Origin of the sequence: Kineosporia babensis, assembly GCF_021129305.1 — a bacterium.
GTDB classification, from domain to species: domain Bacteria; phylum Actinomycetota; class Actinomycetes; order Actinomycetales; family Kineosporiaceae; genus Kineosporia; species Kineosporia babensis.
Map to the genome: position 1 here is coordinate 343,765 of NZ_JAJOMB010000002.1, position 115,343 is coordinate 459,107.

Genomic DNA, 115,343 nt, shown 5'->3' on the forward strand with positions numbered 1-115,343 from the left:
AGTACGTGGACTACATCAGCGTGGACATCTACGACATCTCCTGGGCGCCGGGCGCCTACCCGTTCCCGGCCGACTGCGACGCCGACTGCAAGCAGCAGCGCCGCGAGGTGGCCTGGGACGACAAGCTGAACGGCACCTTCGGGCTGAACACCTGGGCCGACTTCGCCCGCTCGAAGGGCAAGCCGATGGGTCTGCCGGAATGGGGTCTGTGGGAGCGCCCGGACGGGCACGGCGGCGGTGACAACCCGTACTACATCGAGCAGATGTACAAGTTCATGAACGACCCGAAGAACAACGTGGCCTACCAGGCCTACTTCGAGTTCGACGTGGGCGACAACGGCAACCACGCGCTGTCCACCCACACCACGGCCGGCGGGGCCTTCCGCGACCTGCTGGGCAAGTGAGGCCGTTCAGCCGGACACGGAGCTGAAGGCCGGGGGCTGAGGTCGGCAGAGCTCGGCGGGAACCGTCCCGCCGAGCAGGGGCTGTCTCAGCTCGGCCGGTCCGGGGTCGATCCCGGCGAGCCGGCAGAGCAACTCCAGGCCCTGGAACTGGGCCAGCCAGCGCAGGCCGGGCCGGAAGGCGAGCGGGCTCTGCATGTGGGCCACGGCCGAGCTGGCGCTCAGGTGCTCCAGGCCGAACGACTCCTCGGGTTCCGCCTCGGTCATCCGGACCACGGCCTTGCCGTACCGGTGCATCGTCCATTCGATCGGCTGCAGCAGGCCGGGGTCGCGCGACTCCTGGAACACCGTGCCCCCGGCCGAGATCGCGGCCTCCGGGAACCGGGGCGCCCCGACCAGCAGCAGGGTGTGCTGAGCGAAGGGCACGGCGGCCACCGGGATCCGGGCCGGGTCCTTGGTCAGGAGCTGCTGCCAGGTGCTGCGCTGCGGGTTCGGGACGCCGGCCTGACTCAGCACCTCGATCGGCGGGCGGTCCAGCACCACGGCCACCGAGTAGCCCTGCCCACCGGTCAGCGAGTCGAAGCAGATCTGCAGATCCTGTTGCCGCGGGCCGGATTCCGGCCGCAGACGGGAAGCCGGCCGACGGTTCGCCGCGTGCGCCAGGTGCGAGGCTCGCGACCAGACCACGGCACCGCACTCGTCCTGCAGTTCCACCGCGCCGGAGCGCACCACCAGCTCCGCCCCCGGCCCGGCGATCTCCTCGAGGACCCGCCCCCCACAACGCAAACGCAGCATTCCGTCGTCGTCCAGGACCAGAGACGTCCCCTGTTCCTGCACGCTCGAGGCCACCACGTCAAACCCCAGCGAACGGATGTAAAGGTGCACCCCGTGCTCGGTGTGAAACAGCACGGTGCTGCCGTCTTCGCTGGTCAGTGACTGGTGGCGGAGCGATTCACCGGGTTGTAGCCGGGCTCCCCGGCCGGGCCGGGCGATCGGCGCCCGAGTGGGGGACGCGACCGAGCCGGTGGACCAGACCGCGGTGCCCTCAGCGTCCATAAGCACTGCACTGCCGTTGTCGAGCACGCACAGCCGCTCGGCTCCCGAACCCTGAGTACCGCTGTGCCACAACGGAACCCGGTCGTGGTCCCAGATCGTCAGCGCACCGTCCAGCCCGAACGCGAATGTGCTGGTGCCGCAGGGGATGCCGGCCGGGGCAGACCAGATGCTCTCGTCGTGCAGGTTGTCGTACAGCGTGGTGCCGTCCGGAAAGCTGTTCTGCAGGACGAATCGGCCGGACTCGGAAGTGAGGGACTGGCAGAAGAGGTACTCGCCCGGTTCGAGCCCGGAACCGCCGTGGTTGCTGTGCAGTGGCCTCATGAAAGGGGACACGTCGGGCATCGGTGTCCCGGTTCATCTGGCACCGGCCCGCAACGCGCCTAGGCTCGCGGACATGAACACTGCTGAACTGCTTGAGGACGGTTACGAGCGGGTCCGCGAGTCGCTCGCCCAGGTGGCCTCCGGGTTGAGTGCCGAGCAGCTGGCCCACCGGCCGGGTGGCACCGGTAACTCGATCGGCTGGCTGCTCTGGCACCTCACCCGGGTGCAGGACGACCACGTGGCCGACGTGGCCGGAACCGAACAGGTCTACACCGCACAGGGATTCGCCCGGCGCTTCGACCTGCCGTTCGACGACAAGGACCATGGATACGGCCATACCAGCGAGCAGGTCGCGCAGGTGCGGGTGGCGGATCCGCAGCTGCTGGTGGACTACTACGAGGCGGTGCACGCGCACACGCTGCAGTACGTGGCCGGGCTGAAGGACGCGGACCTGGACCGGATCGTCGACGAGGCCTGGGACCCGCCGGTGACCCTGGGTGTGCGGCTGATCAGCGTGATGGACGACGACGCGCAGCACGTGGGGCAGGCCGCCTACATCCGCGGCCTTCTCACCTGAGGCAGTTCAGCCAGTACTCGATCGGATGGTCCCATTCCTGGGCCGCCTTCGGGTCCCAGGCCACCCCGGGAGTATCGGTGCTCAGCGCCCGGAGCCAGTTCCGCGCCCGCTGCAGGGGAGCGACGGCGATCACTGCCTGCAGTTCGGCGCGGAGCTCGCTCAGGGGTGCCAGGTCGGTGAAGACCTCCAGGTAGGCGTCTTCCAGACGTCGCGTGTCGACTTTGTCTTCCTGGGCGAAGGAGAGTGGTAGATCCATGGTGCTGAACGGATGAGCCACGCTGGAGTCGCCGAAGTCGAAGAACCGGGAGACGCCGGCCGCGTCCACCGCCACGTTGTTGTCGTGCAGATCGCCGTGCTGCAGAGAGGGCGGAACCAGCCACTGCCGTCCGGCGTCCCACTTCTCGGCGATGCGGGCGAGCCGGTCTCGCTCGGCCGGCGGCAGCTGCGGTGCGGTGACGAAGTCCTGCAGCAGGTCCAGATGGCGGTGCGGGCGCTCGTCGGGCACACCCTGGGCCAGCAGTTCGTCCACGTAGGGCATGACTGCGCGCTGGAGCTGGGCGAACTGCTGCACCAGGGGGATCCAGACGGCCAGGTCGAACTTTTCGCCCGAATGCAGTTCGCGCAGCACGGTTCCGGCCGAGGCCACGATCAGCCGGTGATGTGGTGGATCGGCAGCGATCAGGTCGGGCACCAGCTGCGGGCAGGCCCGGGTGAGTACCTGCAGGACTGCCGCCTCGTGCCCGGTGTGCACGGTGGAGGCTTTGACGAAGGCCGGGCCGGCCTGCCAGGTCACCGCCCAGGGCCGGACCTTGAGCTCGAGAAGCTCCACCGGGCCGAGCACGCTGCGCGCCCAGGCCCGGGTGTCCGCGATCCGATCGCTGTGCATCAGGTCATGGTGGCAGCCGGACCGGACCCACGCCGGGTGTTCCGATGACTCAGATGATTCCGGAGCGCATCGCGTAGGCCACCGCGTGTGAGCGGTTGCGCAGGTTCAGCCGGGTCATCATCGCGTACAGGATGTTCTTGACCGTGCGCTCGGAGTACTTCATCCGGTCGGCGATCTCGGCCGTGTCCAGCCCTTCGGCGATCAGCCGCAGCACGTCCACCTCACGGGTCTCCAGGCCCGAGGCGGTCAGCCCACGCGGGCCGAGCACCGTCTGCTGCAGGTGTGCCACGTCCTTCAGCAGCCGGCCCTGCACCTCGGGCGGCAACTGGCTGCCGCCGCCGATGATCGTCCGGACGACCTCGGTGAACTGGTCCGGGGTGACCTCCGAGCGCCACATCGCCCCGGCCACCCCGACCTCGGCGGCGGCCAGCCAGTCGCCATCGCCAACGTTGTCAAGAATGAGCAGGAAGGGGGCCTTGCAGACCTCGCGCAGCCCGCGCAGCCGGCGCAGGGCCAGACCGCTCAGGCGCGGGGCCACCACCACGACGACGTCGGACTGCGGCAGTTGCGGGGTGGGCAGCAGTTGCAGGTCCTGGCTGGGCCCGATCAGCCCGGCCACCCCGGCGCGGCTGAAGACGTCGACCGCCTCCACCGCGATCTTGATCCGCCTCGGGTGCCGATCAGTGACCACGGCCGGGCGGCCGGTCCCCGGCCAGGTGCGGGTCTGCGGGCCAACGCTCATTGCTCAAACCGTCGCTTCCACAAGGTCCTCGTCGTCGGATGTCGTCACCGTCCGGAGTGGGCACCGCCGATGACCGCCGGGGCGCCGCAAGCTCGTGGAACAGTAAACGATGTCAATCTATACCGCGATTTTGGCCTGTAAATACATGATCAGAACCTTAAGCCAACGTCAGATCATCATTTCTGATAAGGGGAAAACCCCGGGTTCTGCTCGGATGCGGGATTGAATGCTGCGGGCTGTGAAGATCCGGCAACTCTCTGGTGGGTTCGGCCTGTGGGCAACGGCTTTGCGTGATGGCGGATGTTTGCACGGATTGCGGGTACGGCCCGGGAAGAGTTCACCTGGACGCCCGAAGATCACTTCAGTGTTGTCTGCGGAATCGCGATGATCTGCGCCTTTCCCTGGGCGGCGCCGAGAGTGGTGTAACCGCGGCCCGGGCGTACCGGCACCCGCATCTGGCTGTGGGCCAGCCGGATGCCGAGCAGGTCACCCTCCAGGCTGGTCTGCGGCGCCAGCAGCACTCCCTGTCGACTGCGCTTGGCCTCGCCGAGCCAGCCGCCGGCCGGGCCGGTGAGCACCTCGCCGGAGCCGGCGAAGGCGATGCCCAGGCCCCGGTCGCGGCCCACCGAGGACACTTCCCGCAGGACCGCATCCAGCGGATGGTTGTGCCCGAAGAGATCCACGTCGTCGATCAGCAGCACGGTCTGACCCCCGGGGGCGACCAGTGCCTTCAGTTCCTCCGGGTTGGGACGCAGGCCGTCGATCACATGGACCGACTGGTGGCTGGCCAGCCGGCGCAACGGAGACTCGCGCGGAGTGATCACGATCAGCTTGGTGCCGGTGGCCAGCAACGAGATGCCGAGGGTGGCGAGCACGTTGCTGCGCCCGGAACCGGCCGGGCCGGCCACCGCGAAAGTGTGAGCCCGGCCACTGAAGTCGACCGTGAGCGGGGTGGCGTCCCCACCGACGCCGAGCAGCGCCCGCAGCGGCCGGCGCTCGGCCGCGGGCCAGCGGCCGAACAGGTCGGAGAACGCCGCCTGGGCCGGCAGCGCCGCGATCGGGTGCGGACGGCGCGAGTCGGCCAGGTGCCGGTCCCGCTCGGCCGCGTCCAGCCCGATCGCCTTCAGCGCCAGCGCCTGCCCCTGACCGGAGTAGTCGGCCGCCAGCAGGGCCACCTGCACCTCGACCTGGTCCTGGGTGCGCCAGGCCCGGCCCGGCGGGATCACCGTGGGCAGCCGGTTGGCCGGGACCCCGATCATCGACAGGTCGCTGCGATCGGTCATCCGCAGCATCAGCTTGTTGTCGCTGAGCGAGGCCACCCGGCCGGCGCTGAGCGCCCGCTCCGAGGTCATGATCGCGTGGATCCCGGCGCCCGCACCTTCGCGCAGAATTTCCTGCAGCACCGCGTAGAGCACCCCGCCGTCGTACTCCGAGAGCATCGTGGCCAGCGCGTCCCAGCCGTCCACGAACAGGAACAGGTGGGCCGGGGCGTGCTCGCGGCCCAGCTTGATCCGCAGCTCGGGCAGGTCGGCCACGGTGTGCTGGGCCAGCAGCTGGTGCCGGTGCTCCAGTTCCTCGGACAGCCAGGTGATCAGCCGGGTCATCCGCTCCAGGTCGGCCCGGGGCACCACACCCCCGCAGTGCGGCAGGTCGGTGAGCACGCTCAGCGCGCTCCCGGCCGCGTCGATGCCGTACATCTGCACGTCGGCGCTGGAGTTCGAGCGGGCCAGGCTGCCGGCGATGGTCCGCAGCACCTGGGAACGGCCGGCCCGCGGGGCGCCGATGACGAACAGGTGGCCCTCGGTCGCGGGGTCGAACGCGAGGGTCTGGCGCCGCTGATGGGCGGGCAGGTCGGCCTCGGCGAACGGGGCCACGCTCAGCCCGTCCCGGGTGAACATCGCGGTGCCCTGCTCCTGGTTGCGCCGGTCCAGGTCCTCCAGCAGCAGCAACGGCGGCAGCGCGGGCAGCCAGGGGCTGGGCTGCAGCGGCACCTCGGCCCGCTCGGCGGCGTCCTTGATCGCCTCGACCAGCAGGTCGAGGTCGGTGCGCTCGGCCTCGTCGCCGGGCAGGCTCAGATCCGCGCCGGGTTCCTCACCCTCGCCGAGCTGTACCGGGCGACCCAGCCGGCCCCAGGTCAGCGGCTCGGCCGCCGGTGCCGGCACAACCTTCTCGGCCGGTTCCTCGTCCGCGTCCTCGGCGGCCAGCGGGGCCCCGACGAAGGCGGTCTGGAACGGCATGGTGGAGCGGTGGCCGAGCCGGGCCAGCGCCCGGCCCGGGTTGCGGACCGAGATGTGCGCGGCGTCGTGCGTGTCGATCACGTCCTGGCTCTCGCCGATGTCGGTGACCCGCAGCGCGATCCGCAGGTTGGTGTTGGCCTTGATGTCGGAGGTGACCACGCCGGCCGGGCGCTGGGTGGCCAGGATCAGGTGGATGCCCAGCGAACGGCCCCGCTGCGCGATGCTGACCAGCCCGGGCACGAAGCTCGGGGTCTCCCGGGCCAGCGTGGCGAACTCGTCGATCACCAGCAGCAGCCGGGGCATCGGGATCAGGCCGGGCTGCCGGGCCCGCAGCGCGCGGTACTCCACCAGGTCCTTCACCCCGGCGTCGGCCAGCATCTGCTCGCGCCGGCGCAGCTCGGCCGCCAGCGACTCCAGGGCCCGCAGGGCCAGCGCCTCGTCGAGGTCGGTCACCATGCCCAGGGTGTGCGGCAGATCGACACAGGCGTGGAAGGCGCTGCCGCCCTTGTAGTCCACCAGCACGAAAACCAGCTCGTCGGGCCGGTTCACGGCGGCCAGCGAGGCCACCATCGACTGCAGCAGCTCGGACTTGCCCGAACCGGTGGTGCCCGCGATCAGACCGTGCGGCCCGTCCCGCACCAGGTCGAACGCCACGGTGCCCTCGAAGCCCCGGCCCAGCGGGAACGAGGTGGAGGAGGGCCGCCGGGCCCACATGCCCGCGATCAGCTCGCCGGTGGGCGGTTCGGCCCGCAGCAGTTCCAGCAGGCCGACCTGCTGCGGCAGGCCGGCGATCTCGTCCGGGGTGACGTCGCGCAGGCTGGACAGCGAACGCGCGACGTCCTCGCACCAGTCCAGGCCGACGTCGTCGGGGCGGATCCGGGAGACGTTGGGCAGGTCGCGCTGGCGCAGGGTGAGACCGTCGTGGTCGGCCCGGACCACCGCCGTGCACTCCTCGGGCAGCAGCCGCTCCATCGCGTCCACCCCGATCGTGAAGACCCGCACGGCCGGGCCCTGGACCAGGATGTTCATCACCCCGGGCACGTCCCGCAGCCAGCGCGCGCCGTCCATCACGACCAGGACGTCGGGTTCGGCGAAGAGCACGGTGCCCAGCTGGGAACCGCGGGCCTCCTGCCGGGCCTTGATCAGCTGCACCAGCTCGTTGACCCGGTGGGCGACGGTCTCCGGGTCGTTGCCGACCGTGACCAGAGGGCTGCCGGCCCCCGGGACGAACGGGCGGGCCTGCGGCAGCCAGCGCGCCCAGTTCCAGCGATCGATCGGCTGCCCGGCCGCACCCCCCATGCCGTTGGGTGCCAGCAGCAGGAACAGCCGCAGGTCACGAGGGCTGTGCAGGGTGGCGGCCTGGGTCACCATCCAGCGCACGATCGAACCGGTGGCGCCCGGCTCGCCGGCCACCCCGACCACCCCGCGCTCGATCAGCGAGACGCCGACCGGGGCGTCCGGAACCGTCCAGCGGTAACGCCGGTTCGGCTCCTCGCGAGCCGGGTCGTCGAGTTCCATCAGCGAGGGCTGGTCCACCGTGCCCACCCGCAGCACCAGGAAGTCGGGGTCGGTGCGGCGGCGTTCCCACAGCCGGCTGCTGGGGCCGTTGGCGATCAGGCCGAGCAGCGCCGGGTCGGGCGAGGCCGCGCAGCGGGCGATCCGCTCCTCGTTGATGCTGGCGAAAACGTCCTTCTCGGCCTGCATCCGGCGCCGCCGGTACTCGGCGCTGTCCTCCCGGTACTGCCGGGCCCCGCTGCGCCGGTCGGCCGCCCAGTTGCCCAGCAGCATCAGCGGGGTCATCAGGGTGATCAGCAGGAAGAAGTACGACTTGAAGAAGTAGACGAAGGCCAGCCCCATCACCATCGGGGTGAGCATCATCAGCAGCGGGATCCGGCGCCGCTGCGGCGGTTTGGGCGGGTTCGGCATCTTGACCGGCGGCTGCAGCAGCGGGGGCACCAGCCGGGGCGGACGGTTGAAGTCGCGGCCGATCCGGTCCTCGGAGGGGGCCAGTGCCGCGTCCGGGTCGAACCGCCGGACCAGCCGCAGCAGCGTGTCGCCGATCGCCAGGTCCATCCCGATCGGCCAGCGCCGGGCTCCTTCGTGCCCCTGCAGCAGCTCCTGGTGCTCGATCGCGGCGTCCTCCAGCGCCTTACGGTATTTCGGATCGGGGCTGCCGACCTCGTCACGGGGCGGCTCGGGCAGGCTGAGCCGGCCGCCGCGCACGGTGGCGGTCTCGTCGGCCAGGGTCATCCCGGTCTGGGTGAGCTTGATCTGGCCCAGCCCGGACAACCAGGCCACGCCCTCGGCGTCGACGGTGAGTTCGGGACCCTCGAGCGGCGTCCGGTCGGAGTCCAGGCGGATCCAGCTGCCGGGGGCGCGGCCGATGCCGTAGGTCCCGAAGCCGACCGGCCAGATCCGGCCCGCGTCGGGGCCGCCGACCGCGTGGATCTCCAGCCAGTCCTCGCCGGTCTCGGCCGGGCGCCAGGCGGTGTCGTCGGGCGGGGTGGCGGCGTTCAGCCCGATTCGCTGTCCGGAGACCAGGCCGACCTGCCCGACGGTGGCGTTCGGGTCGACCGGCCGGCCGTCCACGAAGGGCGCATTGATGACGCCCGGCGCAGCGTCGGGAGCGCTGCTCCACCCTTGGGCGGTGGAGCCGGTGGCGTTCTGGGTGAGGCCGTCGACCCGGGCGCCCACCCGGTTGCCGCCTCCGGTGTTGGCCGCCGCATCGGCGAGAACCCCGATCGGGGTGTCTTTGTGGACGTCGAGAACCACGTCCCAGCTCTGCGTCGCGACCGGGGCCTCACCGGGGACCGGCGAAGTACCGGAGGGAGTCAGCCGGTCGGGGTCGTCCTCGACCGGAGCGGCGACGCTGATCACCAGCTGCACGGGATGGTTCCTTTCAGTGCCGGGGACGGCGGTTGCCGTCCTCGGCGTCCGGCGAGGCGGGGTTGCTCGCGCTGATTGCGCTCACGCTGAACTCACCGGTCGCCGGTGAGTCCGGATCCGGCTCGTCGAGGTCCCAGGGCGAGGACCGCGGTGCGGACGACGGTGCGGACGCTGGTTCGGACGTCGATGGCTCGGCGGGCGGCGGGGCGTAGGCGTCGTCCGGGTAGGAGCTGCGGTACTCGTCCGGCTGGTACTGGTACTGCGCAGCCGGATACTCGGACGTGGGGTATTCCGCAGCCTGGTAACGGGATTCCTGGTAGCCCTCGTACTCCTGGTACTCGGGCTCGGCGAAGAAGGCGGACTCCTCGGGCGGCAGCGGTACCGCTGCGGGCGGCGGCACGTGGGCGCCGGCCCGGCGGGCCTCACGTCGGGAAGCAGGTTCGGGATGGTCAGTTTCGACCACCGGACGGGTCGCGGTCCCGGCTGAGAGGGCCCGGGCCACTGCGCGCTCGACCGGCGTGGAATCGGTGAACAGGCCCAGTTCCGGCGCCTCGATCCGCCCGCTCTCGGTGATCGGCAGCTTCCAGCGGCGGCCGTCGTAGGGCCCGGCCAGCATCACCCGCAGAAGCGGCAGCCGTGGAATCAGAGCCGTCAGCAGATCGGCCTCGGCGTCGTTCAGCGGACCACACAGCAGCACCGTGAACCGGTCCTGGTAGCCCTCGGCCCGGGAGCGGGCGTCCAGATCGCGCAGCACCTCGATCGGTCTTGGACCCGAGAACCGGGGGTGCAGACCGGAGGCGACCACTACGTCCATCGGCTCGAAAGTGTTCAGGCCGGAGGCCAGCTGGGCCGCAACCGCGCAGATCAGACTGCCGACCGGACGATTCGGGCCGATCACCTCGATCACGCCCGGGGCGCGCAGCAGATCGAGCACGGTGACCACGCCGTGCTCGGCCCCGATCACCACCGGGGCGATCACCACGTCGTCGAAGTCCTCGCCCGAGCCCGGGCCCACCGTGAGCGCGCTCCGCGGAGCCTGCCACCAGTTCTCCCGAGCCTTCCAGGGCCGGCCCGGAGTCACCCGGTGCAGGCCGGAAATGCCCAAAGACACGCTGCCCGAACTGATCCGGGCCGCGAACGGGGAACTGTCCGGCTCACCCGCCAGCTGGTCCTGGGCGTCACCGGTGGCCAGCCGCAGAGCGCCGCCCAGCTCGGGATCGGTGAGCTGGGCGGCGATCAGGCGCACGTTCCGGCCGAAGCGGTACAGCTGGACCGCCGGTGCGAACAGGTCGGCGAAGGTGGCCCCGACGTAGCGCCGGATCCGTCCGAAGGTGGACTTCCAGCCCCATCGCCGGCTGTACCAGCGGGCGACGAAGAAGCCGATCACGGCGACCTCGACGAGCAGCACGACAGTGAGGACGGTCGTGCGGCTCAGGCTGATCCCGCTCATCGTGCTGACATCCCGGAAGTGGTTCGGACGGAAGGTGAATAAAGGTCAGGCGTCGGCCGGCTCGGAGGTCTTGGAGTACCCCAGGTCGAGGTCCTCGAGGTTCTTGACCGTGCTCTCGAAGCTCTCGCCGAAGTTCTGGATGTTGGCGATCGCGTCGCGCAGGTTCTTCTGGAAGGTGGCGAACTCCACGCTCATCACCGGGCTGGACTGCTTCAGCCACAGGCCGCCGTCGTTGGTCAGCAGGGCGGTGACCTTGGTGAGCAGGTCGTCCAGGTCGGTGATGATGGTGTCCTTGTGCTGGTTCATCACCTTGATGACGTTGCGCGCGGCAACCGGGTCGACGTTAACGTCGGGCATCGCTGGCTTCTTTCGCTGGGTCGGTCAGGTCAGGGCTGATCACGGCTGATCACGGCGGATCAGGTGGAGCAGGGGATCAGCCGGAAGCCTTGGCGGCGTCGACGATCTGGGCGTCCATGTCCCGCAGCTGGGCCACGATGTTCTCGAACTGGTTGGCCCAGGACGGGATGCTGTTGACCGCCTGGGTGACCGAGGTGTTGAAGGCCTGGTACTTGTCGTTCAGCACCGGGCTGGACTGCATCAGCCACAGGCCGCCGCCGTCGGCCAGCAGGCCGTTGACCGCGTTCTGGATCAGCGACAGCTTGGGCACCGTGTCGGTGGCCGTCTGGCGCAGCTTGGTGGCCACCGTCTGCACGTCGTCGTAGACGACCTTCATGTCACTCAAGGACTTGTTCCTTTCGGTCGAGCCCGGCGGTCGCCGGACATTCACAGGCTGGAAGGAGCACTCGCGGCGGGCTACTCGTCGTCCCCGTACAGGGCCGGGCCCTCGACCTGGGTCCAGTCGTCGGTGTCGGCGTTGCCCTTCCACTTACGCACCGTGCCGTCGTCGTCGGTCATCACCTTGACGTCGTCCTCGGTGCCCTCGTTGTTGCTGACCTCGACCGTGGTCTCCTCACCGTCCTCGACACTGACTGCTACGTAACCGATGTCGTTCTCCTGGTCGTCGCGCTTGGTCGTGGTCGTGGTGGTCGAGCTGCTGTCGTTGTCGTCGTCGTCCGGGTCGTCGTAGGTGTTCTCACTGACGAAGGACTCGATCAGGTACTTCTTCTTGTTTCCGTCCTCGCCAACCCCGGCCGGGTCGTCGTCCGCGGCGTCGACCTCGCGGTACGTGTACTCGGTGGTGATCTCCTCGGTCGAGCCGTCGCCGTGGGTCAGCGTGGTGGTCGAGGAGCTGGGGTGCTCGTTCGTGCCCTCGTACTCGTAACTGGTGGTCGTCTCGTAGGACAGACCCTCCTGCGAGGAGTTCTTGGTGGTCTGCGAGGTGATCCGGCCGTCGTCGTCGTACTCGGTGTCGGTCTTGGCCGGGTTGCCGTCGAACTCCGGCCTGGAGATGTTCGGGTTGCCCGCGTGCTGCTCGTCGTAGATCGACTGGGCATCGGTGTGAGTGGGCCGGGCGCCGGGGTCCTCGGGAACCGTGCCCCAGGGAATCAGCGGGACGTCCTCACCCTGGACCAGTTCGCCGTGCTCGTTCCACAGCGGCGAGGGGGTGAACGTCAGGTCCTTGGTGGCCTGGTACTTGTCCCACTCGTCTTTGCGGCCCTGCCACTGGGCCAGGATCAGGCTGGCCAGCGAGCTGCTGGACTTGGCGGCGAAGTCGCTGTCCATGTCGAAGAACTTGGTGGCCACCCCGTCGAGCAGTTCCGACAGGTCGCCGAGCCGGTCCATCGCGTCCTTGAACGGCTGCTCCCAGGCGGTGTGGAACTTGATCAGCGAGCTGGAGAGCTTCTGGCTGCCGATCGCCTCGGACCGCTTGCGCACCCCGCTGATCCCGGTGGACAGGCCGGGCACGTCGTTGTCGAGGTTGTCCTTCAGCGTGCGCGCGTCGTTCGCCAGCTTGTGTAACTGATCGTAGTTGATCTGAAGATCTGGCTGCCCGTTGGCCACGGCGCGGCGCCTCCGTTCCCTGCTCAGGATGCATCTCAGAACCGGCTCGGACAAAGGCCGGACTACGGGTGGCATCACGTTTCGTGATCGGGAGGGGGTTTGTCAATGCGGGTAGTAACCAAGGGCAGATCCCTGGGGAGTTTCGGGCGCGCTCGTGCTCAGGCCTCGGGCGGTCCTCTGGCGCGGGCGGAGGAGATTAGCGACAGTCGTCGGCTGGGTGTCTCTGCTTGCTTTGCGTGATCGCGGGCGGTTCGCCCTCGGCCCCCTGAACCGAGCAAGGAGTCTGTCTTGGCGCGTCCCGGTGACTGGTCGCCCCTGGGTCTGGGCGGCGACCCGACCCCCGGCGACCCGGAGGTGGTCGACGGCATCGTCAAGTACATGAAGCTGATCCAGCAGGCCGCGACCGACGCGGACCAGGGGATCAACAACATCATGTCGGGCACCGGGGACGGTGCCTTCGTCGGGCGGACCGCGGACTGGCTGCGCGAGGAGATCGAGTCCAAGACCAAGACGTTCCTGTCCGCGGTCGCCGATGCGTTCGAGACCGCGGCGCCGGCGATGTCCAGCTACGCGCAGAAGCTGCGGGACGCCCAGGCCTCCGCCGACAGCGCGCTCTCGCAGGCCCAGGGCCTGGACGAGGACGACACCAAGCGCGAGACGCTCAAGCAGCAGGCCGAGAACGCCAAGGCCGACCTGGAGTCCGCGGCGAGCACGGCCTCCTCGGCGGTGGACTCGGTGGCGCACGCCACCAACCCCTGGGCCAAGAGCGCCTGCGAGCAGTTCTGGGACGCCTTCTTCTGGATCGTCCTGCTGATCACCGTGGTGGCGATCTTCGTCGGCGGCCCGCTCGGCCTGATCGCCTTCGCCCTGAACGTGGTGCTCGCGGTGAAGGAGATCGTCGACTTCGCGCAGGGCAACAGCAGCATCGGTGAACTGCTGCTCTCGCTGGTGGGGGTGCTGTTCCCGAGCACCCGGGCGCTCAAGCTCGGGGACCTGGTCTCCTCGATCAAGTCGGCGACGGCGGCGATCGCCAAGGGCACCTGGGCCGGCCTGAAGGGCCTGGGCAACGGGATGCTGAACATCTTCCGGAACCTCACCTGGTCGGGCATCACCAAGAACGTCAGCAACTTCGGCAACGTGGTGGTCACCGCGGTCAGGACCGGCGCCGCCTGGATCCCCAAGGCGGTCGTCGGGGCGGGGGCCTTCGCGCACGGCCTGGTAGCGCTGCCGAACACCTCGATCTCGGCGATCTCGGCCGGGTTCGTCAACGGCCTGGGCAAGCTGGCCGGTGCCGGGGTGGCCAAGCTCAACAGCGCGCTCGACGGCTTCCTGAACAGCCGGTTCGCCCAGCTGACGATGGAGTCGCTGGGCGGCTGGCAGGCGCTGCGGATCTTCCTGCCGATGGCCGGGCACGAGATCCGGGGCCTGGGGGTGCTGAACGCCTTCAAGATCGGGGTGCTGGGGCGCGGCCTGAACATCGGCTCGTTCAAGAACATGACCCTGCTGGACAAGATGGGCGACACCGTCCAGGTGGTCAAGGGCGTGACCATGACGGGCGGGGGCGTGTACGACGCCTGGTCCAAGGTGATGCACCCCGAGATCATCACTCCGGGAGGCGCTTCCACCGGCTTGGGCAACGCGCTGCCCGACCTGTCCCGGCCGGTCACCGAGATGCCGCCGATCCGGGTCTCGGACGTGATCAACCGGATGCCCGATGTCGACGGCTCGCTGCTGCGCGGGCCCCGCGGTGACTTCGGCAGCGTCAACATCGGCAACAACACCACGATCGCCGACCTGAACAACTCCAGCTGGCAGGTGAACGGCGCGAACTCCTCGTTCTCGGCCAATGCCAGCGGGATTCACGTACCGAACAACTCGTTCTCCTCGCTGGGGGACGTGGGCGGGGCAGACCTGCGGCAGTTCGGCAGCATCGATGCCATCGCCAACGCCGGAGCCCAGATCAGCCCAGCGTTGGGTGAGGCCGGGGCCGGGGCGAGCAAGCTGGTGCTTCCGGCGGCCGGTGGTCTGGGTGCGGTGAAGATCCCGGGGCTGGTGGACGGTCTGGGCAGCGCGGGTGCGGTCGGCTCGCTGAAGGCGATGGGCGATCTGGACGCCCTGACCAAGGTCGGCAACCTGAACCAGCTCGGTGACCTGAACAAGCTGGGTGGCACTTCGGTCCTCACCGACGGCAACGTCACCCTGAAGCCGGGCGGCCTGCAGATCACCGACGGCAGCGGCGCGGTGAGCAGCCTGGCCGACCTGAAGGTGACCAACAGCGCGGGCGTGACTTTCGACCTGGGGAGCATGAAGCTCACCGACGGGGTGGCCATGGTGAGCCCGGCCGGTCTGCGGGTGGACAGCCCAGGCGCCGGCCCGATGCGCTTCAGCGACGGCGTCTCTTCGGTGGACGTAGGCAAGCTGCAGATCAGCAACGGTACGGGCAACGCGATCGGGCTGAACGAACTCAAGCTCACCAACAGCGCGGGCGTGAGTTTCGACATCCACAGCCTCAAGCTCACCGACGGCGTGAATTCCGTTGACCTGAGCGCCAACCTGCGCGTCGTCGACGGCATCGGTGGCGCCACCCCGATCAACGGCATCACCGGGCTCACCGAGCATCTGTCCACTCCGGGCGGTCTGCAGAGCATGCTGGGCCTGGATCAGACCACCGCGCTGAACGGCATGCAGAACATGTTCACCGGCGCGACCGGGCACAGCCTCGGCTCGGTGCCGGGCGGCTCGCTGGGAAGTAGTTCCGGCGGAAACGCTCTCAGCTCGATCCACAACGCCAAGCTGCACGCCGACCTGAGCGACTTCGCCGTCCGTGAGCTGCCGAAGCTGATGGACCGCGAGTTCCAGGTGCTGAAGAAGACCGACGAGGCCGTGCAGATCAGTCTCTCCGAGGACGCGATCACGCACATCGGCAACAACCTCACCGGTGGCGCCGCGGCCGGCCGGCCGGGATCGTTCGACCTGCCGAGCGTGCGCCCCAGCGGTGATATCTCGTTCAACAGCGGGCCTGCTCGCCAGCCGCTGATCCAGGACGGCGTGCACATCGAGCCGCAGGTGGCCAAGCTCGAGGCGCCGGGCGTCAACCGGATCGAAGACGCCCTGGCCCAGCTGGCCGACGTCGATGCTCCCCGGCCCAGCACCGCCGACTCGGCCAGCGCGCATCTGGGAGACATCGACGATGCCGGTTCGGCGGTCGGTGCCCGTCCCGACCTGGCCGGGGGAGAGATCCCGGTGGGTCGGGCCGGTGAACTCGGGACGGATGCCCAGCCTTTGGCGGTCACGCCCGAGGGGCGGGTGGTCGACCCTTCGGTGAACCCGGCCAGGGTGCAGCCGGAGATCCCCAGCCCGGCGGTGCCCAAGCCTCATGCGGGTGACCCGCTGGCCGAGGTCAAGCATCTGGCCGACCGGCTGTTCCCGGGCAACGCCGATGCCGTGGTCACCTACCAGGCGGCTCAGGGGCTGCTGCACCAGGCGCAGGCGGCCAGAGCCGCGGGTCTGGAGGCCGGAGCCACCGGGCAGGTAGCCGCCCAGCAGATCAACGACGTGGTGATCGCCGAGCGTCTGGTGGCCAAGGCCGAGCAGCAGCTGGCTGCCCAGGGTCTCGACGGGGCCCAGGTCGATGCCCGGATGGCCGAACTGGACGCCGCCGACGTCAAGTTCGCCGAGGCACAGGTCGAGATCGACATCGCCGCCAAGAAGCAGATCGATGCCGTGCGCGACAGCGAGTTCAGCGGGGCGCCGGTCCCGGCCCGGGGCGACGAGATGTTCCAGGGGCCGGGGGAGTTCCAGCCGCACCGGGCGCTCGGCCTGGACGAGATGGAGTGGCGTGGGCTGGAGAAGGCCCAGGCCGAGCTGAACTTCAGCAACCTCAAGGTCGACGAGCAGACCCTGAAGGCCACGCTGGACTCGCTCGGCCTGGACCCGGCCACCTACCAGAAGTTCGTCGAGGCCCGCGACCTGGGCCCCTCACCCTCGCAACTGCAGGCCTACCGGGACGAGGCGCCCTGGCTGCGGAACTCGCTGAGCGACGCCGACATCCGCAAGGCGATGACCGAGACATCCGGCGACCGGTTGCTGCGCGAGGCGATCCACAACGACGACTACGCCTTCGGTGACCTGCGGGAGATGGTCAAGGCGGTCTGGCAGGACTTCGTGGTCAAGGCCGGTGGCGATGCCGACCTGGCGCTGGACCGGCTGACTTATGTTCAGTGGCAGAGCAATCCGCTGCACGCCGGTCAGCTTCCGGAGGGGATGGAGGCCGGTGATGTGGCCCGGCTGATCCACGGCCGGGACAACGCGGTCCGGCTCAGCAGCGAGTCGAACGACCTGCCCACCACGGCCGGGCGGGAGGTGGACCCGCCGGGCGGCGTCTCCCTGGACGGGTTGTCCAAGGTCTGGGGCGATGTGGTCGACCTGGTCCGGGCCAACTACCGCGACCTGGAGTTCACCCCTGGCCTGACCGGTACCGAGATGTCGGCGAAGCTGGACGAGGTCGTCGCGCGGATCGGCGATGGACTACCGGAGTTGTTCGCCCGGCAGGCTCGGTTCGAGGATGAGCTGATTGCCCAGCTGCCCAAGTTCGACGCCATGGCCGAGAGCACCCGGGGCCAGGCTTCGTGGGGGATCGGCGACGGGGCGCTGGACCGGGCCCGGATCAACTTCGCCGGTGAACTGCGCGGCGGTTTCAACCAGACCCTGCGGGACCTGGACATCCGGTTCACCGGCAGGCCGGCGGACGAGTTCCTGTCCGAGGCCGACTCTGCGCTGCGGGCCGAGTTGTTCGGTGACGCGGCACTGCGGGCGGATGCTGCTCCCGAGCCGTACCGGGGCAACCACCCGTACGCGGCCGGTCTTGAGCATTTCGCCGATCCGGCCACACTGAACAAGGCGATCGGCGAGGAGGCGTTCCAGAACTGGTCGTCCAAGATCGACGAGATCACCGCGAACATCCCCGACCGGCTGCGGTTCGAGGGCGAGGCGACGGACGCGCTGGACGACGCGGGCCGCCGCTTCCACGACCTGGCCGAGGGGGCCAACGCCGACCAGAAGCTGATCGACGCCATCGCTGCGGATCATCGGGCGAACACCGCGGTCGCCTTCCACGACGCCTACGGGGCGGGTGGTAGCCGTCGCGGCTGGCTGGATCACGAGATGGGCAGCGGAGACGCGTTCGGGGGTGGGCGTTCGGCCCAGGCCGACTGGCGGGCCAACGACTCCTGGGACTACCGCCCGGTCGGTCCGGGTGATGATGCGGTGTCTGCGGGCCCGGTGTCGGGCCACAGCGCGATGGACGATCTCGACGCCGGGGTCGGGCGAGCGACCCCCGACACCGCGGGCGGGGTTCAGATCGAGCAGGTTCCAGGCCCGAACCTGGACCAGGTCCAAGAGCTGGTCCAGGTTCCGAAGCCCAGCTCGCTGGCTGACGAGGCAGCGCAGACTCCGGCGCCCAAGCCGTTCACCGAGACCACCGCCCGCCCGGCTCAGCTCCCCGAGAGCCCGTTCTCCACCGGCCGGCAGCTCTACGCGAACCCGGCCGCCGCGATCGAGCACGACGTGGCGATCTTCGAGTCCCGGTTCGCCCAGGCCGGGGTACCGCAGGCTGTTTCCGACTCGGTCCTGGCCAACTTCCGCACTCAGGCCGCCGACCTCGCCCGGCTGCACCAGGCCAGTGGCCACAGCCTGGAAACGGCGATGAAGAAAGGGGTCTCGTACGCCGGATCGGTCAGCGCCCCGGTCAACCTGCACTTCGCCTACGAGCAGCTGCTCAAGCAGCCGCAGGCCTGGAGCACCTTCCACCACCGGGTTGAGCAGGTCGCGCACCGGCTCGAGGGCACGGCCTTCGCCAAGCTTGACGCAGCCGACCTCGGGCACCTCAGCCCGGCCGAACAGCTCCAGGTGCGCAGTGACGCCCTGGGTTCGGTCGCCGACGGGGTGAACCAGGTGATGAGCAGGCTCTACACCACCCCGGGCTCGATCTTCGCCCGCGCCGACGCGGCCGGGATGGACCTGGCCTACCTCGCCCCCAAGGTCGAGGGAGCCCTCGAGCAGCTGCTGGCCGGCCCGCCGCCGGTTGCGAACCTGCAGAGCCTGGACGAGATCCAGTCCTGGGCAAGCGGTCTGCAAGCGCACGCCGATGCCCGGTTCGCCAAGATCGACCCGGCGCCCTACCGGCAGGACCTGATCGCCCAGGCGCAGAGCGACTTCTCGGCCGGTCTGGGCCGGGCGGTCGAGGAGTTCAGCGCCAACCTGGGCGCAGGCGCCAAAGTGGTTCAGGTGCAGGCCGATCTGCTGGTTCAGCTGCGCGAGAACCTGACCGATGCGTACGTCTCGCCGCTGTCCGGCGCGCAGGTGCTGCACGACCTGGCCACCGGCCGGACCAGCTGGGCCCAGGCGATGATCGACAGCCTCCCCGGCTCGCCGTCGCTCAATTCGCTCGAGCTCACCACGGTCGACGGCCGCACCGTCCTGCGCCCGTTCGAGGCCGGTGACCTTTCTCTTGGCGCCCCCGCCCGCGAGTTCACCGTCGACGGCCCGGTGCTGCACATCGAACCCGGTGCCAATGGCCAGGTTCCGGGCCTGGCCCAGGTGGCCGACCTGATCGAGGCGTTGCCGCCCCTCCTGCGTCCGCACGACTTCGCCGTCCACCCCTCGGCGCCGTTCACCGCCGACGAGCTGCGCATTGTGCTGGGGGCTGACCACACCACCGTGGAGCCGTTCCCCGCGCCGCGGGTCCAGGAGCTCTCCGACCAGGAACTACAGACCACCTTCCAACTGGGGACGTTCGACTCGGCGCTCAAGGGCACCGACGACTTGGGCGCCTGGTGGCCGGAGCAGGTCTTCTTGGGTGCCGCGCTGGCCAGCGGTCTGGCCGCCGCGCTGCGCCCCGAACTCACCGACCTGGCCCGCTACGTGGTGTTCCGCAGCTCCGGCGACGGGCCTGCTCCGCACTCGTTCAGCCAGGACCAGCGACAGCGCCGGCTGGACAGCGAGGTCGTCCCGGTGGTGACCGCCCTGTTCGGCGCCAACCAGATCGGCGAGGTCACCCAGGACCTGGTGCAGCGGGTCAGCGGGGTCACCACCGACCTGATCAAGGCCCTGGACCTGCATCGCCCCGGCCTGCTGGGCGGCGCGCCGTTCAAGGGCAAGGCCGGGCCGCGCGTACCTTTGCCGGCCGTCGAGCACGGCACGCCGTTCGTGATCAAGCACGCCGGCTACGCCACTGGTGACCAGTGGAGTGTCCTGGCCACCCTGCTTCACAACCCGAGCGCGATGGTGGCCCTCGGACGTCCCTCGTTGGAAGGGATCGACGCGGCCACCGGACGTGCCGCCCGGACGATCTCCAGCTTCTACGAGGCGGCCGGCGTGGGCGACCGGGTGATCCCGGTCGACATCGGCGTGATGGACGATTTCGGCAAGGCCCTGAAGAAGATCGAGGGCCTGGACAGCCTGATCGTGCCGATCAACTACGGCACCAAGTACGTGGCCAAGTACACCCCGGACTTCCGCGGGCAGTTCCGCGAGACGTACAAGCAGGCTCTGCGGATCGACGCCGGCTCGATGGCCGGGCGCAACCAGGACATCGGCGCCTACCTGGGGGAGAAGGGGATCGCGCTGACCCCGGGCACCGAGGTTCTGGTGCTCTGGTCGCGGTTCAGCGGCAAGCGCGGCAACGCCCACCTCGAGCACGACACCAGCCTGACCGGCGTCCGGCAGATCCTGGACCATCTCAGCACCTCGGTCCCCGCCGGTGGGCAGCGCCTGGTGGTGATCGCCGGTGACCGGCATCCGCAGTGGGGCCGGCAGAGCGCCAAGCCGGCCGAGTACTTCGGTGAGCTGGCCCAGGGGTACACCGATGCCCTGAAAGTCGTCGACCTGACCGAGTTCTGGACCGACCCGAAGGCCGCCCGGCTCCTGGACCCGGCGGCGAACCCGGCCCTGACCAGCGATCCGCGGGTCAACCAGCTGGGGGTGTTCGAGTACCTGCACCAGCACTCCAACCTGCAGCACCTGGGCTTCCGCAGCGGAAACCTGGAGGCCTACACGCTTTCCGGGCACAAGGTCAGCTACCTGGAGGAGAACTTCTCGTTCAGCGGCGACCGGATGAAGGCCTGGAGCAACCTGGGCTATCAGCGGATCACCCTGGAACAGTCGCCCACTCGCAGCGGCCAGCTGTACAAGGTCGACGAGCTGGCGCTCCGAGGAGTGAACAACCCGCAGCTCAAGGGCCTGATGGAGGCCACCGCCGATGCGCTGTACGTGCTCGATCACCTGGTGCGCACCGCCGGGGCGAAGAACGCGTTCAACGGCACGGCCAAGGCGCTGCGCGAGTTCCGGGACAGCGGCTTCCGCAACCAGAACGGGAAATGGCAGCAGGAAAGCCGTTTCGACAACCTCTGGGGCGGGTTCGAGGCACTGCGCAGCAGCCCGGAGTGGGCCGACGACACCGTCGTGCGGGTCCGGCCGCAGGACAAGCCCGAGCTCTCGGCCCGGATGGACGCGTTCGCCAACCAGCTGGGCTGGCACAAGGACAACGGCGACTGGGAACTGGACCGCTCCCGGGCGGTGTTCGACGACAAGGCCCGCCAGCCCGAGGTCCTCGACAACATCCGCCGGCTCACCGAACTGCTGGACCCTCTCTCCAAGGACCGCTCGACCTGGCTGGTCAAGCTGCGGGCCGATCTGTACCAGGCCGGGGACGTGGCGCAGTGGAAGGCGCTCAAGGAACCCTTCACCGTCACCCGTGGCTTCACCGACAACGACCTGACCGGGATCGGTGACCGGCTGCAGTACAACTGGTCGAGCGCCGCCCCGGCCCATGGGCTCAAGCGGGTGGCCTCCGACCCGGACCTGGGTCAGCAGCCGGCCAAGCGTCACCAGATGTCTCTGCTGGAAAGCGTCTTCGACAAGGTCGGGAAGCAGCACCGGGGCCTGGCCGGCCCGGATCTCGACTACGTCCGCGACGCCCTGCAGGAACTGGAGCGGAACCCGGTCCAGGGAGTGCCGGGCGACTCGATCTCGCTGAGCCGGGAGATCTTCCGGCGGTGGGCGCTCGAGAACGGTCTGCACAACTTCCGCGAGGGCCTACCCGGCGGCGCTCCGGCTCTCCACGAGCAGCAGTTCGCGGGCTCCCGCTCGACCCCGCTGACCGAGGCCCAGCTGCTGGCCCGGCCCGACGTCCCGTTCACCATCACCCACCAGGGCATGGCCACCGGCGACCAGTGGGGCATCCTGGCCACGCTGCTGAACAACCCGAGGGCCAAGGTCGTGCTCGGGATGCCGCTGGCCTCCGGCCCGGACGCCGCGATGCGCCCGCTGGCCCAGTCGGTCCTGGACTTCTACCGGGCCACCGGGGTCGGCCACCGGGTCACCCCGATGGACGTCGAGGCGATGGGCGACCTCACCCGGACGGTCCGCAACACCTTCACCGCGGACAACCACGTCTCGGTCACCTTCGGCACCCGCTACGTGGAGCAGTTCGCCGAGGACTTCGGCGAGCAGTTCAAGCAGGCGCTGCGGATCGACTCGACCTCGATGGCCGCGCGGGGTCCGGCGATCGGGCAGTGGCTGTCCGGCAAGGGGATCAGTCTCGGGGCGGACACCGAGGTGCTGGTGCTGTGGTCGCGGTTCAGCGGGAAGAAGGGCAAGGCGCACGTCGAGCACGACACCAGCCTGACCGGGATCACCCAGCTGCTGGAGGACCTGCAGCACTCGGTCCCGGCCGGCCGGGACCGGATCGTGGTGATCGCCGGGGACCGGCACCCCGAATGGGGCAGCACCACGAGCAGCAAGCCGGGCCACCACTACCAGCAGGTCGGGGACGCCCTGCGCGCCGGCGACTTCCGGGTCGTCGACCTCACCGAGTTCTGGAACGACCCGACCAGCGCCCGGCTCATCACCCCGGGGGCGAACCCGCACCTCACCAGCGACGCCCGGGTCAACCAGCTGGGCATCTACGAGTACCTGAACCTGCACGCGAACACCCAGCACCTGGGTTTCCGCAGCGGCAACCTGGAAGCGTTCGTGCTTTCCGGACACCAGGTCTCGTACCTCGAGGAGCCCGGCTCGATCAGCGCCGACCGGATGCAGCGCTGGGCCAACCTCGGGGTCAACGAGCAGATCAACCCGCCGCACGACCTTGGCCGCGAAATGCGTTACGCTCGGCTGCAGGTGGATCGTTCGCCGACGCTGAGCGGGCAGTTGTACAAGCTCGACGAGTGGGCCGCCCAGGCGTTCAGCGATGCCGCCAAGGCCGCGCACACCAGTTTCTCGTACATCGCCCGGATGCCCGAGGACTTCGACCAACTGGTGGCCGGCGTCCGGGGTTTCCGCGACGGTGGTTACCAGAAGCCGGACGGTTCCTGGCAGGCAGTCAGCGGTTTCGACGAGCTGTGGTCCGCTTTCGGCAAGTTCGCCGAGAACCAGTACACGCCCTACGTCATGCGGCTCACCCCGCCGGAGAAGGCCGACCTGCCGGTCCAGCTGCGGCAGCTGGCCGACCAGCTGGGCTGGGACTGGAGCGCCAACGGCTGGGACCCGGCGCGTGGTTTGTTCGAGCGGGACTGGGCCGGTCTGCAGGAGACCCTGCAGACGATGAGCCGCGTCGACGCCCTGATCAAGCCGTTCGGCGATGTGCAGTCGGCCTGGATGGCGACCAAGCTGCGGCCCGGCTACCTGCAGGGTGGTAAGGAGGCCTGGCAGAACTTCAAGAACTACTGGGCCGGGACGCTCGGCTACCAGAAGGGCTTCACCCAGGCCGATCTCGGCCTGATCCGGGACCAGCTGCGGGACAACTGGTACGGGCCCCGGCTGGCCGGTGACGAGCTGCGCACCGGCCTGCTGCTGAACGACCCGGAGCAGGTGCGCCGGCACTTCCCGGAACTGGGCTCGGTGAACCCTGAGCTCGGGCGGGGTGGCGAGTACGCGGTCAACTGCGTGATCTCGTTCATCACGATGTCGATCGCGGTGCGTGAGGGTGAGGCGTTCCAGGCGCCGCCGAGCGAGATGTGGTCGCGTACCGAGCTGATCAACTGGCAGGGCCAGCAGTTGGGCTCTTCCGACGGCGCGAAGGTTTTCCGGACCGACTCGGTGGAAGACGTTCGCGCGGCCATGCTGGCGGCGGGCAACGGTTCTCAGGCCGCCCTGGTCTTCGAGGTGCCAGGCAAGGACTACGGTCACGTGATCAACGTGGTCACCCGGGCCGGCGAGGTGTGGTTCCTGGATGCCCAGGCCGGTGCGACCGCGGTGATCCCGGACGGCGTCAAGGAGTTCGAGTTCTGGCCGATGTCGCCGGGGATCGCCGACCTGCAGCGTCCGGTGCCGTCCGCCGAGCTGACCGATCTGCCCTGGCTGGGCACACTGGACCAGGCCGAACTGCTGGCCGAGCCGGACGTACCGTTCCTGATCACCCATCCCGGGATGGCGACGGGTGATCAGTGGGGGATCCTGGCAACGCTGCTGAACAACCCGAATGCCACGGTGGCACTGGGTCTTCCGGCGGCGAACGGCCCGGATGCGGCGATGCGTCCGCTGGCCGAGTCGATCCGCGACTTCTACGCCGCGACCGGGGTGATGGACCAGGTCGTGCTGATGGAGACCAGAACGATCGGCGGGCTCACCAAGGCCGCCCGGAACGCCTTCCCTGACCAGGACCAGGTCTCGGTCACGTTCGGCACCCGCTACGTGGAGCAGTTCGCCGAGGGCTTCGGCGGGCGGTTCAAGGAAGCCCTGCGCACCGATCCGGCAGCAATGGACGCGCGTGGCCCGGCGATCGGGGAATGGCTGGCCACCAAGGGGATCGGTCTCGGGCCGGACGTCGAGGTCCTGGTGCTCTGGTCACGCTTCAGCGGTAAGAAGGGCAAGGCGCACGTCGAGCACGACACCAGCATCACCGGCGTCGCCCAGCTGCTGAGCCAGCTGATGGGCTCGGTGCCCCAGGGCCGCCGGCGGGTTGTCGTGATCGCCGGTGACCGGCACCCGAGCTGGGGTTCGGCCGGGCAGAAGCCGGCGAACTACTACCAGCAGATCGCCGATACCTACTACAACGGCGGCCCGAACTTCAAGGTCGTCGACCTGACCGAGTTCTGGCGCTCGCGCAGCGCTGCACACCTGATCCGGCCGCAATCGGCCCGGCCGGAGTACGCGGCCCAGTTGAGCCCGGACCCGCGGGTGAACCAGCTCGCCATCTACGAATACCTGAACCAGTACGCGCACACCCAGCACCTGGGCTTCCGCAGTGGCAACCTGGAAGCGTTCGTGCTTTCCGGGCACAAGGTTTCGTACTTGGAAGAGCCGGGCTCGATCAGTACCGACCGGATGCAGCGCTGGGCGAATCTGGGCGTCAACCGCGAGATCAACCCGCCGCACGACCTCGACCGGCCGATGAAGTACTCGCTGCTGGTCACCGAGAAGGCGCCGACCCGAGCCGGTCAGCTGTACAAGCTGGACGAGTGGGCGGTCTCGGGCTTCAGCGATGCCGCCAAGGCCGCGCACGCCAGCGTCGCCTACGTCCTGAAGGACGGCGGCGCCGAAGCGCTCCGGGGTTTCCGGGACAGTGGTTACGAGCAGGCGGACGGTTCGTGGCAGTGGTTCAGCGGCTTCAACGAGCTGTACAGCAGTTTCCAGAACTTCTCGGCAAGCGCGCAGTGGAACAGCGTGCTGCGGCTGAGTCCGGCCGATAAGACCGAGCTGGGGCAGCAGCTGGAGTCTCTGGCCACGCAGCTGGGCTGGGACCCGCAGTACCAGGGCTGGAACGACGATCTGGCCGGGTTCGGTTCGTCCGCCGGTCTGCGGACGGCCCTGGGTACGTTGCGCCGGGTGGACGAGCTGGCCTCCCGGTTCGGCTCGTACCAGTCGGCCTGGGTGACCGACCTGCGGGCCGGCTACCTGCGGGGTGGCAAGCAGGCCTGGAAGGACTTCAAGGCCTACTTCCAGATCCAGCCGGGCTTCACCGCCAACGATCTCGGCCTGATCTCCGAGCAGCTGGCCGACAACTGGGGCCACCGCTACTCGATCGCCGGTGGGCCGACCCATCTGGGTCGGGCGCTGAGCGATGACGGCCAGGTCCGGGCGGTCTTCCCGGAGCTGGCCTTGGTCAACCCGGAGTTGAAGCTCGGCGGCGAGTACGCCGTCAACTGCGTGATCTCGTTCATCACGATGTCGATCGCGGTGCGTGAGGGCGAGGCGTTCCAGGCGCCGCCGAGCGAGATGTGGTCGCACGCCGAGCTGATCGCCTGGCAGGGCCAGCAACTCGGCCTGCCCGAAGGAGCCACGCCGAAGGTCGTGCGCACCGGTTCCCTCGAGAGCATCCGCGCTGCCATGCTGCAGGCCGGCGAGGGCAGCCAGGCCGCCCTGGTGTTCGATCTCCCCGGCCGCGAGTACGGCCACGTGGTCAACGTGGTCACCCGGGACCACCAAGTGTGGTTCCTCGACGCCCAGGCGGGCCGCGCCGCCCGGGTGCCGGAAAGCGTCCGTACGTTCGAGTTCTGGCCCATGTCGGCCGACATCGAGAATCTGGCCGACGCCCGTCCGGTCCCGGTCGAAGGTCTGACCGATCTTCCCCGGATCGGTGCGCTGGACCAGGCCGAACTCCTGGCCGAACCGGACGTGCCGTTCCTGATCACCCATCAGGGCATGGCCACCGGCGATCAGTGGGGCCTGCTGGCCACCCTGCTGCACAACCCCAATGCTCATGTGGCGCTGGGTATCCCGGCCGCCGACGGCCCGGACGCGGCGATGCGCCCGCTGGCCGAGTCGATTCACGACTTCTACACCGCAACTGGCGTCAGCGGCCAGGTGACCCCGATTCACGTCCGCTCGATGGGTGAGCTGACCAAGACCGCCCGCAACCGCTTCCCGGACGCCGAGCAGGTCTCGCTGACCTTCGGCACCCGTTACGTCGAGCGGTACGCCGAGGACTTCGGCGAGGAGTTCAAGCGGGCCCTGAAGATCGACACCAGATCGATGGATGCCCGGGGCCCGGCGATCGGGGCCTGGCTGAGTTCGCGAGGGATCAGTCTGTCCGCGAACACCGAGGTTCTGGTGCTCTGGTCGCGGTTCAGTGGCAAGAAGGGCAAGGCCCACCTCGAGCACGACACCAGCCTGACCGGCGTCAGTCAGCTGATCGACGACCTGCGGGGAAACCTGACTCCCGGGCGCGAGCGGATCGTAGTGATCGCGGGCGACCGGCATCCGAGCTGGGGCGCTCCGGGGCAGAAGCCCTCCGGCTACTACGGTCAGCTCGCCGCTCAGGCCAGTGGGCCGCAATTCCAGGTGATCGACCTGACCGAGTTCTGGAAGAGCCCGGACAGCCGGCCCCTGATCACCCCGGGCGCCGACCCGCACCTGACCAGCGACCCGCGGGTCAACCAGTTGGGCGTCTACGAGCACCTGCACCGCAACGCCCGGGTGCAGCACCTGGGCTTCCGCAGCGGCAACCTGGAGGCCTTCGTCCTGGCCGGGCACCACGTGTCCTACCTGGAGGAGCCGGGCTCGATCAGCACCGAGCGGATGCAGCGCTGGGCCGACCTGGGGGTCAACCGGCAGATCAACCCGGCGCACGACCTCGGCCGTTCGATGCGCTACGCACTCCTGGTGATGGAGAAGGCCCCGACCGTCGGCGGCCAGATCTACAAGGTCGACGAGTGGGCGGTGCAGAACTTCACCCAGACCGCCAAGGACACCCACGCCAGCCTGGCCTACATCGGCCGGGCCGACGCCGCCCAGCAGGCCGAGGCCGTGCAGGGGTTCCGCGACAGCGGGTACCTGAACAGCCGGGGCGAGTGGCAGTGGGCCAGCGGCTTCAACGAGCTGTGGTCGGGCTTCGAACGGTTCGCCAACAGCCCGGAGTGGGCCTACGTGCTGCGGCTGACCCAGGCCGAGAAGGCCGAGTTCGCCTCTCAGCTGCAGCATCTGGCCGGTCTGCTCGGCTGGGACTGGAACGCCGGGGCCTGGGACGACTCCCAGGCCCAGTTCACCACCCGCTCCGGTCTGGGCCGGACGTTGCAGACCATGGCCCGGATCGACCATCTGGTGGAACGCCTGGCCTCGTACCAGTCCGCCTGGATGAGCGACCTTCGGGACAGCTACCGCAACGCCGGCGAGCAGTCCTGGACGGATTACAAGGCGGCGTTCCGCTTCCAGCCCGGCTTCACCGCCCGCGACCTGGAACTGATCCGGGGGCAGTTGCGGGAGAACTGGACCGGGCGGCGTTGGCTGGCCGGAGGCGAGCACCGCGCCGGGCAGTTGCTCGGCGACGACCTGCGGGTGCGGGAGTACTTCCCCGAGCTGGCCCTGGTCAACCCGGAACTGAACCGCGGGGGCGAGTACGCGGTCAACTGCGTGATCTCGTTCATCACGATGTCGATCGCGCTGCGCGAGGGTGAGGCGTTCCAGGCGCCGCCGAGCGAGATGTGGTCGCACGCCGAGCTGATCGCCTGGCAAGACCAGCAGCTCGGGACCACCGCAGTTTTTCGCACGAGCGATCTGGACGAGATCCGCGCGGCCATGTTGAGCGCCGGTGAAGGTGCCCAGGCGGCCATGGTCTTCGATGTTCCGGCCCGTGGGTTCGGGCACGTGGTCAACGTGGTGACTCGCGGCGGGCAGGTGTGGTTCCTGGACGCTCAGGCCGGTGGCGTGGCGGTGCTGCCGGACGGTGTGAACGAGGTCGAGTTCTGGCCGATGTCCGCCGGTATCGCTGATCTCGGGCAGCCGGTTGCGGCCGACGAGCTGCTGGACCTGCCGCCGATCGGTGCGCTGGACCAGGCCGAGCTGCTGGCCGAGCCGGACGTGCCGTTCCTGATCACGCATCCCGGGATGGCGACGGGTGATCAGTGGGGGATCCTGGCGACGTTGCTGAACAACCCGAATGCCACGGTGGCGCTGGGTCTTCCGGCGGTGAACGGCCCGGATGCGGCGATGCGTCCGCTGGCCGAGTCGATCCGGGACTTCTACGCGGCGACCGGGGTGATGGACCAGGTTCGGCTGATGGAGGTGCGCTCGATCGGTGCCCTGACCCGGGCCGCCCGTAACGCCTTCCCGGATCAGGAACAGGTCTCGGTCACGTTCGGCACCCGGTACGTGGAGCAGTTCGCGTACGGTTTCGGTGGCCGGTTCAAGGAAGCGTTGCGGATCGACCCGGTCTCGATGGCCGCGCGGGGTCCGGCGATCGGGCAGTGGCTGTCCGGCAAGGGGATCAGTCTCGGGCCGGACGTCGAGGTCCTGGTGCTGTGGTCGCGGTTCAGCGGGAAGAAGGGCAAGGCGCACGTTGAGCACGACACCAGCCTGACCGGGGTGGCCCAGTTGCTGGGCGATCTGATGACCTCGGTGCCGCCGGGGCGCCGGCGGGTGGTGGTGATCGCCGGTGACCGGCACCCGAGCTGGGGATCCGCGGGGCGCAAGCCGGTGGATCACTACCAGCAGCTGGCTCGTCGGCACCACACCCAGGACTTCCAGGTCGTCGACCTGACCGAGTTCTGGCGCTCGCGCAGCGCTGCGCACCTGATCCGGCCGCAGTCGGCCCGGCCGGAGTACGCGGCCTATCTGAGCCCGGACCCGCGGGTGAACCAGCTGGCGGTCTTCGAGTACCTGAACCAGTACGCGCACACCCAGCACCTGGGCTTCCGCAGCGGCAACCTGGAGGCCTTCGTGCTTTCCGGGCACAAGGTCTCGTACTTGGAAGAGCCGGGCTCGATCAGTACCGACCGGATGCAGCGCTGGGCGAATCTGGGCGTCAACCAGCAGATCAACCCGGCGCATGATCCCGACCGGCCGATGAAGTACTCGCTGCTGGTGACCGAGAAGGCGCCGACCCGGGCGGGTCAGTTGTACAAGCTGGACGAGTGGGCGGTCTCGGGTTTCAGCGATGCTGCCAAAGCTGCGCACGCCAGCATCGGCTACGTGCTGAAAGACGCTGACGCTCAGTCGGTTCAGGGCTTCCGGGACAGCGGTTACGAGCAGGCCGACGGTTCGTGGCAGTGGTTCAGCGGCTTCAACGAGCTGTACGCCGGCTTCCGGGAATTTGCGGCGAGCCCGCAGTGGAACAGCGTGTTGCGGCTGAATCCGGCCGAGAAGACCGAGCTGGGGCAGCAGCTGGAGTACCTGGCCACGCAGCTTGGCTGGGACCCGCAGTACCAGAGCTGGAACGACGACCTGGCCACCTTCGTTTCGGCCGCCGGTCTGCGCAGCGTTCTGGGAACGCTGCAGCGGGTGGACGAGCTGGCCTCGCGGTTCGGCTCGTACCAGTCGGCGTGGGTCGCGGATCTGCGGGCCAGTTACCTGCGGGGTGGCAAGCAGGCCTGGAAGGACTTCAAGGCCTACTTCCAGATCCAGCCGGGCTTCACCGCAAACGATCTCGGCCTGATCCGCGAGCAGTTGGCTGACAACTGGGGGTACTCGTACCCCATCGCCGGCGGTCAGGCTCAGGGCCAGCCGCTGAGCGACGACGCAGCTGTGCGGGCCGCCTTCCCCGAGCTTGCGGCGGTGAACCCGGAGTGGGAGCGCGGGGGCGAGTACGCGGTCAACTGCGTGATCTCGTTCATCACGATGTCGATCGCGCTGCGCGAGGGTGAGGCTTTCCAGGCGCCGCCGAGCGAGATGTGGTCGCACGCCGAGCTGATCGCCTGGCAGGGTCAGCAACTCGGGACTACTGCTGTCTTCCGCACGAGTGATCTGGACGAGATCCGGACTGCGATGCTGGCAGCCGGTGAAGGTGCCCAGGCGGCATTGGTGTTCGAGATCCCCGGCCGCGACCACGGCCACGTGGTCAACGTGGTGACCCGGGACAACACAGTCTGGTTCCTCGACGCTCAGGCGGGCCGGGCTGCCCGGGTGCCCACCGACGTCCATACGTTCGAGTTCTGGCCGATGTCACCGGGAATCGCGGATCTGGCTGGAGCCCAGCCGGTTTCCCTGGACGAGCTGACCGCCCTGCCTCAGATCGGTGCCCAGGGCAGCGAAGCGTTCGAACTGCAGACCCTGCAGCGGGTCGAACCGGCTGTTGCCCAGCTGCCCGTTGGGTTTGCCGAACCGGTCGAGCTGCCGGTGGCGGGTGCGCACAGCGAGCAGCAGTTCGGTTTCGGCCCGCTCGGTTTCGCCGAGAGCTTCGGTGGCAACCGCTTGGCCGATGCCGCCTTCGTCGCCCAGGTCACGAACTTCGAGACTACCCCGGCCGTGCTCGGCGCGCTGCAGGGCGCCCTGACCACGCGGATCGCCGAACTGGGGGACACCAGCGCGGTGCAGACCATGCTGGAGGGCGCTCTGGTCGTGGCCGCCGCCGGGCACACCCTGACGCTGAAGCTGCAGGACGTGGACCGGGCTCAGGCCCGTCGGGTGCGGTCCTCGCAGCAGCCGCAGCTGCGTTTCGGCGAGAGCCCGGCCGGACCGCTGGACTCGCTGGTCTCCCGTTCCACCGCGATCTCGCAGGCGATCACCCGGACCGGCACGTTCGACGCCTCGGTGTGGACCTCGGTGCTGCAGGGCAACCTGGCCGTGGTGCCCAGCGGCGGCATCAGCGGCTCGTCCACCACGTCGCGCACGCAGGGCTTCACCCTGGACTCCTCCTCGAACGAAACCATCGCTCCCGAAGGCGAACAGGCCTACTTCGACCTGCCCGCCCGGCTGGTGTCCGAGGTGCGGGTGGACGGCACCCGCGGCGTCCGGCACCGGATCACGCTGAACGAGTCGCTGCGGGTGTCCTTCCCGGAGACCGTGGCCGACTACCGGCCGGAGCCCGGCCCCTGGATCACCGGTTCGCAGTCGCGCCCGCTGACCGGCGCGCTGAGCACCGTGCTGCCCGGCTTCGGCGCGATCGGCGGCCTCGGGCAGCTGAACCAGGCGGTCCAGAAGGCACTCTCGATCGTCGCCGGCTCGGCCGCGGCCCAGGTGATCGACCACCGGCTGGCCGAGGCCGCGGTGCGGACCGAGCTGCCCCGAATGCTCGGCACCACGATCGCGCTCACCCCGCTGCCCTGGACCAAGGGCCGGGCGCTGGTGCAGCACGCCGGAGCCGAGGTGCTGGCCGCGCGTCGGCTGGGCCCGGCGCTGGAGATGCCGGTGCGCACCGACAAGGGCGGCGGTAGCAACCAGTTCACCGGTACCGGCAACAGCGGCACGTTCGGCGCCAGCATCGGCCTGATGGTGAGCCCCGGACCGATCGGCGACGTCGGGCCGTACGTTGCGGTGGCCTTCCCGCTCAGCACCGGCCGGGGCGTGGAGCTGAAGAGCAGTTCCGCGCAGGCCACCGGCGATCGGGTCGGGTTCTCCGGTTCGAGCGTGCCGTACCAGCTGCAGGTCCGCCTCTCGCTGGGCGCCGAGGCGGTCGGGGCCGAACAGAAGAACGTGGGGACGTTTGCGGCCGAGGAGAAGTCGGATCTGACGGTCACGGTCTACGTGGCGGAAGAACTGGCTGATCTGTTCGAGCGAGCGCTCAAGGAGCATGCCGGGCAAGCACATTCGATCCCCCCGGCCTTGGGCGAGGTTCGCTACCCGCCGCCGGCTCTGACCGAGCCCACCGGTCCGGCCGGTTTCGCCGGGAACCTCGGCCTGAGCGGGACCCAGAACCTGGTGCGCCAGTTCAGCGGTCTGCTCGGTCAGCTGGAGGGCCAGGTGCGGGTGGATCCGTGGACCCGGGCCCAGCAGCTGGACCTGCAGGACTGGCTCCTCGAGCGGTTCGGCCAGCCCGACTTGCGCCACTCCCAGGACACGCTGTTCAGCCCGGGTGGGCGCAGCGAGACGTACGTGCGGGAGTTGGGTACCGGCGACGTTCAGCACGTCACCTTCGAGATCTCGGCCCGTCGCACCAGCCCCGAGCCGCTGGAGTCGATCCCGGTGAAGGAGGCCGCGGTCTCGCTGAAGCCGGGCGCCGGGTTCGACCTCACCTACGGCGGTAGCGACGTGACCGGCACCGGGCTCAGCGTGGGCACCCGCTGGAACTGGAGCATGCCGATCCCGGGGACCGACCGGAAGTTCATCGGCCGGCTCGCGCTGGGTTCGTCGGCCGGCCGTTCCCGGACCGACGGTGTGGACGTGACCCACTCCGGCAGCGTCACCAAGCCGCTGGTCTACACCGGCCCGGCGGTGGCCTACCAGTACCCCGGCGAAGTCACTCTGAAAGTCTCGGTGACCCGGGTGCTCTCCCGAGACGTCTCGGCTCGTCTGGTTCGAGGGCTGGAGCACGGTTCCCGAAAGCTGATGCACCGGGCGGCTCCAGATCGGGAAGCCAGCACGCAGAGCCGGTTCGGTACCGTGGCGGGTTGGTTGGTGCCGGAACCCTTTACCTCACTGAACAAGACGGAGTCGGCGCTGAAGGCGCCGGCCGCCACGCCTGAGACCGAGGAGCCCTACGAACTGGCTTCGGAACGGCTCGATCACCAATTGCGGACGCTCGCCGCGGGTTCCGAGGCCGGTACCCAGACGCTGGTGCCGACTCGCGCACAGACGTCCTGGTGGCAGTTCTCGTCCGGCTGGGTGTTCTCGCCGTTGTCCGACCCGTACGGCACCGTCGAGGTGCGCCCGGTAGACCGGGTCGCCTTCGTCGAAGGCGCGGGCGAGCTGCGCACCGCGCTGGTGGAACAGCTGGCCCGGGTCGGCGTCGACCGGACGTCGGCGCGGTTGTGGGCGCTGGCCAACATCACCGCCGAGCACCTGCGCGGGCTGTTCGTGCGCGAGGCCAACGGCCAGGCCGGTCACGTCTCGCAGAAACTGACGTTCGGCGACCGGGAGGCCCAGTACGCCCTGATCCCGATCGTGCACAGTGTCAAGGACGACGGCACCAGTGCCACTTTCGAGACCGGCGTGCAGATGGAGTACGGCGCCGCTGTGACCGCCTCGGGCTCGAGCGCGGCGACCTTCGGCCTCGACGCGAACGTGCGGTTCGGGGTCTCCCGGAGCGGGGGCGGCGCCCATGCGCGGTTCGGCCCGCAGTTCGCGCAGGTCGAGACCAAGGGTGACTCCGAAGGCCTGACCCGTTATCCCGGGCAGAGCCTGAAGGTGAAGCTCACCCACCACGGACGGCTCGGGGCGGTGCGTTGGCGGGTGATCGCGGTCTCGGCCCGTCACCTCACCGAGAGCCGTCGCCTGGACCAGCACCTCGGGGTGAAGGCCGCCGCCACGGACGTCGACGTCGCCAAGGGGATCCGGTTCTACGCACCCGAGCGCACCGTCTTCACCCTGGCGGACCTGGACTCTGTGCTGGGCGGCCTGCCTGCCCTGCGGGCGGGTGAGCCGCGCCGGCTGCGGACCGAAGCGCCCAGCGACGGGCAGCGGCTCGGCCCGGTGGGCGAGCCGGAGCGGGTGGTGCCGGTTGCCCCGGTGAGCGACATCGATCCCACGCTGGTACCGGAATACCCCCTGGTGCCGCTGCATTCGGTGACCGAGTACTTCACCCCGGCGGCCGGGGCACCCGCGTTGAGCCAGGCGAACCCGGTGCTGAAGGCGGCCACCGACCTGCTGGCCCGGCACGAGCCCGGCGCCCTGACCGGCCTCTGGCAGTTGCAGGCCCCGTTCTCCGGGGTGCGTGGCGGCCTGGACGTGATGCTCTCGCCGCAGGCCCTGAACAGCCAGGCGCCGATCCTGCGCGGCGGGGGTCTGATGCTGACCCGGGTGGACGGCACCTTCCTCGGCCAGCGCACCACCCAGCTGCTGATCCGGCTCAACCGTGACCCGCGCAACCGCGGCTACGTCACCACCGAGGGTCTGGACGGCACGATCGGCTACACCAACCGCGGCGATCAGCGCAGCACCACCACCTGGTCCACCAGCCGGGCGATCACCCTGGCTCCCGGCCTGACCGGGCTGATCGACGGTGTCGCAGGCCCGAAGTGGGTGCAGAGCCAGGCCATTGCCGAGCTGCTGCACGGCTGGAACCGCAGTGTGGGCGGCTCCACGGCGCTGGCCCCCTACCGGTACGACGGGTTCGGCCAGACCGGTGACCTGAGCGTGCTGCTCGGCGAGATCGACGTCGAGATCACCCTGGTCAGCACCTGGCGGCCTTCGCCGGTGCTGAACACCCTGGGTCTGGGCCTGCCGATGTCGCTGGCCCGGCACTTCCAGCAGCTCACCGCGGCCGGTCCGGCCGGGGTCACGGCCACGGTGGACAGCCGCACGGTCTCGCTGGGTGAGTCGGTGGCAGTGGTCACCGCGGACCTGAAGCGGCCGCTGCCCGCGGGCACCGGGGAACCGATCGTCTCCCGGGTCAGCCCTGGTTCGCTGAACACCGGCAGTACCGAGATCCGGTTCACCAGCGCCGAACTGCTGGACCAGGACGTGGTGCTGCGGATCGACCCGGACAAGGTGCGGTTCCTCTACGACGCCTGGAGTCAGGCGATCGAGCAGCAGGCCGGTTCGCCGGCGCTGCTGGCGGCCTGGGGGCAGATCGGTCAGGACGAGCTACGCACCCTGACCGACGCCGGGGTGCTGGAACACCACCTGCTGAGCACCGGTACCGGCGCGGATGTGGACCGGGCCCGCCTGCCGATCCCGGTCCGGGCCACCGGCAGCGTGTTCACCGACACCATGGCCGGCCTGTCGGTCAGCTTCCGGCTGGTGAACCCGAAGGCCTCAGCCGAGTTCCCGGCCGCGCACTTCAGCGGCCAGGCCGACGTGATGACGATGAACTCCACGCCGGGCAACCGCACGGACTTCTCCGGATCCGCGCGGGGCGGGGCGCCGAACCACTTCGCCAACCTGAACGCCGATCCGAAGCCGGCCTCCGGGAACGGGGCCTCGGAGGACTCGGTGCGCCCGATCGTGATCGCCGCGCCGATGTACACCGGCCGGACCAGGACCACGATCAGCAGCTCGCAGCGGGCCACCTCGGCGTACCAGGCCCGGTCGCTGGAGACCGACTGGTTCGGGCCGGTGCACCTGGACGCCCTGGTCACCGTGACACTGCGGACCAGCCACCAGCGGGACAAGATCCGTTACGGCGGAACCGAACTGCCGCTCACCTTCCGGGTCCGCAATCTGGTCGAGGCGGCCTACTCTCCGCAGCGCCTGCTGCAGGACGCCGGGCTGGGTTCCTGGGCGCCGACGCCGGTGCCGATCAAGGTGCCGTCGGGCTGGTACCTGCCCGCGGACGTCTCCAGTTCTGGACTCCTTGCGGTGCAGTCGTTCCCGAAGCTGGAGAACCCGGCCCTGGCGTTGCTGCACGTGAGCTTCCACCGGCCGGCGCCGCAGGAGCCGGTGCGGGTGCTTGCCTACGGTCAGGAGCTGACCGCGCGCGAGTTCGGCGAGCGGTATCTGGTCCCGATCGCCCGGCACGACACCGGTATTCGGGGGCTTGTGCTGGTCACGGACTCCTTGCCGAGCGGAACCGATGCCTTGCCCGAGATGTCGGCCGGGCTGCCCGACGGGATCACGATCGTGGCGGTGCCCGGTCCGCTCGTGGCATCGCTCGGCGAAGCGGCTGGGCTGGACGACCTGCTGGAGCTTGGGCTGTCCACCGAGGCCGGCCGGCCCAGCGCCAAGGCGCTCGGGAAACGTCCGGTGGGTAAGGGAACCGAGACTGATGAGCCGGCGGTCGCGCTCACCCGTGCTCCCGGGCCGGACGATCTGGATGTCGGTGCGGTGCGGGAACGGCTGGCCGAGCTGGCCGGACCAGACCGCTCCGCCGAACGGGTGGCCTGGTGGGCCGGACTGGCCGAACAGGCCGAGCAGCTGGCGGACGGCTCCGAGGCGGCAGCGGTGGCTCCGTTGTCGTTCGTGGCCAACTCCATGGTGGGCAACCGTCTGGCCGTGGCCGAAGGGTTCGAGGCGCTGGGCGAGCAAACTCAGGAGCAGTTGCGTTCCGAGCTGAGCGTGGTGCTGCTGGGCGCGTTGCTGCTGAGCTGGACAGCGGCCGGGGCGACCGGGCTGCCGACCCGCTCGATGGTGGCGCCGGTGGCCGAGCTGGCCGACGATCTGATCGAGCAGGTGCTCGGGCTCGGACGTCCGCGGCCGCCCGAGCGCCGACCCGAGGTGACCAGGCCGGAGCCGGTGGAGCCGGTGCGGATCAGGCCCACGGGGCACATTACCGCCACCGGTGCGGATGTGCTCGGGGCTCTGCTGGGTGGCCCGACGCAACCAGTGGCCGGTCCGGCCGACCACCCGAGCAGTCCACCGCAGGCACCCACCCCGACCACCCCGTCCGTTGCTCCTGCGGGCACACCCACACAGGTGAGCGGGACCGAGACGCCCGCCACACCCGTCCGTCCGGATCCGCTGCTGCCGCCGCCCGGCCTGCTGGGGCCGATCAAGGTCGATCCGGACGACGAGCCGGATCAGGAATCGGAAAGCGGGCCTTACGTCGCCACTGTCGGCAGCTCGGTGCTGGATGCTCTGGCCCTGCTCGATCCGGGGATCGAGCTACCGGCGAAGGCGAACGACGACGTGCACCGCTGGGCGAGCGTTGGCCCTGTCACGAAAAAGCGGAAAGATGGGGCCGACCCCCGACCAGGCAACACGGAGAGCGACGCATCATGAACGCACCGCACGGGCTCGCCGGCCGTCCGGACTCCCGATGAGGCTCGGTTCCCGCGAACCGCGCAAGCCGACGGTTCGCACCCCGCAGCACACCCCGCCCGAAGGCGTCGGCCGAACGCAGCCGGGCGTTCTGCGCGTGGCCCCGGGCGAGCGTCAGGCGCTCGGCTCGATCGCCGAGGCGCTGGCCGTGGCGCAGGACGGGCAGACCATCGCGGTCGCTCCCGGGGTGTACCCGGAGAGCCTGGTGATCGAGCGGCCGGTCGCGATCGTGGCCGAGCAGGGGCCCGGAACGGTGCGGGTGGCCGGACCGGCCGGGACGACGGTCATGGCTTCGGTGCGGCTGCACGGTCTGGTGCTGACCGGGGCCGCGGACGGTGCGGCGCTGCTGCGGGTGATGTCCGGTTCCTCGGAGTTCACCGAGTGCGAGATGCTGGCCGGGCGGATCGATCTCGAGGGTGAGTGCGCGGCGCGGATCACCTCGTGCCGGATCAGCAGTGCGCCGATGGTCGGGCTGCACCTGACCGCCACCAGTCGTGCGGTGCTGGAGAACTCGGTGATCACCGCGATCGACGGAACCGGCTTGGTGGTCAGCGATTCCGGGCAGCTGGCGATGGCCGGCAGCCAGATCCGTTCCACCCGGGGCTCCGGGCTGCGGGTGCGCGGAAACGGCCGGGCCCAGGCCGAGGGCTGCGAGATCTCGCGCACCGGGCGCAGCGGGGTGCTGGTCGAGGACGTCGCCTCGGTGGTGCTGCGAGGCTGCCGGATCGAGCGCTCGGGCACCGAGGGGCTGCGGGTGCTCGGCAGTTGCCCGGCCACCGACCCGTCGGTGGCCGACACCGAGGCGACCGGTGTGGTGCTCAACGACTGTGTGATCGAGAAGTCCGTCGGGGACGGCGTTCTGGCCGGTTCCGGCGACATCCGGCTGGGTGAGTGCCGGATCGAGGTGACCGGCCGCTCCGGGCTGGTCGCGGCCGGCGACAGCGTGCTGACCCTGCACGAGTGCGTGCTGGAACGGTCGGCGGGGACCGGTGTGGTGACCCGGGACAAGGCCCAGCTGTACTTTTCGGACGGTGCGGTACGCCGCAGCGGCGGTAACGGATTCTTCCTGTCCGGGTCGTCCGGCGCCCGGCTCAGTGATTCCCGGGTGGAGAAGACGACTTTCAGCGCGGTCTGCGCCGGTGACTCGGCCACCGTGGAGCTCTCCGGTGTCTCGGTGATCGAGACCCCCGAGCACGGGATTCATTTCAAGGGCAAGGCCGACGGACGTGTCCGGGCGGGTCTGCTGCGCGGCGCCGGTTTGTGCGGGGTGCAGACCGAGGGCGACGCTGAGCTGGAGCTCTCCGAGATGGAGGTCGACCGCTGCGCGGTCGGGATCGCCCTGGCCTCGAAGCGTAAGGCCCTGGTGGAGAAGGTCGAGGTGCACGGGAGCGACCGTTCCGCGGTGCAGATCGGCCCGGGCGCCTCGGCCGGCCTGCGTGAGGTGCGGGTGCGCCGGGCCGGGACTGCGGGCATCGTGCTGGAGAAGGACGCCCAGGGCACGGTCGAGGACTGCCGGATCGAGGGTGCGGGCGGGTCGGGCCTGGTGGTCTGGACCGGTGCCCGGCCGACGGTGACCGGGCTGCGGGTGCGTGACACCACCAAGAACGGCATCTTCGTGGGCGACGGCGCGGCCGGAACCTATGCGGACTGCGACATCTCGGCCTCTGGATTCCCGGCCCTGCACGTGGGTAAGAAGGCCGCTCCGAGCTTCACCGACTGCCGGATCCACGACACCGGGGCCGACCTGAGTCAGGACGAGGACGCGGCCCCGGAGTTCGCCCGGATCACGATCAGCGATGTCGAGGACTCGACCGTCCCGGCGAGTGCGGTGACCCGGCGTTCGGGGAGTACACCCGAGAAGAAGGTGGTTTCGGCCGGCCCGTCCGAAGAGGAACTGGGCGTGGACGTCAAACCGGGCGAGGAGCCCGAGGAGTCGCTGGACGAGCTGCGCGAGAAGCTCACCGGGCTGGTCGGTCTGGAGCAGGTCAAGGCCGATGTCAGCTCGCTGGTCAAGCTGATGCAGATGGTCCGCCGCCGGCAGGAGGCCGGTCTGGCCGCGCCGCCGCTGAACCGGCACCTGGTCTTCGCCGGTAATCCGGGTACTGGAAAGACCACGGTGGCCAGGCTTTACGGTGGTCTATTGGCCCGGCTCGGGGTGCTCGAGAAGGGGCATTTGGTCGAGGCCGACCGGGGTGCGCTGGTCGGCTCGTACGTGGGCCACACCGCCCCGAAGACCGAGGCCGTGTTCCGGAAGGCGCTGGGCGGCGTGCTGTTCCTGGACGAGGCGTACTCGCTCTCGCCGCCCGGGCAGTCGAACGACTTCGGCCAGGAGGCGATCGTCACGCTGATGAAGCTGATGGAGGACCACCGCGACGAGATCGTGGTGATCGTGGCCGGGTACTCCAACGAGATGGCCAACTTCCTGAACTCCAACCCGGGCCTGGGTTCCCGGTTCTCGCGCACCCTGGAGTTCGTCGACTACAGCTCCGAGGAGCTGGTGAAGATCGTCGAACTGCAGGCCGAGCACCACCAGTACGAGATCACCCCGGACACCCGCAGTGCGCTGGTGGGCTATTTCGACGCACATCCGCGAAATGCCGGATTCGGCAACGGGCGCGTGTCGCGGCAGCTGTTCCAGCTGATGACGGAGCGACAGGCCGCCCGCCTGGGCGATCTGGACCTGGCGGTCGCCTCTTCGCAGGACCTGCAGCGGATCGAGCCGGCCGACATCCCACCGCATTCGATCTAGTTCGATCTAGTGGTAATTCCGGGCACTGTTCGCAGGGGATAACGGGAACCCCCTGCGGGCAGGACCCGGAGGCCGGGATCGCGGGCTGTCACGGTGAAGTGTTAGCCGATCCCGGTCCTGGTGGGAGAAACACAGCGTGAGCAACCCGAACTCCGTGCCGCCGGAGAACGAGGGTCCCTCCGAGCGTCAGCAGGAGTTTCTCTCTTCCTGGAACAAGTCGATGGTGGGCGGGCGTCCGTCGATCGGTCTGCCCACCCGGGGCCTGCGCGGGCTCGCGGTGATCATCGCCTCGGTCGCGGCCGTCGTCGGCGTGGTGCTGGGTGGCGTGGCCGGGGTCAACGCACTGGCCAACAGCGGCGATCCCGATCCGTCCACCAACGCGGCGCTGACGTCGACGAACCTGCCCACTCCCACGGCTGAGCCCAGCGCTGCGGAGGAGCCGACCCCGTCGGCCACCAAGAAGCTGAAGAACACGGAGACCACCGAAGCCGCTGAAGAAGCGCCGGTGCGGACGCGGACGGTCACCAAGGAGGCCGACCCGACGAAGTCGCCCACGGCCAAGAAGCAGACCGAGCAGGAGAAGGAGAAGGCTCAGGAAGCGGCCGACAAGGCCGAGGAGAGCCCGGGGACGGTGACCAAGCGGATCGGCGTGATCCGGAACCTGGTCACCAGCTACTGCGTGGATCTGCCCGGCTTGGGCGCGGTCTCCGAGAACGTGCCGCTGCTGCAGACCAACTGCTACCCCGGCAAGACCGACAACCAGGCGTACGAGACGATCACCCAGGCCGACGGCACGTTCCTGCTGCGCAACGTGAAGTCGCAGTGGTGCCTGGACGTGCCGGCCGGCGGCGCCGTGGACGCCGGGACGACCGTGGTCACGTACACCTGCAAGTTCGGCTCGGACGACAACCAGATGTACAAGAAGCAGGCCGCCGGCAACGGCTTCTTCCTGGTGAACGTGAAGACCGGGCTCTGCCTGGACCCGGAGGGCACCGACGCCACGAACAGTCCGGTGGACACCCAGCTGGCCCTGAACCCCTGTTCCGAAACGGACAACCACATCTGGTCCTTCGACCGGAGCTGAGGAGTAGCACGGTGAGCAGTCCCGATCCCTCGGAGCGCTCGGAGCGGCAGGAAGAGTTCCTCAACTCCTGGAACAAGTCGATGGTCGGCGGGCGTCCGTCGATCGGCCTGCCCAAGCGGGGCCTGCGCGGGCTTGCGGTGATCGCGGCCTCGATGGCGGCCGTGGTCGGCGTGGTGGTCGGCGGCGTGGCCGCGGTGAACGCGGTGGCGAACCGCAGCGGCTCGGGCGAGGCCACCAACACGGCGCTGACCTCGACCAACCTGCCTGCTCCCACGGCTGAGCCCAGCGCCACCGAGGAGCCGACCCCGGCGGCCACCGAGAAGCCGAAGAAGACGAAGACCACCGAAGCCGCTGCTGATGCTCCGGTCCGCACCCGCACGGTGACCAAGGAAGCCGACCCGACCGCAACCTCCAAGCCCAAGAAGAGCGGGAAGCAGACCGAGGCCGGGGAGAAGAAGGCCAAGAAGGCGGCGGCCGAGGCGGAGGCCACGCCGGGCACCACGGTGCAGCGGATCGGCGTGGTCAGGAACCTGGTCACCGGCTACTGCGTGGACCTGTCCGGGACGGGTGCGGTCTCCGAGAACGTGCTGGTGGTGCAGAACGACTGCGTCCCCGGCAAGGCCGACAACCAGGCGTACGAGACGGTCACCCAGGCCGACGGCACGTTCCTGCTGCGCAACGTCAAGTCGCAGTGGTGCCTGGACGTGAACGGCTCGGGCAATGTGGAGCCCGGGATCGTGGTGAACACCCACACCTGTCTGCTCGGCGACCAGGACAACCAGATGTTCAAGAAGCAGGCCCAGGGCGACGGGTTCTTCCTGGTGCACGTCAAGAGCGGCCTCTGCCTGGACGTGTCCAACGAGAACAACGGGCAGACGTCGCCGGGGGCCAAGCTGACGCTGTTCACCTGCTCGGCCGAGGACGACCACGTCTGGTCGTTCTCCTAACATGCTGAGCGGTCGGTAATCAGGTTCAGGAGGGCACCAGTGCGCGCGGTCGTGTTCGAGGCGTTCGGCGATGTTCCGCAGGTCAGAGACGTTCCTGAGCCGTCGGCGCCGGAGGGCGGCGTGGTGGTCGCGGTCGAGGCCACCGGGCTGTGCCGCTCGGACTGGCACGCGCTGGCCGGGCACGACGACGATGTGCAGTTGCCGCACGTGCCGGGCCACGAGTTCGCCGGACGGGTGTACGCGATCGGTGCCGGGGTTGAGGGTTTCACGGTCGGGCAGCGGGTCACCGCGCCGTTCGTGTACGCCTGCGGGGTGTGCGAGCCGTGCCGTCAGGGCGACGGGCAGGTCTGCCTGGACCAGCGCCAGCCCGGCTTCACCCGCTGGGGCTCGTTCGCCGAGTACGTGGTGGTGGAGCGGGCGGCGGTGAACCTGGTGCCGCTGCCGGACGAGGTGCCGATGCCGGTCGCGGCGATTCTGGGCTGCCGATTCGGGACGTCCTTCCGCGCGGTCACGCAGGTCGGCCGGGTTCGCGCGGGGGAGTGGGTCGCGGTTCACGGCTGCGGCGGGGTCGGCCTTTCCGCGGTCGCGATCGCGGTGGCCGCCGGCGCCCGGGTGGTCGCCGTGGACGTCTCGCCGAAGGCCCTGGAGCTGGCGCTTCGGCTGGGGGCCGAGCGGGTTGTGCAGGTCGGGACCGCTGCCGAGGCGAGCGCAGCAGCGATACCCAGCAACGACGTCCCCAGTTCGATCCGGGAACTGACCGACGGCGGCGCCCACTTGTCGCTGGACGCCCTGGGCAGCCACGAGACCTGCGCCAACTCGATCCAGAGCCTGCGCCCGCGCGGCCGCCACGTGCAGGTCGGGCTGCTGCCGCCGGCCCTGGGGCTGCCGCCGGTGCCGATGCACACCGTGATCGGCCGGGAGCTGGAGGTTCTGGGCAGCCACGGGCTGGCCGCCCACGCCTACCCGCAGCTGCTGGCCCTGGTCGCGGCCGGCCGGCTCGACCCGGCCGCGATGATCACCACCGAACTCACCCTGGAAGAGGCCGGGCCGGCGCTCGCCGCGATGGCCGCCCGGCCGCCGCACGGGGTGGCCGTGATCAGGCCCTAGGGATCAGGCCGCCTTCGTAGGCGATCACCACGAGCTGGGCGCGATCCCGGGCGCCCAGCTTGCCGAGCACCCGGGAGACATGGGTTTTCACGGTCAGCGGGGAGAGCACCAGCTCCTCGGCGATCTCCTTGTTCGACATCCCGGCCGCCACCAGGCCGAGGATGTCGCGCTCGCGCTGGGTCAGCTCGGCGATCGCCTCGCAGTGGGCGTTCGGTTCGGCCTTCGCCGGGGCGGGGGCGGTAGGGCTACCCACGTAGGCCTGGATCAGCCGGCCGGTGACCTGCGGGGCGAGCAGCGCCTGCCCGTCGTGCACCAGCCGGACCGCCTCGATCAGGGCCTCGGGCTCGATGTCCTTCAGCAGGAACCCCGAGGCCCCGGCCCTGAGCGCGCCGAACACGTACTCGTCCAGCTCGAAGGTGGTCAGCACGATCACCCGGGTACCGGCCAGCCGGGGTTCGCCGGTGATCCGCGCGGTCGCCCGCAACCCGTCTGCGCGCGGCATCTGGATGTCCATCAGCACCACGTCGGGGCGGGTGGCCACCGCCATCTGCACGGCCGCGTCGCCGTCCCCGGCCTCGCCGACCACCTCCAGGTCGGGCACCGCGTTCATCAGGGCCCGAAAACCCGCGCGCAGCAAGGGCTGGTCGTCCACGAGCAATACCTTGATGCTCACGTTGCCGGTACCTCCAGGGGACTGCTGAGGGGGAGTTCGGCGGTGACCCGCCAGCCGCCGTCCGGACCCGGGCCGGCCTCGAGCGAACCGCCGAGCGCGGCCGCCCGTTCGCGCATGCCACGCAGGCCGTTGCCCGAACCGCTGACGCTGAGTTGCTGCTCCGTGGGAGTTCCACCGTCGTCGGTGATCTCGATGAGCAGCCGGCCCTCCTGCTGGGCGACGGTGATCCGGGCGCTGGTCCGGCCGGCGTGCTTCAGCGTGTTGGTCAGCGACTCCTGGACGATCCGGTAGGCCGTGCTGTCCACCGAAGTGGGCAGGCCCTCCTCGGTTTTGACGTCCAGGGTGATCTGCAGGCCGGCGGTGCGCAGGCTCTCGGCCAGGTCGCCGAGCGTGTCGATCCCCTGAGGGCTGCGGATCACCCCCAGCGTGGCCCGCAGATCGCCCAGGGCGTCCCCGCTGACCTGCTTGATCGTGCGCAGGGCGAGATGGGCCTCGTCCGGGTCGGTCCGGACCAGGAACGCGCCCACCCCGGCCTGTACGTTGATCGTGACCAGGGCGTGGGCGACCACGTCGTGCACGTCGCGGGCGATCCGCAGCCGCTCGTCGCTGACCCGGCGCCGGGCGATCTCCTCCTGGTTGCGCTCGGCCGCCTGGGCTCTTTCGACCATGACCTCGCGCCAGGCCCGGTGGTCGTGGGCGGCCACACCGAGGGCCAGGGGCAGCACCACCAGGGCCAGGTTCTGCACGGTGCTCCAGCTGAACAGCACGTGGGGGCTGTAGATCTGGAGGATGGCGATGGTCAGGCCGGCCGCGATCGGGGCGCTGATCAGGGCGGCGCGCCGGCCGTAGCGATCGGCCAGGGTGTAGGCGCAGAGCACGGCCGGGAACCCGATCGTGCTGTAGATGTCCACGTCCAGCTCGGCCAGCCCGAACAGGGCCACGAAGGCCAGGACCAGTGAGCCGGACGGAGCCTGCCGGCGCAGCAGCACCGGCAGGCTCGTCACCACGAACATCGCACCTGCCGCCGGGCTCGGCGGCAGGTTGCGTAGCGCCTGCTCGGTGAACATCGCCACGCTGCAGGCCAGGACGAGGGCAACGTCGATCAGCAGCGGGCGAGCGATCCGGATCACCCTTTCCACCTTAGGTTGTGGTCCGGTTCAGCGGGCGGCATCGGCCGGTGCCGGGACCGCCAGCTCGGGACGCCCTTCGGACAGCCCGACCTTGTCGTGCACCTTGCGCAGCCACATCGGCGACCACCAGTTCCACTTGCCCATCATCGCCATCAGGGTGGGTACCAGCAGCGAGCGCACCACGAACGCGTCCACCAGCACGCCCACCGCGGTGGCGATGCCGATCTGCTGCATGAACGAGATCTCGCTGGTGCTGAACGCGCCGATCGCCACGGCCAGCAGGATGGCGGCGGCGGTGACGATGCTGCCGGTGCGGCCCAGACCGATCGCCACGGCCTCGCGCTCGGGCAGGCCGGACTCGCGGGCCTCCTTGATCCGGCCGAGCAGGAACACCCCGTAGTCGGTCGAGAGGGCGAAGACCATCGCGGCGGCGACCAGGAAGTTGGTGGGCTCCACGCCGCCGTTGGGGGTGTAGCCGAGCAGGTTCTCCAGCCGCCCGTCCTGGTAGATGAAGGTGATCGCGCCGAGCGAGACGCCCACCGTGAGCACGTTCATGATCACGGCCTTCACCGGCAGCACCACCGAGCCGGTCATCAGCCAGAGCACGAGCATGGTCAGGAGGACGAGGGCGGTCACCGCGATCGGGAGGGTGCCGGAGATCGCCTGCTGCTGGTCGATGAAGGACGCTGCCTCTCCGGTCACCAGGGCGTCGACCCCTTGGTCGGTGGCCAGGTCGCGTACCTCTTCGACCACTCGCTGCGCGTCCGGGCCGGCCGCGTCGCCCGCCACCATCAGGTTCAGCTGCCAGACGTTCTGGCCCAGGTCGGTTGCTCCGGCGCTCTCGGCGACGCCGTTGAGAGCGCCGGCTTCGGTGGCGAAGGTCTGGACCTGGGCGGCGTTGTCGCTCTCGATCGCGACGATCACCGCGGTGTCGTTCTCGTCTTCGAGGGCGTCGGCGACCACTCGCGAACTGAGATCAGTAGGAATGATGGACGCGTCTACCGGCGTCCAGTTGGCGCGCAGCGCGGGTGCGGCCAGGAGCAGCATCACCGCGGCCGTGGCGGTGGCGATCACTCCGGGGCGACGCATCACGGCGTGCGAGAAGTGGTACCAGCGCTGGTTGTCCTTCTGCCGCCGGGCCAGCTTGGCACCCCAGAGGCCGAACAGGGCCGGGGCGATGATCAGCGAGGCCAGGGCGGCGACCACCGCAACCGCCGCACCAGCGATGCCCATCGAGCGCAGGAAGCCCATCGGGAAGACGGCCAGCGTGGCCAGGGCCACCGCGACCGTGGCGGCCGAGTAGACCACCGTGCGCCCGGCCGTCTGCATGGTCGTGATCACCGCGGCGGCTCCGGCGCCCTGCGTGGCCAGTTCCTCGCGGTAGCGGTTGAGCAGGAACAGCGCGTAGTCCACGGCCAGGCCCAGCCCCAGGCCGATCACCAGGTTGAGCGCGAAGATGCTCAGGCCGTAGATCTGGTTGGCGCCCATCAGCACCAGGAACGTGCCGATCACGGTGGTGACCCCGATCACCAGGGGCAGGACGGCGCCCCGGCCGCCGAAGATCAGGATCGACAGCAGCACCAGGGCAGGGAAGGCCAGCAGCTCGGCGCGGGTGAGGTCCTGCTCGGTCTGCTCGCCGAGCTGCAGCTGCATCACCGCCTGGCCCCCGGCCGTCACCGCGTCGTTGTCCGCGAACGCCTCGACCACGTCGTGCGCCACCTCGGTCTCGGCGGCGTCGGCCCGCAGCATCCCGGTGACCAGGGTGCTGTCCTGCGTGACCTCGGTCATGCCCTCGATCCCGGCGAGGGTGCCGGCCACTTCCTGGGTGCTGGTCCGGGCGGTGTCCACCAGCAGAACCACTCCGGAGGCCGGGTTCAGGCCGGTCACCTCTTCGACCCGTTCCACCGCTCTGGTCGACTCGGCATCGGGAGGCGTGAAGCCGCCCTCGGTGTCCAGGGCGCCGGCCACCGGGCCGCCGACCACCCCGGCCAGGACGACGAAAAGCAGGACGGCCAGCAGAGACCGACGTGGAGCCGCATGCAGGAGCCGGGTGAAGCGGCTCGCGAGTGACGTCTTCTGATTCATGGGGCGAGCCTCGTGCGGACGACTGGCCCCTCGCGTCCGTCCCGGGAAGGCACCTACGGCGCTTTTCGGACGTCTCTACTCGCCGGGAAGTACATCCTGAGATGTAGTCGCCACGGCTCTCGCCAGCGGCTCGTGCACTGGTGAGGCACCTGGGGGAATCAGAAAATGACTGCGGGTAACGCAAATATGACCGGAGGGCAACCTGCGGGCGGGCGAGGGGACAGTCAGTCTGTGAGAGACTTTCCCCGCTCGAGCCCTGTTCGGGTGAGAGGTCTGCCCATCCGATCGATCCTGTTGCCCCGGGGGTTCCGCTGACGACACACGACGTCGTATTCGAGCCTTACGAAGCATCGGCTCGATTCCGGCTTGCCGGCATGGCTGTTCACGTCTACACCGCGAGCGGCACCGTTCTCGCGTTCCTGATGGTGATCGCGGCCTTCGAGGGCGACGCGATCCGCGCGCTCTGGATCAGCCTGGCCGCGCTCGTCATCGACGGCACCGACGGGATGCTCGCCCGGCGGCTGCGGGTCAAGGAGACCATCCCGTCGTTCGACGGGGCCCGGCTCGACGACATCGTCGACTACATCACCTACGCGTTCGTGCCCGTGGTGCTGCTGTGGACCGGCGGTTACCTGCCCGAGGGCACGCTCGGCGGGGTGCTGGCGGCGCTGCCGCTGATGGCCTCGGCGTACCAGTTCTGCCGGGTCGACGCCAAGACCGACGACCACTTCTTCCTGGGCTTCCCGAGCTACTGGAACGTGGTCGCCTTCTACGTGATCATCGCGAACCTGAGCCCGACCACCACCAGCATCATCCTGACGGTCTGCTCGATCCTGGTCTTCGTGCCGATCAAGTACATCTACCCGTCGCGGACCAAGGCCTTCCGCCGGACCAACCTGGCGGCCACGGCGGCCTGGCTGGTGGCGTACGCGGTGCTGCTCACCCAGATGCCCGACCCGAGCATGCTGCTGATCTGGCTGTCCCTGCTGTACATCGCCTACTACCTCCTGAGCAGCGTGTACCTGACGCTGACGGGTAAGTCGGCGCGCCCCACAGCCCAGCCGGAGCCGGTCCAACCCGCCTGATCCCAACATCTCCGCCACCAGCGCCCCGTCCTTCCCCCGGACGGGGCGCAGCCATTCCCAGCCCTGGTCGCATTTCCCAGCTCTGGTCGCAGTAGTTGCACCAAAATGCTGCGGCTACTGCGACCAGAGCTGGTGAAGCTGAGCTAGAGGAGGGTCCAGATCTGGTTGGGGGTGGAGCTGCAGGTGCTCAGCTGGGTCATCTGGCCGTTGCCCGGGTTGTCGGGGGCGACGTCCAGGCACAGGTCGCTCTTGGCGTGGATGATCTGCATCCCGCCGCTGACCGACTTCTTCCGGAACATCAGATTGTCCGCGTCGCCGACCACGCACTGGTAGGTCAGCACCGCCTCGCCCGGGTTCGCGCCCTCGTTGCCGTAGACGTCCAGGCACTGCTTCGCCCGCACGTTGCGCAGCAGGAACTCGCTGCCGAACTGCAGCTTCTCGTACTCGTGGTTGTCGTCCTCGCCGTTCAGCGCGGGCGAGTGGCACTCCCACAGCTGGACCTGGGTGCCGGGCTCGGCCCCCTCGTAGAACGGCAGGTCCAGGCACATCCCGGTGCCCTCGTTGCGGACCAGGAACGGCCCGGTGATCACCGGCCCGGCCTTCTGCTTCTTGACCTTGGCCGAGGTGGCGGTCTGCGACGGCTCGGCCTTGGCCTTCTCGGTAACTGTGGACGTCTCGGGCTGGGACGTCGCCCGGGTCGCCTTGGTCTTCTCGGAGATCGGGGTGGCGGTGATGGCCGGGGTGGTGGGGGCGAGGTCGGTCGGGGTGGGGAGTGGCAGAACGCTGCCGGCCGGGGCAGCCGTACGTTGAGCGGGGCGGTCGTCGGAGTCGTCCACGTTCAGTGCCAGCGCGGTCAGCGTCCCGGCCCCGACCACCGTGGCCAGGCCCAGCCCGATCAGCAGGGGGCCGCGCCGATGGCCGGGTGGGGAGACGATCGCCTTCAGCACACGCATCGGTACACCTCGTACAGCAGTTAACGGTCAATCTGACAAATCAGGCCAAAGTGTGCCAGCTGCCGAGCGTCGTTCGACCCTGGATACAGACCTGTCTTGAGGTACTCCAGACGCAGCGCGGCGCCCCCTGTGAGCCTTGACAGCCAGACCTGGGAAGATGACTCTGTGCTGCTCGGACTTGGCTCGGCCCTGGTCGCTGCTGTCATGTACGGCGTGGCCTCGATCATGCAGGCCAGGGCCTCGCGGGAGATCCCGGAAGGGAACCTGACCCCGCGCACGGTGATCGACCTGCTGCGTCGGCCGCTGCTGCTGGCCTCGATCGTGCTGCTGGTGCTCGGCTACGTGTTCCATCTGGTCGCGGTGCGTCAGGTGCCGCTGTTCCTGGCCCAGACCGGGATCGCGGTCAGCCTGGTGGTCACCGCCCTGCTGGCCGTGCGCTACTTCGGCGACCACCTCAGCCGGCTGGAATGGGGCGCCATCGTGGCCGTGGTCGGTGGCCTGGTGCTGCTGTCCTCGGCGGCCGGGGAGACAGGCACCGAGCGAGGTACTCCCACCCTGACCCGTTCCCTGTTCGTGGTGCTGGCCCTGGTGGTGCTGGTCGCCTTCTTCGCCACCCGGTTCGAGGGGGCGCTCGCCGCCGCCGTGCTCGGCCTGGCCGGGGGGATGGGCTACGCCATCGTGGCGATCGCCTCCCGCCTGCTGCACGACTTCGTCCTGGGCGACCTGCTCACCTCGGGTGTCACGTACGTACTGGTGCTGTCCGGGGTGCTGGCGTTCTTCGTCTACTCCCTGGCGCTGCAGCGGGGCTCGGTCACTGCGGCCACCACCTCGCTGATCACCACCCAGACCATCGCCCCGACCATCGCGGGCGTGGCCTTCCTGGGCGATGAGGTGCGGGACGGCTACTGGCCGATCTTCATCCTCGGCTTCGTCCTGACCGCGGTCGCCGCGGCCGTTCTGGTCCGGTTCGAGGGGGTTCAGGACCCGGTGCGCGGAATCGACGAACCGGCCCCGAACTGACGTTTCACCTGCGTTCATCACGGTGTGATACCTCTAGGGCTCCTTCTGGAGGGAGCACCGATGATCGTCTGGGTACTGGTGGGATTCGCGCTGGGGTTCGCTGCGCTCAAGGCGATCCGTACGCTTCAGGCACACCGTGAGCGGCTCACCGCCGCGCGGCAGGAGAACCAGGGCAGTGTGACGTCGGGCCCGGCCGGGCCGTCGAGGACCTCCGCCTCGCTCTGAGTTGCGATCCAAACGCCTTGGGCCACGACCTCATCCAGAGGTCGCGGCCTTCGCCGTTTGCGGATCGTGCTGGGGGACGGCGGCCGCTGCGACTTCAGCCGGACACGGGCGGAAAACGAATGAGACTTTTGCCCGACGTCTCCTGATCGGGGGTGAGATTGGCTGATCCACATGAGCCAGACCGCCCCCGAGCGCACCTACAGCGGCCCCACGCCGGTCGCTGAACGATCCCTCGCCCCCGACCTCGCCCGCGGCGTGATGCTTCTGCTGATCGCCCTGGCCAACACCCACACCTTCCTGCGGGGCGGGCCGGTGCCCGACATGGCCCTGCTCGACCGGGCAGTGAACTGGGCCACCACCACGTTCGTGGACCAGCGGGCCTACCCGATGTTCGCCCTGCTCTTCGGCTACGGCGTGGCCCGGATCGTGGCGCGACAGAGCGGCACCCGCAAGCAGACCCGCAAACTCCTGCGCCGGCGCAGCCTGCTGCTGATCGGGATCGGCGTCCTGCACCTGGTGCTGCTCTTCGGCGGCGATGTGCTGTCCATGTACGGCGCGCTGCTGTTCCTCGGCCTGTGGGCGGTGCACTGGAAAGATCGCACCCTGCTCCTGGTGGCCGTCCTGAGCCTGGCGATCACCACCGCGATGAACGCCGCCGCGGCCGGTGATCTGACGGCCAACCAGCAGTCCCTCTCACCCGACTTCACCACCCAGATCGCCGATCGGCTCCCGGACGCTCTGGGCGCCGTGATGGTGGGCTGGGTCATGGTGGTCAGCCCGTACCTGGTCGGGCTCTGGGCCGGCCGCCGCCGGGTGCTGGAGTTCCCGGCCGAGCACCAGCGCCTGCTCACGGTGACCGCGGTGGTGGGAATCGCCGCGGCAGTGCTCGGCGCGCAGCCGAAGGCCCTGCACCTGGTGCTCGAGTCCACCCCGACCTCGGCCTTTGCAGAGGGGATGCACCACGTCACCGGCGTGATCGGCGGCTACGGCTACGCGGCGCTGATCGCCCTGGTCGCACTGCGGCTGAGCGCCCAGCAGCCCGGCCGGATCACCCAGGCCCTCGCGGCCACCGGACAGCGCTCGATGACCTGCTACCTGGCCCAGTCCCCGGTGTGGTTCATCGTTTTCACGCCGTACCTGCTCGACCTGTCCGGCGAACTCTCGCTCACCGCAACGGCTGCGCTGGCCATCGCCACCTGGCTGGCCACCGTGCTGATGGCCGACCGGATGCGCGCGGCCGGCTACCGGGGGCCGTTCGAGGCGCTGACCCGGCGGCTCACGTACCGTCGGTGATCTGCAGCTGGGTCCTCATCTCGACCTTCTGCTTGCTCACCAGAACATCGTCGCGGAAGCAGAACTCGTAGTTGACCTCGGTGCTCAGGGTCAGCGGGGTGTCCTCGGCGCCTCCCGTGTAGATCCGGCAGACCTGGCCGTCGGCCCGAGTCTCGGTGGACAGCGGTTGGGGCAGCAGCAGTTTCAGGCGCTGGAAGTCGTCACCGGTCTCGGCGAAGTTGTACACGCCCTGGTCGGTCGAGTCCAGGGTCTCGATCTCGGTGATCGCGCCGATCAGGGCGGCCAGCGCGATCGCCGTGGTCAGCACGATCCCTACGGCGCCCAGCCGCTGCCAGCGACTGGTCCTGCGGATCCGGTGCTGGAAGTCGCTGGGCGGCAGGGTGACCGGCTCGGGCACCTCGGCCTCGTAGGGGAGTACCCCGCCGAGCCGGAAATCCCCGTCCTCCAGCGAGCCGGAGGACAGCACGCCACCAGCCAGCCGGACCCGTTCGGCCAGCCCGTGCAGACCCTGGCCGGTGCTCTGCCCCTGATAAGGCAGCCCCGGCCGGTTGCGCACGCTGACGTGCACGGCGTCCTCGGTGTAGTGCACCTCGACCCGGATCGGCGCCCCCCGAGCGTGTTTCAGCGCATTCGTGATGCCCTCCTGCACCACCCGGTAGGCAGCGTGCTCGGCCAGGATCGGCAGCGGCCGGGGATCACCGGAGCGGACCAGCTCGATCTCGGTGCCGGTCTGCCGGGCCGCGGCGATCGTCGGTTCCACCTCGTCCAGCGACCGGCCGGCCTCGGCCGGGCCGTCCTGATGCAGCACCTTGAGGATCTGCCGGAGTTCGCCCATCGCCTGGGCCGAGGTGTCGCGCAGCAGCCCGACCGCCTGGGCGCGGGCCTTTTCGGTACTCGGGGACGGGGTGGCCGCCTGAGCGAGGCCGCCCGCGTACAGCGAGATCAGGGTGAGCCGGTGGCCCAGCGAGTCGTGCAACTCGGCCGCGATCCGGGTGCGCTCACGAGCCTGGGCCTGGCCGGCCACCACCTGTTGTTGTTCGTGCAGCTCGATGTTGCGCTGGTTCATCGACATCACCAGCAGCCGGCGCTGGGCCAGCACGGCGGCCAGGGTTCCCGGCAGCACTCCGGCCACCAGGAAGTACATCAGGCCGGCGAGGGCGTTGAAGGTGGCAGACCCGTCCTCACCCAGATGAGCCCCGACCATGCAGGCCACTGCGGTGAAGCCGAAGCCGAGGAGGACAGCTGACCGGCGGATCTGCCGGTAGCGGTAGCCGACGGCGAAGGACACCACGAACAGGGCGAGGCCGGCCCCGGTGAACTCGGTCAGCGCGGCCAGCAGCAGCGCGGTGATCGGCCGGGACCGGCGCAGTGGAACAGCAGCCAGGGTGAGCAGGCTGACGGTGACCGTCAGCGCGATTCGGGGGCCCGGCGGGAGGTCGAACCAGGTGTCGGCGGCCATGAACGCGGTAATTCCGGCGAGACCGGCGGCCAGAGCTGCTTCGTAGGCGATCCGGCGGCGCTTCGCCCCGCGGATCGCGAGCCACCAGTTCGAAGCGGGGCGGGATATCGATGTCATCGGTCGACGAGCCTAGAGCCGTTCAGCGGCTAAAGGGGCCATTGATCACGATGTGGTTCGTCCGGGCTGGATGCACCCAACGGCGTACCGGTCACCCTTTGGTCTGATCAGCGTCTCTGCTACCTCTGGCGGACGATCGGCGGCGCTGATCCGAATAGCTTTTTACCTGTCGGGAAGCGCATTCCCGACCAGCCGAAAGACTTCGAGAGACAAGGAAAACCACCATGAGCGCCGTCGAGATCTTCACTCTGAGCACCGAGGCCGGCACCCAGCACACGGTCCGGGTGAAGCGGCACCTGATCGGCTACTCGGTGCTCTGGGAGCGCGACGGCGCCGAGGTGCTGGACTCCTGGGACGCCGAAGAGGTGGGCATCTTCGGCGACGAGAAGTCCGGGGTGCTGCGGGTGCAGGTGCCCTCCGCATCGGATCCGGTTCAGGAGGTGGCGCTGTACCCCTTGGCCGGATCGGAGCTGAAGGCGCTCAAGGAGCAGGTGTACAAGGGCGAGCCCGGCGGCGGCCTGCAGTTCGGCGCGAGCGAGTTCGTGCTGGACGGCGACGACTCCAAGGACGAGAAGCTCATGGACGAGAACCCGCGGGCGTACGCCGCGAAGCGGGCCGGGAAAGCGTTCTTCGGCTGGTCCGGATCGATGCTGGCCGGCCTGGTGATGACCGGGCTGTTCCCGAAGGAACGGCTGATGGCGCTGCTGCCGGATCTGCCTGGCCTCCCGGTGCCGGACGTGTCGGTGGACGTGTCCAGCCCGGTCAGCCTGCCCGACCTGCCGAGCCTGCCGTTCAGCCTGCCCGACCTGCCGAGCCTGCCGGTCTGGGTGGCCCCGGTCGCCACCCTGCTGACCGCCGCCGTGCTGGCCGGCTGCGAGCTGTACCGGGTGCGGCACAAGCTGGCCCGCCGCCAGGCCGCGCTGCACCGGATCCAGGCCCAGGCCCCGACTCAGCCGCTGGCCGTGTGAGCAGCTCCCGTCCCCAAGCAGCAACCATCGCACCGCCCTTCGAGAGACAAGGAGATCCACCATGAGCGCCGCCGAGATCTGGACCCTGACCACGGAAGCCGGTACCCAGCACACCGTCCGGGTGAAGCGGCACCTGATCGGTTACTCAGTGATCTGGGAGCGTGACGGCACGGAGGTGCTGGACTCCTGGGACGTGGACGAGGTGGGCGTCTTCGGCGACGAGAAGTCCGGGGTGCTGCGAGTACAGGTGCCCTCCGCCGACGAACTGGTCCAGGAGGTGGCGCTGTACCCGTCGGCCGGGGCGGAGTTGAAGGCGCTCAAGGAGCAGGTGCTCAAGAGCGAGCCCGGCGGTGGCCTGCAGTTCGGGGCAGTCGAGTTCCGTCTGGACGGCGACGACCGGGACGACGAGGCGTTCATGGACGAGTACCCGCGGGCCTACATCGCCCTCAAGACCGGGTACGAGTTCGTGGGCTGGACCGCAACCCTGCTGATCGGCCTGATGCTGGGCGGGGTGATCTCGACGGACTGGCTGCCGGACCTGCCCGATCTCCCCCGGCCCGACGTGTCGGTGAACATCTCCAACCCGATCAGCCTGCCGGACCTGCCGTTCGGCCTGCCGGATCTGCCGAGCCTGGCGGCCTGGCTGGCGCCGGTCGCCTGCGTGCTGTTCGCCACCGTGATGGCCGGCCTCGAACTGTCCCGGGCGCGCCGGAACGTGACTCACCGTCGGGCCGCGCTGCGCCGGACCCAGCCCCGCAACCAGCCCCAGGACCGGCCCCAGGACCAGCCTCAGGATCTGACCGCCTGAGCAGCTCACATCCCGCTGATCCCGTAGTCGCGGATCTTGCGGTAAATGGTGGCCCGGGACATCCCCAGCTCGGCGCAGGCCCGGGTCTTGTTGCCGCCGTGCGAACTCAGGCTGCGCACGATCGCATCCCGCTCCAGCGCCTCCAGCTGACTGAGCTGACGCCGGGTCGCCGAACGGGCCTCGGCCGGCAGGTCGGTGGCGTGCACGGTGCCCGAACGCCGCCGGTTGAGCAGCTCCAGCAGGACCGAGCGCAACTGGGCCACGTTGCCCGGCCAGGGAGCTCGGGTGAGCTGTTGCATGGCGTCGAACCCGAACCGGAGATTGTGACCCCGCCCCAGACCCGCCAGCAGACTCGGGACCAGCTCCGGCACGTCCTCACTGTGGTGTCGTAGCGAAGGAACGGCCACGGTGTGCGGAAAGTGCGGCAGCAGGTAAGCCGCGGTCTCGGTGTCCGGAGCCGGGCCGGAAGGTCCGGTGGAGAGAGTCAGCGCCACCCAGCAGCCGTCGGTCGATCCTCCCAGCGCATGAGCCTGCAGCAGATCACCCAGGCCGATCAGCGCCTCGGCGCAGAGCCGCTCGGCGTGACGGATCAGCAGGGCCCCGTCCTCCTCCAGCTCCGCCGCCACTTCGTCGAGCCAGGCGTCCACCGCGGCCGGGGCCCGGGTGTCCTCCCCGTTCAGCACCCGTACGTGCCCGGCCGGATCATGCCGGGCCAGCACCGCTCGCAGCAGCGCCAGCTTGCCGGTGCCTGCCTCGCCGGACAGCACCAGCCACTCCCGGCTGCGATAGCAGGACTCCACCTCGGCCACGCACCGCTGCCAGACTCCACTGCTGCCCACCAGCCCGGGCAGGGCGTTCTGGCGGGGCAGCAGCACGGCCGGCTCGGCCGTGGGCTGCTTGCTGAACCGCACCTCGACCACCCCGCCGAGCTGCCCCCGGCGTCCGTTCACCGGGCGGTACTTCAGCCGGGCGACCAGGCCGCTGGGCAGATCGCAGATCAGCGTGACCGGCGCCGACTCGTCCCGCACGTCCGCCGCCCACTCCATCAGCGAGTGCTGATCAGCCGCCGACAACGTCCGTCGGGCCTGCTCGTTCATCATCACCACGTCGCCGTTCACCGCCAGCACCACCCCGTTGGTGCGCTGCGACGTCTTCAGGTACTCCCGGAACAGCGCCAGTTCGGTGAGCCCGGCGGTGTTCAGCAGGCCCCGCTCGATCCGCTCGGCGCAAGCCCCGGCCAGCGCCTGCATCATCGCCGTGGACTGCCCCGCCCAGGAGGTCAGGTCCAGGGCCCCGAGCACCGTGCCCTGCACCGGGTGCTTGATCGGAACCCCGGCGCAGGCCAGCCGTTCCAGGTTCTCGGCGTAGTGCTCCGGGCCGTGCACCAGCACCGGACGCCCTTCGCTGAGTGCAGTGCCGATGCCGTTCGTGCCGACCCACTTCTCGGCGTAGCTGAAACCCGGTGCCAGATCGACCCGGTCGAGATAGCGGGCGATCGCGCTGTCGGAGTCCACCCGGTCCAGCACCACCCCCTGGGCATCGGTCAGCAGGATGCTCACCGGCTCGGACTGCAACTGCTCACCGAGCTGGCGCAGGATCGGTGCCGCGCAGGTGACCAGCGGCGAGTCGGTGTCCAGATCGGTCACGTAGGGCAGGTCGATCCGGTCGGCCTCCACCCCGCGCCGGTGCGAGCGCGACCACGACGCCAGGATCGGCTCGCGCACGATGTCAGCCGAAACGTCCTGCTGGGTAAGGAAACGCTCCCTGGCGTCGGCGACCTGCCGCTGCCAGCCGTGATCCTGCCGCTCGCCCTGCACAGCACGCATCCGCGCCCACCGCCCTTGTGGTCGCCAGCTGGTTGTTCCCGGCCTCTGCACACTAACCCGGCCGCCGCGGATTTGGCTCGCCCGAAGTGACGCCCGTCTCAGATTGAGACGCCCAACGGCCTCCTGCCGGGTTGTGATCGAACCCGACCCCGACTTGGGAGGCACATTGAGCAGGCAGAGCCTCAGCAAGGCACACAAGAAGATCACCGAGCTCTCGTGGGAGCCGACCTTCGCCACCCCGGCGACCCGCTTCGGCACCGACTACACGTTCGAGAAGGCCCCGAAGAAGGACCCGCTCAAGCAGATCCTGCGCTCCTACTTCCCGATGGAGGAGGAGAAGGACAACCGGGTCTTCGGCGCGATGGACGGCGCGATCCGCGGCAACATGTTCCGCCAGGTCCAGCAGCGCTGGATGGAGTGGCAGAAGCTGTTCCTGTCGATCATCCCGTTCCCGGAGATCTCCGCGGCCCGGGCGATGCCGATGGCGATCGACGCGGTGCCCAACCCGGAGATCCACAACGGCCTGGCCGTGCAGATGATCGACGAGGTCCGGCACTCCACGATCCAGATGAACCTCAAACGGCTCTACATGAACCACTACATCGACCCGGCCGGGTTCGACATGAGCGAGAAGGCGTTCGCGAACAACTACGCGGGCACCATCGGCCGGCAGTTCGGCGAGGGTTTCATCACCGGTGACGCGATCACCGCGGCGAACATCTACCTCACCGTGGTCGCCGAGACCGCCTTCACCAACACCCTGTTCGTGGCGATGCCGTCGGAGGCCGCCGCCAACGGCGACTACCTGCTGCCCACCGTGTTCCACTCGGTGCAGTCGGACGAGTCCCGGCACATCAGCAACGGCTACTCGATCCTGCTGATGGCCCTGGCCGACGAGAGCAACCGCCAGCTCCTGGAACGCGACCTGCGCTACGCCTGGTGGAACAACCACTGCGTGGTGGACGCCGCGATCGGCACCTTCATCGAGTACGGCACCAAGGACCGGCGCAAGGACCGGGACTCCTACGCCGAGATGTGGCGCCGCTGGATCTACGACGACTACTACCGCAGCTACCTGATCCCGCTGGAGAAGTACGGCCTGAAGATCCCGCACGACCTGGTCGAGGAGGCCTGGAACCGGATCGTCAACAAGGGCTACGTGCACGAGGTGGCCCAGTTCTTCGCCACCGGCTGGCCGGTGAACTACTGGCGGATCGACCCGATGACCGACCAGGACTTCGAGTGGTTCGAGTCCAAGTACCCCGGCTGGTACAACAAGTACGGCGTCTGGTGGGAGAACTACAACCGGCTGCGCTACCCGGGCCGGAACAAGCCGATCGCCTTCGAGGACGTCGACTACCAGTACCCGCACCGCTGCTGGACCTGCATGGTGCCGTGCCTGATCCGGCCCGACATGGTCACCGAGAAGGTGGACGGGCAGTGGCGCACCTACTGCTCCGAGACCTGCGCGTGGACCGACATCAAGGCGTTCCGGCCGGAGTACGAAGGACGCCCGACCCCCAACATGGGACGCCTCACCGGTCACCGGGAGTGGGAGACCCTGCACCACAACCAGGACCTGGCCGACGTGATCAGCAGCCTGGGTTACGTCCGCGACGACGGGAAGACCCTGGTGCCGCAGCCGCACCTGGACCTGGACGACCCGAAGAAGCTGTGGACCCTGGACGACGTGCGCGGCATCACCTTCCAGAGCCCGAACGTGCTGCTGAACGAGATGTCCGACGCCGAAAGGGAAGCCGCCGTGGCCGCCTACAAGGCCGGCGGCCCGGGCGGCCGGCCCGCTGCCGTGGCCTGACACCCCTGATCGGTCCGGTGGCGGCGGTCCTCAGCTTCGGCCGCCACCGGACCTTCTCACCTTAGGAGCTCAGATGGGTGACAAGCACCGCGTCCACTTCGAGCCGGTCGACCTGGAGATGGAGGTCGACGAGGACGAGACCGTGCTGGACGCCGCCTTCCGGCAGGGCATCTCGCTGATGCACGGCTGCCGGGAAGGTCAGTGCTCGGCCTGCAAGTCGTTCCTGCTGGACGGCGACGTGCAGATGGCCCGCTACTCCACCTTCGCGCTCGCCGACTACGAGAGCGAAGAGGGCTACGTGCTGCTGTGCAAGACCCACGCGTACAGCGACATCACGGTCGAGCTGATCAACTACGACGAGGAGGAACTGCACGACGCCGTCCCGATCCAGACCGTGCGTACCAGTATCGCCGCGATCACCCCGCTGACCGGGGACATCGTCTCCCTGAAGCTGAAACTCGGCGAGGGGGAACGGTTCGTGCACAAGGCCGGGCAGTATTCGGAGATCCGGCTGCCCGACAGCGATGTCAAGCGGTCGTTCTCGATGGCGACCACACCGTCCTCTGCGGAGGAGACCGGCGAGATCGAGTTCATCATCAAGAAGTACCCGGGCGGGCACTTCTCCGGACTGCTGGACTCCTCGCTCGCTCCTGGGGATCCGCTGCTGCTGACCGGGCCCTACGGATCCTGCACGCTCCGGGCCTCGGGTGAGGAGGACCGGCGGCGGGTGGTCTGCATCGCCGGGGGAGCCGGGATGGCCCCGATTCTCGCGCTGGTGCGCCGCCTGGCCGAGACCGGCACCGAGCGGCCGGTGGTCTTCTACTACGGCGCCAGAACAGCCGAGGACCTGTTCTACCTGCCGGAGATCATCTCGCTCGGCCTGAAGATCAAGGACTTCCGCTTCGTCCCGGCGCTCTCGCACGTCACCGAGGCCGAATGGGAGACGCTCGGGGTCACCGGGGACTTCGGGCTGATCACGGACGTCGTGGACCGGTTGGAGCCGGACCTGACCGACACGGACTGTTACCTCTGTGGTCCACCACCCATGGTCGACGCCGCGATCGCCCTGCTGGAGAGCAAGGACGTCCCCACCGACCGGATCCACTTCGACAAGTTCACCACCAGTGTTTCTGAAAGCTGAGGGGTTTCGATATGGCAGCACCTGTCAAAAAGCCCGACGCGGTACGCAGTTTCCCCAAGCCGGAGTTCACCGACGCCGAAGCCGGCGCGCTGGACTTCCCGAGCGCGAACAGCCGCTCGTACAACTATTTCCAGCCGGCCAAGATGCGGGCCACCACCTACGAGGACGTGACCTTCGACGTCCAGCCCGACCCGGCCCGGCACCTCACCCAGGGCTGGATCTACGGATTCGCCGACGGTGAGGGCGGTTACCCGCAGGACTGGACGGCGCTGAAGTCCAGCGACTGGCACCGGTTCCGCGATCCGAACCAGGAATGGGAACAGACGATCTACCGCAACAACGCCAACGTGGTGCGGCAGATCCAGCAGAACCTGGCCAACGCCAAACTGGCCAAGGCCTACCAGAACTGGGCGCCGGGCTGGGTCCGGTTCGTCGAGCGCAACCTCGGCGCCTGGATGCACGCCGAGAACGGGATCGGTCTGCACGTGTTCGTCGCCTGCCAGCGCTCGGCCCCGACCAACATGATCAACAACGCGATCGCGGTGAACAGCGCCCACAAGATGCGCTTCGCCCAGGACCTGGCGCTGTACAACCTGGACCTGAGTGAAGCCGACATCGGATTCGACGGCTCGGTGCACCGTTCGGTCTGGCACGAGGACCCGGCCTGGCAGGGCGTGCGGGAGAACGCCGAGCGGCTGACCGCGATCGGGGACTGGGCCGAGGCCCTGTTCGCCACCAACGTGGTGTACGAGACGCTGGTGGGTGGGCTGTTCCGCTCGCACCTGGTGATGCAGATCAGTGCCCGCAACGGCGACTACGTCACGCCCTCGCTGGTCGGTACCGGGGAGAACGACTTCTCCCGCGACCTGGCCTACACCCGTTCGCTGCTCAGCCTGCTGGTGCGCGACTCCGAGCACGGGGCCGCGAATGTCGAGCTTCTGCAGACCTGGCTGTCCGAGTGGCTGCCGGTGAGTCTGCATGCTGCTCAGGAACTGCAGCCGATCTGGTCGCACCCGGCCGAGCGGGTGGTGCCGTTCGCCGACTCGTTCGCCGCTGCCAAGGACGACCTGCGTTCCGTGCTGGCCGATCTGGGAGTGCCCGAGCCGAAGGAGCTGTCCGCATGAGCGAGCGCAGCGAGTTCATCAAAGGGCGCAGGGCGACGCTCAGGCTGACGACGAGCGTCAGCGAGGAGGAAGCATGAGCGACATGGTGTTCGGGCGGGACATCGGGTCCTCGAACAAGTGCGGCGTCACCCTGATGAACAACCAGAACGGGTACGTGGTCGCCGAGGTGATGCGGCGCAAGGACGGCGTGCAGATCGCCGAGTACCCCTCGATGATCCGGGTCGACGGAGAACGGTTGCTGACCTTCGACTTCGAGGAGATCACCCAGGCCCTGGGCTCGGAGTTCGACCAGTCGGACTTCGAGGAGATCATGTCCACCCACTACGGCCGGATGGTCCATTTCGACGACCGGACCATGCTCTTCGCCAACCCCGAGGACGCCGCCGAGTACATCGATTTCGATCTGAAGGTCGTCGAGTAAGGGTTCTCTGGATACGGCCTCGGTCTCGTCCGTGCACAGTCGCGGGTGCATGGGCGGGACCGCTGGGTTCAAGCTGAGGAGACTGGAATGTACGAGAAAGACGGAGAGAAGTACTACATCGTCGACAGTCACATCCACTTCTGGGACGGTGGCGCGGCGAACCAGAAGAACAGATACGGAGCGGGTTTCACCGGCTGCTTCTACGACTACCAGAAGAACCTGAGCCCAGCCGAATGGGTCTGGGACCTGGAGAAGTTCGGGTCGTACACCGAGGACGACCTGATGCACGACCTGTTCGAGGCCGGCTACGTGGACAAGGGCATCTTCCAGCCCACCTACCTGACCGACTTCTACACCAACGGCTTCAACACCACCGAGCGCAACGGCGCCCTGGCCGAGAAGCACCCGGAGAAGCTGATCACCAACGGCGCCTGGGACCCGCGCGACGGGGAGGCCGGCCTGGACGCGCTGGAGGCCCTGCACGAGCGCTGGCAGTTCAAGGGGGTGAAGCTGTACACGGCCGAGTGGAAGGGCGATTCCAAGGGCTGGAAGCTGACCGACCCCTGGTCCTACCGCTACCTGGAGAAGTGCGAACAGCTGGGCGTGAAGAACATTCACGTGCACAAGGGCCCGACGATCTACCCGCTGAACCGGGACGCGTTCGACGTGGCCGACGTGGACGACGTGGCCACGGCCTTCCCCAACCTGAACTTCATCATCGAGCACGTGGGCCTGCCCCGGCTCGAGGACTTCTGCTGGATCGCCACCCAGGAGCCCAACGTCTACGGCGGGCTGGCCGTGGCGATGCCGTTCATCCACAGCCGGCCGCGCTACTTCGCCCAGATGATCGGGGAACTGCTGTACTGGCTGGACGAGAACCGGCTGACCTTCGCCAGCGACTATGCGATCTGGCAGCCCAAGTGGCTGGTCGAGATGTTCGTCGACTTCCAGATTCCGGAGGACATGCAGGGCGAGTACGGGGTTCTCACCACCGAGGTGAAGAAGAAGATCCTTGGCCTGAACGCCGCTCGGCTGTACGGTTTTGAGGTACCAGAGGACGCTCAGGTCAAGTCCCCGGGTCTGGTCACCGGGGAGTCCGGGCCGGCGGTGGGGTCTGCGCCGGTGGACGAGACCGCTCCGGTGACGGCGTGAGCGGGCCTTCGGAGTTGCCGACGAGAGCAGAGATGTCAGGCGGGCCGGGGCTTTCGGGCGGGCTGGGCTTGTCGGGCCTGTCAGGATCGAGGGTGCCGCGGGAGCAGGAGGTCTGGATCGCGCTCGGGCTGGTGCGGGATCCGGAGCTGGACGAGCCGATCACCGAGCTAAACTTCGTCACCGAGGTTCGGGTGGACGAGGCCGGTGGCGTGCGAGCCGACCGGGCCGCTGGCTCGAGCGTGAGTGGCAGTGGCGAGGCGTTGGCTGGCGGTCGGGTCCGCCCGGATGTTGCCGGTGGCGCGGCCTCGGCGGTGGATGGTGCTGATTCGGTGGCCGATGGTGCGCACGTTTATGTCCGGCTGCGGCTGCCTACCTACTTCTGTGCGCCGAACTTTGCCTACCTGATGGTGGCGGACGCGCACGACGTGGTTACAAAGCTCGCCTGGGTGGACACGGTGACCGTCCGGCTGGAGGACCACTTCGCCTCGGAGGAGATCAACGGGGGAGTGGCGGACGACGCCGGGTTCAGCGGTTCCTTCCCCGGGCAGGCCGAGGGCGAACTGGACGAGCTGAGAGCAACTTTCCAGCGCAAGGCCCACACTGCCTGCCTGGAACGCTCCTGCCGTTCGCTGATCGAGGCGGGCTGGGAGGTGGAAGGCCTGGCGTCGGCCCGGTTGTCGGATCTGCCGCCCGGCACCGCCACCGAAGCGCTGTTACGGCGACGGGCCGAGATCGGGCTCTCCCACCAACCCGGCGACCCACTCATGGTGGACTCTTCCGGCGCGCCGGTGGCCGACGTCCCCAAGCATTTGCGGTTCGCCAAAACGGTGCGGGTCAGCATCGACGGCAACGGCATCTTCTGCCGAGGGCTCTTGGCCACCCGCTACGGCGACGGCTCGTCGCCCGGCACCCTGTCCGGGGTCATCCCGGTCGCAGATCTCTGGAGGAGGGCGTCATGAAGGCTGTTCAGCTCGGGAAGTACGAAACCCAGCCGGTTCTCACCGAGGTGCCGGACCCCGTCCTCAATTCGCCCCTGGACGTGATCGTGAAGGTCGGCGGTGCCGGGGTCTGCCGGACGGACCTGCACATCATCGAGGGCCAGTGGGAACAGAAGTCCGGTGTCGCTCTTCCCTACACGATCGGGCACGAGAATGCCGGATGGGTTTCGGAAGTCGGCTCGGCGGTGACCAACGTGGCCGTGGGCGACCCGGTGATTCTGCATCCGCTGGTGACCTGTGGGCTGTGCCGGGCCTGCCGCGACGGTGACGATGTGCACTGCGTGGGCTCGAAGTTCCCCGGCATCGACACCGACGGCGGGTATGCCGAATACCTGCTGACCAATGCCCGTTCCGTGGTCAAGCTGGATCCTTCGCTGCAGCCGGCCGATGTCGCTGCTCTGGCGGACGCCGGTCTGACCGCCTATCACGCGGTGGCCAAGGCGGCTCGCGCGTTGCGGCCGGGCGATACTGCGGTGGTGATCGGGGCCGGTGGGCTCGGGCACATCGGAGTTCAGGTCTTCCGGGCCCTTTCGGCGGCCCGCCTGGTGGTGGTGGACCGTTCTCCAGACGCGTTGAAGCTGGCTTCCGAGCTGGGCGCCGAGCACACGATCGTGGCTGACGGCACGCACGTGCAGCAGGTGCTCGACCTGACCCAGGGCAACGGCGCCGAGGCGGTGATCGACTTCGTCGGCGAAGGTGGTGCTCTGGAGGACGGGGTGGCCATGCTGCGCCGGGCCGGGAACTACTACGTGATCGGTTACGGCGGAACGCTCTCGGTCCCGGCGATCGACATCATCTCCACCGAGATCAATTTCGTCGGCAACCTGGTGGGCTCGTACAGCGACCTGGTCGAGCTGATGGTGCTGGCCGCGCGGGGCAAGGTCACGCTGCACACGGCGACCTATGCTCTTGCCGACTTTGCCCAGGCACTGACCGATCTCGACCAGGGAAATGTCCGTGGTCGGGCCATTCTGATTCCGTAAAGGTGCTTCGGCGACTGCTCTTTGGTCTCGAAGCGCCTTCATCTTCTTCTACTGAAAAGGAGGTAGACCGTGGCTAAGGACCTGCGTTTCAACTCGGACGCACGAAGCTTGCTGGAGGCCGGGGTCAACGCCCTGGCGGACGCCGTGAAGGTCACCCTGGGCCCGAAGGGCCGCAACGCGGTGATCGAGAAGCTCACCGGCGCACCGACGATCACGAACGACGGCGTCACCATCGCCCGGGAGATCCAGCTGCGCGACCCGTTCGCCAACATGGGCGCGCAACTGGTCAAAGAGGTGGCGATGAAGACCAACGGGGTGGCCGGTGACGGCACCACCACGGCCACCGTGCTGGCTCAGGCCCTGGTCCGGGAGGGACTGCGAGCAGTTGCTGCGGGCGCCAACCCGATGCAGGTGAAGCGGGGCATCGAGAAGGCCGTGGCCACGGTGATCGAGGTGCTGGCGGAGCGCAGCGTGCCGGTCAGCGGGCGCTCCGACCTGCAGCACGTGGCCATGCTCTCGGCCAACAACGACGCCGAGATCGGCGAGGTGATCGCCCAGGCGATGGAGAAGGTCGGCAACACCGGGGTGGTCACGGTGGAGGAGTGGCCGCACTTCGGCATGGGAGTCAGCTACACCGACGGCGTGGAGTTCGACCACGGTTACATCTCGCCGTACTTCGTCACCGACAAGGACCGGATGGAGGCGGTGCTGGAAGACGCCTACGTCCTGCTGACCAACGAGAAGATCACCTCGGTCCAGACCCTGATGCCGGTGCTGGAGCAGGTGCGGCGGACCGGGCGGCCGCTGGTGCTGCTGGCCGAGAACGTGGACGGCCCGGCGCTGTCGATGCTGATCACCAACCACCTGCACGACACCTTCCACTCGGTGGCTGTGCGGGCACCGGGCTTCGGGCACCGCCGGGTGGCCGAGCTGGAGGACCTGGCGGTGGTGCTGGGCGGCACCGTGGTCAGTTCCGAGTCCGGGGTGTCGCTTTCTTCGCTGCGGCTGGAGAACCTGGGCCGGGCCCGACGGGTGACGGTGAGCGAGGTGGGCACCACCATCGTCGGCGGCAACGGCGACCCGGAGGCCGTGCGGGTGCGGGTGCAGCAGATCGGCAAGGAGCTGGCCCGGGCCGAGAACGAGCACGACCAGGACTCGCTGCGCCTGCGGATGGCCCGGCTCTCGGGGCAGGTGGCGGTGATCAACGTCGGGGCGGTGACCGACGTGGAGTTGCGGGAGAAGCAGCACCGCCTGGAGGACTCGCTGATGGCCACCCAGGCGGCGATCGAGGAAGGTGTGGTGGCCGGCGGGGGCACGGCCCTGGTGCAGGCCCAGGCGGCGCTGGACGGGCTCTCACTGGAGGGCGACGCCGCGGTCGGGCGGGACATCGTGCGGCGGGCGCTGGAGGAGCCGCTGCGCTGGATCGTGATCAACGCCGGGCACGACGGGGACGAAGTGGTGGCCCGGGTGGCCGCGCTGCCGATCGGGCAGGGCTTCAACGCGCTGAACGGGCAGTACGGGGACATGTTCGACTTCGGGATCATCGATCCGCTGAAGGTGACCCGTTCCGCGCTGCAGAGTGCCGCCTCGATCGCGGCGCTGCTGCTCACCACGGAGACCCTGATCGTGGAGGAGGTGCTGGTGAATCCGGGCGCGATCGTTGCCCCCGGATTCGGTGACCTGGCCGAGGGCATGGTCCGGCCTTCCAACATCTACTGACCCTCCTCCGCTCGCGGGAGCAGGTGTTCGCCTGCTCCCGCGAACCTTCTTCCCGCAGAATGCGAGCGTGTCCATGAACCCACCGCCGGTTGCTCCCTCGACCCTCGATCACCCCGTCCACTCCGGCGTCGAAGCCACCGGCGTCCGGGAGAAGAGCACCGGCCGCCGTGCGGTGGGCACCACGCTCGGCTCGGCCCTGGTCGCGGCGGTGGCCTACATCGACCCCGGCAACTTCGCCACCAACGTCTCGGCCGGTGCGCAGTACGGCACCATGCTGGTCTGGGTGGTGGTGGCGGCCAGCGCGGTGGGCATGCTGGTGCAGTACCTGTCGGCGAAACTCGGCCTGGTCACCGGGCGGTCGCTGCCGGAGCAGTGCAAGCAGCGCATGCCGCGGCCGGCCCGGATCGGGATGTGGCTGCAGGCCGAAGTGGTCGTCATCATGACCGACCTGGCCGAGATCGTCGGCGGCGCCATCGCTCTCTACCTGCTCTTCGGCGTCCCCCTGTTGCTGGGCGCGGTGATCATGATCGTTGCCGCGTTCGCGATCCTGGCCCTGCACGTGCACGGTAGGGACGCGTTCCGCCCCGTTGTGTACGTATGTTTCGCGGTGGTGGCGGCCGGGTTCGCCTACCAGGCCGTTCTTGCCGACCTGAAGGTGTTCACGGTGCTGGAAGGCTTCCAGCCGCGCCTCGACGGCACCGACAGCGCCTACCTTGCCGCCGGAATCGTCGGCGCCACGGTGATGCCGCACGTGGTCTACCTCCATTCGCACCTGACCAAGGGCGAGGCCCTGATCTCCCGCCGGGCGATGCCCAGTCTGATCCGACGCACCCGGCGCGAGATCGTCGGCGCAATGCTGCTCGCCGCCACCGTGAACATCTCGATCATGCTGGCCGCAACGGTACTGGTGCCCACCGACACTCTTGAGGGCGCGCACGCCGGATTCGCCTCAGTGACTGGAGAACTGAGCAGCTGGGTCTTCGGCGCCGCGCTGCTCGCCTCCAGCCTGGCCTCGACCTGCGTGGGGGTCTACTCCGGGCAGACCATCATGTCCGGCTTCCTGCACCGCAGCCTGTCGGTCTGGACCCGGCGGTGCATCTCGGTGCTGCCCGCCCTGGTGATCCTGGCGATCGGGGTGGATCCGACCGCTGCGCTGGTGCTCAGCCAGGTGGTGCTCTCGTTCGGGATCCCGTTCGCCCTCGCCCCACTGGTCTGGTTCACCAGCCGCCGGTCAGTCATGGGAGACGCCCGCAACCGGCCGGTCACGGTTCTCACCACGGTTGTGGTTCTGGGAGCGGTGATCTCGCTGAACGTGTTCCTGCTGGGCACGCTGTTCCTCAGCTGATCCGGCGGGCCACGCGACGCAGTTCGTTCAGCACCACGGCCACGGCCGGCACCCGGGCCAGGTCCGGCCACAGCAGGGCGTAGGTGCGGCGCAGCGGCCAGTCGCTCAGCGGGCGGTGCGCCAGGTCGGCGCGCGGGTGGGCGAGCAGGCCCAGCTCGCCCATCAGGCTGATCCCGGCGCCCCCGGCCACCAGCGACTGAATGGTGAGCACATCGTCCACGGTGGCCACGATCCGCGGGCTGAAACCGGCGTTGGTGCAGGCGGCGACGAAGCGGTCGCGGAACGACTCCATCACCCAGTCCGCGTCGACCAGCTCGGCCAGATGAATGCTCTCGCGTCGGGCCAGCGGATGCCCGGCCGGCATCAGCACACAGCGCCGGTCGGTGATCAGCTGGTGCCGCAGCATGGTGCCCTCGTCCTGCGGCACCTCCTCGTTGGCCCAGTTGCACAGCAGACCCAGGTCCGCCTCCCCGGCCCGCACCAGCCGTCTGGCCTCGACCGGCTCGGCCTGGGTGAGGCTGATCCGGATGTCCGGGTGCGAGACCCGCAGCCGCTCGATCACCTGGGGCAGCAGCCGCAGCAGCCCGCTCTGGAAGGCCACCACCCGCACCAGGCCCCCGCCCCGGGCCACGGTCGAGGTCATGTCCTGCTCCACCGCGCGCAGCACCGAGAAGACGTTGTCGGCGTGCCGTAGCAGCACCTCGCCCACCTCGGTGAGCTGCAGGCCGCGCCCGATCCGGACCACCACCGGCACGCCGAGCGAGTCCTGCAGCCGACGCATCTGGTAGCTCACGGCGGGCTGGGTGTACCCGAGTGACCGCGCGGCCGCCGTGTAGGAGCCCGTTCGGGCAATCTCGGCCAGGACCCGCAGCTGCTGAACTTCCACCGATCGATCGTCGCACCAGGGGATACCGCCTGGACACCGGTCATTCATAAAGACTTCTGATGGGTGCGCCAAAGGATTCGCGTTGGAGTGCGGACCAGGCGCCGGGATAAGTTCACCAAATCGGTAAGGAATGCCGGTGAAACCCAAACCTTCGTCATACGGAGCCTTTCATGAGGTCCAGCGTTTCCCCCCTCGGCCGGCGCTTCGGCACCGTGGCTGCCGCCGGTGCCGTGCTCGCCCTGATCGCCGGCTGCTCCGGAGGTTCCTCCGAGGCGGCGGTGCCCGGTGGTGGCGCCGGCCAGGCCACCTCCAAGGCCGACTCCTCGGCGATCCAGGCGCTGATCGAGGCCCAGCAACCGGCCACCGACCTGCCGGCCGGCTCGACCATGGCCGAGATCAAGGAGAAGGGTGAGCTGACCGTCGGCGGGGTGCAGACCTCGGCGCTGTTCTCGCTGCTGAACCCGACCACCGGCCAGGTCGAGGGTTTCGACGCGGCGATGTCGCAGCTGCTGGCCGACTACATCATCGGCGAGCCGAAGACCAAGCTGGTCAACGTGACCTCGCAGACCCGCGAGGCGCTGATCCAGAACGGTTCGGTCGACGTGGTGTTCGCCACGTACACGATCACTCCGGAGCGCCAGGAGAAGATCTCCTTCGCCGGCCCGTACTACCAGGACGGTCTGGGCATCCAGGTGAAGGCCGGTACCGAGGGCATCGCCACGCTGGCCGACCTGAACGACAAGACCGTGGTCACCCAGTCCGCCTCGACCGCGCCGAACGAGATCACCAAGGCCGCGCCGGACGCCGAGATCCAGCTGTTCGAGACCAACACCGAGGCACTGCAGGCACTTCGGCAGGGCCGGGCCGACGCCTACGTGATCGACCAGTCGATCCTGGCCGGCAACGCGGTCACCAACGACGACGTCGAGGTGATCGGCGAGAAGTTCACCACCGACCCGTACGGCATCGGCCTGGCCAAGGACGACCCCGAGTTCCAGGAGTTCGTGAACACCTGGCTGGAGGCGAAGATCGCCGACGGCACCTGGGCCAAGGTGTGGCAGGCCACGGTCGGCACCGCCGTCCCGGGGGACGTCCCGGCCCCGCCCACCATCGGCTGACCCATGGACGTCGTCGTCGACAATCTCGGGGTCTTCGGCCGGGGGCTGCTGGTCTCGATCCAGATCAGCGCCGCGACCTTCGTGCTGGCCGGGCTGCTCGGGGTGCTGCTGACGGTCTGCCGGATCAGCCCGGTGCTGCCGCTGCGGCTGGCCGCCACCGGCTACGTGGAACTGGTGCGGAGCCTGCCGCTGCTGGTGCTGCTCACCCTGTTCGTCTTCGGCCTGCCGGAGATCGGGCTGATCGGGCCGCTGCTGTGGACCGCGGTCGCGGCGATGAGCCTGTACTGGGCCACCTTCTTCAGCGAGACCCTGCGGGCCGGGGTCCGGGGTGTGCCTCTCGGCCAGATCGAGGCGGCCCGGGCCATCGGCTGCACCTTCGGCCAGGTGCTCACCCAGGTGGTGCTGCCCCAGGCGGTGCGCACCAGCATCCAGCCGCTGGCCTCGCTGCTGATTGCGGTGATCCTGAACTCCTCGCTGGCCGCCGCGGTCGGGGTGACCCAGGAGCTGACCGGCCAGACCCAGCTGCTCGACCAGCGTTACGCCCAGCCGCTGGTGACCTTCGGCGCGGCCGCGGCCTGTTACGTGGCCCTGGCATTCGTGATCGGCCGCTCCGCAGGCATTCTCGACCGGCGGCTGGCGGTGCAGCGATGACCGTCACCACCGAGGCGCCGGTCCAGCGCCGGCCGCTGACGGTGCGGCTGGGCTCGATCGGGCAGCAGGACGCCGCCCTGTTCGACGTTCCCGGCCCGCAGGCCCAGCGCCGCATCGCGATCGCCACCGCGCTCTCGTCGCTGGCGCTGCTGGCCCTGGTTGCTCTGGCCGTGCGCCAGTTCGCGATCAACGGCCAGCTGGAATGGGACAAGTGGCAGCTGTTCACCCAGTGGCCGGTGCTCCGGTACCTGGCCATCGGTCTGCTGGCGACCTTGCAGGTGACCGTGGTCAGCGGAGCCCTCGCGCTTCCGCTGGGCGCGCTGCTGGCGCTGGCCCGGCTCTCCCGCTCGCCACTGCTGAACCGGCCGGCCGCGCTGTACATCGAGGTGCTGCGGGCGATTCCGCTGCTCCTGCTGATCTACGCGTTCCTGCTCGGCCTGCCCACCACCGGGCTGCGGATCCCGCTGTTCTGGCAGCTGATCATCCCGATCGTGCTGACCAACTCCGCGGTGCTGGCCGAGATCTTCCGCTCGGCGGTGAAAGCCCTGCCGCAGGGCCAGACCGAGGCCGCGCTGGCGGTAGGCATGGGCTACTGGCAGACCATGCGCCTGGTGGTGCTGCCGCAGGCGATCCGGATGGCCGCGCCCGCCCTGGTCAGCCAGGTGATCCGGCTGCTCAAGGACAGCACCCTGGGCTACGTGGTCAGCTACCTGGAACTGCTCTACTCGGCGAAGGTTCTCGGCGAGTTCAACCACACCATCATCCAGAGCTACGTGGTGGTGGCGGTGGTCTTCGTGATCGCCAACCTCACCCTGGCCGCGGTCGCCGGCCAGGTCGAGCGCCGGTTCGTCGGCCGGGCCCACCGCACCTGAGCAGGAGAGTGAATTTCGATGTGCCGACTGATCGGCGTCGTCGCCCGGCACCCGGCCCCCGTGGCCGAGCTGCTCGGTGAGGACCTGGAACCCTTTCTCGAGCTGGCCTGCGAACACAAGGACGGCTGGGGTATCGGCTTTCGCACCGAGACCGGGCTGATCGGGACGGTCAAGGCCACCGACCGGGCCGACGACAGCACCCGGTTACGGCAGGAACTGCGCAGCTGGGAAACCGACATGGCGATCCTGCACATCCGGATGGCCAGTCCCCGGCTGGCCGTGTCTGTGGGTAATACACACCCCTTTGGGGACGAATGGGCGGCCTTCGCGCACAACGGCGAGATCCGTCCGGCCGACGTTCTGGACCCGCTGATCTCACCCGGTCTGCTGAAGCAGGCCGAGGGGGAGACCGACAGCGAGCGCTACTACCTCGCCGTGCGGGAGCAGATCGACCAGGGGGCAACGGCCGCGGCAGCGATCGCCTCGACCGCCGCCGCGATCCGGGAGCGGGCCGAGGCGGCGATCAGTCTCAACTGTCTGATGCTCACCCCCGAAGGCATTTTCAGCTACGCCGAGCACGATCCCGACTCCGAGGTGATCGGCCGGCGGGGCGCCGGATTCTTCGGCCTGAGCTACCGGCGCGAACCCGACCGGACGATCGTCGCTTCTCAGGGCTGGCCGCAGCCCGCTCCGCGCTGGCAGACCCTGCCGGAGGGACGAGTGGCCTGGTTCGGCCGGCCGGACCAGGGCCCCGAGATCTACTGAGCACCGAGTACCACCAGCACCAGGAAGGCCGATCTGATGGCGATCCCGAGCACCGAGGCCAAGACCTTCCTGGAAGTTGTCTCCGGAGTGCCCTATCCGTCGGTCAGCGAGCAGAAGGTCCGGGCGGCTGCCGAGTCGATGCTGACCCATGCCCGGATGGTCGGAGCGCTCGCACCACAGGTGGAAATGCTGCTCCGCTCGCTCCTGGGCGACCTGAACGGCCAGACCGCGCGGGCCTTCTACCGGCGGGCGGCACCGTTCGCCCTGACCGAACCGAAACTGCTGCACAAGGCCGCCGCGGTGATGCGCGACTCGGGGCGGTACCTGAACGAGATGGCCCTGGAGATCGACTATCTCAAGCGCCTGATGCGCTGGATGATGATCTTCCTGGTGCTGCAGATGGCGATAGCCTTCGTCGAGATGCTCTACAACCCGCCCGGGGCCGCGGCCCGGATCGCGGCCGCCCAGGCGATGGCCCGAGTGGCCGTGGTCCGGGCCGCCGCGCTGGCCGGGGCGAAGGTCGCCGGGGCGGTGTTCATCTATGAGGTGGGTTCCGGTCTACTGGCCCAGATCGAGCAGCTGGGCCTGGGGCTGCGCCCGGAGATCAGCGGGGCGAAGCTGCGTGACTCGGCGCTGAACGCGACGGTCGGGCTGCTCGTGCTCGCAGCGGCGATCCCGGGGGCCGGTGCGCTGTTCGGGGCCGTGGGTGGGTTGCTGAAGAATGCCGGCCTCAATGTCGGGAAGGACTCGTTCAGCTTTCTCTCCCAGCATCTGCAGGAGCTGCCGTTCGGGATCGGTACCGAGGTGCTGGCCGAGTTGATGGCCAACGGGATCCTCTACGACTCGTGGTCGGTGAGCTGGACGGCGGTTACTTCGGCGGTGTTCGACACCGGGGCGGACATGGCCGGGGGAGCGGGCGGGCTGGGAGCACTGGCGCTGCTGAACAAGCAGTCCGGGCTGAACCGGCCCTCGTGGCTGGTCGGCGGGTCGCAGAAGGGTTCGATTGTCAGCAGCCCGGAGGCGGACGCTTCTCTTTCGTCGGCGCAGCCCGAAGAGCTGCCTGAGGCAGTGGTTGCTGGTTCGGTGGACCAGGGCCGGACAGATGCGGCCTCGCAGGTGGCGGTACCAGCGCTGAAGGTGGCGGAGGAAGGACCGGATCGGCCGCTGCCCGCAGATCTGAAGGACGATGACAGGAGTCCTCGACCGAGCGGTGCCTTGCTCGAGCCGGTGACTGGTGCCGACGAATCCCGTGCAGATAAACCACGCGAACCCGTTGTGGCGCCAAAGGCTTCGATGACCCTGCGATCGGTGCGCAAGGATCTGAAGGAACTGGCGCAGATTCCTCCGATGCGTGATGCCTATCGTGATCCGTTACGCCGAAGATGGTCGGCCGGTCTCGCCGATCGGGCCGACACCATCCTGAACGATCTGCCCAGAGCCCGGTCCGGGGAACTTCGCCTGATCGCCACCAGAGTGGTCGGTCTGGTCAGCGGTTACCATCAGGCGCTCAGCATCTCGAACGATGCGACCGCCGGCCGGTTACGCCGCGAACTCGTTCCTGCGGCTGCTGCTCTGCTTTCTCAAGCGCCGGAGGTGACGCGAACTCAGGTACGTCAGGTGGAGCGGCTCATGCTGGACACCGTGAATGTGCTGGGACTGCACCGCAATGGGCTACGTGGTGGAAACCCGGGCGACTCGTCAGTGTCCGGAATATTCACTTCTCCATCGGAAAGAACTGTAGCAGAGCCGAATCCTTCACCGGAAGTGCTGCGATCCGGTGAAAATACTGGGGCGCAGTCGTTCACCGAAGCCGGTGTGAGCGCAAGCCCTCTTTCAGGGCCGGCCGAACCGGCGCCGCCAGTGGTGACTGCTGCCCTGCGTGAGCCCGGAGCGGCACCGGATCTGGCTCTGCCGCGACGGCCGGATCCGGTGGTGCTACGTGGCTCTGATCCGCAACCGTCCGACGATGTCGCCCGGACCCGGGTGGTTGGTGAAGCGCAGACCGGGTTGCGCGAGCCTGATCGCGCGTATCTGCCGGGCCGGGCTCCGGCTGCGCCGCGTGATTCAGCGCTGGCCCCGCAAAAGGAGCGTGAACTCCTGGCACTGAGCGATTCTGATCCCGCGCCGACACAGCGCACCGAGCCGACCGTGATCCCGGAACCTGATCCGGTACTCGTCCCGGAGCCGGTGGTTCCCCAGGTGAACATCGTCCCGCCTCAGGAGCCGGCCACACCCCAACTTTCCACCGCGATCAGCGAGTTCGGATCCGATCGAAGCGGTTCCCGCGGGATGATCCACATCCGTCCCGTACCGCAGGCTCTCACCGATCGGATTCGCGACGAGCTCGTCACCCGGGTGAGCGCGGATCCGGCCTACGCCGACCGGATGCGGGAGGTCTTCACCCCCCGTCTGCTGAGCGCGGCCTGGGACCAGCTGCTCTCACGTTCCGGGTTCGTGGTTCCGGTGCATCGCGGCGACGAGACGTACCCGGTCTCGCTCCGGCTACGGCTCTGGGACGCCCGGCGGATCGGGCCCGGACTGGAGGAGATGCCCGACGGTCCGCCGGTCACCGTGCAACGCTGGGCTTTCGGCATGCCTGAGCTGGGTTCCGTGAGCACCAGCTCGGATCTGCGCACGCTCGGCTACTCGCACACCCACTTGTGGGACGTGAATCAGGCGCCGCTGGATCGGGTGGGGCTGACCGGGCGGGGTCTGTGGACGCTGAACCAGACCGATCGCACACTCACCACGGCGACCAGCGTGCAGGCGTACACCATTCTTCGGAGCCGGGAGCGTTCCTGGTTGCACGATTTCGCCATGGAGTGGCAGTTCCACCTGATGGACGGGATCGCCGACGCCGCCTCGGGCCGGCTTCGTGGGGACGAGGGCTGGACCACGATCACCGAGAACGTCGTTCCCACCCCACGGCTGCAGGCCTGGTTCCCCAAGCACCTCACCGAACCGGCCGCTGCAGCCCAGCCGGTGTTGCCGACTCGAGCCCTGCTGGAGCAGACGCCGCTGCTCGGTGCTGAAAGTTTTCCTCGCAGCGATGACATTCTGGCCGATGTAACCGCCGGTTTCGCCGACCACACTGCGCGCTTGTCGGCCAGCTCCTGGGACGACTTGCGCAGTTTCCTTTCCGAGGGCGAGCTTCGGGCCAACTTTCCGCTGATGCTGTGGGGTGACACCATTGCTTCGCCACTGCTGTACGACCGTTCGGGCAATGTGCTCGGATACCTGCGGCTGAGCGCGGAACTGGCCGACGATCTGACCTCGTCCGGCCCGCCGTTGCAGAACGGTGTGCTGGAGTCGTACGTGCTCCGGTCGATGCGTGGTCAGACCTCGGTGACCACCACTAACGCTTCTGGTCTGGGGCTGGATCTCTCATTCCGCTTGTCCGGCAGCGATTCCGGAAGAGTGGGCGTTGGCGGCGGTATGCAGTACCGCTTTGCGCACACGCTGAATTCCGGCGGTACGGCTCGGGTGGTGAGGTCTTTGCGCACGGCCGGAGTGCTGCCGCGAGTGTCCGGGCAGTTCCAGCTGAGGGCTGAACTGGTGCCTGCGGCCGGTTCCGCGCTACGGCCTCAGGCCGGAACCGTTCTTGCCGACCCAGCCACCCGCTATCCGGTGGTTCTCCAGGTGCCGCAGGCCGACGTCATCAATGCAGTTGTGCAGGAGAACCGCCACTTGCCGGCCGAGTTGCTGCATCTGCGCGTCCTTGGTCTGTCCACCACCGCAACCGCAGTCACCGGTGCCGACCCGTTGATGAACCAATTGGAGACGTTTCTGCGCAAGGAGGGCTTCCTTCCCGCCGAGGCGGTGTCCAGCTGGAGTTCCTGGTTCACCGCGGTCACCGACAATGCCCTCTTCCGGGCAGTGGAAGGGCCGGACCCGGCGTCCGAGGCTCTGCTCAAGAATCAGCAGAAACTGGATCTGCTGCGTTCCCGTAGCGGGCTGCGGACCGGCTTGGACGACGCGATCGACGGTGGCTCGCTGACGGTCTTCGAGCTTCCGGGAAAGACCGGCGTGCATCGGATCTCGGCCAACCTCCGGATCGACCGCCGTTATCTTCCGGGCGGTGACGAGGTGGGCGTGCGCCAGGTCACCAGGCTGCCGAAGGCCCAGACCCTGAACTTCATCGGATCGACGATGCCGGGGGAGGAGCAGTCATCGCTCACCCCGTTCGCCTGGAACGCTCAGGTGACCGGAGCCGCAGACGTGGGCGCCGACATCGGAGGTCAGTACACCCACACTGGTTCCACCTCGCACAATGTCGGCGCGGGAGTGGGCACCGGGCATGAGTACTACATGCTGAGCCCGGTGTCGCAGGGCAGCGAGCTCTTCGCGATCCCGGTCCGGTATCGCCTCGAAGTTTCTTACTCCTACGGCAGTGCACCGCAATTCGCGCCGAGGGACGGTGAAGTGATGCTGGCGGTACCCACCTACCGCACACTGGGCGAGCCTTCGACCGCAGCCCGGCCGGTGACTGCGATACCGCGCGAGGTGAGTGTCGTGGACCGAACCGCTCTGCGCAACCGTTCTGGAGTGCTGCCGGAAACCGCTCTGGTGGAATGGGTCGAGGGGAGTGGGCCGCTGCAGAACCTGATCCGGCAAGCTCTTGGCGGAGCGGTCCTGGACGGACGCTCGACCAGCGATTCGGCGGGCCGGATCTCCAGTTCACCGATCGTCCGGCTGGCGGGGCAGTCCTTGGTCGGCGAAGGACTGCGAGCGCCGGAGTCCGGTGCGAACTCGATGCTGCAGAGCACCTTCTCGGTCGAGCATCTGCAGGCGAATCCGCTGCGGATCTTTCGCGACAGCTACGTCGTCGAAGGCATTGTCACCTCGGGCCTGCTGGCTGGACAGGACGTGACTGTCGAGGTTCAGGGCTACCTTTCGGATCTGCAGGCCCTTGCCCCGGCACCGCCGCTGGACGCCGAGCGCTGGCTGCAGTCCACCACGGCCAACAGTCTGGGCACGACCTCCGCGCAGGCCGGCCGTGTGGGCATCACCGGCGCCCGGTCCGGGCAGTCCTTCCGCCCGGGTGGTCAGTACCTGTACGGACGCGGGCGATCGCACAGCGAGCTGACCAACGACAACACCAGCGTCATGCGGGTGACGGTGGAGGACACGGTGCACAGCCATCGGTTCTCGGCCCGGGCCGTGTACGTGGTCACGGTGCGCAGCGGGGTGCGTAACGTCGGGCTCAACACGGTTTCCGACGCGGGCCAGGTGGAGGTGGTCCGGGCGGTCGAACTGCCCGAGGGCGTGCAGTTTCACCTGGTGGACAACGATCTGCACAACTACCCGAACCTGGCCGAGCTGGTTCGGCGGCGGGACCAGGGTGTGGAAGGTGCCCGGGCGCTGCCGGAGGCCAGGCCGCGTGAACTTCGGCTGCCAGCATGGTATTCCGGCAGTAACGGGCAGATCGGCTACGGAGCGGTCACCGGGGTTGAGCTCGTAGCCGGCCGAGGTGGCCTGGAGAACCAGATCCGGACCATGCTGGAGCACCATGCGCCCGGTATCACCACGCCGGGATCCAGCACCTACCTGCCCGGCGTGCTCTCCAGGGTCAACGAGTACACCAGCTCGCTGGGCCTGCGCACCCTGGTCAATCTCGGGCCGGAAGGGCAGGCGCAGGTACGGGCCGTGTTCCGTTCCTGGTTCGGCCCACAGATCGTCACCGTCGGGCTGAGTGCCCGGCCCGCCGACCCGGGCTCGCTGGCCGATGTGCGCGGCCGGGCGCTGGCCACCGGTGGTCTGGACAATGTGCTCTCGCACATCAGCGCCCGGGGTACCGGACTGGCAGCAGGTGACCAGCCGGGCCGGACCCGGATCACCGACACCACGAGCCGGACTCACCAGCTCAACTTCCGGCCCACCGGAGCGAGTTCCAGCCAGACGTTCACCCCGGTCGCGGCCGGCGAGATGCGCTCCGGCGCGGCCCGCACTCAGGTCTCCACCCGGGAAGTGCGTTCCTGGCAGCGCAGCTTCGGTAGCACCGGCGAGTTCCAGGTGCCTTACCACTACGACGTCACCGTGCAGGTGGACCGGCTCTGGCAGGCCGCCTTCTCGGTGGTGCTCCAGGGCGCGGCCAGCCTGATCAGCCAGGGCCTCGGCCTGCTCGTGGTGCCGTACCTGCGGATCGCCGTGGGCCTGATGCAACGAGCCTTCGCAACCCCGTCAACCCAGCCCTCGGTTCCCGCACCCCGGCCCGCAGCGGACGTCGGCCTGTCCCGAGCCCGGCTGAGCGCCGACGTCACCCTCCGATTCCACAACCGAGAGGCCGCCCGGCAACCGGACGAGACCAGCGGCCCCCTGCTCGAAGCCCCGCTCCTGCTGGACCGCGACCCGCTGCCCCGGCCGGACGCCGAGACCAATGGTGACGCCGTGATCGAGATCGACGCCTGGCCCCGCCTGCTGCAAGGAGCGGCCTGGCTGCCTCAGCGCCCGGTACAGATCTACGACCTGTCCGGGGTTCAGGAGCTTCGGCAGGCCCTGGAGCAGGCTGATCCGAACTGGGCCCGGCGCCTCACCCCGCAGACGGCGTCCTCGGCTGAAGGCATGTTCGCCCGGCTCAACCAGTTCGTCCAGACCGGCGAACTTACTCTGGTCAGCCGCGCCGGTACGTCGGCCTTCCTTTCCCGGCCGGGCGCCGACGTGCAGATCGAGATGACGCTCTATGCACCCCGCAGCGAGCGCAGCAGCCGGGACATCGCCATCGACCACATCGAGGTCTCCAACGACTCGGTGACCAACGCCACCAGTGGATCGATCACCCGCAGCCTCACCCTCGGGCAGAGCTACGACGGGGAGCCGCTGGACCGTTCCGGGCCGATCGCCCCGCTCTGGGGAGACGGAGCGGGAGCAGGGGACACGAGCACCCGGGCCACGCAGCGCCGCGAGCTTCTGCGTTTCGGGACGGTCATGGAGAACGCCGCCGGGACCGGGCTCATGGGGCACCGGGTGCGGGCGGCGGCGTTGTTGCGGGTTGTGGGGCCGAACGGCACCCGGTGGGTGCTCACGGACATCCTGCTGCGCAGCACCGAAGCGCCGCCCGAGCCAATAACACCAGCGCCCCCGGAGTCCACGACGCCAGCGCTCCCGGAGTCCAAGACCCCGGCGCTCCTGCAGCCAACGACACCGAGGCCTCCAAGTCCCGCGACCCCGAGTCCCGCGACCCCGAGTCCCGCGACCCCGAGTCCCGCGACCCCGAGTCCCGCGACCTCGAGTCCCGCGACCTCGAGTCCAGCGACCCCGAGCCCCGTGCCCTCGAACCTTGTGCCACTGGAGCCCGTGACCCCGAAGCCGGCTGACCCGGAGCAGGTTGTCGCCGAGGAATCGACTGAACCGACCGGAGTCCGAGCCCTCGCCCAGCCCAACAACCTCGGCGAGAGCAGGGACTCTCGCGGGATCTTCGAGCCGGAGCCCGAACCGCCGATCTCTTCTCTCGACGCTCTGACCACCGTCACACCAGACAATCCAGAAGCCGGCATCCTCGAGCCCGCCGAGCCGGCCCACAGCATTTTCACGAGTCTGGCTGAGCGGCTGAACCACTCCGAACCGCTGCCTCCACGACCGCTCCTCACCCTGCCACCGGGTCTTTCCGCCGCCGAGAGTCTCACCCTCGGCCAGGGGTCCGCCTACCGTCTGGAGGGGTTCACCTCAGCCAGAGCTACCGACCTGCTCGACAGCCTTGTCGCCGGCCTTTCTCCCGATCTGCGGAAAACCTTGTTCCCGGAAAGCAAACAGCAAGCCTGGGCCCAGAACCGCCAGCGAGTCCAGGCTGCTCTGACGGATCCGGAACGGCACGGCGCCGCTCTCCTGGACGGCGTCCCGACGGATGTTTTCCCGGAGCACCGACGTTCTCAGCAGCGCACCGGACGCGTCACCCTGCGCTTCGATCCCCTTTCCGAGGAGCCACAACTTTCCGGGGCGGTGGTATCCGTAAATGGCGCTTTCGTGCTGGAACTGGAGACGTTGGTGAAGGGAGAGCGTCGTCAGTTCACCGTGGTTGCCGATCGGGTGACGATGAAACGTCAGGTCGACGATCAGAATTGGCTTCATGGGTACCGGGCTCCCGGGCGGGTCACGGTCGAGTCCCGGCTGCGGCGCAGCCCGGGCAAACTGATCAAGGATCGGCCGGCCGAGCCCGTGGTGGTCGAAAATCCGCCACGGCGTAGTCCGGGAAAGCTGATCAAGCGCATTCCGCCGGAGTTCGGTGGTCCGCCAGCGGTGCCGGGCGCCGAGGATGCGGCGGTGGCCGAGCGGCCGGTGAGACGCAGTCCCGGCAAGCTGATCAAACGGATCCCGCCGGAGTTCGGTGGTCCGCCGGTGTCGGAAGGCGAGCCGTCGCCTCGGCGTAGTCCGGGGAAGCTGATCAAGCCTGTTCCGGTGGAGTTCGGTGGCTCGACCGCGCTGAAAAAATCACCCGGGAAACAGAATTCAGACGAAGCGTTCTGGCCGCATCGGTCGGCCACGCTGGAACAGCCGGCTGGCGTTGCCGAACTGCGGGATGCGTTGCGCGCGGCGTCCTCCTCGCTGCCCGGTCGGAGCCCCGCCGAACGGTTCGCGGCCGACCTCCGGATCTCAGATCTGACCGCGAGCGCCGTTCTTCCCGGGCTGATCCGCGCGAGCGTGGAGCGGCCGGTCGATCTCCTGGACGGAGTCAGCCTGGAAACCGTTCTGGTGAAGTCAAAGGGCAACGACCGGGATCACAGCGAACACGTGGTCTACGACATCCGTTACCTCGTGCGCACACCCATGGGCTCGATCCAGGTGAGTGTCCCGGCCGGAGCCCGTTTCCGCGTTCCGCCCGGGACAGCCCTGCAATCCATTGGTTTCGAGCGGGGCGGGAGGCCAGTACTTCTCACCAGAGCAGATCCAGGTACCACCGCCAGGCAGTAGCACCACAAGGAGAACGACAGAACATGAACTCACCACCGGACGATGACGATCTGGCCCAGGCTCTTTCCCAGTTCGTGCGGCAGGGCCGGGAACTGGCCCTGAGCGCCCAGGAGCTGCAGACGTCCACCATTGATGTGCTTTCACCGGACGGCGTGATCACGCTCACCTGCACGCTGGCCGGAAAGGTGACCGGTCTGAGATTCGAAGGTGAGGCACACCGAACTCTTTCCGCGGACGAACTGGCCGACCAGTTGCTCGAAGTGCTGAACCGGGCTCACCGGCAGGCGGCGCTGGCGGCCGAGCAGACCATGGCCGCATGCGGCGGGACGCCCGACCTGGCTCGGATCCCCGGCTTCGACCAGGCTCTGGCCGACCTCGAAGGGATCTTCGGCTCCCAGGCCCTTCTCCCGGAAGCCGACTCTGGTGATCGGGCCGGCCGTCCCGTCCTTACGCCGTTCGATCTGGTTGAGGCCGTGCAGGCCCGGGCGCTTGAGTACGACTACGAACTCACACAGGAGGCCTGCCGGGCGCTGCTGGACTACTGCCAGGGGCGGCCCGTGGGCGAGGATCCTGACGTCGAGCAGCTTCTGCTGGCAATGATCGGGCGGCAGGCCGCGCGGCTGGCCGCAGCGGAGGAATTTGCGGTGAGTACAGACGATCTGCGGCTGCTGGGCCCGGAGGACATCCCGCCTGCGCAGGGCCGTTGATCCCTCCGGGAGGGTAGGGGTTTTCCCACTGGTTCAAGCCTCTGACCTGGCCATTTGCCCCAAGGGGCAATCCATCGAGGTCGCACGGGCAGCTCTGGGTAGTTGGCCGGTCGCTTTGTGCAGGTTGGAACCCTATTCTGGGCGCGGTCCGGCCGGTCGACGGTTGAGGAGTGCAGGTGACCACCAATGACTCAGAACCGAAGCCGCGGACGGACTCCGGGGAGTCGGGAGTGCCGGCGAAGACGCCGATGAAGAATCTCAACTCGCGCAGCACCGCACTGGTGGCCGGCAGCGTTCTGCTGGCCCTGGGAGTGGCCTCGGCCGGCGTGGCCGTGTTCGGTGGATCCGGCAGTTCCGGTGACGCGGCCCGCCCGAACACGGCGGCGCTCAGCGGCGAGCACACGGCGATCCAGCCCTCCGCCGAGCCCACTACCTCCCCCACCGCCGAGCCGAAGAAGGCTGAGCCGTCCGCGACGGAGACCAAGAAGCAGTCGCCGGAACGGGTCCGCACCACCACCGTGACCGAGACCACGGCGGCCTCCGACGGTGCGGGCGATGCTGACGAACCGGCCGAGCCGGCGGCCGGGAAGAAGACCGGCGCCGAGGAGAAGGCCGAAAAGGCAGAGCCTGCCGCCAAGCAGGCCAAGGCCACCACCCAGGTGCGCTCGGTCGGGGTGATCCGGAACTCGTTCAGCGGGATGTGCGTGGACCTGCCGTACTACGGTGCGGTCGACGAGGGCTCGCAGGTGACGCAGTTCGAGTGCCGCCCCGGCGACGGCGACAACCAGATGTACGAAACGGTTTCCCGGGGCGGGGACGCCTTCCTGATCCGCAACCAGAAGTCGAACTGGTGCCTGGACGTGGACGGGCTGGGTGCCGCCCCGGCGGGCAGCAACGTGAAGGCCCGCACCTGCGCCTTCGGCAGCGCAGACAATCAGATGTTCCGGAAGCAGTCTCAGGGTGGAGGCTTCTATCTGGTGAACGTGAAGAGCGGGCTGTGCCTGGATGTCAGCGACGCCGACAATGCCAATCGTCGTGCAGACCAACCTCTGACCCTATGGCGCTGCAGCCCGGACAACGATCACGTGTGGACTTTCGGACAGTAGCCGTCCGGCAGTCATCCGGCCAGGTGACACCCGTGTTTCGATTCTCCGGAGGCTCTTGTGCCCGGCTGCGCACGGCTATATAAAAAGCGCTGATTGCGCACTTGCGCACTGACTTCTCGAAGAGGCCTGAGTGATCCAGCGCACCACCAGAGGCCCCGGTTCCGGGAATCTCGCCGTTCCTCGTTTCGTTCCCTCCGGCCGGCCCGGAGTCTCGGCGGCGGTGGCACTCACCCTCGCCCGATCCGTGATCGTGCTCCGGATGCTGTGCGCCCTGGCCACCGCCGGCGCCGGGCTGGCCCTCGACGGGGCCCTCTCGGACCAGCTCTGGCGCCTGGCCCTGCTGCTGGTCCTGGTGCTGCTGGCGGGTTTTCAGCAGCTGCGGATGCTGCCGCGGCTGGCTCAGGGGCCCGACCGGTTCGCCCTGATCGCCTTCGACATCGCGATCGGCCTGAGCGTGATGGTGCTCGGCGTGGGCGATCTGGTCTCGCTGGTCTACCAGGCCGGCTCGGCCGCGCTGGCCGGTGTGCTGATCGGCTACCGCGCGGTGCCGGTGTGGCTGGGGCAGGCGGTCCAGGCGGCGTTGGCGGCCTGGTTCGTGATGGCGCAGCAGAACCCGTCCGACTCGACCGCCGCGGTCCTGCTGATCTCCCCGCTCGTGGTGGTGCCGGTCGGCGTCTGGGCGGTGGCCGTCTCCCGCTGGTTCACCCGCCGGCTGCTGGACCTGCTGGAGACCGAGGGCCTGGACCCGGAAGAGCTGCAGGCCCTGGTGACCCGTCGGCTGAGCCGGGCCTCGCTGGGCGCGGTCGGCCTGCGCCCGGCCAACGGCAGCCTGGCCGAGCAACTGGCTCACACCCTCACCCGTGACGCCACCGCGGCCCTGGAGCGCACCCGGATGCCGGTGCGCGGGCTGCGTTTCGACCGTTCGGACGAGAACTTCGCGACCGCGCTCAAGCGGCTGTGCACCGAGTGGGACAGCTCCGGCCGTACCACGCTGGCCACCGACCTGGCCCCGGTCTGGCCGCCGCTGCCGGTGCGCCACGAACTGGCCCAGATCCTCGACGAGGCGCTGGACAACGTTTCTCAGCACGCCGGGGCCACCCGGGTCCGGGTCACCCTGGCCGAGCGCCGGGGTGATCTGGTGCTCACGGTCGAGGACAACGGCCGCGGATTCGCGCTTCCCCTGGACGAATCCGCGCTGCACAGCGGTGACTACGATGGCCTGGCGGCAATGGCCCGGCGGGCGAGGAGCATCGGTGCGGTCTTCTCCCTCAGCTCGGAGCCCCATTCCGGCACCACTCTCAGCGTCAGGATGGCGAAATGAGCGAAACGACGCGCAAGACCCTGACCTCCTCACCCGGGTCCGCGCTGTGGTCCGGGCGCAGCCCGGTGGTCCGTTGCGTGATCCTCGGCGTGACGGTCGCACTCAGCGGCCTGGCCGTCCCGGTCGCGTCGGCGGCCCTGGCTCCGCAGCCGAACGGCCCGAGCTCGTCCGGTCTGCCCGACTCGCCGTCGTGGGCCCTGCAGTCGGAGGCCGGCCAGACCACCCCCGGTTCCGTCCCGAGCCCGTCCGCGACGCCCACCCCGAGTCAGACTCAGGCCGCCGCAACCCCGACGGCCACCGCCCCGGCCAAGGAGCCGAAGGCGAACAAGTCCTCGGAAGCCGCACAACCGGACGAGGAATCGCCCAAAGCCCCGGCCACCAAGACCAGTGAGAGCGAGCCGGAGGACGCTCCGACCGCGGAGAAGAAGACCGAGTCCAAGGAAAAGGCGGCGGTGTTCACCGCCCGCCGGATCAATGCCGGTTCCCCGCAGAACGAACGGGTCGGCGACATCCGGGAGCAGCAGTGCTCGTCCTGCGCCTCGGGCAGCCGGATCAGCTACCTGGAACCCGGGCGCAGCCTGACCGTCCCGGTGAACGGCGTCGAGGTGGGCGGGGCCCGGACCCTCACCGTGGTCTACGAGAACGACGGCCTCCGGGATCTCTACGTCACCGTGAACGGCAACAGCCAGAAGTTCAGCGTGTCCGGCGCGGGGGACTGGGTCACCCCGGCCTACCTGGAGATCCCGATCAAGCTCAAGAAGGGCAGCAACACGATCCGGTTCGACAACCCCCACGGCCCGGGCCCCGACCTGGACCAGTTCCGGATCGAATGAGCGCTCCGGCGGTACGTCCTCAGGACCGTCAGTTTTCAGCAGCAGATACGAAAGGCAGCTCGATGAACGACTCCCGGCCCACCGGCGCAGGGGCCCGGACCTCGTACAGCGAGTCGGTGGTCTCGGCCGACGGAACGATGACCCGGCGCGAAGCCCGGCAGATCGGTCAACGGCGCCGCTGGCTCTCCTCGCCCACTCAGGTCACGGCCGGAATGCTGGTGCTCAGCGCCGGAGTCGGCTGCCTGGCCTTCGCCGCACTCGGCAACCGCCCGGCGCCGCAGGCCTCGAACGTGATCGCGGTCGAGAAGACCCAGGAGCCCACCCTGGCGCCGCCGGTCGAGCCGACCACCACGCTGGACGCCGCGGCCACCAGCGCCGAGCCGACCAAGGAGCCGAAGGCCAAGGCGAGCGCGGAACCGGAACCGAAGCAGAAGACGGCCGAACCCAAGGAATCGAAGGAACCCGGGGCCGACTCGCAGCCGGCCAAGCAGAAGACGGCCGAGCCGGCGGCGAAAGAGCCTGCCGCCAAGCCCAAGGCCGCTGATCCGTCGGTGAACCTGGCCGCCTCGCGCGGGGTTCAGGAGAGCAGCCACACTCAGGACTACGTGGCCGGCAACGTCACCGACGGCGACGTGTACAGCTACTGGGAGGCCACCGAAGGCTTTCCGCAGACCCTGACCATCGATCTGGGCAAGCAGCAGACGGTGGGCCGGTTCGTGCTTTCGCTACCGCCGGTCGCGGACTGGAACAGCCGGGCCCAGACGATCTCGTTCGCAGGCAGCAAGAACGGCTCGTCCTACAACCGGATCAAGGCCCCGGCCGGGTACACGTTCGACGCCAACTCGGGCTCGGCCAACACGGTCTCGATCTCCACCGCCCAGACCCGGGTGCGCTACCTGAAGCTCACCTTCAGCGCCAACACCGGCTGGCCGAACGCGCAGCTGTCCGAACTACGCGTCCACTCCTCGTAACTCAGACCTCGGCGGCCGCCAGCGCTTCGGTGTTCACCGCGTAGGGCCGCCCCGTCTCGTCCAGACCCGGATGCGAGACCGGGGAGGGGGCCGGGCCGTCGATCGGGCCGATCCCGGCGGTCCGGGCACTGTCCCGCAGATGGTCCATCACCTGCTGCTCGGGCCGGCGCCGGCCGCCCGGCCGGCTGTTCTCCTCGGCCAGGTACACGGTGATGTCGTCCTCGAACTGGCCGGGCTGGTGGTCCAGCCCGAGCACCCGGAACCGGGCGGTGGCCGGGAACACCACGGTGTCGGCGTGACCGACCAGAAGCGGGGTGTGACGCCCGGTCTCGGACCAGATGACGTAACTGATCAGCGGGGCGGAGCCGGAGTCGCCGGCCGGGAAGGCGTGCCGCTCGGCCCGGGCGAAGGCCGGCTCGGTCAGCACCGCGCCGGGGAAGAAGGCGTCCAGCGGGAGGTCACCGCGTTCGGCCCGGTGGAACACCACGCCGTGGTGCACCGGCAGCCGGCCCAGCCCGGAGACCAGGCAGGCAGCGATGTCGGAGTCGGCCTCCTGCAGCGGGCCGTTGCGCAGCCGGGCGTCCAGGCCGGTGAGGTTGCCGCGCAGATAGGCGCGCAGGACGGCCAGTTCCTGGGAGACCACGGAGGCGGGGGTGGTCAGCAGCAGACCGCGCAGTTCCGGGGGCCGGTTCGCGACCAGCTTGACCACCTCGGCGAGGTCGGCGTCGAGCATCTGGCCCAGCCGGTCCCGGCAGCGCCGGCGCTCCTGCGGGGTGCTCTCGTGCCCGGGTTCGGTGACCGGGACGAACGGTCTGGTCTCCAGCACGGTCAGCGCGGCGGCGCCGGTGGCCTCGGTGGCGGGCTCGTCGGCCGGATCCGGTACGGACTGGGCCTCTTCGAGCCGGCCGGTGCCGGCCTCGGCCTCCTCGACCGGCCGGGACATCTCCGGCGCCCGCCGGGTACCGAACCCGATCAGCAGGACACCGACCGGGATCAGGATGATCGCCAGGACCACCGCAACCTGCTGTGCTGTCATTCAGCTCGCCCGAAGCCCGCTCTCCATGGCGTTCCCGCGCAGCGTGCGCAGCGCGTAGAACAGCCTGCTCTTCACCGTGCCGACCGGGATCCCCAGGGCGGCGGCCGCTTCCGCGGCGGTCCGGTCTTTCAGGTACACCTCTTCCAGGACGGCCCGGTGCTCCGGCCAGATCGAGTTCAGCATGTCACGCACCACGATCTCGGCCAGCACCCGGTCTGTCCCGTCCGCCCCATCTTGCCTTACCGGCGCGTCGTGGTGCTGCAGCTCCACCTCGGTGGGCCGGACCTTGCGCATCCGGTGGCCGTCCACGGCCACGTTGTAGGCCACCCGGCGTAGCCAGGAGCTCACCGAACCGTGCTCCGGGGTCAGCAGCTCGATCCGCCGCCAGGCCCGCACGAAGGTCTCCTGCACCACGTCCTCGGCCCGGCCGATGTCGCCCCCGACCAGGCGGGTGGTGAAGGCGATCAGGCCCGGGCGATGGGTCCGGACGATGTCGTTGAACCGTTCTTCCCGCTCGGCCGTGGTCATACCGACGGCGGTCGGGGGCGTGCTCTGGGCGGGGATCTGGGCGATCGGCGGCATGTACTGAGATTCGCAAAATTGGGGGTTTTCCCGGAATGGGGCGCACCCCCCTCGGCGGGGGCTGCGCCCCCGGAAAAGTCGGGGGTAAACCCTATTGCGCCACCCGCTCGGGAGCCGGGGCGAGGGCGGTCTGGATCAGCCGGCCGCCGCGCCGGGTGAGCAGCTGGGCCCGGCCCGGGGGCAGGTGCCGGGCCTTCACGTTGCCCAGCAGCGGCCCCTCGTTGGGCGGGCAGGACAGCGCCAGGTCGGGGGTGTTCAGCTCCTGCATCCGGCGCAGCACCGGGTCCATCGACATCCGCATCACCCCGGCCGCGGCCCGGGTCAGCACCACGTGCAGGCCGATGTCCCCGGCCTGGGGCAGCAGCGGCACCAGGTCCGAGAGCGGGTTGTCCATCCCGGTCAGCAGGTCGTAGTCGTCGACCAGGACGAACAGCAGCGGGCCCTTCCACCAGTCGCGCCGGCGCAGCTGGTCCGGGGTGATCTCGGCCCCGGGCAGCCGCGGCCGCAGCCCGGCGACCGCGTCCTGGGCACTCTTGCGGGTGGTGTCCACCGAGACCGAGTAGCCCAGCCGGTACTCCTCGGGGATCAGGTCGAACAGTTCCCGGCGGTAGTCGACCGCCAGGATCTTCGCCTCCTTGGCCGTGTACCGGCTCAGGATGCCGCGCACGATCACCCGCAGCAGGTTGGTCTTGCCGCTCTCGGTGTCGCCCAGCACGGTCAGGTGCGGCTGCGCCCGGAAGTCGTGCCAGACCGGCTTCAGGTGGGTCTCGTCCAGGCCGATCGCGATCCGCAGGTCACCCTCGGCCGGCGGCAGCTGCTCCAGCGGCAGCTGGCCGGGCAGGGTCCGCACCGGGCGCACGGTGGGCCCGGTCCAGGTGTCGACCACCGAGGAGACCAGGTGCCGGATCCCGCCGGCCAGGTCGTCGGTCGTGCTCTGCCCGTCGATCCGCGGCAGCGCCCCGAGGAAGTGCAGCTTGCCGTCGGTCAGACCGCGGCCAGGCTGCTTGGGCACCTGGGCAGCGGCCCGCAGGTCGATGCCGGACTCCACCGCATCGCCCAGCCGCAGCTCCAGCCGGGTGCCGATCTTGTCCCGCATGGTGTGGTGCACCTCGGACCAGCGCGAGGCGGTGAGCAGCAGGTGGATGCCGTAGTTCAGGCCCCGGCCGGCGATCTCGCGGGCCGCCTCCTCGGCCTTCTCGAACTCCTGGCGCAGGGTGAACCAGCCGTCGACGACCAGGAACAGGTCACCGAACTGGTCCTCGACCTTCCCCGCGGCCAGCAGCTCCCGGTAGGCCGGCATCCCGGCCACGTCGAGCTCGGCGAAGCGCCGCTCGCGGTCGCTGAGGATGGTCAGCACCTCGGCGATGGTGCGGTTGATCCGGTCCGGGTCGTGCCGGCCGGTGACCCCGCCGACGTGCGGCAGGTCGCCGATCGAGGAGAGCTGGCCACCACCGAAGTCCAGGCAGTAGAACTGCACCTCGCGCGGTGAGTGGGTGAGCGCCAGGCCGGTGATCAGGGTGCGCAGCAGGGTGCTCTTGCCGCTCTGCGGGCCACCGGCGATCCCGGCGTGCCCGCCGACCCCGGCCAGGTCCACCACCAGCAGGTCGCGGATCTGCTCGAACGGCTTGTCGATCAGCCCGATCGGCACCTTCAGGTGCTGACCGGGATCGGTTTCCACCGGCCGCAGACCGCGTTCCGGGTCGGGCAGCAGCGGCGGCAGCACCTGGTCCAGGGTCGGCGAGGTGTCCAGCGGGGGCAGCCAGACCTGGTGGGCCGGCGGGCCCTGGTCGATCAGCCGGGAGGCCAGCACCGACATCACCGAGGACTGCAGCGGCGCCGCCACACCCTCGTCCTCGTCCTCGTTGACCTGAGGTTTCGGCGCCTCGGCGGGCTTGGCCACCGGCAGGTAGCCGACCCCGTAGGGCAGCACCTGACTGGCGATCACCTCCTGGCGGATCTTGGCCGAGCGCAGCCGGTGCGGGCCGGAGACGTAGGCCGCCTTGAACCGGGTGATGGTGGCCACGTCGGAGCGCAGGTAGCCGTTGCCCGGCGCCGAGGGCAGCTCGTAGGCGTCCGGCACGCCGATCACCGCGCGCGACTCCATCGCCGAGAAGGTGCGCAGGCCGATCCGGTACGAGAGGTGACCCTCGAGCTGGTGGATCCGGCCGTCGTCCAGACGCTGCGAGGCCAGCAGCAGGTGCACCGCCAGCGAGCGGCCCAGCCGGCCGATCATCACGAACAGCTCGATGAAGTCGCCGTGCGTGGCGATCAGCTCGCTGAACTCGTCGACCACCAGGAACAGGGTGGGCAGCGGGTCGAGCGGGGCGCCCTTCTGCCGGGCCCGCTCGTAGTCACGCACCGAGCTGTAGTTGCCGGCCGCCCGCAGCAGTTCCTGCCGGCGCACCAGCTCACCGCTGAGCGCGTCGTGCATCCGGTCCACCAGCGCGGCCTCGTCGGCCAGGTTGGTGATCGTGGCGGACACGTGCGGCAGCTCGTCCAGGCCGGCGAAGGTGGCGCCACCCTTGAAGTCGACCAGGACGAAGTTCAGCGTCTCCGAGGAGTGGGTGGCCGCCAGCGCCATCACCAGGGTGCGCAGCAGTTCGCTCTTGCCGGAACCGGTGGCCCCGATCAGCATGCCGTGCGGGCCCATCCCGTCCTCGGCCGACTCCTTGATGTCCAGCTCGATCGGCGAGCCGTCGGCGGCCACCCCGATCGGCACCCGCAGCCGTTCCTTGGCCTTGCGGGCGGCCCAGGCCGGGCGCGGGTCGAACTTCTCCAGATCGTCGATCCCGAGCAGCAGCGGCAGGTCCAGGTCGGCACTCAGTCCGTCCTGGACCTGCTGCTCACCGGCCCCGAGCCGGGTGGTGTGCGGGGCCAGCAGCCGGGCCAGGGTCTGGGCCCGGGGCAGCGAGAGACCGTCCGGGGAGCACAACCGGGTGCGCACCTCCCGGCCCACCCGGTCCTTCTTCACCATCTCGACCTCGTCCGGCTTCACGTCCAGGGTGAGCACCCCACGCCCGGCCATCGCCGCGTGCCCGTCCAGGTCGATCATCACCGCGTTGCGGTAACCGGTGGCCAGGAACCGGGCGCCGGGCGGGATCCGGCCGCCGTCGTTGATCACCACCACGAACGGCTCTTCCCGCGAGGGGGTGGCCCCGCCCTCGAACTTGTCGCGCTCGCCGAACGCCTGCCCCAGCAGCCGTTCCACGTCCTCCAGGGAGTCGCCGAACAACCGCACCGGCCCGGCCGCGTCCACCGAACTGGTGTGCTGGGCGTGCGGCAGCCACTTCACCCAGGTCCAGTGCTCGGCGTTGTCCGCCGAGGAACACACCGCCACCAGCACCTCGTCCGGGGCGTGGAAGGTGACCAGCTGGGCCAGCAGGGCCCGGATCAGCCGCCGGGCGTCCTCCTTGGTGCCGTTGTCGCTGCCCACCCGGATGTGCGCGAAACCCCGCACGTACAGCGCCACCGGCTGGTCCGGGATCATCGTGTAGGCCTTGGTGAACCGGCGCAGGGCCTTGGCCGCCACCGGTTCCAGGTCCTCCACCGGCTTGGTCTGCAGCGGGGTGATCCGCACCGCCAGCCGCTGCGCGCCGTAACCCACTCGCAACTCACCGAAGTCGGGGTGCGCGGGCCGTCGCTCCCACAGCCGGCTGGTCATCGCCAGCGACCACAGCGACTCCGGGTCCGGGTGCCGCCAGGCCAGGGCCGAGCGCTGCTTCTCGGCGAAGGTGCGCACCTGCTTGCGGGTCTGCGACAGGTAACGCAGGTAGTCGCGCCGGTCGCCGCCGATCTGGTGCTTGCGGTCGCCGCCGGACATGATCAGCTGGCCGGCCGCCATCCCCATCATGCCGCCACCCATCATGGCCATCATCAGATAGCTCATCCCGCCGGCGCTGCCGTTGGTGGTGTACATCAGCATCATGCCGCCGGAGATCAGCAGCATCGGCAGCACGGTGACCAGCATCCGCATCCCGGCCGGTTTGTTCTCCGGCAGCTCGGGCGGTTCCTGCAGAGTGATCTCGCCGTGCGGCATCTCCGGGCCGTTGCGGCGGGCCGGCCGGCGGAAGGGAACGGTTGTCACACCTTCCACCACGGATGAACCCGGCCCGGCGCTCACCGAAAAATCCACCTCGGTGAGATTGCCGCCGATCCTGCCCACCGACGTCCTTTGATCGAGGACGTTCCCGCGCACCTGCCGCACCCGCCCGCAGCCGGGTAGGTGAGCACGAACGTCCATTGCTTATGGACGTTTGTGGCTGGGAGGAGTCACTGCCCACGGACGTCGGTGGTCACGCCGGGGTCGGCGGGCCGCCGGCGGCGGGGCGCCGAAGTTTCGGATTCGTCGAATCACCGCTTACCTGATGTTCACCGAATCCGGAAGCTTGCGGTGAACCGAGGGGCGGTCCGGCCCGTGCAACGGATATGCCCGACCTCAGCACCGGCGAGTTGTGCCGACTCGTGATCACCGGACCGACCAGTCAGGTCGACCTGTCGGTGCCCGTGCACGTGCCGCTGTCCGACCTGATGCCCGCCCTGCTCCAGGCCCTCGGCCCGGACCTGGCCGACCGCGGCCTGGAGCACAGCGGCTGGGTCCTGCAGCGGCTCGGCGAGACCCCGCTCGACGAGGACCGCACGGTCGAGGAACTGCGCCTGGCCGACGGCCAGCACCTGCACCTGCGGCCGCGCTCGGAGCAGATCCCGCCGCTCGACTTCGACGACCTGATCGACGGCATCGCCACCGGCCTGAGCGGCCGTTCCGGACTGTGGCGGGCCGCCTGGACCCGGACCGCGGCGCTGAGCGTGGCGGTGGCCGCGCTGGCCGCCGCGATCCTGGTGCTGCGGGCCGAACCGGGCTACGCCCACCCGATCTTCGGCCTGGTCGTCACGATCGCCTTCCTCAGCGCCGCGTGGACCGCCGAGCACCGGGTCAAGGACCGGGCCTTCGCGGTCACCCTGGCCGTGTGCGGGGTGACCTTCGCGGTGGACGGCTCGCTCGGGCTGATCGACGCGATCGCCCTGGACCCCGAGCTGTACGTGATGACCTCGCTGTTCGCGGCCACCGCGGGTCTGGTGGTGGCCGGGACCGCGGCCGTGCTGATCGTCGGCCCGCACCGGCCCGGCCCCTGGTTCGTCGCGATGCTGCTGGTGGCCGGGCTCACCCTGGCCACCGGTCTGCTGATGCTGGCCACCGAGTTCAGCAATGCCCAGATCGCCACCGTGGGCCTGGTCGCGGCCGCGGCGGTGCGCCCGTACGTGCCCACGCTCGGTTTCCGGCTCAGCCGGCTGCGCCTGCCGGAACTGCCGGTGGACACCGCCGACCTGCAGAAGGACATCGACCCCGAGCCGGGCGGGGAGGTGGTCGACGGCGCCGCCGAGGCCGACCAGATGATGACCGCGCTGTACGTGGCGATCGGCCTGGCCACCACCGCGGCCCTGGTGGTGCTGGCCCTGGAGCCCGGCTGGATCGCCCCGACCACCGCCGCGGTGGCCACGATCGCACCGTTCCTGGCGCTGCGGGCGATGACCAGCGCCTGGCACCGGCTGGCGCTCGCCCTGCCCTCGCTGATCGGTCTGGCGGTGCTGGCGGTGGACACCGCGGGCGACGTGAACACACTCTGGCGAATGGTTCTGGCCGGTGTGCTGGCCGGGACCGCCGCGGTGCTGGCCGTCCTGGCGCACACCCTGCCGCTGCGCCGGCTGACTCCGATCTGGGGCCGGATCGGTGACTTCCTGCACGTGATCAGCCTGACCGCGCTGCTGCCGCTGGCTTTCGGGGTCCTGGGCTACTACGCGGTGATCCGCGCGATGGTGGGCTGAGCCGATGCAGTCACGTCGTGACCAGGTCGAGGCCCAGTCGTACATGCACCAGCGGCTGGTCGGTGCGCTGGTCGCCGCCGAGCCGGACGGCCTGGAGAACCCCACCCGCCGGGACCTGCGCGGGATCATGGCCAGCATCATGGTGGCCCTGCTGGCGCTGGGTATCGTGGCGCTGTACGCGGTGTTCTCGGCCCGGGGCTCGACCGCCTGGCAGCAGGCCGGCACGCTGATCGTCAACAAGGAGGACGGCAGCCGCTACCTGCTGAGGGACGGAATGCTGCGGCCGGTGGAGAATCTCGCCTCGGCCCGGCTGGTGGTCGGCGGCAGTGTGACCACGGCGTCGGTGAAGGCCAAGACGCTGGAAGGGGTTCCGCGCGGTGAGCCGATCGGGGTGCCGGGCGCCCCGGACAGCCTGCCCACCCTGGCCGGGCTGAGCACCGGTGTCTGGCGGGTCTGCGTGACCACGCCGGTCACCAACTACCCCACTTCGCCCACGGTTTCGATGGTCACCGACATCGGTGAGGAACCGGCGGTGGACCGGTTCCAGGCCGAGGAGGGCCTGCTGGTCACCGCGCCCGACCGGAGCGTGTACCTGCTCTGGCAGGGGCAGTCGCTGGAACTGGCCGAGCCCTGGGTGGCCGACGTGCTCGGCTGGGGGGCGATCAGCCCGCTGACCGTGCCCGCCGACTGGCTCGACCTGATCCCGGCCGGGCCCGCGCTGGCCCCCGCCGAGGTCGCCAAGGGCAAGGTCAAGGGCCCGACGATCGACGGGCAGCCGACCCGGATCGGTGACTTCTTCTCCACCGGCAGCACCTACTACGTGCTCACGAAGATGGGCCTTTCGGCGCTGACCCAGACCCAATACCTTCTGGACAGCGCAGCTTCCGGCCGGCCGACCAGCACGATCAGTGCTGCGGCGCTGGCCGCCGCGCAGAAGGGTCCCAGTTCCACCGACGACGGCATCCCGGCGGTGCCGCCCACGGTGGCCGCCCCGTCCGTGGGTTCGGCTCCCTGCATCGAGTACCCGGGCGAGTTCAACGCCGACCGGGCCGATCTGGTGCGGGCACCGCTGCCCTCGGGGGCCCATGTCGGCAACGGCAGCGGCCAGGAGACGATCACCGATCCGACCCAGGCGGTCCGGGTCGCCCCGGGAACCGGCCGGCTGGTCGGGATCTCGCTGGCGGAGGACGGTTCCAACCCGTCCTACCTGCTGGTGAACGACTCCGGGACGGCCTACCCGCTGGCCGGGGAGGACGCGATCAAGGCCCTGGGCTACAGCGCCGAGCAGGCCGTGCCGGTCCCGCCGGCGTATCTGCGGCTGCTGCGTGAGGGAACCCTGCTGAGCACCTCGGGGCTGCGCTGATGAATCAGGCAACCGGCGAGCGGACAGGGGAGAGGTCTTGACGCAGAGAAGTTACGACCCGGCCACCACGCAGAACATGGTGCAGGCCTTCGACACCACCATGACGATGTGCCAGAGCATCGCGGCCAACACCGACGAGATCACCGGCAATCTGACCGTGCACTACACGGGCGAGGCCGCGGTCCGGTACCAGAACAGCATGGCCGAGTGGCTGACCGGGTTCCACCGGGTGCGCAACGGGCTGAACCTGCTCAGCGAGTCGATGCAGGGCTACCGCCGGATCGCCACCGCCACCGAGGAGAACAACCAGGCCACCGCGACCGGCTGGGGGCAGTACGGCCAGGGCGGGCCCCCGCCGGTGAGCGCGGCCCACGTCCGGGACGAGAACGCTGTCCCCGCAACCCCGACCCAGATCTTCAAGAAGTCGGTCCGGCCGGAGGAACCGCTGGCCCCCACCCGCCGGAGTCTGCCCAAACTGCCTGACGCGGAGACGGTTACGCCCACTCGCCAGAACCTGGGCAGACTGCCCGACGAGGAGACGCTCACGCCGACCCGCCGGAGCCTGCCGCAGGGCTACGAGGAGGGCTCGCCGCTGCTGCTGCAGCGCGGATACACCGTGCAGCAACCGCTTCTGGAGCCGGTGCAGGCCGCCACCCCACGCCATCTGGTTGAGGGCATGGAGCTGGAGCCGACGATCCCGGCCACCCCGGCGAACGTCGTGGAGGGCCAGCCACTGGAACCGGCGCAGAGCATCTTCTTCCGGCCGCAGGAGGCGGGCGAACTGCCCGACCAGAGCGAGTTCACCCCGTTGCAGCCGACCCAGATCTGGCTGCCGGACGAGGAGAGCACCGCGCAGTGAGACCGCCGTTCGGGCCCCGAACGGCCACAGACCACCGGAGGCTGCCCGGGCAGTGCCTTCCGGGAAGGAGCCGGTGCCGCCGAGAGTCGGTGCACCGGTGCGCAGTACCCGACCAGGAGAGGAATTCCTGATGGCTAACGGCCAGAGGACATACGACCCGGCTACCACGTCGACGATGCTCAGCACGTTCGACAACGCGCAGTCGGGGTGCAAGCAGGTCCAGAGCCAGGTCGACGGCGCCTCCGGGCACCTGGCCGGCTCCTACCGCGGTGACGCGGCCACCCGGTACCAGAACAGCATCCAGGAGTGGCAGACCGGCTTCAACCGGGTGCAGAACGCCCTGAACCTGCTCAACGAGTCGATGGGCAAGTACCGCCAGATCACCACCACGACCGAGAGTAACAACCAGGGCTACGCCGGCGGCTGGGCGAACGCCGGCTGACCTGGGTCCCGCACCCGACGGCCAGACTTCGAGCAATCAGGGAGAGAACATGAGCGGTTACAGCTACAGCCCCACCGGCGGCCAGGACACGATGGCCGAACTCCAGCAGGTCACCGCCCGGATGCGGGATCTGCTGGACCAGTTGCAGGCGTCCGCCCAGGCGTTCATGAACGCCAACGAGGGTGAGGCCCCGGGCAACTACTCGCTCGCGCAGAGCGAGTGGAACGCCGGGCACCAGGCGATGGAGCAGGCCATGAACAAGGGCATCGTGGCGCTGCAGAACATCCACAACGAGATCCTGAACGGCGACCGTCAGGGCGCGGCCCAGTTCATGTGATCGGTGCGGTGCGTGGGCGCCGGTGAGCGGACCCCTGTACCGGGCACCGGCGTCCACCCCCGAGGCGAAAGGAAGGTCCGATGGTCGACAAGATCACGATCAACGAGGCTTACCTCAACGACCGGATCACCCAGTTCACGAACTACGACGCCGAGGCGTACGCCCGGCTGCACTCGTTCGGCTGGGGCGGGGTCACGGGTAATCTCTCGGCACCACTGCGGATGGGCGTTGGCCGCACCGAGTTCACCCCGGGTGCGGACCTGCTCGCCGCGGCCGAGTCGGTCCGGGAGAACTTCAAGACCCGGATGACGCAGTTCAAGGAGCAGTCCCAGCACCTCTACAGCGGTCTGCAGGGCTTCCTGGACAACCAGGAGGAAGTGCAGTCGCTGAACGAGACGTCGGCGGCGGAGTTCGGCGGTTACGTCGAGCAGGCCTCCAGCGGGCTCGGCTCCGGCGGGAGCTCCACGCCGGCGGCGTGATCCGCAGCGCAGCAACGAAAAACCGATAGAACGGCCGGCCGGTGCGGATGCGCGCCGGCCGGCCGCACGGCTCAGGAGTGATGGGAAGCCATGGCAGGCTACGAAGTCGGCGGCACGATTCAGGACGTCGTGCTCCAGGTGCTCGGCTGGGCACTCGGCGGCGGGCTCGACGGCTCCATCAACAACGACGTCACTCCTGAGGTGGTCGGCCAGCCGGGGCGCGGGCGCTGGCTCACCGCCAAGAAGCAGGACAAGCTCACCGCGGGCTGGAAGCCGGGGGCGACCGACGACGCGCTGCGGTTCTGGCGTAAGCACCCGGGCACGCACGTGGAGTGGATCGACATCAAGATCGCCGGCACCGGCGAGGGCGACACCACCATCCGCCACGAGGACACCGGTGCCTTCCAGGGCAGCCTGGCCTCGATCCGCGACGCCTGGGGCGGTTTCTACACGGGTGTGCCCCGGTACCTGGGCAGCGGCGCCGACTCCCGGCTGAACCCGAACAGCATCGCCGACACCCGGTTGCTGCTGAGCAAGGTGGCCGACTACTACGAGCTCAAGCACTCCGAGATGAAGGCCGAGGTGGACAAGTTCAACCGGGACGAGGACTCGTTCCGGGGCTCGGCCAGCGAGACCTTCCTGCAGCGGATGCAGACCGCGATGGTCAAGGTCGAGGACGTGCAGTCCAAGATGCGGCTGTGGGACACCGCCTTCACCAACGCCTACCACGGCGCCCGGCTGTTCCAGGACGCGCTGATCAACGACCTGAACAACCTGCGCGCCAAGTACGACGGCACGATCTTCAACCCGCACAACTTCGTGATCAAGGCGCTGAACAACGCGGGCGTGGAGAGCACCTTCAACCAGACCCGGGACACCACCTACACCGACAGCTACGGCAACACCCACACCGTCGATCTCAAGCCGAACGAGCAGCTCAACGCCAGCGGCGGGCTGACCCAGGGCGGGATCAACGGTGACTCCGGCGGTGGGCTGATCACCGACCAGGTCGGCAACTGGTACACGATCATGATCACCATCCCGAACCTGCCGAACCCGGGGCCGTACAACGTCTTCGACATCCCGTCCTGGGGCGTCATCGACGACCAGATCCGCGGCCTGTGGGCCAAGACCGTGCTGGACGCCTTCGGCGACACGATCACCGCGGGCAAGCAGCTGGTGGTGGACTTCAACAACGCCTCGGCGGTGATCATCCCGCCGGACATGAAGCCGAACCCGAAGATCGGCAACCCGAACGTGGGGCCGAACTCGAACCTCAACATCCCCGGGCTCGGCGGCGGCCCGAACCTGAACATCCCCCCGTTCGACTGGGGCAACGGCCCGAACCTGAACATCCCGCCGTTCGACTGGGGCGGCGGCCCGAACCTCAACATGGACCCGAACGGCCTCGGCGGGAACAGCAATCTCAACCTGGACCCGAACGGCCTCGGCGGGAACAGCAACCTCAACCTGGACCCGAACGGGGCCGGGGGCGGCAACCTGGATCTGGACGGCAACGGGATCCCGGACAACGAGGAGATCCCCACCGGCGGCATCGGGGGCGGCGGGCTGGACCTGGACGGCGACGGTCTGCCGGACATCCCGGAGACCGCCGATTCCTCCTGGGCCACCGAAGATCCCACCGGTGGGGTCGGCGGGAACGGGCTGGGGCCGGACGGCACCCAGAGCCTGGCCGAGGTCCCGACCGGTGGGGTCGGCGGAGGCGGGCTGGGGCTGGACGACTCCGGTCTCACCGAGAACCTGGCCGAGCTCCCGACCGGTGGCTCGGCCGGCGGCCTCGGGCTCGGCGGTGAGGACGGCCTCGGTCTCGGCGGTGAGGACGGACTCGGCCTGGGCGGTGAGAACGGGCTCGGTGGGGTACCGGTGCCCACCTCGCTCGGCCAGCTGGGCCCCTCGCAGCTGGCCAAGCTGCGCGACTCCGGGGCGCTGGACGACCAGCCGCTGACCGACGAGATGCGCCAGGCGCTGACCGAGGCCGGGGTCCCGGCCGGCGGCAACATCTCCAACCTGGGCGAGCTGACCGATGAGCAGCTGGACGCGCTCTCGGACGCCGGCCTGCTCGACGACATCCCGCTGAGCGCCGACGACCAGCAGATCCTCTCCGACGCCGGGATGCTGACTCCGCAGGACCTGGGCGACCTTTCGTCCGGTCAGCTGGGCGCCCTGCAGGAAGCCGGGGCGCTCGACGACGTCCCGCTCACCGGGGCGATGACCGATGCCCTGGCCGAGGCCGGGATGCCGGCCACCGGCGGCAGCCTGGGCGATCTGAGCCCGCAGCAGCTGGACGCCCTGCAGGAGGCCGGGCTGCTCGACGACCTGGCCCTCACCCCGCAGGACGAGCAGATCCTGCAGGACGCCGGGCAGCTGGGCAGTTCGGCGGCCAACGACCTCGGCGACCTCTCGGCCGGGCAGCTGGGTGCGCTCTCCTCGGCCGGGGCGCTGAACGACGTGCCGTTGACCGGGGACATGCGCGACGCCCTGGCCGAGGCCGGGATGCCCGCCTCCGGCACGCTCGGCGACCTGAACGCCGAACAGCTGGGTGCCCTGCAGGACGCCGGTCTGCTGGACGATCTGGAGCTGACCCCGGAGGGCCAGCAGATCCTGGCCGATGCGGGGATGCCCGCCGGTGGCGCGAACAACCTCGGTGAGCTCACCGCCGATCAGCTGGGTGCCCTGCAGGAAGCCGGCGCGCTCAACGGATACCCGCTCACCGGGGAGATGACCGACGCTCTGGAGGCGGCCGGTGTCCCGTTCGACAGCGGCTCGCTGGGCGACCTGAGCCCCGAGCAGCTGGGTGCCCTGCAGGACGCCGGTCTGCTCGACGACCTGGACCTGTCCGCCGAGGACCAGGCGATCCTGGACGAGGCCGGGCTGGGTACCAGCGGCGGCCTGGACCTCGGTTCCTCGCCCACCACCCAGCCCACCGACCTCGGCGACCTGACCGGCGGCCAGCTCGGCCAGCTGGCCGAGTCCGGTCTGCTGGACGACATCCCGGTCACCCCCGAGCAGCTCGCCGAGCTGCAGGCCGACGGTCTGCTCGGCGCCGACACCTCGGGCATCGAGTCGCTGGGCGACCTGACCCCGGTCCAGCTGCAGGACCTGCAAAGGGCCGGCCTGCTGGACGATCTCGACCTGACCCCCGGCCAGATGGCCGAACTGGGCCTGGACGACAGCGGTCTCGGCAGTGGGCTGGGTACCGGTTCCGGCCTGGGCTCGAGCACCCCGGGGTCCACCGGCGGCAGTCTGGGTGGCCTGGGCAGTGGTCTGGGCGGCGGGATCGGCGACAGCCTGCTGCCGGAGTCGCTCGGCTCGAACACTCCCTCCAGCGCGTTCCCGACCGCGATCGACACGACGGACATCGGGGGCGGCGGAAGCCTGGGCGGCGGTGGTGGTGGCGAGCTGGGCAGCGCGACCCCGCTGAAGAACGTCAGCCAGCCGATGTCGAACACCATGGGTGGCGGCGTGGGCCTGGAGTCTGCCGGGCTGAAGCCGGTCGGGGAGATGGCCGGGCAGAGCAACATCGGCTCGCTCGGCACCTCGATGGCCGATGCCCAGGCGGCCGACGCCCGTTCGGCGATGTCCGGCATGGGTGGCATGCCGATGATGCCGCCGATGGGTGGCATGCCCAACGCCGGCAACCAGGGCGGCAAGGACCGGGAACGCAAGACCTGGCTCACCGAGGACGAGGACGTCTGGGGTACCGACCCGGACTCCCCGGCCGCGGTGATCGGGCGCTCCGACGACGACGGCCAGGAGGCGGCCGAGGAGCCGTCGGTTCCCGGCTTCCCCACCCCGGCCCGGCCCGGCCCGCGTCCCGACTACGAACGTCGTCCCGGCCGGGGCTGAGTTCGATTGTGTACCGGTAGTTCTCGACAGAGTGGCTGGAAAGACCAGCCGGACCAGGAGCGATGAGAAGCCATGCCTTACGATCCGGGCAGCACGATCGAGGACATCATCAACAATGTGCTCGGCTTCGCCCTCGGGGCGCCCGGGGGTGCCGGGTCGATCGACCGAACGGTCACCCCGGCCGTGGTCGGGCAGCCGGGCTCGGCCGCCTGGCTGGTGGTGACCGGTCAGGGTGAGCAGCCCACGGTCGGCTACAGCACCGGCCAGACGGCGGGGAAGCTCACCTTCTGGCGCCGGGTCGACGAGGAGCGCAACCAGTACATCGAGATCCAGCTGGCCGGCTCGCCGAGCATCGACAACCTGGACACCGGCACCCCGGGCTCGGGCAACCTGGTGCTCACCCGGGACGCCTGGCAGGCCTTCCACGCCCAGGTGCCCAACCTGATGGGCAACGGCAAGGTGCTCGACCCGGTGAGCATCGACGAGACTCGTAAGTGGTTCGCCCAGGCGGCCGAGTACATGGGCCTGAAGATCGACGAGATGGCCCGCACCCTGGAGAACCTGGACCAGGACGCGGAGTCGTTCCGGGGCTCGGCCAGCGAGACCTTCGTGCAGCGGGTGACCAACGCGATGGCCAAGGTCGAGGGGGCCCGGGAGAAGGCCCGGGCCTGGGACCGGCGGTTCGAGAACTCCTACCACGGGGCCCGGATCTTCCGGGACCAGGTCACCCGGGAACTGACCGAGCTCGGCACCCGCTACGAGGGCGCCCTGCTCAACCCGATCAACTTCGTGATCAAGCTGATGAACAGCGCCCGGGTGGAGTCGGTGGCCGCGCCCGAGGGCACCACCCCGGCGCAGAACGTGATGATCACCATCCCGGAACTGGGCGCCGCCGGCGGCCCGTTCGACGTTTTCAACGGGGCCAGCTGGAGCGCGCTGGACGCGGCGATCCGGGCGAAGTGGGCCACCGAGGTCTCGCAGGCTTTCCCGGACACCATGGTTGCCTCGCCGCAACTGGTGACCGACTTCGGCGACGGCGCGGCGGCCCTGCGCGGCCAGCCCACCCCCGGCGAGGTCGACATCAACGCGAACGACCCGGGCGCGAACTCCAACCTCACGATCGGAGGCCCTGGCCCCGGCACCGACGTCCCGGGCGACAACGCCGGCCCGGGTGCGAACAGCGGTGGCGGTCCGGGGGCCGGAACCCAGAACCTCTTCCTGACCGAGGGTGACACCGGTGGTGGCCCGGGCAACGAGACCAACAACTTCACGAACGATCCCGGTGGTCCCGGTGGAGCCGGCGGCAACGAGAACAACCTGCGTACCGCCGATCCGAACGCCGGCCAGACCGCCAATGTGAGCACCGGCGGTTCGGAGAACACCTTCCAGGCCGGTGGCGGCGGTGGCGGGGGCCTGCTCGGAACCGACGGCGGTCCCGGCACCGGCGGTGACGGCGGCCAAGGCGGCGAGGGTGCGGGAGCGCAGGCGCGCGGCGTTGTTCCGCCGGTCGGTGCGTTCGGCGTGGCGAACACGGCGAACGCTGCGAACTCCGACGACGGTGTGGGCGGGGGCAGCGTCGGCGGCCTTGGCGGCAGCGTGGGCGGGATGAGCCTGGCCCAGCTGCAGGCGGCCCAGAACGCCGGTGATCTCGACCAGTTCCTGATCACCGACGCGATGCGGGACGTCCTGCGCGACGCCGGCCTGTCGGCCGACGGGGCGGTGACCCTGGGCGAACTGAGCCTGGACCAGCTGGCCGCCCTGCAGGACGCGGGGCTGCTCGACAACCTGTCGATCGGGGCCGGCGGCTCCGCGGATCCGGGCGGCAGCTTCGCCGCAGAGTCGGCTTCGCGGGACGACGACGGTGGTGCGGGCGTCGGCGGCGGGTTCTCCGATCTCCAGGACGACTTCTCCGACGGCACCGGCACGTTCGGCACGGTGCAGGTGGGCGGGGGCGGTGGTGGCTTCACCGGCTCGAGCAGCCTGCTGGGCGGTACGAACCCGCTGGGCGGCGACGGCTTCCTGGTCGCCGACAGCGATCTCGGCACGATGAGCCCGGCCCAGCTGGACCAGCTGCTGGACAGCGGGGCGCTGGACGACGTCGCGATCACCGACCAGATGCGCACGCTGCTGGGTGCTTCCGGGGCCGGCGCGGACTGGAGCTCCTCGCTCGGCGACCTGACCCTCGATCAGATGCTGACGCTGCAGGACGGCGGTCTGCTGGACGGCGTGACCGTGGCCGGTGACGGCGGCTCGGACGGCAGCTCGCTGTTCTCGGCCAGCACCCTGGACCTGACCACGACGAACGACCTCGGTGCGGACATCCCGCAGGACCTCGGCGATCTCAGCATGGGGCAGCTGGGCGACCTGTCCGACTCCGGCCTGCTGGACGGGATCGCGCTGAGCGATGCGCAGCTGGACGAGCTCGGGGTGGGCGGTTCCGGCCTGGAGGTGCTGGGCGACCTGAATCCCGCTCAGCTGCAGGATCTGCAGATGAGCGGTCTGCTCGACGACATCGGGCTGACCCCCAGCCAGCTCAACGAACTCGGGGTCGACGGCCTCGGCTCCGGCACCGGCGGGCTCGGCGCCGACCTGCCCGCCAGCCAGTTCCCCACCGAGGTGGACTCGCTGCAGGTCGGAGCGGGCAGCGGGCTCGGAGCCGGCGGCGGGGGCGGTACCTCGATCGGCAACATCTCCCAGTCCGGGGCCACCAACCTGGGCAGCGGATCCGGATTCTCGGTCAAGGCCTTCGAGCCCGGCGGAGCGATGGCCGGAGCCCAGCACGCCGGCACCCTGAGCGTTCCCTCGGCGCTGGCCAGCACCGGCGGTGGAGTGGGAACCGGTGCGATCGGATCCGAGAGCACGGGTACCAGCCGCGCGGGCGGGATGCCCCCGATGATGCCGATGATGCCCGGCGGTGGGGCCAACGGCCAGGAACGTAAGCGCAACCGCAACCTTCAGGTCATCGATGTGGACGACGTCTGGGGCGCCGATCCGGACTGCGCTCCGGCGGTGATCGGCCGGACCGGCCAGCTCCCGGGTAGTGTGCCAGAGGTTCCGGTGCGTCCCGAGCACGATGTGGACACCAGCGTCGGTCAGGTCCCGGGCCGCGCCCGGCGTCCCGAAACCGGCCGCTGAGCAGGCCCGATCCGTGGTGACAGGAGGATTTCCGATGAAGCCCGACGAGAACGCCTCGAGCGATTTCCGCGAGGCGCAGGACGAACTGGACCGGGTGCGGCAGCTGGCCGACGACATCCGGGCCCGGGGCGAGGCGGCCACCTACAAGGCGATGCCGAAGAACAAGATGTTCACGGTGACGGTCGGTGGCCGGGGTGAGGTCCGTGACATCAGCTTCCGATCGGACGCCTACCGCTCGCTTGCACCGGCCGAGCTGGGTAAGCTTCTGGTTTCAACCATCGAAGAGGCCAGGGAAAAAGCGATTTCGACGGCGATGGCCAGCATCGGTGAGATCTCACCGACCAGTGCCATGCCGCTTGACCTGCTGAAACCTGCTGCTTCGATGGACGACCTGATGGACAGCCTGCTGAATGCGGCCGGGCAGTACATGCCCGCCACCGCGCTCGACGACATCCCACGCCGAAAGGGTTTCTCGTGACCGAGCGGATCGAGCACGACCCGGACTCGCTGGCGCGCAAGATCCCGATGCTCGTCCAGGCCCGGAACCTGCAGGCCCAGACCGCGCAGAACCTGAAGAGCGACATGGGCCGGTACGGCGACCTGCTGGACGGCGGGACGGCCACCGACGAGCTGTCGCAGAACGTCATGAAGGTGGTGGAGAACGCGGTCACCGTGGGTACGAGCGTGCTCGAGGCCCTGAGTGAGGCGATCGGCTCGCACGCCGAGGGTGTGAACAACGCCAAGACGGTGCGCGACAACGCGGGTGAGAACGCCACCACAGCGGGTGACTTCATGGCCCCGGGCAGTGGCGGAACGGTCGGAAGGCACTAACCGCAGGACGTAGGGCAAGCACGGGGAGAGCGGGCCTGACCAGGCCCGCTCTCTTCGCATGTAGAGGGTTGACGACGTAACGGCTCCGGAAGGGGGTGCAGGGTGAATATTTCGAGCGAGGGCGTCAAGAAGCTCCTCGAGGGCCTCACCGGCATTCCCTTCCCCTCGGTCAACGAGCTCAAGGTCTGGGCGGTCGCCGACACCCTGGACCGCACCGGTGACGCGCTGTTCCAGCTCGAGCCGCAGCTCGGCCAGGTGGTGCGCTCCCTCGAGGGAGACATGCACGGCCAGACCGGCCGGGCGCTGCGCGCGCGGGTCGCCCCGTTCAGCACGGCTGACCCGCACATCCTGAAGTCCTCCGGGCAGAGCCTGAAACAGAGTGCCGCCTACCTGAAGGACATGGCCTCCGAGGTCGACTACCTCAAGCGCCTGATCCGCTGGATGATCATCTTCTTGATGATCCAGATCGCGATCGCCTTCGTCGAGATGCTCTACAACCCGCCGGCCGCGGCCGCCCGGATGGCGGCCGCCCAGGGCATCGCCCGGACCGCGGTGGTCAAGGGCGCGATGGGCGTGCTGCTGAAGATCGCCGGGGCCAGCTTCGCCTACGAGGTGGGCACCAACCTGCTGGCCCAGATCGAGCGGCTGGCCCTGGGAATCGCCCCGATCAACGAGAAGAAGCTGGCCGACTCGGCGATCGGCGCGGTCGGCAGCCTGGTGGCGATGGCCGGGATGATCCCGATCGCCAAGCGGCTGGGCGGGGTGATCAGCACCTACCTCAAGGGCACCGGGCTGAACTCGAGCCCGAACCTGATGGGCCTGACCGCCGGGGCGCTGACCGAGCTGCCGATCGGGATCACCACCGAGGTGGTCGCCGAAGTGGCGATGACCGGTATCACCACCGGGGTCTGGGCGGCCCCGACCTGGGGTTCGGTGACCTCGGCGCTGGCCGAGACGGCGGGTGAGGCCGGGGGTGGCCTGGCCGCGATCGGCGCGCTCACCGTGATGAACAAGAGCGAAGGGCTGAACAAGCCGGCCTGGATCAGCGCCATCACCGGTGGAAACAGTTCTGCCGGAAAGGGTTCCACGGCCAACTCGAGCTCGGGGGCGGCCGGCTCGTCCGGCACCGGCGAGTACTCCGACACCACGCCGCTGATCCCGAACGCGGCGGTTCCGGGCGAAGGCCCGAACAGCCAGCCGGACAACGGGTTTGACATCAACATCACCGGTGGCGGATCGACGGGTGGCGGCCCGACGATCAGTGGGTCGACGAGTGGCGGGCAGGTGACCGGTCCGCAGATCACGCCGATTTCCCGCACCAACACCGGGTCGAGCACCGGCACCGAATCCTCGTTCGGCGACGACGAAAGCATCTTCTCGGAAACGAGTTCCGGTGCCTCGACGCCGATCAGCCAGACCAATCCCACCGACCCGGCCACACTGGCCGCCTACGCGCAGAACCGTCTGGACCCGGCTTCGGGCAAGCCCACTTCGCCGGATGCTCCGAGGAGCGATTCGCTGCCGGCGGCCGACCGGAATCCGGATCAGCAGAACCCGAACAACGTTCCCGGCCGGCAGAATCCGGCCGACCGAACGGTGCCCGCCAACGACCTCGGTTCCTGGGCGGCGGAGCCCGACCCGGCTCGGCTGCCGGGTGCGAACACGCCGGCCGGTCTGGTGCCGGTGGGAGTGGAGACCGTTCCGGCCGGGGTGGTCACGTTCGACGGTCTGACCACGTCGAACGAAATGCGCAGCGGTCTGGAGGCTTACGTCCGCGAGGTGGCGCAGGAGAACAACCTCGCCGGGGCTGAGCTGGCGCAGCGAGTGGCGCCGATCAGCTCGTCGATCAACGACTACTCGGCCTGGTACGACCGGCAGGTGGCCGGTGAGGGGCTGAGCAGCTACGCCGCCACGCCGCTGGCCGACGCAGCCGCTGCTCGCGCCGAGCTCGCCCAGTTCGTCGTGGACCAGCAGGTCCAGATGGCAACCGGTGCCGGGCAGCGGATCTCGCTGAACGATCCGGTGGGCAACATCCAGCAGTTCCAGACGCTGCTGCACCCGACCGCGAGTTCGTTCGTGCCTGCACCGCCGGTCGGCGCGGCAGCGACGGTGGACACCGGCTGGGCCTCGCTCGGTGACTCGTGGGCGCCGGTGGCGCAGGCGGTTTCGCAGGGTGGGCACGGAACAACGGTTTTCGTCAACGTGCAGCCCGCTGGTCAGGCGCCGGTCAACCTGGCCGTGGTGAACTGGCGGGGTCAGCCCGTGGCGATGGATCTGCAGAGTCAGCAGGCCGTGCCGGTCAGTCAGCTCAGCGAGGTTCCGCCGCCCGGGTCGCAGGCCATTCTGCTGAGCAGTACTGGCGTGGTCACTGCGCTTCCGGGAACTGCTGCTGCGCCGAACGTTCCGGTGGTGCCGGGTGTGGCGCAGAGCGGGGTGCAGACCGGTCCGGCTGTACCGGCGGTGGCGCAGGGCGGTGCCCAGACAGGCGCCGACCGGACCGGGCCGGCGGTGCCGGGTGTGGCGCAGAGCGGTACCCGGACGGGAGCCGACCAGACCGGCCCGGTGGTGCCGGAAGTGGCGCAGGGCGGGACGCCGACCGAGGCCGGGCAGACCACTCCGACCGTGCCGCAGACTGGCGGGTTGACTCCGGAAGGCACGCCGGACACCGAACCGAGCAGCGCTGCCTCGGCCGAGACGGTCTCGCCGGCAACGGTTGCTGGGCAGACGGGTTCGCCCGTCCCGAATGCCGGCCAACCCGACTCGACGGCCGTGCAGCAGAACGCCACCCAGTCGAACACCGTCCAGCCGAACACGGCGCAGTCCGAAACCGTGCAGCCGAACGTTGCGCAGTCGGACCCGGCGCCGTCGGCAGCCCGCAGCACGCCGGTGGTGCTGCCGACCACTCCGGTCTGGATCGGTTCGCAGGGGCAGGGCAACTGGGTCCAGCTCGCGCCGGACCGCAGCAACGTGATCGGCTCGGACTCGGTGTCGCTGACCGAGGTCCTGCGCAGCGTCTCGCGCAGCGACAACCCGCTGAACTGGCCGACCTTCACCACTCAGGCCCTTCCGGCGGACAACCTCGCGGCCAGCCCGGCCCTGCAGCAGGCGGTCAGCACGGCGTTCGCCCCGGCCGCGGCTCAGTACGGGCTGAACCCGGCCACCGACCTCCCGGCCCACGGCGGCAGCTCGATCTATCCGCAGATCGCCACCTCGGTCTCCAGCTGGGCCCCGCTGGTCAACGAGGTCGGGTTCAACCAGCTGATCTCCGGCCCTCAGGCCCGGCCCGCCACACAGTCGCTGAGCCTGTCGTGGGCGCACGCGAACGACCTGAGCAACAACCAGGGTACCGCCGGTGCGGCCGGTTCGCCGTTGGCCCAGGCCGAGTCCCGGGTGGGGCAGCTCGCGCGGCAGAACACGGCGCTGGCTCAGTTCGTGGCCGGGCTGGACCCGAACACCTCACTGGGCGAGCAGCTGATCGCGCACCGGGACCAGCTGGGCTCGAGCTTCTACAGCGACTTCCTGCCCCAGCTCAGTGACTTCACCGGCAGCTATCTGGACATGATGGCGCAGCGGGCGGTCGTCGACCCCACGCTGCCCGCCGAGGCCCACGCCGACCTGGCCGGGCAGACCGACACCGACCAGCTCTTCCGGCGCTGGAACGACATGTCCACCGTGGCTTTCACCGGCGACGCGATGGACCGCGGGGTGCAGGTCATCGGGCTGGACGGCGACCAGGCCCGGGCCATCGACCAGGCGGTCCAGGCCGATCCGGACGACCTGCCGGCCACGGTGCACCATATCGACGGCAGCGGCGATCCCGATCAGATGCCCAGCCCGGTGGACCGTTCCGGCGAGTCCGACGGTGCGGATCGTCCGGAGCAGCCGGTGCAGACCACCGAGACCGGGCAGCCCGAAGTCCAGGAACCGGCCGGCCAGCCGGAGACGGATGCCGACGCGCGGTCCACCACACCCGAGACCCCGCCTCCGGTGACCGGTTCGACCGACGGGACCACCCCGTCCTCAAACACTTTCGCCCTGAGTTCGTTCTCCCAGGGTTTGACCGGTGCGCTGGCCGCCGCCGGGCTGAACCGGCCGGGGCGGAGGCGGGCCGACATTCAGCCGGTCGAGGGCCAGAACTTCGACCGCTGGTGGGACCAGCAGGTTTCCCAGGCCCAGCAGTTCCTGGAGAGCCAGCCGCTGGGGGAGAGTGGATCGTTCCGGGCGGATGCCGAGAGCATCGTCCGAGCGCTGCCCACCGACGGTGGCAGCAACCGGCTGGCTCAGGAAGTCGTGCCGGTGGTCACTTCGCTGCTGATGGCGAATGCTCCGGACCCGCTGAAGAACCCGGTCGGGTACAAGGAACTCGTGGTCGGCGTCCGGGCCGGCGGGCGGGACATCGTGCGCGGGCTGGGACTGCTCCAGGCCGGTCTGCCCGGTGGTAACCCGAACTACGCCGGCACGAGTTCCGCCCCCTCGCGCGGCGGCGTCTGGGTCGGGCCCCAGCAGATCACCCCGGACCAGCTCACCCCGCAGCAGGCCGCTGCCCTGAACGGTCTGCTGAACGACGGCCAGGTGCGGATTTTCGAGGACCGCGACGAGCTGGACGAGTTCCTCGCCGGGAACACCAGGCACCTGGGCAACCTGGCGGGCGAGCACAGCCCGGGTACCTGGGTCCGGTTCATGGCCGGCGAGACCAACGTGATCGGTGAGCGGCACGACCAGGTGACCCTGCCGGACATCCTGCGGGCGGTCTCGCGCAGCGACAACCCTGCGGACTGGCCGCCTTTCACCTACGAGTCGATCCCGGTGGACGATCTGTCCGGCAGCCCGGCGCTGCGGCAGATGGTCGGCGCGATGTACGCGCCGTTGGCCGCCGAGTTCGGGCTGAACTCGATCACCGATTTCCCCGACCACGGCGGCGAGTCGCTGTACCCACGTCTGGCCGAGTCGCTGTCCGGCTGGGGTCCGCTGTTCGCAGCGGGCGACCTGACCGGCCTGACCGTCGGGCCCTGGGCCGGCCGGGCCTCGGAATCGATCCGGCTGGCCCTGGCCCACGGCATCGACCTGCGCAGTGGGCAGGGCATCGCCGGCGGTGTGCCGACCCCGGCCGAACAGCGGGTTGGCCAGGTCGTGGCCGCCAGCGGTCTGTTGACGCAGTTCGCTTTCGGTCTGCCGCGGGGCGGCACGCTGGGGGCCGGGCTGACCGCGTTCCGCAACCAGCTGGGTGCCCGGTTCGACACCGAGTTCCGGCCTCAGATGAACGCTTTCGTCAGCTCCTACCTGGATCTGATGCACGAGCGGGCACTGAACGACCCGAGGCTCCCGGAGGACATGCGGGAGGATCTGGCCGGTCACACCGACCAGCAGATCCTGTTCCAGCACTGGCGTGACCTCTCGATGGCCGAGATCACCGGTGACGCGATCGGGCGGGGTGTGCCGTTCGTTGGGATGGGTCAGGACCACGCCCGATTCATCGACGAGGACTACGGTCACCTCGGCGCCTACGTGTACCAGATGGCCGGCGACGACCTGGCCCAGTTCGAGGCGGTCACCCAGGACCACCGCAACCAGCTGGGCCCGGCCGAGAACGCCGGCCCGTTCCCGGACTCCGGTTTCTGGACCGGGCACTTCGGCCCGGAACTGACCGGCGCGCTGCGGACCGCCGGGCTGGGCGACGGGCGCCTGCGCGATCCCTCCGGCCGCACCGACCAGGGCTTCCAATTCGACCACTGGTACCGGGACACCGAGCAGCGGGCGGCCGAGTTCCTGGCCTCCAGGCCGGATGCCGAGGTCACCCCGTTCCGGGTGCTGGCTACGCAGGTTGCCCGAACGATCCCGACCACCGCGCCGAACCAGGTTGCCGACCGGGTGCTTCCGGTCTTGACCGCGGTGATGATGGCGACGCCGCCGTCGGCGGAGCTGGCCGGGCGGCTGAGCTGGCTGGGCAGCGAGATCGCGCGTGGGCTGGGGATCCGCTCGGGCGGGCTGCCCGGTGGCAACCTGAGTTATGCCACCGGTCCGCTGCCGACGGCCGACTCCTTGATGGTTCCGGAACCCTCGGTGGCCAGCAATCTTTCGGACAGTCCGGTGGTTGCCGGGCTCAGCGACGTGGCCACCCTGCTCGACGACAGCCCGGAGACGTTCGAGGCGGCTCGCCGGGACTGGTTGCGGGACCGATCGGAGCAGGCCAACCAGATCCTCGGCGACCTGCCGCCGGCCCAGCGCGGCGAACTGCTCGACACAGCGAACGCGGTGGTCGGCCGGGCCAGCGGGTACCACTCCGGTCTGCGCACCAGCAACGACCCGGACGCCGGGCTGCTGCGCCAGCAGGTGGTGCCGATCGCGGCGGCGCTGCTGAGCGACGCCGGGCAGGTGGCCGACCGAGGGCTGGCCGGGCTGACCGCAGACACGGTCCAGACCGCCGAGGCGACCATCAGCGACCTGGTGAACAGCCTGGATCTGCAGCGCACACGTCAGCGCGGCGGTCTCACCGGTGGTGAGGTCGAGAGCGGCGTGATGCTGGGCAAGCGGGTCGAGAAGGGCGACACCCGGCCCTGGACCGCGGAGAAGGTCGGCGAGCTGCCCGGCACCGGGGTCACGTTCAAGCTGGACAAACGGCCGTTCGCGGTCGGCATCGACGGGGTGGTGTACCCGTCGCGGGCCACCGCGGCCGCTTACACCAATGCCGAGCCGACCGAGACCTACACCGGTTACATCATCGAGGCGGTCTACGGCCCGGCCGCCGGGGTCCGGCAGGAAGCCGGCCTGGCCCCGGACGTCTGGACCCAGCACGACAACACCAAGGCATCGCTGTCCTGGCTGAAGGAGGCCGGCCGGCAGGGGCTGACCCTGGAGCAGGCGCTGAAGCCAGCCGATCCGGAGCAGGTCTGGCGCTGGGCGGCGAACGAGCCGCCGTACCGGGCGGAGGCGACCGACGCGGTTGCCCAGGCCCTGGTCGACGGCACCGCCAAGGTCACCGACGGTTTCGGGACCGAGGCCCTGGAATACCCCGAGAACGCCTACCAGAACGACTTCTTCCCGCAGTTCAGCCAGGGCGTGCCGGGTGCCGGTATCAGCACCCTGCTGAACGACTTCGCGAACAACGCCGAGGGCAACGAGACCGCGGCCCGGGCCCGGGACCTGGTCACACTGGGCAACCGGTTCGCCGACGAGATCGTCGACCACTTCGTCGACGCTGTGGCCGGGCGGCAGGTCAGCCCGCAGGAGCGAGCCTGGCTGGGCAGCTTCGCCGAGAGCCGGCACCTGCACGGCGTGATGGTCACCGCCTACACCCACGCCGTGGCCACGGTCGAGACCATGCGCCCGGACAACGGGGACCGGATCGGCAAGAACGCCGTGCTGGCGCTGAACCGGCACGACCTGATCGACACCGTCGAGGGCCTGCCGCCGCTGGTCCGGCAGTGGGTCGGGGCGAACGCGGGCCGGCTGACCGATGCGGTGGGCCGGTTCGCCTTCCAGCAGGACCCGGCCTTCGTCAAGGACCTGCGCAATCACGGTGACGACTGGCTCAAGATCACCCAGCAGGACAAGGGCCGCAACTACAGCCCGCGCCGGCTGCTGGTCTCGGCGTTCACCGGCAACCGCGACCGTTCGGTCGCCAACACGACCGCGTTCGGCCTGATGACCAGCGTGAAGATCGAGTCCACGGCCCCCGGGCAACCGCTGCTGTACGTGTACGAGTCGCGCTTCAACGACGCGATGATCTTCTCCAAGATCGGCGAGCGGCCGACCCCGATGCAGGGCATCGACGAGATCGACCATCCGCTGACCCGGGTGCAGCAGGCCGGGCAGCACGCCTTCGACGTCGCCGAGCAGGCGCAGGCCCTGAGCGACCGGCACGGCGGGATCCGGGCCGCGGCCCGAGGACTGCCCGAGAGCCCGTCCCGGGCCCTGCCCGAGGACCTGCTGCAGGCGATCACCGACGAACTGTCCCGGGTGAACCCGCGCGGCGAGCCGGTCTCCCGGGAGCGGGCGCTGGCCGCCTACGAGCAGTGGCGGACCCAGGGCCGGGAGCTCCCGGGCACCTCGGACGCGCTGGCCCACGAGGTCGCCCAGGCCACCCGGTTCGGGCTGGGTGACCCCGAGAGCCTGCGCACCTGGCTGCAGGACATCGGCCCGGACCTGACTCAGGCGCTGGAGGCAGCTGGGCTGGGCAACGGCCAGCTGCGTGACGCCCAGGGCAAGACCGCCAAGGGCTTCCGGTTCGACAACTGGTTCGCCGATGCCGAGCGCCGGGCGAGCGAGTACCGGGCGCAGCGGCGCGGCGACGTGGCCCAGTACGAGCGGGCGGCCCAGCAGCTGGCCCACCGGATTCCGACCACCGCGCCCAACACGGTTGCCCGGCGGGTGGTCCCGGTGCTCACCGCGGTGATGATGGCCACCCCGCCCTCGGCCGACCTGGCCCGGGACATGACCTGGCTGGGCACCGAGATCGTGCGCGGTCTGGGCATCCGCTCGGGTGGTCTGGCCGGTGGGAACCCGAACTTCGCATCGTCCTCCCAGGCGCCTGCTCAGGACAACCAGTCGAGCCAGGACAACGGCTCGGGTCTGGAACGCCCGGCCCCCGCGCAGCACCGGCGGCCAGACGCAATTCCCCCGCGAGCCGTGCAGCGCGAGCTCAGCGAGACCTTCGGGATCCGCAACGAACCGCTCAATCGCTGGCAGCAGGCCTACGCCGCGCCGTTCCAGCGGCTGCGCGAGCTCGGCGCCACCGACCGGGCCGGGGCCGAGCAGCTGGCCCTGCGGGTCGGTGCCCGGCGCGAGAACCTGCTCAACGACGCCATTCTGGCCGCCCACTTCTACCCCGACGGCTTCGGCCTGGCCCAGCTCGGCGGGATGGAGCGGCTGCGCAACCTGGTGCCCGACCTGCGTTCGTCGCAGCCACCGGCCCCTGGCTACCGCGGTCAGGTGGACCCGCGCCGGCTCACCGATCTGGCCGAGTACCTCAGCCCCGGCGGGGACCGGACGCCCGAGCAGAAGGTGCGCGAGCTGGCCCTGGTGGCCGGCACCCAGGCCCGGACCACCGTGGAGTCCCTGCTGCAGGGACTGGTGGCGCAGCCGGAACGTCTTTCGCTGCAGCGCTCCTTCGAGTTCTCCCAGCTGCCGCTGCGGGTGGCCGAGGCCGAGCGGGCCCTGGCCCTGCTGCCGGACGGGCCGACCGCCGACGGGACGAACCGCCAGGTCCGGCGCCAGCAGTTGCAGGATGCCCTGGACCACGCCCGGGAGCTGACCGAGGCTCCGGCCAGCCCGCGCGGGCTGCAGCGTTCCCGCGAGGCGATCAGCGCGGTCGAGATCGAGCTGTCCGCGCTGTACCGGGACGCCTACACCGCGGTTCAGCGGCGCGTCCAGCAGAACGCCGACCAGCTGTCCCGGCAGGTGCAGGAGGTCTACGGCCCGCCCGGCACGCAGCACCGCACCGCGCCCGGCCCGTTCACCCAGACCCAGCTGAGCAGCCACCGGGAGCAGCTGCACCAGGTCCAGCAGGACCTGAACGACCTCACCACCCGGCTGGCCCACCAGGACGGCCCGGACTCTGCGCTGCTGGACCGGCTGAGCGTGCTCGACGAGCGCCTCGACAAGCTGGCCGACGACTACGCCACCACGCACTATCCGCAAGCGGACTCCGCTTCCCAGGACACCGCGTCCACCATTGGCGGGCTACCCGAGCACCCCCGTGGGCCGGCCGAGAACGCCAACGACACCGTGCCCAGGCCGGACCGGCGGCTGCCGGGCCGGGTGATCATCGACTCGCGGGCCGGAAAACGCCTTCCCTGGGGCGAGTTCGGCCACGTGGTCGAGGTCGGCGACGCCACGATGCGCTCGTTCGACGCGATCGCCGACCGGGCCGTGAACCGGCTCGGGGCGGGGGTGCCGGCTGCGGTGGTGGCCGCGATCCGGTCTGAGGTCCCGAAGCTGGCGCTGATCAACCAGACTCCGGAACCGGCCCAGGTGCGGGCCAACCAGCCGCTGGAAGACGGCTACCAGGACCAGGTCTCGTACTTCGCGCCGTCCCGGCGGCTGGCCGACCCGCGGGGCATCGACCTCGGCAACGGCTACCGGCTGCACCTCGACCTGGGAGCGCTGCACGAGCCAGGCAGTACCACGTACCACACCCCGCAGGAACGACAGCGGCTGCGGCTGGGGCAGCGCTCCACCCAGTCGATCGACATCAGCCAGTACCAGAACCCGGGCCTGTTCAAGGACGCCTACCAGGCCAAGTCCGGCAGCGTGAACATCGGGTTCGACTTCACCCTGCCGCAGACCGCCGGCTTCGGTTTCGGCGGGAAGGCCGGGGTGCGTGGCCAGAACCTGCTGGGCGAGTACGTCGGCGGGGTGCTGACCGCCGACCCGAACGCGGTGCACAACCAGTTCGCCTACTTCAGCACCACCGCCGACGGCGAGAACGGCAGCGGCTGGCGGCTGACCCGCACCGCGGCGGACGGCACCGTCCAGACCGTGGCCCGGGCGCCGGAGGAGGTGCTGCTGGCCTTCCCCGACCACGAGTCACCCGAGGTCGAGGCCGGCGCCGCGGACGGGGCAGACCCGAAGCCGGGTCCCGACCGGCTCGGCGAGCCGATCCGGCTCCCGGAGAACGCCAGTACCGCCCAGCGCGACGCCTTCCACGACGTCACCTGGCGGGTCTTCACCACGGACGAGTCGATCTCGGCGGACGACGCGGGCACCGGCCGGGCCGGCGACCCGGTGCAGCAGCTGAACGACCGTTTCACCGCGGCCGGTGAGGACTTCCGGCGCGAGGTTGACAACCTCTTCGACGACAGCTCGCTGTTCCGGCACCGGATGGACATCTTCGGCTCCGGGTACCTGACCCCGACGATCCCGACCGATGCCGAGGGCGGCTGGGCTGGTCTGCGGCTGACCGGCCGGGTGACCTCGGTGCAGCCGGTCGACTCCAGCACCGTTCCGCTGCAGCAGGACACCCGGCACCTGTTCTGGGGTGGCGAGACCCGGAGCGTCAGCAGCGCGCTGACCGGAAGCGCCCGGATGGGTGGGCACTTCCCGAAGATCCTGCCGGAGCGGCAGCCGGTCTCGATCGGGCTGGCGCCCTCGGGCGGCGGCCAGGTGATGCGCACCCGGGAGGAGAACGCCTCGATCGGGGCCGGGGACTGGCGTTTCCGCAACTTCGAGGCCGCCACCCGGACCTACCGGATGGACGTCGACCTGGTCACC

The 115,343-nt window shown here is 69.4% G+C and carries 61 protein-coding genes (2 of these 61 only partly in view); 43 read left to right on the forward strand and 18 right to left on the reverse strand.

Annotated features, from left to right (window positions below; translation table 11 throughout):
• Nucleotides 1-404 carry the 3' portion of a glycoside hydrolase family 26 protein gene (locus LR394_RS05030; protein ID WP_231439176.1) on the forward strand. The gene continues 1,132 nt to the left of window position 1, outside the view, so 404 of the gene's 1,536 nt are visible here — the last part of the coding sequence; the start codon falls outside the window, past its left edge; it ends in the stop codon at nucleotides 402-404.
• A gap of 6 nt (nucleotides 405-410) precedes the next feature.
• On the opposite strand, the gene LR394_RS05035 is transcribed toward LR394_RS05030, so the two are convergent.
• Nucleotides 411-1,778 (reverse strand): hypothetical protein, encoded by a 1,368-nt coding sequence (locus LR394_RS05035; protein ID WP_231439177.1) that lies wholly within the window; start codon nucleotides 1,776-1,778, stop codon nucleotides 411-413.
• Nucleotides 1,779-1,851: 73 nt separating this feature from the next.
• On the opposite strand from LR394_RS05035, the gene LR394_RS05040 reads away from it, so the two are divergent.
• Nucleotides 1,852-2,355, forward strand: coding sequence for a mycothiol transferase (locus LR394_RS05040; protein WP_231439178.1), 504 nt, complete (start codon nucleotides 1,852-1,854; stop codon nucleotides 2,353-2,355).
• On the opposite strand, the gene LR394_RS05045 is transcribed toward LR394_RS05040, so the two are convergent.
• The 7 genes from LR394_RS05045 to LR394_RS05075 form a co-directional block, all read right to left on the reverse strand.
• Nucleotides 2,348-3,241, reverse strand: a complete 894-nt coding sequence (locus LR394_RS05045) for a phosphotransferase (RefSeq protein WP_231439179.1) — start codon at nucleotides 3,239-3,241, stop codon at nucleotides 2,348-2,350. The two genes, LR394_RS05040 and LR394_RS05045, sit on opposite strands and share 8 nt — an antisense overlap.
• Before the next feature lie 49 nt (nucleotides 3,242-3,290).
• Nucleotides 3,291-3,983, reverse strand: coding sequence for a helix-turn-helix transcriptional regulator (locus tag LR394_RS05050; protein WP_231439180.1), 693 nt, complete (start codon nucleotides 3,981-3,983; stop codon nucleotides 3,291-3,293).
• A gap of 356 nt (nucleotides 3,984-4,339) precedes the next feature.
• Complete coding sequence (locus LR394_RS05055) at nucleotides 4,340-9,106, reverse strand: FtsK/SpoIIIE domain-containing protein (protein ID WP_231439181.1); 4,767 nt, start codon at nucleotides 9,104-9,106, stop codon at nucleotides 4,340-4,342.
• Nucleotides 9,107-9,119: 13 nt separating this feature from the next.
• Nucleotides 9,120-10,556: a hypothetical protein gene (locus LR394_RS05060; RefSeq protein WP_231439182.1), complete on the reverse strand. Its 1,437-nt coding sequence runs from the start codon at nucleotides 10,554-10,556 to the stop codon at nucleotides 9,120-9,122.
• Between the two features lie 45 nt (nucleotides 10,557-10,601).
• Nucleotides 10,602-10,913, reverse strand: coding sequence for a hypothetical protein (locus tag LR394_RS05065; RefSeq protein ID WP_231439183.1), 312 nt, complete (start codon nucleotides 10,911-10,913; stop codon nucleotides 10,602-10,604).
• A 76-nt stretch (nucleotides 10,914-10,989) separates the two neighbouring features.
• Nucleotides 10,990-11,289, reverse strand: coding sequence for a hypothetical protein (locus LR394_RS05070; RefSeq protein ID WP_407936984.1), 300 nt, complete (start codon nucleotides 11,287-11,289; stop codon nucleotides 10,990-10,992).
• Nucleotides 11,290-11,369: 80 nt separating this feature from the next.
• Entirely contained in the window at nucleotides 11,370-12,518 is a 1,149-nt protein-coding gene (locus LR394_RS05075; RefSeq protein WP_231439185.1) for a hypothetical protein, read from the reverse strand.
• Nucleotides 12,519-12,806: 288 nt separating this feature from the next.
• On the opposite strand from LR394_RS05075, the gene LR394_RS05080 reads away from it, so the two are divergent.
• The 5 genes from LR394_RS05080 (at nucleotide 12,807) to LR394_RS42705 (ending at nucleotide 42,909) form a co-directional block, all read left to right on the forward strand.
• The gene (locus LR394_RS05080; protein WP_231439186.1) at nucleotides 12,807-36,983 is read left to right on the forward strand and encodes a toxin glutamine deamidase domain-containing protein; all 24,177 of its coding nucleotides are present in this window, start codon (nucleotides 12,807-12,809) and stop codon (nucleotides 36,981-36,983) included.
• Between the two features lie 37 nt (nucleotides 36,984-37,020).
• Nucleotides 37,021-39,771 (forward strand): right-handed parallel beta-helix repeat-containing protein, encoded by a 2,751-nt coding sequence (locus tag LR394_RS05085; RefSeq protein WP_231439187.1) that lies wholly within the window; start codon nucleotides 37,021-37,023, stop codon nucleotides 39,769-39,771.
• Between the two features lie 136 nt (nucleotides 39,772-39,907).
• Nucleotides 39,908-40,855 carry an RICIN domain-containing protein gene (locus LR394_RS05090; protein ID WP_231439188.1) on the forward strand — a complete coding sequence of 316 codons (948 nt, stop codon included), beginning with the start codon at nucleotides 39,908-39,910 and terminating at the stop codon, nucleotides 40,853-40,855.
• 11 nt (nucleotides 40,856-40,866) lie between these two features.
• Complete coding sequence (locus LR394_RS05095) at nucleotides 40,867-41,802, forward strand: RICIN domain-containing protein (protein WP_231439189.1); 936 nt, start codon at nucleotides 40,867-40,869, stop codon at nucleotides 41,800-41,802.
• Nucleotides 41,803-41,841: 39 nt separating this feature from the next.
• On the forward strand, nucleotides 41,842-42,909 hold the full coding sequence (locus LR394_RS42705) for an alcohol dehydrogenase catalytic domain-containing protein (protein ID WP_231439190.1): 1,068 nt from the start codon (nucleotides 41,842-41,844) through the stop codon (nucleotides 42,907-42,909).
• Here the strand turns inward: LR394_RS42705 and LR394_RS05105 are convergent.
• Genes LR394_RS05105 through LR394_RS05115 form a run of 3 tightly spaced genes read right to left on the reverse strand, consistent with a single transcriptional unit; the run spans nucleotide 42,899 to nucleotide 46,797 of the window.
• A complete protein-coding gene (locus tag LR394_RS05105; RefSeq protein WP_407936985.1) occupies nucleotides 42,899-43,519 on the reverse strand; it encodes a LuxR C-terminal-related transcriptional regulator in 621 nt (206 codons plus the stop codon). The two genes, LR394_RS42705 and LR394_RS05105, sit on opposite strands and share 11 nt — an antisense overlap.
• Nucleotides 43,520-43,578: 59 nt before the next feature.
• Nucleotides 43,579-44,712 (reverse strand): sensor histidine kinase, encoded by a 1,134-nt coding sequence (locus LR394_RS42710; protein ID WP_231439192.1) that lies wholly within the window; start codon nucleotides 44,710-44,712, stop codon nucleotides 43,579-43,581.
• A 27-nt stretch (nucleotides 44,713-44,739) separates the two neighbouring features.
• On the reverse strand, nucleotides 44,740-46,797 hold the full coding sequence (locus tag LR394_RS05115; protein ID WP_231439193.1) for an MMPL family transporter: 2,058 nt from the start codon (nucleotides 46,795-46,797) through the stop codon (nucleotides 44,740-44,742).
• A gap of 374 nt (nucleotides 46,798-47,171) precedes the next feature.
• On the opposite strand from LR394_RS05115, the gene LR394_RS05120 reads away from it, so the two are divergent.
• Nucleotides 47,172-47,882: a CDP-alcohol phosphatidyltransferase family protein gene (locus LR394_RS05120; RefSeq protein WP_231439194.1), complete on the forward strand. Its 711-nt coding sequence runs from the start codon at nucleotides 47,172-47,174 to the stop codon at nucleotides 47,880-47,882.
• A 143-nt stretch (nucleotides 47,883-48,025) separates the two neighbouring features.
• Here the strand turns inward: LR394_RS05120 and LR394_RS05125 are convergent, their stop codons facing one another.
• Nucleotides 48,026-48,835, reverse strand: a complete 810-nt coding sequence (locus LR394_RS05125) for an RICIN domain-containing protein (protein ID WP_231439195.1) — start codon at nucleotides 48,833-48,835, stop codon at nucleotides 48,026-48,028.
• A 165-nt stretch (nucleotides 48,836-49,000) separates the two neighbouring features.
• Between LR394_RS05125 and LR394_RS05130 the strand changes: the two genes are divergently transcribed.
• The 3 genes from LR394_RS05130 (at nucleotide 49,001) to LR394_RS05140 (ending at nucleotide 51,373) form a co-directional block, all read left to right on the forward strand.
• Entirely contained in the window at nucleotides 49,001-49,855 is an 855-nt protein-coding gene (locus tag LR394_RS05130; RefSeq protein ID WP_231439196.1) for a hypothetical protein, read from the forward strand.
• Nucleotides 49,856-49,915: 60 nt separating this feature from the next.
• The gene (locus LR394_RS05135) at nucleotides 49,916-50,080 is read left to right on the forward strand and encodes a hypothetical protein (protein WP_231439197.1); all 165 of its coding nucleotides are present in this window, start codon (nucleotides 49,916-49,918) and stop codon (nucleotides 50,078-50,080) included.
• Nucleotides 50,081-50,251: 171 nt separating this feature from the next.
• Nucleotides 50,252-51,373 carry a DUF418 domain-containing protein gene (locus LR394_RS05140; RefSeq protein ID WP_231439198.1) on the forward strand — a complete coding sequence of 374 codons (1,122 nt, stop codon included), beginning with the start codon at nucleotides 50,252-50,254 and terminating at the stop codon, nucleotides 51,371-51,373.
• Here the strand turns inward: LR394_RS05140 and LR394_RS05145 are convergent.
• Complete coding sequence (locus LR394_RS05145) at nucleotides 51,357-52,949, reverse strand: sensor histidine kinase (RefSeq protein ID WP_231439199.1); 1,593 nt, start codon at nucleotides 52,947-52,949, stop codon at nucleotides 51,357-51,359. The two genes, LR394_RS05140 and LR394_RS05145, sit on opposite strands and share 17 nt — an antisense overlap.
• 224 nt (nucleotides 52,950-53,173) lie before the next feature.
• Between LR394_RS05145 and LR394_RS05150 the strand changes: the two genes are divergently transcribed.
• Nucleotides 53,174-53,917: a hypothetical protein gene (locus tag LR394_RS05150; protein ID WP_231439200.1), complete on the forward strand. Its 744-nt coding sequence runs from the start codon at nucleotides 53,174-53,176 to the stop codon at nucleotides 53,915-53,917.
• Nucleotides 53,918-53,978: 61 nt separating this feature from the next.
• Nucleotides 53,979-54,725, forward strand: coding sequence for a hypothetical protein (locus LR394_RS05155; RefSeq protein WP_231439201.1), 747 nt, complete (start codon nucleotides 53,979-53,981; stop codon nucleotides 54,723-54,725).
• 5 nt (nucleotides 54,726-54,730) lie between these two features.
• Here the strand turns inward: LR394_RS05155 and LR394_RS05160 are convergent, their stop codons facing one another.
• Entirely contained in the window at nucleotides 54,731-56,551 is a 1,821-nt protein-coding gene (locus LR394_RS05160) for a sigma-54-dependent Fis family transcriptional regulator (protein WP_231439202.1), read from the reverse strand.
• Nucleotides 56,552-56,717: 166 nt separating this feature from the next.
• On the opposite strand from LR394_RS05160, the gene LR394_RS05165 reads away from it, so the two are divergent.
• The 9 genes from LR394_RS05165 to LR394_RS05205 all read left to right on the forward strand — a co-directional run bounded on the left by LR394_RS05165 (nucleotide 56,718) and on the right by LR394_RS05205 (nucleotide 67,250).
• Nucleotides 56,718-58,367, forward strand: coding sequence for a ferritin family protein (locus LR394_RS05165; protein ID WP_231439203.1), 1,650 nt, complete (start codon nucleotides 56,718-56,720; stop codon nucleotides 58,365-58,367).
• Between the two features lie 73 nt (nucleotides 58,368-58,440).
• Nucleotides 58,441-59,508 (forward strand): 2Fe-2S iron-sulfur cluster-binding protein, encoded by a 1,068-nt coding sequence (locus tag LR394_RS05170; protein ID WP_231439204.1) that lies wholly within the window; start codon nucleotides 58,441-58,443, stop codon nucleotides 59,506-59,508.
• An 11-nt stretch (nucleotides 59,509-59,519) separates the two neighbouring features.
• A complete protein-coding gene (locus LR394_RS05175) occupies nucleotides 59,520-60,632 on the forward strand; it encodes an aromatic/alkene monooxygenase hydroxylase subunit beta (RefSeq protein ID WP_231439205.1) in 1,113 nt (370 codons plus the stop codon).
• A gap of 73 nt (nucleotides 60,633-60,705) precedes the next feature.
• Entirely contained in the window at nucleotides 60,706-61,053 is a 348-nt protein-coding gene (gene mimD, locus LR394_RS05180; protein WP_231439206.1) for a propane 2-monooxygenase effector subunit MimD, read from the forward strand.
• Between the two features lie 87 nt (nucleotides 61,054-61,140).
• Nucleotides 61,141-62,205: an amidohydrolase family protein gene (locus LR394_RS05185; protein ID WP_231439207.1), complete on the forward strand. Its 1,065-nt coding sequence runs from the start codon at nucleotides 61,141-61,143 to the stop codon at nucleotides 62,203-62,205.
• A gap of 92 nt (nucleotides 62,206-62,297) precedes the next feature.
• Nucleotides 62,298-63,164, forward strand: a complete 867-nt coding sequence (locus LR394_RS05190; protein WP_231439208.1) for a hypothetical protein — start codon at nucleotides 62,298-62,300, stop codon at nucleotides 63,162-63,164.
• Nucleotides 63,161-64,186, forward strand: a complete 1,026-nt coding sequence (locus tag LR394_RS05195; protein WP_231439209.1) for an NAD(P)-dependent alcohol dehydrogenase — start codon at nucleotides 63,161-63,163, stop codon at nucleotides 64,184-64,186. The genes LR394_RS05190 and LR394_RS05195 overlap by 4 nt, the downstream gene beginning before the upstream one ends.
• A 69-nt stretch (nucleotides 64,187-64,255) precedes the next feature.
• Nucleotides 64,256-65,905 carry a chaperonin GroEL gene (gene groL, locus LR394_RS05200; RefSeq protein WP_231439210.1) on the forward strand — a complete coding sequence of 550 codons (1,650 nt, stop codon included), beginning with the start codon at nucleotides 64,256-64,258 and terminating at the stop codon, nucleotides 65,903-65,905.
• A 73-nt stretch (nucleotides 65,906-65,978) separates the two neighbouring features.
• On the forward strand, nucleotides 65,979-67,250 hold the full coding sequence (locus LR394_RS05205) for an Nramp family divalent metal transporter (RefSeq protein WP_231439352.1): 1,272 nt from the start codon (nucleotides 65,979-65,981) through the stop codon (nucleotides 67,248-67,250).
• On the opposite strand, the gene LR394_RS05210 is transcribed toward LR394_RS05205, so the two are convergent.
• On the reverse strand, nucleotides 67,243-68,136 hold the full coding sequence (locus tag LR394_RS05210) for a LysR family transcriptional regulator (RefSeq protein WP_231439211.1): 894 nt from the start codon (nucleotides 68,134-68,136) through the stop codon (nucleotides 67,243-67,245). The two genes, LR394_RS05205 and LR394_RS05210, sit on opposite strands and share 8 nt — an antisense overlap.
• A gap of 170 nt (nucleotides 68,137-68,306) precedes the next feature.
• On the opposite strand from LR394_RS05210, the gene LR394_RS05215 reads away from it, so the two are divergent.
• From LR394_RS05215 to LR394_RS05260, 10 genes are all read left to right on the forward strand, one after another.
• Nucleotides 68,307-69,254: a glutamate ABC transporter substrate-binding protein gene (locus tag LR394_RS05215; RefSeq protein ID WP_231439212.1), complete on the forward strand. Its 948-nt coding sequence runs from the start codon at nucleotides 68,307-68,309 to the stop codon at nucleotides 69,252-69,254.
• A gap of 3 nt (nucleotides 69,255-69,257) precedes the next feature.
• Nucleotides 69,258-69,905: an amino acid ABC transporter permease gene (locus LR394_RS05220; RefSeq protein WP_231439213.1), complete on the forward strand. Its 648-nt coding sequence runs from the start codon at nucleotides 69,258-69,260 to the stop codon at nucleotides 69,903-69,905.
• The gene (locus tag LR394_RS05225) at nucleotides 69,902-70,777 is read left to right on the forward strand and encodes an amino acid ABC transporter permease (protein WP_231439214.1); all 876 of its coding nucleotides are present in this window, start codon (nucleotides 69,902-69,904) and stop codon (nucleotides 70,775-70,777) included. Before LR394_RS05220 ends, LR394_RS05225 begins: the two co-directional genes overlap by 4 nt.
• A gap of 18 nt (nucleotides 70,778-70,795) precedes the next feature.
• Nucleotides 70,796-71,542: a class II glutamine amidotransferase gene (locus LR394_RS05230; RefSeq protein ID WP_231439215.1), complete on the forward strand. Its 747-nt coding sequence runs from the start codon at nucleotides 70,796-70,798 to the stop codon at nucleotides 71,540-71,542.
• A gap of 36 nt (nucleotides 71,543-71,578) precedes the next feature.
• Nucleotides 71,579-80,446 carry a hypothetical protein gene (locus tag LR394_RS05235; RefSeq protein WP_231439216.1) on the forward strand — a complete coding sequence of 2,956 codons (8,868 nt, stop codon included), beginning with the start codon at nucleotides 71,579-71,581 and terminating at the stop codon, nucleotides 80,444-80,446.
• A 23-nt stretch (nucleotides 80,447-80,469) separates the two neighbouring features.
• On the forward strand, nucleotides 80,470-81,153 hold the full coding sequence (locus LR394_RS05240) for a YbaB/EbfC family nucleoid-associated protein (RefSeq protein ID WP_231439217.1): 684 nt from the start codon (nucleotides 80,470-80,472) through the stop codon (nucleotides 81,151-81,153).
• Between the two features lie 176 nt (nucleotides 81,154-81,329).
• Nucleotides 81,330-82,259, forward strand: coding sequence for an RICIN domain-containing protein (locus tag LR394_RS05245; protein ID WP_231439218.1), 930 nt, complete (start codon nucleotides 81,330-81,332; stop codon nucleotides 82,257-82,259).
• Between the two features lie 130 nt (nucleotides 82,260-82,389).
• Entirely contained in the window at nucleotides 82,390-83,580 is a 1,191-nt protein-coding gene (locus LR394_RS42715) for a sensor histidine kinase (protein ID WP_231439219.1), read from the forward strand.
• Nucleotides 83,577-84,413, forward strand: a complete 837-nt coding sequence (locus LR394_RS05255) for a carbohydrate-binding protein (protein ID WP_231439220.1) — start codon at nucleotides 83,577-83,579, stop codon at nucleotides 84,411-84,413. The genes LR394_RS42715 and LR394_RS05255 overlap by 4 nt, the downstream gene beginning before the upstream one ends.
• Nucleotides 84,414-84,475: 62 nt before the next feature.
• On the forward strand, nucleotides 84,476-85,384 hold the full coding sequence (locus tag LR394_RS05260) for a discoidin domain-containing protein (RefSeq protein ID WP_231439221.1): 909 nt from the start codon (nucleotides 84,476-84,478) through the stop codon (nucleotides 85,382-85,384).
• A gap of 1 nt (nucleotide 85,385) precedes the next feature.
• On the opposite strand, the gene LR394_RS05265 is transcribed toward LR394_RS05260, so the two are convergent.
• The 3 genes from LR394_RS05265 to eccCa all read right to left on the reverse strand — a co-directional run bounded on the left by LR394_RS05265 (nucleotide 85,386) and on the right by eccCa (nucleotide 91,086).
• Nucleotides 85,386-86,420 carry a hypothetical protein gene (locus LR394_RS05265; RefSeq protein ID WP_231439222.1) on the reverse strand — a complete coding sequence of 345 codons (1,035 nt, stop codon included), beginning with the start codon at nucleotides 86,418-86,420 and terminating at the stop codon, nucleotides 85,386-85,388.
• On the reverse strand, nucleotides 86,421-87,002 hold the full coding sequence (locus LR394_RS05270; protein ID WP_231439223.1) for a sigma-70 family RNA polymerase sigma factor: 582 nt from the start codon (nucleotides 87,000-87,002) through the stop codon (nucleotides 86,421-86,423).
• Nucleotides 87,003-87,093: 91 nt separating this feature from the next.
• Nucleotides 87,094-91,086 carry a type VII secretion protein EccCa gene (gene eccCa / locus LR394_RS05275; RefSeq protein ID WP_231439224.1) on the reverse strand — a complete coding sequence of 1,331 codons (3,993 nt, stop codon included), beginning with the start codon at nucleotides 91,084-91,086 and terminating at the stop codon, nucleotides 87,094-87,096.
• Nucleotides 91,087-91,427: 341 nt separating this feature from the next.
• Between eccCa and eccD the strand changes: the two genes are divergently transcribed.
• From eccD to LR394_RS05330, 11 genes are all read left to right on the forward strand, one after another.
• Nucleotides 91,428-92,822: a type VII secretion integral membrane protein EccD gene (gene eccD, locus LR394_RS05280; protein ID WP_231439225.1), complete on the forward strand. Its 1,395-nt coding sequence runs from the start codon at nucleotides 91,428-91,430 to the stop codon at nucleotides 92,820-92,822.
• Nucleotides 92,823-92,826: 4 nt separating this feature from the next.
• A complete protein-coding gene (gene eccB, locus LR394_RS05285) occupies nucleotides 92,827-94,185 on the forward strand; it encodes a type VII secretion protein EccB (RefSeq protein WP_231439226.1) in 1,359 nt (452 codons plus the stop codon).
• Nucleotides 94,186-94,222: 37 nt separating this feature from the next.
• Nucleotides 94,223-95,044: a WXG100 family type VII secretion target gene (locus LR394_RS05290; RefSeq protein ID WP_231439227.1), complete on the forward strand. Its 822-nt coding sequence runs from the start codon at nucleotides 94,223-94,225 to the stop codon at nucleotides 95,042-95,044.
• A gap of 130 nt (nucleotides 95,045-95,174) precedes the next feature.
• Nucleotides 95,175-95,486: a WXG100 family type VII secretion target gene (locus LR394_RS05295; RefSeq protein WP_231439228.1), complete on the forward strand. Its 312-nt coding sequence runs from the start codon at nucleotides 95,175-95,177 to the stop codon at nucleotides 95,484-95,486.
• Between the two features lie 49 nt (nucleotides 95,487-95,535).
• The gene (locus LR394_RS05300) at nucleotides 95,536-95,823 is read left to right on the forward strand and encodes a hypothetical protein (protein ID WP_231439229.1); all 288 of its coding nucleotides are present in this window, start codon (nucleotides 95,536-95,538) and stop codon (nucleotides 95,821-95,823) included.
• An 80-nt stretch (nucleotides 95,824-95,903) separates the two neighbouring features.
• Nucleotides 95,904-96,302: a hypothetical protein gene (locus LR394_RS05305; protein ID WP_231439230.1), complete on the forward strand. Its 399-nt coding sequence runs from the start codon at nucleotides 95,904-95,906 to the stop codon at nucleotides 96,300-96,302.
• Between the two features lie 90 nt (nucleotides 96,303-96,392).
• Nucleotides 96,393-100,169, forward strand: coding sequence for a hypothetical protein (locus tag LR394_RS05310; RefSeq protein WP_231439231.1), 3,777 nt, complete (start codon nucleotides 96,393-96,395; stop codon nucleotides 100,167-100,169).
• A gap of 72 nt (nucleotides 100,170-100,241) precedes the next feature.
• Nucleotides 100,242-103,304, forward strand: a complete 3,063-nt coding sequence (locus LR394_RS41265) for an autotransporter outer membrane beta-barrel domain-containing protein (protein ID WP_269328659.1) — start codon at nucleotides 100,242-100,244, stop codon at nucleotides 103,302-103,304.
• A gap of 34 nt (nucleotides 103,305-103,338) precedes the next feature.
• Nucleotides 103,339-103,782, forward strand: coding sequence for a YbaB/EbfC family nucleoid-associated protein (locus LR394_RS05320; protein ID WP_231439232.1), 444 nt, complete (start codon nucleotides 103,339-103,341; stop codon nucleotides 103,780-103,782).
• Nucleotides 103,779-104,135 (forward strand): hypothetical protein, encoded by a 357-nt coding sequence (locus LR394_RS05325; RefSeq protein WP_231439233.1) that lies wholly within the window; start codon nucleotides 103,779-103,781, stop codon nucleotides 104,133-104,135. Before LR394_RS05320 ends, LR394_RS05325 begins: the two co-directional genes overlap by 4 nt.
• 102 nt (nucleotides 104,136-104,237) lie before the next feature.
• Nucleotides 104,238-115,343: the beginning of a WXG100-like domain-containing protein gene (locus LR394_RS05330; RefSeq protein ID WP_231439234.1), read on the forward strand. Its footprint extends 60,861 nt past the window's final position; 11,106 of the gene's 71,967 nt are visible here — the first part of the coding sequence; it begins with the start codon at nucleotides 104,238-104,240; its stop codon lies beyond the right edge, outside the window.

Coding starts and splice junctions, on each gene's coding strand:
- LR394_RS05295 (WP_231439228.1), top strand. CDS start 95,175: ATGGCTAACGGCCAGAGGACATACGACCCGGCTACCACGTCGACGATG.
- LR394_RS05305 (WP_231439230.1), top strand. CDS start 95,904: ATGGTCGACAAGATCACGATCAACGAGGCTTACCTCAACGACCGGATC.
- LR394_RS05220 (WP_231439213.1), top strand. CDS start 69,258: ATGGACGTCGTCGTCGACAATCTCGGGGTCTTCGGCCGGGGGCTGCTG.
- LR394_RS05040 (WP_231439178.1), top strand. CDS start 1,852: ATGAACACTGCTGAACTGCTTGAGGACGGTTACGAGCGGGTCCGCGAG.
- LR394_RS05045 (WP_231439179.1), bottom strand. CDS start 3,241: ATGCACAGCGATCGGATCGCGGACACCCGGGCCTGGGCGCGCAGCGTG.
- LR394_RS05085 (WP_231439187.1), top strand. CDS start 37,021: ATGAGGCTCGGTTCCCGCGAACCGCGCAAGCCGACGGTTCGCACCCCG.
- LR394_RS05115 (WP_231439193.1), bottom strand. CDS start 46,797: ATGAATCAGAAGACGTCACTCGCGAGCCGCTTCACCCGGCTCCTGCAT.
- LR394_RS05270 (WP_231439223.1), bottom strand. CDS start 87,002: ATGCCGCCGATCGCCCAGATCCCCGCCCAGAGCACGCCCCCGACCGCC.
- LR394_RS05070 (WP_407936984.1), bottom strand. CDS start 11,289: ATGAAGGTCGTCTACGACGACGTGCAGACGGTGGCCACCAAGCTGCGC.
- LR394_RS05135 (WP_231439197.1), top strand. CDS start 49,916: ATGATCGTCTGGGTACTGGTGGGATTCGCGCTGGGGTTCGCTGCGCTC.
- LR394_RS05320 (WP_231439232.1), top strand. CDS start 103,339: ATGAAGCCCGACGAGAACGCCTCGAGCGATTTCCGCGAGGCGCAGGAC.
- LR394_RS05260 (WP_231439221.1), top strand. CDS start 84,476: ATGAACGACTCCCGGCCCACCGGCGCAGGGGCCCGGACCTCGTACAGC.
- LR394_RS05310 (WP_231439231.1), top strand. CDS start 96,393: ATGGCAGGCTACGAAGTCGGCGGCACGATTCAGGACGTCGTGCTCCAG.
- LR394_RS05225 (WP_231439214.1), top strand. CDS start 69,902: ATGACCGTCACCACCGAGGCGCCGGTCCAGCGCCGGCCGCTGACGGTG.
- LR394_RS05215 (WP_231439212.1), top strand. CDS start 68,307: ATGAGGTCCAGCGTTTCCCCCCTCGGCCGGCGCTTCGGCACCGTGGCT.
- LR394_RS05150 (WP_231439200.1), top strand. CDS start 53,174: ATGAGCGCCGTCGAGATCTTCACTCTGAGCACCGAGGCCGGCACCCAG.
- LR394_RS05195 (WP_231439209.1), top strand. CDS start 63,161: ATGAAGGCTGTTCAGCTCGGGAAGTACGAAACCCAGCCGGTTCTCACC.
- LR394_RS05185 (WP_231439207.1), top strand. CDS start 61,141: ATGTACGAGAAAGACGGAGAGAAGTACTACATCGTCGACAGTCACATC.
- LR394_RS05035 (WP_231439177.1), bottom strand. CDS start 1,778: ATGAGGCCACTGCACAGCAACCACGGCGGTTCCGGGCTCGAACCGGGC.
- mimD (WP_231439206.1), top strand. CDS start 60,706: ATGAGCGACATGGTGTTCGGGCGGGACATCGGGTCCTCGAACAAGTGC.
- eccD (WP_231439225.1), top strand. CDS start 91,428: ATGCCCGACCTCAGCACCGGCGAGTTGTGCCGACTCGTGATCACCGGA.
- LR394_RS05050 (WP_231439180.1), bottom strand. CDS start 3,983: ATGAGCGTTGGCCCGCAGACCCGCACCTGGCCGGGGACCGGCCGCCCG.
- LR394_RS05065 (WP_231439183.1), bottom strand. CDS start 10,913: ATGCCCGACGTTAACGTCGACCCGGTTGCCGCGCGCAACGTCATCAAG.
- LR394_RS05240 (WP_231439217.1), top strand. CDS start 80,470: ATGAACTCACCACCGGACGATGACGATCTGGCCCAGGCTCTTTCCCAG.
- LR394_RS05235 (WP_231439216.1), top strand. CDS start 71,579: ATGGCGATCCCGAGCACCGAGGCCAAGACCTTCCTGGAAGTTGTCTCC.
- LR394_RS05105 (WP_407936985.1), bottom strand. CDS start 43,519: ATGAACGCGGTGCCCGACCTGGAGGTGGTCGGCGAGGCCGGGGACGGC.
- LR394_RS05255 (WP_231439220.1), top strand. CDS start 83,577: ATGAGCGAAACGACGCGCAAGACCCTGACCTCCTCACCCGGGTCCGCG.
- LR394_RS05170 (WP_231439204.1), top strand. CDS start 58,441: ATGGGTGACAAGCACCGCGTCCACTTCGAGCCGGTCGACCTGGAGATG.
- LR394_RS05160 (WP_231439202.1), bottom strand. CDS start 56,551: ATGCGTGCTGTGCAGGGCGAGCGGCAGGATCACGGCTGGCAGCGGCAG.
- LR394_RS05060 (WP_231439182.1), bottom strand. CDS start 10,556: ATGAGCGGGATCAGCCTGAGCCGCACGACCGTCCTCACTGTCGTGCTG.
- LR394_RS05230 (WP_231439215.1), top strand. CDS start 70,796: ATGTGCCGACTGATCGGCGTCGTCGCCCGGCACCCGGCCCCCGTGGCC.
- LR394_RS05140 (WP_231439198.1), top strand. CDS start 50,252: ATGAGCCAGACCGCCCCCGAGCGCACCTACAGCGGCCCCACGCCGGTC.
- LR394_RS41265 (WP_269328659.1), top strand. CDS start 100,242: ATGCCTTACGATCCGGGCAGCACGATCGAGGACATCATCAACAATGTG.
- LR394_RS05300 (WP_231439229.1), top strand. CDS start 95,536: ATGAGCGGTTACAGCTACAGCCCCACCGGCGGCCAGGACACGATGGCC.
- LR394_RS05205 (WP_231439352.1), top strand. CDS start 65,979: ATGAACCCACCGCCGGTTGCTCCCTCGACCCTCGATCACCCCGTCCAC.
- LR394_RS05155 (WP_231439201.1), top strand. CDS start 53,979: ATGAGCGCCGCCGAGATCTGGACCCTGACCACGGAAGCCGGTACCCAG.
- LR394_RS05175 (WP_231439205.1), top strand. CDS start 59,520: ATGGCAGCACCTGTCAAAAAGCCCGACGCGGTACGCAGTTTCCCCAAG.
- LR394_RS05265 (WP_231439222.1), bottom strand. CDS start 86,420: ATGACAGCACAGCAGGTTGCGGTGGTCCTGGCGATCATCCTGATCCCG.
- LR394_RS05125 (WP_231439195.1), bottom strand. CDS start 48,835: ATGCGTGTGCTGAAGGCGATCGTCTCCCCACCCGGCCATCGGCGCGGC.
- LR394_RS05145 (WP_231439199.1), bottom strand. CDS start 52,949: ATGACATCGATATCCCGCCCCGCTTCGAACTGGTGGCTCGCGATCCGC.
- LR394_RS05120 (WP_231439194.1), top strand. CDS start 47,172: ATGGCTGTTCACGTCTACACCGCGAGCGGCACCGTTCTCGCGTTCCTG.
- eccB (WP_231439226.1), top strand. CDS start 92,827: ATGCAGTCACGTCGTGACCAGGTCGAGGCCCAGTCGTACATGCACCAG.